Below are 106,321 nucleotides of genomic sequence, written 5' to 3' on the forward strand. Positions count from 1 at the left end.
CCCCTGCGTAGGCGCGGAGGAAACATGCGGCGTGGCAGCCTGTTACCTGGTGGCTTGGTGCTTATCGCGTATCAGAGTGTAACCCCGGTGAGAGCCTAGCCTAAGACTGCGGTAAACTGAAAGTTATGACTGCAACTCCGTTCTACATCACCACCGCCATCTCCTACCCCAATGGCAACCCGCACATCGGCCACGCCTACGAAACCATCGCAGCCGACGTGCTAGCCCGCTTCAAGCGCCTCGACGGCTTCGACGTGCGCTTCATGACCGGCACTGACGAGCACGGCCAGAAGATGCAGACCACCGCCGAGAAGCTCGGTAAGACCGCTAAGGAACTCGCCGACGAGAACTCCGCACGCTTCAAAGCAATGAACGACGCGCTGAACATCAGCTACGACCGCTTCATCCGCACCACCGACCCCGACCACTATGTCGCATCCCAGGCCATCTGGAAGCGCATGGAAGAAAACGGCGACATCTACCTCGACAAGTACGCCGGCTGGTACTCCGTCCGCGACGAAGCCTACTACGCAGAAGACGAAACCGAAGTACGCGACGGCCAGCGCTACGCCATCGCCACCGGCACCGAAGTCGAATGGACCGAAGAAGAATCCTACTTCTTCCGCCTCTCCAAGTACGGCGACAAGCTCCTCGAACTCTACGCCAACGAAGGCTTCGTCTACCCCGAATCCCGCCGCAACGAACTGATTTCCTTCGTCAAGGGCGGCCTCAACGACCTGTCCATCTCCCGCACCACCTTCGACTGGGGCGTACCCGTACCCGGCAACGACAAGCACGTCATGTACGTGTGGGTCGACGCCCTCACCAACTACATCACCGGCCTCGGCTACCCCGACACCGACAACGAACTGTTCACCAAGTACTGGCCCGCCGACCTGCACCTCATCGGTAAGGACATCACCCGATTCCACTCCATCTACTGGCCCGCATTCCTGTGGTCCGCCGGAATCGAACTGCCCAAGCGAGTCTTCGGCCACGGCTTCCTGCTCGTCAACGGCGAAAAGATGTCCAAGTCCGTCGGTAACGTCGTCGACCCCGCAAACCTCGTCGACGCATTCGGCCTGGACGCCGTCCGCTTCTTCCTCATGCGTGAAGTGTCCTTCGGCCAGGACGGCTCCTACTCCGAAGAGTCCATCATCAACCGCATCAACTCCGACCTGGCAAACAACCTCGGCAACCTTGCCCAGCGTTCCCTGTCCATGGTCGCCAAGAACTGCGGCGGTGCCGTCCCCACCCACGGCGAATTCACCGAAGCTGACCGCCAGATCCTCGACGAGGCGGCAGCCCTCTACGAGCCCGTCCGTGCAGACTTCGACGAGCAGGCATTCCACCGTGCACTCGACCGCATCTGGACCGTCCTCGCAGACACCAACGCCTACTTCGCAGAGCAGGAGCCCTGGACCCTGCGCAAGAACGGCGAACTCGACCGCATGAACACCGTACTGTACGTGACCCTCGAGGTCGTGCGCCAGGTTGCCCTGCTGCTGCAGCCCGTCATGCCCGACTCGACCGCCAAGCTGCTGACCCTGCTCGGCGTACCCGAAGGCGACGCACGCCAGTTCGCAGCCCTCGGCACCGCACTCGTGCCCGGCACCGAACTGCCCGCACCCGCACCGGTGTTCCCCCGCTACGAAGCGCCCAAGGCATAACAGCCGCTTCTGGCGTAGCGAATAGCGTGAGAAAGCCCTCGGCTTCCTGACCCCAGATGGGGGGGGAGGAGCCGGGGGCTTTTCGCATGTACGTAGGAGGTAGTTTGCGCGTGGGGGCAGTAGTCTTGGTCGAGCCGCCACTCATACTTAAGGATGAGGTCGGTACTCCGCCCAGCCCGCCTCATGCGCTTCTCCGCCCGGAGGATTAGCGATAGCCTCTGCATCCGCAGGCCAAGACCCGATGAACACCCGCCAAAATCAACCTGGAGGATGATAAAAACACCGTAGTCAGCGCCACATTGCGTGAAATAATTGAACCATGACTACGACAACTCCTCACGCACAGACGGCACAGCCCGCCGTCTCCGCACGAAACCTTTCCAAAACCTACGGCATGGGTGAAGCCACCGTCCACGCCCTCAACAACGTCTCCGTCGACTTTGAGCAGGGCAAGTTCACCGCGATTATGGGCCCCTCCGGCTCGGGTAAGTCCACGCTGATGCAGACCATCGCAACCCTGGACACCCCCGACCCGAACCCGGCAACCTCCATCCGTATTGGCGGTACCGAGCTCTTCGGTCTGAAGGACAACGCCCTCACCGAATTCCGCCGCGAACACATCGGCTTCATCTTCCAGGCGTTCAACCTGGTGCCCACCCTCACCGCGGGCCAGAACATTGACCTGCCCCTGGGCCTCGCCGGTAAGAAGCCGGACCCGCAGTGGCGCGACTACCTGGTTAAGACCCTCGGCCTGGAAACCCGCCTCGACCACCGCCCCGAACAGCTCTCCGGCGGTCAGCAGCAGCGCGTCGCCATCGTGCGTGCACTGCTCGCACGCCCCGAAGTGGTCTTCGCCGACGAACCGACCGGTAACCTCGACTCCAACTCCGGCGCCGAGGTGCTGCGCCTGCTGCGTGCCGCCGCAACCGATCACGCACAGACCATCCTCATGGTCACCCACGACGCAAACGCCGCCTCCTACGCAGACCGCGTGGTCTTCATCAAGGACGGCATGGTCGCCGGCGAAATGATCGAACCCACCTACGACGCCGTGCTCGGCGCAATGGCACAGCTGGAAGGTCGATAAGCCGTGGCAACCACACTGAACACGGTGGCGCGCTCCAATCTGCGCGCCTCCAAAGGAAAATACATCCTCACGGGCATAGGCATCGCGATCTCATCCTTCTTCATCGCCGCCATTATGATGCTCACCAACTCGCTGCAGGCGACCGTCAATTCCTCCGTTGGTGACGTGCTCTCCCGCGCCGAGGCGGTCGTCGCCTCCGCCGCTACAACCAGCGACGGTCAAGACAGCACCTCTATCTACCTGACGCGTGACCAGATTCAGAAAGTGGAGCAGAGCGACCTGCTCTCCGGCTACTGGGTGCAGTACGCCGTCACGGGTTCGATCGGTACCGGCGACCAGAAAACCCCCGTGCAGTACGACCAGCTGCCCGCCGACTCGAGTCTCTTCCCGTACAAGGTGCAGGGCAAAATCCCCAGTAGCGACCACGAAATCATGGTCTCTACCTACTTCGCGAAGAAGCACAACCTCTCGCTGAACGGCAAGGTCACCAGCACCGACGTTGTGGAATCCGTCAGCGCTCCCGGTACCAATAAGACCGCCGAATACACCGTCGTCGGTCTGTTCGACCCCGGTTTTGAAGGCTCCACCACCAACCAGGCTGTCTTCATTGGCGGCACCAGCCTCGGCGAAGCCACCCTGAAGGCATCTGAGGCAGAAAACAAGAGCTCCGCGGCAGGCTACCGAAGCATGGCTGGCGCGAACCTCATCTACCTCAAGTTCAAGGACGGCGTAACCGACGCCAAACTCAAGAGCCTGCAGGATACCCTCAGCAGCGGCGACACCAAGAACGACCCGCGAGTCATGACCGGTCAGAAGTTGCTGGAGGACTACCAGAAGACCATCTCCACGGTCTTCACCTCCATTAGCGTGGTTCTGGGCGCCTTCGCGGCACTGGCTCTGCTGGTCTCCTCGTTCGTCATCTCCAACACCTTCGCGGTGCTGGTCGGCCAGCGCATCCGTGAACTGGCTCTGCTGCGCACCCTCGGTGCCCGCGGCGGCTCCCTCGTACGGATGCTACTCATCGAATCCATTACCGTGGGCGTGGTGTTCTCCCTCATCGGTGCACTGCTGACCTTCCCGGTCGGCATGCTGGTGGGAAGCATGGTCTCGACCATCATGATCTCCTACACGATCACCCCGGTGATTATCAGTACCCTGATCTGCACCATCGTTACGGTTCTGGCGTCGCTCTCCCCGGCACGAAGCGCCCTGCGCATCTCGCCCATCAGCGCGATGAGCGAGCACACCAACCTTGAGGTGCGCAAGCCCGGCAAGGTCGGCCCGATCCTGGGTCTGGTCTTCGGTGCCGCAGGTATCGGCCTGGTTATGCTGGCTCAGAACCAGGGTTCCGGTGAGGGCGCCGGCAATAAGGCCATCCTTCTCATGATGGGGGCCGCGCTGCTGCTCGGTATTGCGGTCTTCCTCCTCACCCCGCTGGTACTGCCGCCGCTGGTACGTGCCCTCGGCACGGTCACCCGCACCCAGACCGGCAAGCTGGCGCTCGCCAACGCGCTGCGTTCGCCCAAGCGCACCGTCTCCACCGGTCGTGCCGTGCTGGTGGGTACCCTGGTCGTATCGACTGTGCTGACCGGTTACTCGGTGCTGAGCGCCTCGCTGACCAAAGCCTTGGATCAGCAGTACCCGATTTCTGCGCAGGCAAAGTACAGCTCGTACGACCAGTCCGAGGCTGCCTCCACCGTGACCAAGGCGGAGGAAATCGCCTCCAAGGTCAAGGGTATTAAGAACGTTCAGGCATCCGCCGTCGGTTACGCAGCCGGTGTGGTTGACTACACCGTCGAGTACGAAGGCCAGACCGCCAACCAGAATTCCGACCTGGTGGCGCTGAGCTCCTCCGATTTGAAGGCAATCTTGCCGGGCGAAAACTCGAACCTTGCTGACGACACCGTGCTCGTACCGCAGGGCCTCTGGAAGTCCGCTGGATTGAATGAGTCCAGCCGTCTGAAGGCACACGGCCCGCTCGGCGAAGTGGAACTCAAGCCCGTCAAGTCCGCAACCAAGCAGCACCTGCTGATTGTCAACCCTGCCACCGCCGCCAAGCTGCAGGACGCCAAGAACCCGCAGAAGGTTGCCAACCCTGCCGCTGAGGAAGCTCAGAAGCGCCTGGAAGAAGCAATCGCCAGCGGTGACAAGGAAGCTCAGACAAAGGCAGCTCACCTGACTGTCACCAGCCAGGCAACCGGTAACGACACCGTCGTTCTGGTGCGCGCCGCCTCCCCGCTGACCAGTAGCGAGAACGCGACCCTGCAGGCTGACCTGAACCGAGCCAGCCCTGACAGCTCCTTCACCGGTGGCTTGCAGGAACGTCAGACCTACGACCAGCTGCTGACCGTTATGCTGACCTTCACCCTGGTGATGCTCATGCTCGCAGTGGTCATCTCCATCATTGGTGTGGCGAACACGATGACCCTGTCGGTCAACGAACGCCGCCGCGAGAACGCGATGCTCCGTTCGCTGGGTCTGTCCCGCAAGCAGCTGCGCCGCATGATCTCCATTGAGGCGATTCTGATTACGCTCGCCGCTGTGGTGCTCGGTATGGTTTCCGGTGCGGTGATTGGTAGCCTCTCGGCGCAGATTATTATGTCTTCCATGAGTGCTTCCGCCCCGCTGGTGCTTGACCTGCCGTACGTCTGGTACGTAGTCATCCTCATGGTGGGTGTGCTCGCCGCGATGCTCGCTTCGGCTCTGCCTGCGGCTCGTTCGGCTCGCATGTCCCCGGTTGAGGGCATGCGCGGCTAACCCGCTGTACCTGGCATAGTCACAGTACCCGGCGAACCCGGATACTCGGCGTGAGAAAGCCCCGGAGGGTGCCCCCGATTAGGAGGCGCCCGCCGGGGCTTCACTGTGTCCTCTAGTCTGCCCTGCTTGTACTCTCAGATTCTTGGAGCTGACCTGTAGCATGGCTTTGCGCGTATGATGGGTGTATGAGCACTAGCCACCCCAATCTGCGTCGCGGGTACACGCTACCCCATGAAGCGGAGGTTCTTCAGATCCTCCGTGACGCTGGTGTGCGCCGTGCCCGACTCTTCGGCAGCGCCGCCCGCGGTAAGCTGACCGAAACCAGCGACCTGGATTTTTTGGTGCAGATGCCGGGTGTAGCCCCTTTTGACGAGTTCATGCAGATGGTGGATGCTCAGCACCGCATTGAACAGCTGACCGGCCGTAGCGTTGATATGGTCACCCGGTTGCGCCCCCGCATCTATGCGGAGGCAGAACCGGACATGGTGGAGATGCCGCTATAAGAAGTTGCCTGAGCTGATGAGCGACTTTGAACAAATCATCGACGAGATACAAGAAACTACTTAACTAAAGAGCCCCGGAGGGTGCCTCGATCAGGAGGCGCCCGCCGGGGCTTCACTGAGTCCTCTATTCTGCTGTGCCCTTATATAAGGGAACGCTAGTGGGCGATACCCGCCTCATACGCCATAATGACCGCCTGCACACGATCACGCGCACCCAACTTCGCCAACACATGCGACACATGCGTCTTCACCGTCGCCTCCGAAAGCACCAGCTCCCGCGTAATCTCCGCATTCGACAAGCCACGCGCAATCAAACCCAGCACCTCAAACTCACGCGGCGACAACTGCTCAATTAACTCACGATGCGGATAATCCTGCACAGGCTCAAAGCTTGCATGCTCAGCCGGAATAAACGTCGCCTTAGGAAGCTCAGAACCAGCAGCCGGGGGAATAGCAGGAACAGACTCGGCGGCAGGAACAACAGGAACAACAGGAGCGGGGGAGTCCAGCACCGGAATCATCTGCTCCAACAGACGGCGAGTCGCAGACGGCGCAATCACCGCATCGCCGCGGTGCACCGTACGAATCGCCTCCAGCAGCTGCTCCGGCGGGGTGTCCTTCAACAAGAAACCGCTCGCACCCGCACGCACTGCCGAATACACGTACTCATCAATATCGAAGGTCGTGAGCATAATAATGCGCACCCGCTCATCCTCGGAAACTTCACGCTCGCCGTCACGCTCCAGAATACGGCGCGCCGCCTCCAGGCCGTCGCAGTGCGGCATGCGCACATCCATGAGGATGACCTGCGGCGCCTGCCCCTCAGACACCATGCGGTCAAAAACGTCAATCGCCGCCAGGCCGTCATCAGCTTCCATGACGACCTGTAGGTCTGGCTGGGAGTTGACGAGCATGCTCAAGCCGCCGCGCACTAGGCGCTGGTCGTCAACGAGCATCACGCGGATCGGCTGGGTAGTCTGTGGTGCAGAAGAGTACATAGTTTCAATCCTAAATCACGAGGTAGTAGAGGGCACGGGTATTAGAGGTCGCGGTAGGGCAGCGCCGCCTCAACGAGCCAGCCGCCGTCAGGCTGCAGACCGTAGGTGAGGGTGCCGTGGTAGAGGGCGATGCGCTCGCTCATGCCGCGCAGACCGTTGCCGCTACCGGGTACAGGGCGGGCAATGTGCTGAGCCGCGGCAGAGGAAACCGGGCCGTTCTGAACCCACAACTGCAGACCGTCCTCGCCCCAGTGAATAGTGACGGTGGTTGCGGCGCCGGGGGAGTGCTTGAGCGCGTTGGTGAGCGCCTCCTGCACGGTGCGGTACGCCGCCAGCTCGGCACCCTGCGGTAGGGTGCGCGCCATAGTGCTGGTGATTCCGGTGCCGGTGATTCCGGTGAAGGTGACGGGTAGCCCGGCGCGGCGGCTCTGCTCCACGAGGGCGGGCACATCGCTGAGGGTGGGCACGGGTGCGTAGGCGGTTGCCTCGTCTGTGCGGAGTAGCCCGAGGAGGGAGCGCATCTGGGTGAGGGAGTCGCGTGCCGTGTCTGCGATGAGTTCGAGGGTCTGCTCGGCAATATCCGGTTCACTCTGCTGAGCCTGACTCGGCTGCTCTGCCTGTTCAGTCTGTTGCTCTGCCTGCTGTGCCTGTTGTGTTTGCTGGGCGCGGGCGGTGCGGGCGCTCGCGGCGGCGTAGCGTGCCCCGTCAGCCTGAGAAATAATGCTGGAGAGCGAGTGCGCCACAATATCGTGCATTTCGCGGGCGATGCGGGTGCGTTCGTCCTGCGCGGCGAGGCGGCGTTCCTGTTCCTGCTCGTATTCGAGGCGGCGGGCGCGTTCTTTGAACTCTTCGCTGCGCAGTTCGCGCATGCGGCGAGAGTCGCCGAGGAACCAGAAGACGGTGAAGATGGATCCGCAGAGCACACCAAACATCAGGGAGATGAAGATGCGGGCGGGTATGTCGTCCCAGTGGTAGAGGAATGAGAGCGAGGCCTGCACGGTGACGGCGAGTGCGCCGACCCAGCCGAGAATGAGGCCGCGGAAGCGGGCTCGGCGGGTCCAGTGCCTGCCGATATGGTAGGCGGCGAGGCTGACGGGCGGGTAGCAGGTGATGGCGAGTGAGTCGGGGAAGGGCTCCACGAGGGTGAGGCAGAGCGCCGCGATGACCACGTAGATGCTGCCGTAGGGGAAGCGGTAGCGGAAGTAGAGCGCGGTGGTGCTGCTGAGCGCGGAGATGACCGGGATCCAGCCGTAGCTGTTGACGAAGGCTGCGGAGAGCACACAACAGAAGAACTGCATGTGCGCAACGACGATGATGTTCATCCAGCTGCGTTTGTCTCTGAGGTAGTTTTGCACGCGGCTGGAGGCGCTGATTGCGTCGGCGGGCAGGTCGCTGTTTTCTGAGTGGCCGCGGGTATGCGTTACGGCGTAGCCTGATTCGGCTGTCTCTGCGCTGTGCTGTGGGTTCTGCTGGGGTTCGGTGTGCTTGAGGGGCATGTTTCCAGTGTATCGGGGTGGTGGGGCGGGACTGGGAGCCTCTTTCTACTCTCACATGCAGGGATATTTTGTGGGTTTGTGTGTGGGGGTGTGTGCTTGAGTGAGTGTGACACGCTAAAAACATCTATTTTTAGTGACCTTGATTACTTTTTTGTAGATTATTTATTCAACTAAAGCTTGAGGGTTTGGGGTTGTATGGAGTTCGAATTCGGGTTTAAGAGACCTGTAACTCCCTTAAGTAACCTATTTTGGTTGAAAAACCTTCAACCAAGGCGGAGAGTTTAAGGGAAACCCCCTCATCAAACCATTTTTGGAACCATTGCGGTACAGGTCTTTGATGGGTATAGTTTTGGCTGTACCGAAATTCTGCGTCCAGGAGGCAAGACCTCGCAGAGTGAACACCAAGCGCTCTGAAACGCGAAAGTCCCTATGCAGGGGGCCGGTTACAGCATTATGTCGTTATCACCAGAGGTTAGGCGCAAGCCTACTTCACTCACTCGAATCTCATCAGGTGACGTTCTTCGCCGCGCACGACGGCGGGTGATAACTTTTATTCCTCAAAATGACATCACTCTCGAAGGACATACATGTCTACTAACATTTCTCGCCGCAAGGTTGTCGCTGGCGCAGCATGGGCTGCTCCGGTTGTCGCAGCATCTGCTGCAGTTCCCGCTTTCGCTTCCTCCACTGTTTGTGAGTGGGAAGAGACCGTAGCTTACTCCGCAAACGGCACCGCATCCGGTGCTAAGGGCACCGCATCCTTCGTTGTTCCCGCACTGGTCGACAAGATCAAGTTCGAGGTCGTCGGTGGTGCTGGTGGTACCAACTACGACGATATGGCAGCAGGCTCCGGTGCAAAGATCACCGGTATCATCGAGGTCAAGGAAGGCCAGACCGTTCAGCTCATCGGCGCAGCCGGTGGTATCGGTAACGGCCCCCTGACTGCAGCTGAGGGTGGTGAGGGCTACGGTAACGGTGGTTCCTCCAACCTGCCCAACCCCATCCCCTCCAGCATCATGCAGCAGGTCAACACTATTTGGCCCGCTAACTCCCCCCTGAAGCGTATTACCTACTCCGCATCCGGTGGTGGCTCCTCCGCTCTGGTCATCAACGGTACCCCCGTTGCAGTCGCAGGTGGCGGTGGTGGCGCTGGCTTCATCAACAACGGTGGCGCTAACAACAACCCCCAGTACATGGAAGCTGGCGCAGTGACCGCTTCTTGGCAGTGGCCCTCCGGCGCAAAGCGCAACGGCAACATCATCTTCGGTTCCACCGGTGGTTCCGCTGACGGTGCATCGGGTTCTGCAGGTCTTGAAGGCTTCGGTATCTACGACGCTGACAACTCTATCCGCGAAACCGTTGAGGCCGGTGAAGGTGGCGCAAACGGTATCGGTGGTAACGGTGGTGCTAAGACCGCTCTGCACACCGGCAAGTCCCCGAACGGTGTTCTGGGCTTCTCCTCCGCCAACAACCAGGAGATTTACCAGTCCTCCAAGTCCGGTAACAATGGTGGCTCCGGCTTCACCGGTGCCGGTGGTGACGGTGTAGCATCCTACTCCTACCTGATCGACAACAACGATCGCACCAAGAAGGAAGAGGGTACCCACAACGGTACCGGTTACGCTCTCGAGTACTCCTCCATCGGCTTCAACTTCAACGGCTACGAGTCCGTCATCTCCGCAGGTGGTGGCGCAGGCTACGGTGGCGGTGGCTCCGGTGCTTCCAGCTCCTCCTCCGCAATCGTTCTGACCCAGAAGTGGAACAACAACCCCAACGGTATCCGCCAGAACGTCTCCTTCGGCCAGCTCGGCGGCGGCGGCGGCGCAGGTGGTTCCTACGTTGCTCCCGGTGTTTCCGGCGGTACCATTACCTCCGCAGGTAACGCTCCGACCGCTCGTAGCGAACGTGGCAACGGCTACGTCAAGGTCACCCTCTGCAAGCGCACCGCGTAATTGCATAGACCTTTAGGGCTCTCACTCTGAGTGAGAACTCGTAACGATATTCCCCGGCTGATAATTCAGCCGGGGAATATTGTTTTAACCGGTAGAGGCTGAACACCACAGAATCCAGAACCCCAGACTTCAGGAGGCGGGTCTGGGTCAAGGCGCTGCCGGGCAGAGACTGGGGGGGGGGTAGCCCAGAGCCCGTCTAGCCCAGAGTCTGAGAACCCGTCCGCACACTCTACCGCCCACCCGCTGCGCGTATTACGGTAGAGGCATGACTGAAGCACGTAGCATCGACCTCGCCGTCATCCCCGGCGACGGCATCGGCCCCGAAATCATTACCGAAGCCCAGCGCATCCTCACCCGCGCCTGCGAGCTCGAAAACATCACCGTAACCCCCACCCACTACAAGCTCGGCGCCGAGCACTGGCTGGAAACCGGTGAAACCCTGCCCGACTCCACCATGGACGCCCTCAAGCAGCACGACGCGATCCTCTTCGGCGCCATCGGTGCAGACCCGCGCAGCGGCAAGATTCCCTCCGGCCTCATCGAACGCGAAATGCTCCTGAAGCTGCGCTTCGCCTTCGACCACTACATCAACCTGCGCCCCTCCCGCCTGTACCCCGGCGCAGTTTCCCCGCTTGCCAACCCCGGCAACATCGACTTCGTCGTCGTGCGTGAAGGCACCGAAGGCCCCTACATCGGCAACGGCGGCGTGATTCGCCAGGGCACCCCGCACGAAATCGCCACCGAAGTCTCCCTCAACACCGCGCACGGCGTGGAGCGCCTGGTACGCTACGCCTTCGAGCTGGCGTCCACCCGCCGCAAGAAGGTCACCCTCGTGCACAAGACCAACGTGCTCACCCACGCAGGTCGCCTCTACAATCGCTACTTCACCGAAATCGCGGCTGAATTCCCCGAGGTTGAGACCGACTACCTGCACATTGACGCGACCACCATCTTCATGGTCACCGACCCCGCCCGCTTCGACGTGATCGTCACCGACAACCTCTTCGGCGACATCATCACCGACCTCGCAGGTGCAGTGACCGGCGGTATCGGCTACGCGGCAAGCGGCAACATCAACGCCGTCGGCGAGTTCCCCTCCATGTTCGAGCCCGTTCACGGCTCCGCACCGGACATCGCCCGCCAGAACAAGGCAAACCCCACCGCCGCAATCCTCGCTGGTGCCATGCTGCTGCGCCACCTCGGCCACGATGCAGCCGCAGCCCGCATTGAGGACGCCGTCGAAGCAGATATGCGCGAAAACGGCGCCACCGTGCGCGGAACCGATCAGGTTGGCGCGGACGTGCTCGCACGCCTCGGTTAATACTTGCCCGGCTAAAACTGGCTCGGCTAAAACGTGAACTACGCTAGTGAAGCCCGGAAGGAACACACCTTCCGGGCTTCACCTGTTCACATCCTGAATGGGAGAAAAGGTGCGCATGCGGCAAACGCATCTTTCCGGTACTCTAAACAGGTCAGGCACACCCGCCCGGCACCTCGGCGGTGGACACCATCCACCACTAGCTTTGATGCATCCGACTAGCACAGACCGCTAGATGCACCATCTGCCCCGCACGACAACGCGCCCGGCGGCACACACCGGTCCCTCGCCCCGCCGCGAGAACCGCCACTCAAAGAACGCCCACAGAGGCAACTAGACGAAGAGGAACGCAGAACGATGGCAACCGAATTCAGCCACGAAGCAAACCAGTCACCCGCCACCGCCGAACGCCGCGCCGAAATCCTCGCAAACCCCGGCTTCGGTGACTACTTCAGCGACCACATGGTCACCATCGACTGGGAGGGTGACTACAAGACCGGCGGCACCTGGTACGACGCACGAGTTCACCCCTACGGCCCGCTGACCCTCGATCCCGCCTCCGCTGTCTTCCACTACGGCCAGGAAATCTTCGAAGGCGTCAAGGGCTACCGCCACGCTGACGGCTCCGTATGGACCTTCCGCCCCGAAAAGAACGCAGAACGTTTCGCACGCTCCGCACACCGCCTCTCCCTGCCCGAACTGCCCGCAGAACTGTTCGTCGAATCCCTGCGCGAACTCGTCAAGGCAGACGAAGCATGGGTACCCACCGGCGACGGTGAAGCCTTCTACTTCCGCCCCTTCATGATCGCAACCGAGGCGTACCTCGGCGTGCGCCCCGCAAAGCACGTGCAGTACCACGTCATCGGCTCGCCCGCAGGTAACTACTTCGGTACCCCCGAACCCGTAGACATCTGGCTCTCCACCACCTACGCCCGCGCAGGCGAAGGCGGCACCGGTGCGGCAAAGTGCGGCGGCAACTACGCGGCATCGATGATCGCCCAGACCGAAGGCGAAAAGCACGGCTGCAAGCAGGTCATCTTCAAGGACCCGCACCGCGGCGACGCCATCGAAGAGCTCGGCGGCATGAACGTCTTCTTCGTCTTCGGCAAGGAAAACAAGATCGTCACCCCCGAACTGACCGGCACCATCCTGGAGGGCGTGACCCGCTCCTCGCTGATTCAGCTGGCTAAGGACCGCGGTATGACCGTCGAAGAGCGCGCAATCACCCTCAACGAGTGGCGTGAAGGCGTGGCAAACGGCGACATCACCGAAATCTTCGCCTGCGGCACCGCAGCAGTGGTCGCACCCATCGGCAAGCTCAAGGCAGAAGACTTCGAGATTCCGGCACCCACCGAGCACTTCGGCGAAATTTCCAAGAGCCTGCGCGAAGAGCTCGTCGGTATTCAGCTCGGCACCGTTGAGGACCGCCACGGCTGGATGACCCGCCTCATCTAAAACGTGAATCTAACGTAACCCGCGAAATCCCCGCAGGATGCTCCCGCCCGACCCCGCATGTCGCGCGGTGAGCAGCCCGCGGGGATTCGCTGTGCCTGCTAAAACCCGACCCGCCGCCCGCACCCTCGAAGGCTGGTACCCTAGAAAGTATGCGTATTGCACGATTTACCGTAAATAATGAGCTCCACTTCGGGCTGGTAGAAGGCGACGCAGGTGAAGAAACCCTGCGCGTACTCGCCGGCGACCCCTTCTACTCGGGTATTGAACCGACCGGCACCACCTACCCCATCGACCAGGTGCGCCTGCTCGCCCCGATTATTCCCCGCTCCAAGGTGATTGGAGCGATCGCAAACTGGGCTGGAACCGAGGCGCCCGCCTCCCCGCAGTTCTTCCTCAAGCCCAACACCACCGTGATTGGCCCCGGTGACCCCGTGACCCTGCCCGAGTACTCCGAAGCCGTCAGCGCAGAAGGTGAACTCGCCGTCGTTATCGGTCGTATCGCCAAGTCCGTGCCTCTTGAGCGCGTGCACGAAGTCATCTTCGGCTACACCGTAGCCAACGACCTCACCGCCCGCGACCTGCTCGAAGACCGCCAGTGGACCCGCGCCAAGGGCTTCGACGGCTCCACCCCGCTCGGCCCCTGGATCGAAACCGACCTGGACACCGACTCGCTGAACATCACCACCTGGGTCGACGGCGACGTCGTGCAGGAAGGCAACACCTCCGAAATGCACTACTCCGTAGCCGAACAGGTTGCCGCAGCCTCCGAAATCTTCACCCTGCTGCCCGGCGACGTACTGCTCACCGGCACCCCCGCCGGCATCAGCGTACTGCGCGACGGCAACGAAGTAGAGGTCGAAGTCGAAGGCATCGGCTCCCTCGTCACCCGCGTGCGCGACTAAACAGCCCGCACCCAAAAACGTAACGTACATCCTGAAACACACCGTCAAGGAGACATCATGACCGAATACCACGGTCCCGTACTCAACAGCCCCGCAGACACCCGCGTCCGCTTCTGCCCCTCGCCCACCGGCACCCCGCACGTGGGCATGGTCCGCACCGCCCTCTTCAACTGGGCGTACGCACGCCACACCGGCGGCAAGCTGATCTTCCGCATCGAAGACACCGACGCGGCACGCGACTCCGAAGAGTCGTTCAACCAGGTGCTCGAATCCCTGCACTGGCTCGGCATCAACTGGGACGAAGGCGTCGGCGTCGGTGGTCCCCACGAGCCCTACCGCCAGTCCGAGCGTAAGACCGCAGGCATCTACAACGAGATCTTCGAAAAGCTCGTTGAAGGCGGCTACGTGTACGAAGACTTCTCCACCCCCGACGAGGTGAAGGAACGCCGCAAGGCAGCCGGTCAGGATCCGCAGCTCGGCTACGACAACTACGACCGCAACCTCACCGAAGAGCAGAAGGAAGCCTACCGCGCAGAAGGCCGCCAGCCCGTGTGGCGCCTGCGTATGCCCGACGAAGACATCACCTTCAGCGACCTCGTTCGCGGTGAAATCACCTTCAAGGCCGGTACCGTGCCCGACTACGTGGTCGTCCGCTCCAACGGCGACCCGCTGTACACCTTCGTGAACCCCGTCGACGACGCACTCATGGGCATCACCCACGTGCTGCGCGGCGAAGACCTGCTCTCCTCCACCCCTCGCCAGATCGCGCTCTACCGCGCACTCATCGACACCGGCGTGACCAGCTTTATCCCCGAATTCGGCCACCTGCCCTACGTCATGGGCCAGGGCAACAAGAAGCTCTCCAAGCGCGACCCCGAGTCGAACCTCTTCCTGCTGCGCGACTCCGGCTTCATCAAGGAAGGCCTGCTGAACTACCTGTCCCTGCTGGGCTGGTCCCTCTCCGCAGATCAGGACGTCTTCACCATCGATGAGCTCGTCGAGCACTTCGACGTACACGACGTTGTCGCCAACCCCGCACGCTTCGACGTGAAGAAGGCAGAGTCCATTAACGGCGACCACATCCGTGCGCTCGACCCCAAGGACTTCCGCGACCGTCTCATCCCGTACCTGCAGGCTGCAGGCGTACTCGGCGAGACCCTCACCGAGCGTGAAGAGCAGGTCCTCACCGAAGCTGCACCCCTCGTCCAGGAGCGCATGCAGCTGCTCGGTGAAGCACCCGGCCTGCTCGCATTCCTCTTCAAGGCTGATGAAGAAATCAGCACCGCAGACGACGCACGCAAGCAGCTCAAGGAATCCGCACCGCAGGTCCTCGCCGCCGCAATCGAAGCTCTGGAGCCCCTCGAGGACTTCACCGCCGCCAACATTGAGGCAGCCCTGCGCGCCGCAATCGTCGACGGCCTGGAAATCAAGCCGCGCCTCGCATTCGGCCCCGTGCGCATCGCAGTGTCCGGTGAGCGCATCTCCCCGCCCCTGTTCGAATCCATGGAAATCCTGGGCAAGGAATCCTCCCTCGCACGCCTGCGCAAGCTTGCCGCTGAACTGAGCTAACCATGAGCCAGCCGAATAACCAATCCATCATCGGCAAGGCGCTGCTCAAGGGCACCCTCATGGCGCTCACCAACGCCTGCATTATCTGGCTGATTCTGTACATCGCCAACATGGACAAGTCCGTCTTGATGGTGGTCGCTGTTGTCGTTGCGGCAGCCTTCGGGTACGTGACCGCCTACTTCGAGGCGCGCGCCGCCCTGAACGCTCAAGAAGCTCAGGCACGGCACGCCCGCGGTGGCGACGTCAGCAGCTCGTCTGACGGCGTAGACACTTCGGATTCTTCGGACTCTTCGCGTGAAGAGGACGACGAAGACGACTTCGTGGACCCGGGCCCCGACCCGGACGCGGGCGACTTCGACGCCGGAAGCTCCAGCAGCTACAGCAGTTCGGACTACAGCAGCTACAGCAGCTCCGACTACTCTGGCGGCGGCGATTCCGGTGGAGGCGACTCTGGCGGTAGCAGCGACTAAGCTCTAGAGAATCCCCTTATCCAGCGGGAATCTGACGACCGAAAGGTCTGAAGGAAACCCGGTGGATAAGGGGATTTTTCATAAATTTGAGAATATTTTTTGTGATGGGTATTTCCTGTAAAACTACTAGTCGGTATCTTTTGCGGAGGTGAATCTGGCTCCATTTTGGGGAGTGTGGCAAGAATTTGGTTTGCGCACCCCGGTAAAGGCTCGTATAGTAGTACCTGTTGTTACGACGAACTGAAAAGTTCAAAGCGAAAACATGCGGTTGTAGCTCAGTTGGTAGAGCACCACCTTGCCAAGGTGGATGTCGCGAGTTCAAGTCTCGTCAACCGCTCCACTCAAGCCCCGAGGTTCGCCTCGGGGCTTTTTCGTTGTCTCTGGGTTTTGCTGTCTCTGGGTTTTTAGTTTTTGGAGGCGTGGGCAGCGGGTCCTGTGATCTTTCCCGAGGTGGTTGCTTGGGCGGGTTGGTCGCCATGATGCTTTGGTTATCTGGTTATCTGACTGCCCGGAGGTAGTACAGGAAAAATCTTCAAAAAAATTTGGGGCTCAAAGCGTGCGGGGGAGGGGATAAAACTACTCTCCAAGTCCCCTCGGAGCTGCTGTGAAGGGTGAAAATCGGCCCTAAAACCCTCTTTTTGAAGAAATTTAAAAAACTTTTTAACCCCAAAAACCCCGGAAACACGCGGAAGTAGCGGGCATAAAACCGTGAATGTGAGGCGTCTCTCCAGATTTCGGCTTGCACGCCTCCAGAAAGACCCGTATAGTTATTACTCGTTCCGGTGAAAAGCCGAAAGGCGAAAAACGGAACGGTAACTCAATAGAGTAATGGGATATGGTGTAATTGGCAACACGAAGGTTTCTGGTTCCTTTGTTCTAGGTTCGAGTCCTGGTATCCCAGCTAACCTCCTAACGGAGGTTGCGGCCCCATCGTATAGCGGCCTAGTACTCCGCCCTCTCACGGCGGCAACACCGGTTCAAATCCGGTTGGGGTCACACTAGGAAATAAACCCTCAGTCTTCTGGCTGAGGGTTTATTTGTTTATTGGGCAAAACTGAGCCCAGATTCTATGGTGCCGCCGTGAGCCTCTCACGGCGCCGCTCCTTACGTCGCGGCACTCCGGGGCATGATGGATTTCCTCGCGCGCTCGGCATCATGCCCCTCCGTCACCGTTACAAACCGGTTGGGGTCACACTAGGAAAAAAGCCTGGTTTCTTCGGAAACCAGGCTTTTTGTTTACCCAGCACCTCTGAGTCTAGATTCGGTAATGACTTAGCGACTTCAGCCATGGTTAAAAGCTATCCCTCAAGACGCTAACCCAGCCCCAAAGTCCGTACCTCATGACCAGAGTCCATAAGTCATTACTGAACCTGCAGCCACCTCAATCGGAGGAAGCAGCGTATGAGCAGAGAAGAAGAATCTCCTCGAAAAGCCACAAGTGTTTCGAGAAGCCACCATTATGGTGGCTTTTCGAAACACAAGTGGCTTCTCGGCAGGAGGAAAACAGGAAGAAAAAAAAGGGGAGCGCAAAATTTGACCTTCACGCCAAGCCTCGGTATAGTCTTATCCGTAAGCGTGATTGGCGCAGTGGTAGCGCGCTTCGTTCACACCGAAGAGGTCACTGGTTCGAACCCAGTATCACGCACCAATAACCCCCGTTTCAAGGAACGGGGGTTTTATTATGCCCACCGGTATTTGTGCCCACACGCAGTACAAACCCAGCCGCGGACACAACCACCCGAGAATGAGGTACCCCGTGACAACACCCGAACTCGCCGCAGCCACCGACTACGGACGCATGTACGCGCGCGTCCGCGGAGGAGAACTCCTCGTCCCCTCCATCACCACCGTCATCGGGCAACACGCCAACGACCTCAGCGGCTGGCACGGGTACATGGCCGCCAAAGCCGCCCTCGAAGATCAGCGCGCCTACCGCGCCTCCGGATCCCACGGCCTCAAGTTCGCCATTATCCGCGACGCCGCCAACGCCTCCGAACGATACCGCGACGCAGCCGCCGCCCGAGGCGACCGCGTCCACAACTACGCCGAAAACGTCGCCCTACGCGCCATGGGACGCGAACACAACCTCGACGAAAGCCGCGAACAGCTCATCATGAACGGCGAACAAGCCTACGCCGACCGCTTCGACGAATGGTGGGAAGCCTTCAAGCCCCGCCCCCTCGCCGCCGAAGTCACCATCTGGAACGACACCGTCGGCTACGCGGGAACCCTCGACCTCGTCGCAGAAATCGCAGGCCGAACCTGCATCATCGACTACAAAACCAAAGGCACCGACAAACGCGGCCGCGTCAAAGCACTCGACGAAAAAGTCGTCATGCAGCTCGTAGCCGGACTCAAAGCCGAAGAATCCCTCCTCGACCCCGACGCAGGCACCTGGGAACCCTGGAAATACGGCGACGCACCCGTCCTCATGGGCGTGGCCCTCGGCGAAACGCAGGTGCTGCCGCAGCAAGCAAACCCCGCCGTGCTCGAACGCAACTGGTACAAGTTCTGCGCCCTGCGCCGCGTCTGGGAATTCGACCGCCAGGTTCAAGAATTTGAAGACCCCGCGCTCATGCCCGTAGTGCCGCCACCTGCGGCATAGGCCAGCACCCCCGCCGACTAGAAGACTGGGCGGTATAGGGGAGTAGCGAGCGTAGGGGAGAGGATCAAACCCCCGAGGAGGTGAGCCCAGGGAGGTGAGGCTCAGCCCTCACCCTGCCGCCTCCACCCCCAGCGCCTCGATTCGTTCTAGATTCGCGCTACCGAATCGGCGACAATAGAACAAATAGGCAGAACGGCGCCCGCGCGCCCGCTGTGAAGAATGCGCCTGCTGGGAAAAACCGTCAGCGCAGTTCTGCCGCCATATTGAAATCCGTAAGCACATTCCCGGCCCGGCGCCGGCAAAGGAGAACCATGACCATCCTGAGCATCCGCACCGTAGGCGACCCGGTGCTGCGCAGCGTCTGCGACCCAATCACCGTCTTCGACGACGACCTGGCACGACTCATCGACGACATGCTAGAAACCATGTACGACGTGGGCGGCGTGGGCCTTGCCGGCCCGCAGGTTGGCATCTCCAAGCAGATCTTCACCTTTGGCGGCATTGACGACCGCGAAGGCTACATCATCAACCCCGTGCTTGAGGTTGGCGAAGAAGACCAGGAAGGCGGCGAAGGCTGCCTGTCCGTGCCCGGCCAGAAGTCCGCGACCCCGCGCAAGAACTGGGCGCGCGTGACCGGCGTGGACCGCCACGGCGAACCCCTCGTGCTGGAGGGTGAGGGCCTGTTCGCGCGCATGCTGCAGCACGAAACCGACCACCTGCACGGCAAGCTGTTCATCGACCGCCTCGTGGGTGAAGACCGCCAGCGCGTGATGCGTGCCCTGCGCGCCGCAGACTACAACACTGTTGCCGCGAAGACCGTGACCGAGCGTGCAACCCGCGTGGGCGGTGCCTTTGGCGGCGGCGGTGCGTTCGGTGCCGGTTCTGCTGGTTCCTCCTTCGGTAGCTTCGGAAAGTAGGCTCACATGCTCAACATCATTTACGCAGGCACCCCCGACGTTGCCGTGCCCCCGCTCGACTACCTGGCGAACTCCGATAAGGTGCGCGTGGTCGGCGTGCTCACCCGCGAAGACGCCCCCGTGGGCCGCAAGCGCGTGCTCACCCCCTCCCCGGTCGCGCAGCGCGCCGAAGAGCTCGGCCTGCCCATCGTGAAGGCAAACCGCTGGAACGACGAAGCCGCCGTAGCCATTGCCGAACTGAACGCTGACGCAGCCGCCGTGGTCGCCTACGGTGCCCTGCTGCCGCTGCCCGCGCTGGAATCCCTGCGTTACGGCTGGGTCAACCTGCACTTCTCCAAGCTGCCCGCATGGCGCGGCGCCGCCCCCGTACAGCGTGCCCTCATCGCCGGTGAGCAGGAAATTTTCTCCACCACCTTCCTGCTCGAAGAAGGCCTGGACACCGGCCCCACCTTCGAACAGGAATCCACCCCCGTAGCCGCCGACGACACCGCAGGCACCGTGCTGATGCGCCTCGCCACCAGCGGCGGCGCACTGCTTGAACGCACCTTCGAACGCCTCGAAGCGGGCGAGAGCGGCACCGTGCAGGTCGAGGACGAATCGGTCAGCTACGCCTCCAAGATGAGCATTGCCGACGGCCGCCTCACCTGGACCGAACCCGCAGAGCAGATCCTGGCACGCTTCCGCGGCGTCACCCCCGAACCCGGCGCATGGTGCGAACTGGGCGAAAACCGCTTCAAGATCGGTGGCCTGGCGGTAGCCGATGAGCGCCTGGTGCAGTCTCTGACCGAGGCGAACGGCGGCCCCCTCGCCCCCGGTGCGGTGCGTCTGCACGCGAAGAAGGTACTGGTCGGCACCGGTACCGAACCCCTGATGCTGCTGCAGGTTCAGCCTGCCGGTAAGAAAATGATGGATGCGCCCGCGTGGGCTCGCGGCGCTGGCAAGGACATGGCGGAAGGCCTGGTGGTACTCGTATGAGCAACGAAAAGCGCCCCTACAAGGGAGGACATGGCAAGCCCGGTCACGCTGGCAATGGCAAGCCTGGCAACGGCAAGTTCAGCCAGGGCGGCGGCCAGGGGTATGGTCAGAGTGAGGGCGGTGCGAAGCGTAAGCGTCGCCGCCGCTCCGGCGCTGGCAACGGCTCTGGTGTGAGTGAGCAGAACCGCCAGCAGTCCCAGAGCTCCCAGCGCTCCCAGAATCAGCGCTCCCAGAACCAGCGCTCTCAGGGCCGCCCGCAGAAGTGGAACGACAACTCCCGCAGCGAATCGCGCACCGGTCGCCGCTTCGATGGCCTGACCAGCGTCGAACGCGCCGCACGCCGCGCCAAGACCGAACACGACGACACCAAACGCGGTGGCGGCGGCACCTCCCAGCGCAATAAGAGCGGCCACGAACGCAACCGCCGCTCCATGTCCGCCCGCGAATTCTCCGCGGCGGCACCCTCCGCACGCTCGCGTACTGCAGACACCGCACGCGCAACCGTCTTCGACGTACTGCGCTCCGTGGCGGAATCTGACGCCTACGCGAACCTCGTGTTGCCCAAGGCGATCCGTAGCCACCGCCTCGACCACCGCGACGCAGGCTTCGCAACCGAGCTGACCTACGGCACGCTGCGCCACCAGGGCACCTACGACGCAATCCTCAGCCGCTGCGTAGACCGCCCCATCGAGAAGGTCGGCACCACCACCCTGATTGTGCTGCGCATGGGCGTGCACCAGCTGCTGAACATGCGCGTTCCCGCCCACGCGGCACTGAACCAGAGCGTGTCCCTAGCACGCGAAAAGATCGGCGCGGGCCCGGCAAGCTTCATCAACGCGGTGCTACGCCGCGTCTCCGAGCGCACCCCCGAGGAGTGGTACGAACTCATCATCGAGGACGCGAAGGATGACACCGAGCGCATGGCGTTGCTCGCCTCGCACCCCGGCTGGATTGTGCGTTCCATGCGCCAGGCACTCGTCGCGCACGGTCGCCCCGCCTCCGAAATTGAGCAGCTGCTCGAAGCGGACAACCTCGCCCCCGTGGTGAACCTGGTTGCGCTGCCCGGTCTGGGTAGCTTCGACGAGGCACGCGAACAGGGTGCCGTCGATGGCGAGCTGGTTGAAGGTTCGGCGCTGTACGCCTCCGGCGACTTGGCGCGCCTGGAATCCGTACGTGAAGGCACCGTCCGCGCGCAGGATGCCGGCTCCCAGCTGGTGGCACGCGCGCTCGCCGCCGCACCCCTGGACGGCACCGACACCGCCTGGCTCGACCTGTGCGCAGGCCCCGGCGGTAAGGCGGCGCTCCTTGGCGCGCTCGGTATTCAGCGCGGCGCATCCCTGGTCGCCAACGAGGCGGCACCGCACCGAGCCCAGCTCGTGGAATCCTCCATGCGCCCCCTGCCCGAGGACAGCTACACGGTACTCACCGGCGACGGCCGCCAGATCCGCGAGACCCTGCGCAAGAACGCCTCCAGCCTGCCCGGATCCATTGAACCCGGTCAGCTTTTCGACCGCGTGATGGTGGATGTGCCCTGCTCCGGTCTGGGTGCCCTGCGCCGCCGCCCCGAGGCGCGTTGGCGCAAGTCCCCGCGCGATATTGCCGAGCTGCTGCCCCTGCAGCGTCAGCTCCTGGACGCAGCCATTGAGGCGACCCGCCCCGGCGGCGTCATCGCCTACGTGACCTGCTCCCCGCACGCGGCAGAAACCCAGAACATTGTGGCTGAGGTGCTCGAAAGCGGCGCGGTCAGCCTGCTCGACTCCGCCGCCGCACTGCGCGAAGTCGCCCTGCACACCGAAGGCGCGAACGGCGAACCCGTGAGCGTGCTGGCGGGGGATAAGGACCCCGGCCACACCCCCGAAATCAAGGTCAAGAAGGGTGCCCCGGCCGTGAAGGCTTCTCAGAACCCGACCACCGCACAGCTGTGGCCGCACGTGCACGGAACCGACGCAATGTTCCTCGCCCTGCTGCGTAAGAACTAGCCGCTTCACCGCCTAGCATCATCCGCCATACGGCACGGATTTGAAAGGAACCCCATGGGTATTGCTATTAACCCGTCGATTCTTTCGGCGGATTTCGCGAACCTGCAGCGCGAGCTGGAGCGCATTTCCACCGCAGACGCCGCGCATATTGACGTGATGGACAACCACTTCGTCCCCAACCTCACCTGGGGCCCGCCGGTGGTCAAGCGTCTGCGCGAAATCTCCCCGGTGCCGTTCGACGTGCACCTGATGATTGAGGACGCCGACCGTTGGGCACCCGAATACGCCAGCATGGGCTGCGAGTCGGTGACCTTCCACGCGGAGGCGGCTATCGCCCCCATCAAGCTGGCGCGCACCCTGCGTGCTGAAGGGGCGAAGGCGGGTATGGCGCTGCGTCCGGCGACCGCCGTGGAACCCTACCTGGACATGCTCAGCGAACTGGACATGCTGCTGATCATGACCGTGGAACCCGGCTTCGGCGGCCAGGCGTTCCTGGACGTGATCCTGCCGAAGATCGCCCGCGCCGCCAAGGCGATTGAGGGCGCGAACCTGCCGGTGACCGTGCAGGTGGACGGCGGCATCACCGAAGAGACCATCCTGCGTGCCGCGGAGGCGGGCGCAACCTGCTTCGTTGCCGGTAGCTCGGTCTACGGTGTGGACGAGGCGCTCGGCGGCCCGGAGGCGGCCATCGCCTCCCTGCGTGCGGCGGCCGCATCGGTCAAGCGTTCCGGCGCCGGTTGCGGTTGCGGCCACTAGCGGTGCTTGCCGGTAACGGTGCTTGCTTGTAACGGTGCCCCGCATCGATGACACCCCCGCGTCTATAAAACCTCAACGCCCCGTTGTGAAGTCTGCGCCCCGTCGCGGCTCTTCGCGGCGGGGCGTTTTGCGTGCCAGGCGTTCTCAACCACCGCAGATTTATAGCAAGGTAATAGCAGGGGATAGACCCCCATTTAAGTGACGTAGTGTCAGCAAGACTATGACAAAGCGTGAAATACGTTACCCCGCGCAATTCCGCGGCAAAACCGGGCATTCCTGCGGTCGGAGAATCCAAGCTGAACCCGCCTTGATGTAACACTCAGATATCTGTAAGGTTAGGTATAGTTTAGTCATATCTAGGGGGAACTATGTCTTTCAACCGAACCGAGCTGACCGACGCCGAAAACCACGGCGCATCGGGCGTTAACCGCCGCGCATTCTTCGGCCTGGCGCTCGCCTCCTCGGCTGCTCTCGCCCTCGCGGCATGCAGCAGCGAGACCACCACGACCACCACTTCCGGCGGTTCCACCTCCGGTGGCAACAGCGGTACCCGCACCATCAAGGACATTGACGACGAGAATGTAGAAGTTCCCGCCAACCCGCAGAAGGTTATCGTCCTCTCTGAACCCACCCTCGACGGCCTGCTCGCCCTCGGCGTGACCCCCGTCGGTTCCGTCTCCGGTCGCGGCCAGTCCGGCGTGCCCAACTACCTTGCCGACCGCGCCAAGGGCGTGCAGATTATCGGCACCGTCGCCCAGGTCAACTACGAGCAGATCGGCAACCTTGATCCCGACCTGATTCTGGTCGACTCCACCGGCGTGGACAAGCGCTCCGAGGCCTTCGAAACCCTCAAGAAGATCGCTCCCGTCGTCTACTGCGGCTACGCGGGCGGCGACTGGCGCATCAACTTCCGCAACGTCGCCAACGCTATGAACATGGTCGACAAGGGCGAAGAAGTCATCAAGGCATACGAGTCAAACGCCGCAACGTTGAAGGATCAGCTCGCCCCCAAGTACGGCGACAAGACCTTCTCCATCGTCCGCTGGGCAGGCAACGGCCCCGCCCTGATCCTCAAGGAACTGCCTGCCGGCCAGGTACTCAACGACCTGGGCCTCAAGCGCCCCGAGGCGCAGGACCGCAACGGCCAGGGCCACTCCGAACCGGTCTCTCTGGAGAACCTGGCAACCATCGACGCGGACTACATGTTCCTCGGCACCCTCGGCGGCGCAAGCCAGAAGAACCCGAACGCACAGGGTACCGCAGGTCTGCAGGGCGCCGAAGAAGCACTGAATAAGGCGAAGGAAACCTCCGGCTTCACCAACCTGAAGGCAGTCAAGGACGACCACGTGATTCTCGTGGACGGCTCCAAGTGGACCTCCACCGGCGGCCCGCTGCTGCTCGAGGGCATTATCGAAGACGTCAAGAAGGCGCTTCCGCTCTAAACGCCCCACTCTAAATACCCTGTGAAGCAATCACCCGCTGAAGCTTCCGCCACCCTTCTCGCCGCGACCTAAAAACCGCGGCGGGAAGGGGATGCACGACCCACCACACCATCCTCAAGGACCACAATGACCGAAACTCGACCCGTGCGCACCGCAGCCCGCTACGGTGCCGTCGTGGCTCTCGCCGGCGCGCTCATCACCCCCGGAGCAGCGCTGACCGGCACCACTCTCGCATTCGCGGATACCCCCGCCGCCACCCAGCAGGAAGCTAAGGCTGCCGTGACCATCTCCACCGAGAAGTGGCGTGAAGGTAAGCTCGTGCTGCGCGGCACCGGCTTTACCAGCACCGCACCCGGTCGCGGCGCAGTGTTCGCCGTGAAGTTCCTCGACGCCCTGCCGGATGAAGCGCACCAGGCGATTAACCCGATCACCAAGAAGGGCGGCAACTCGCCCGCGAACTTCATGGCAACCGCCAAGGAGGACGGCACTTTTGAGGTTGAGGTGTCCCTGCCGACCCCCGAAAACACCGGTCTGACCGCTGAGCAGCTGAAGAACAAGGGCTGGACCGTGGAGGGTACCAGCCACCGTATTCAGGTGCTTTCCGGTTCCCTGGGCGGTACGGATGCGGACGGTAACACCTACGACCGTCGTGCATCTGTGTCGCAGAATATTACGCTGAGCGACCCGGCTCCGAGCCCGGCACCGACCGCTGAGCCCACCGCTGAGCCTTCTGCGACTGCCGAGCCTACCGCTGAGCCCAGCGTAACTGCAGAGCCTTCTGCAACTGCCGAGCCTACCGCTGAGCCTTCTGTGACTGCCGAGCCTACTGCGGAGCCCTCTGCTACCGCAGAACCCACCCCGGCACCTACCGCAGAGCCCACCGCTGACCCCAAGCCTGCTGACCCCAAGCCCGCGAACCCGGTGAAGGCGAATGTCACCATCTCCACCGAAAAGTGGCGCGAAGGCAAGATTGTGGTGCGCGGTGAAGGCTTCGTAAGTAATGCTCCCGGTCGCGGCGCCATATTTGCGGTCAAATTCCTGGATGCCGTCCCCGATAATGCGCACCAGGCCATTAACCCCCTGACCAAGAAGGGCGGCAACTCGCCCGCAAACTTCATGGCAATCGCCAATGAAGACGGCACCTTCGAGGTTGAGGTTCCCCTGCCCACCACCGAAAACACCGGCTTGAGCGCTGAAGATTTGGCTAAGGCAGGCTGGGCTACCGAAAATTCCGAGCACAACGTGCAGATCCTCTCCGGTTCCCTGGGCGGAGCAGATGAGCAGGGTAAAAACTACGACCGTGGTGTGTCTATTCGACAGAAGATTAAGCTCAGCGACAAGGCTCCGGAGTACGCCCCCATTGACGCACCCGAGCCGGTCAACGCCTCCGAACTGACCGCGGGTAATGGCGTGCAGGTGAGCCGTGACGGTTCCACCGTGACCGTGACCGTGCCGAATGCTGAACCGGGCACTTGGGTGTACGCCGCGACCTACCTCGGCAACTCCCCGCAGACCCTCTACGGCTCCGGCTGGAAGCGTCTGGATGGCAACCGCAGCTTCAGCTACGAAACCAGCGTGAGCATGCCCGCCGCCACCTACCGTGTGGTCGTGCACAACGGCAACCAGGGCGCTGAAAATGCGGTGCTCGGTTTTGCTGACATGACCGTGGAACGTGCCGTTACCCCTCGTCAGGAAGTTTCCCGCGATGAGCAGGACGCCACCGACCAGCAGGTCGAAGAGCTGAACGAGAACCCCGCAACCAGCACCTCTACAGCGCCGGTTCCCATGCGTAACGCGGGCGGCCGCATCAGCACCCGCGCCACCGACGTGGACGCATCCCTCGCCGCGCTCTCGCAGAGCACCGCTCCGGTCGTGAACCGCGTGCAGGCTAAGGCGAAGGTTCAGAGCGCGCAGAAGACCTTGGCATCCAACCTGCAGAAGACCGAAGCTAACGCAAAGAAGGCAGTGAAGGCTGCCGCCGGTTCGCAGAACTCGCAGAACACGCAGAACTCGCAGAAATCCGCCGCAGGTACGAAGGCGCAGGGCCCGGTCATTGAGGGTACTGAGCTGACCGGTCTGACCAAGTGGCTGGTCAACAACGCCAATAACCTGCTGCTTTCGGCGGCTGGCCTGGTGGTTTTGGCTGCGGCTCTGCTGCTGCGCACCTCCAAGAAGTAAGCTCTCTCAAGAAGTAAGCTCTGACCACACATTCATATCGGCACCGGCTCACGCCCCCCACTCTTGGCCCCGCACCCTTGAACAGGGGCGTGGGCCGGATGCCCCACTAACCACTCGGGTCGCAACCTACTGAACTGCACCGACCTACTGAACTGCACTGGCACGAACCCGGTAGCGTTCAGTGTCGACCCCGGTAATTTTGAAAGGACCACCATGCGTGCACCTTTTTCGGGAGCCCCGAAGGCATCCCTGACCTCTAAGGCGCTGACCGCCTGCGCTGCCGCAACCCTGGCGCTGGGCTTGGGTGTTGGCACCGCATCCGCTCTGCCTCCGGGCGGTGCAAAGGCATCGACCCCCGGCACCTCTTCGACCGTTTCCTCTTCTGTGAGCGAGCACGGCGTGATTTCCTTTAGCGTGAGCGGCTTCCCCGCGAATACTGTGGTGTCCGTGAAGGTGGACGACGGTAACCTGTGCCCCTCCGACGCGGCTCAGGGCGCTTGCGTGGTGCACCAGCAGAAGACCGATGGTAACGGTAACGTCTCCGGTTCCTTCATTCTGCCGGATGTTGGCGCTGGCACCCACACCCTGCGTTTCCTTGCAACTGGTGAGAAGCGTGACAAGGACGGCAAGTACCTGGGTACCGAGGCGTACAGCAACCGCAGCCCCGAGTTCACCGTGGTGGGTGAGGGCGGTTCGGATAATTCCTCCTCGAACTCTTCGGGTTCTTCCTCGAACCGCGGCTCTTCCAGCTCGAAGAGCAACGGTGGTTCCTCGAACGGCGGCTCGAACTCTAACAACTCAGACTCTGCAGACGAGGCTCAGGGCTCTAACGATTCCAACGAGTCCTCGTCCAATGGCGGCTCGAACGGTTCCTCGAATGGTTCTGCAGGCGGCGCGGCTGAGGCTGAGACCGTGTACACCGACGCTGACGGCAACACCATCACCAAGGAGGAGTACGACCGTCTGAACGCGGCAGCTGACTCTTCCGGTACCTCCGGTACCTCTGGCTCTTCCGCTGCGCCTGCTGCTTCGGCTTCTGCAAATGCCCAGAAGAAGGCGACCGCTTCGGCGAGCGCGTCCTCTTCGGCTGCTGCGCGCGGTACTGCGTCAAACCCGAGCGCTTCGGCTTCGGGCGCGGCTAACACCGCATCCACCGTTCAGACCGTGACTTACGGTGCTGCGTTCCCGTGGATTGGCGTGGTGGTTCTGGGCGTAAGCATTGTGGGTGCCGCTGCGCTGCTGCTGGCCCGCAAGCGCTAAGACATAACGTCGGATGCGGGTGGGGGAGTACCCTACCCGCTCCGGCGTTTCTCTCATTATCTACCGGTGTGCCGGGTGCCCCCTCTTGCGGCGGGGTGCCGGGTGCGCCTCCCCGTTTTCTTGTATCGAGCATAAGGAGCATAGTGGCCCGCACGAGCTCATTGTCCCGAGGTGTTCAGCAGGAGAGTACGTCCCGTCAGGGGTCTGTGATTCAGGGGCAGAAGTTGGGTAAGCGCCTGGCTTTTCTGTTCTTGTTTGCGGTGCTTTTGGCGGGTGCTGTGGCTGCTTCTTTGCTGTTCGGATCGAATAATCTTCCGCCGGATGAGGTTCTGGCTGTTTTTAATGGCACTGCTTCTGAGCAGGCGCAGACGATTGTGATGGAGCAGCGTATTCCGCGTACCCTGGTGGGTCTTGCGGCGGGTGCGGCGTTGGCTGTTGCCGGTTCGCTGATGCAGTCGCTGACCCGTAACCCGTTGGCTGAGCCCGGCCTGATGGGTGTGAATGCCGGTGCTGCGGTGGCTGTGATTGGCTCCGTGGTGGTTTTTGGCGTGATGGGTATTTGGCAGTACATGGTTGCTGCGACGATTGGTGGCGCGTTGGCTGCGGTGCTGGTGTACACGCTGGGTCGTGGCCGTGACGGGTCGATTGTGAAGCTCGCTCTGGCGGGTGTGGCGATTTCTGCGGCGCTGTCGGCGATTGCGCAGGGCCTGATTTTGGCTGATCAGGATGCGTATAACGAGTTCCGTGTGTGGGTTGCCGGTTCGCTGGAGGGCCGCGGTATGGATATCGCGTCGACGGTGGGTCCGGTGATTGTGCTGGGTATGCTGGTGGCGTTCTTTGTGGCTCCTGCGATTAATGCTTTGAGTATGGGCGAGGAGGCTGCGACCAGCCTCGGCGTGAGTGTGCGTACGACCCAGAATCTGACTCTTCTGGCGGTGACGGTGCTTGCCGGTGCGGCGACTGCTGCGGTGGGTCCGATTGGTTTTGTGGGTTTGGCGGTGCCGTTTGTGGTGCGTGCCCTACTCGGTAATGATGTGCGCTGGGTGAATTATGGTTCGGCGTTGTTGGGTCCGGTGTGGCTGCTGTGTGCTGACGTGTTGGCGCGTGTGCTGGTGGCTCCGCAGGAGACTCAGGTGGGTATTGTGGCGACTCTTGCCGGTGCCCCGGTGTTCTTGTTCTTGATGACTCGTCGTAAGGTGGAGGCTCTCTAATGTCGAATTCTTCCGCTCTTTCGATGGCGACTGCCACCACCTCCGCTAATCGTTCGGCGCGTCGTCGTGGCCGCGATTTGGGTGGCCGCCCGGTGCTGACTGTGCGCGGTCCTGTGAGCGCTCAGGTGCCGTGGCGCGTACTGATTCTGAATGTGGCGTTGGTGGTGCTGATTGCGGCGCTGGCGTTTTGGGGCATGTTGCAGGGTGACTACAATATCGCCTCGGATAAGGTGATCCCGGCGTTGCTGGGTGAGGGCAAGCAGATTACGGTGGCTTTCGCTCAGCAGCGTGCGGCGCGTATTGTGGCGGCGCTTCTGGTGGGCGCGGCGCTTGGTCTGTCGGGTGCGATTTTCCAGGTGATTTCGGGTAATGCTCTGGGTTCGCCGGATATTATCGGCTTCACGAATGGTGCCGCGACCGGTGCGCTTCTGCAGATTATTGTGTTCAATTCCGGCCCCGTTGAGGTTGCTCTGGGTGCCGTTGTTGGTGGCTTGGCGACCTCGGTGCTGGTGTGGTTGTTGACTCGCCGTACGGGTCTGCACGGCTTCCGCCTGGTGCTGGTCGGTATTGGTGTGGGCTCGACCCTGGCGGCGTTCAACGCGTTGCTGGTGGTGCGTGCCTCGCTGACTCAGGCGCAGACCGCGGCGTCCTGGCTTGCAGGTTCGCTCAATGACATCACCTGGGAGCGCACCTACGCGCTGCTGGGCCTGCTACTCGTGGTGACTCCGCTGCTGCTGATGCTGGTCCGCCCGCTGGGCGCGATTCGTTTTGGCGACCAGGTGGCATCCGGTTTGGGTGTGAGCGTGAACGCGTACCGTGTGGCGGCGCTGTTCATCGGTGTGCTTCTGGTGTCGCTGGCGACCGCGACGACTGGCCCGATTGCCTTTGTCGCCTTGGCGGCACCGCACATCGCGAAGACCCTGTCTCGCAGCGGCGGGGTGGGTTTCACCTCCGCGGCACTCATGGGTGCGCTCATGGTGCTCGGCTCTGACCTGATTGGCCGATTCGCTGTTCCCGGACGCATCATTCAGGTGGGCGTAGTGACCGGCGCGATTGGCGGCCTGTACCTGATTTACCTGATTTACCTCGAAAGGAAGAAGAGCTAGTGAACACTAGTGTGACGACCCGCCTTGAAGGCGAGAACATGGTGGTTGCCTACGGTGAGCATACGGTGCTCAACGGGGTAGATTTTCAGGTGCCGGAGGGGGAGCTGACCGTTATCTTGGGCCCGAACGCCTGCGGTAAGTCGACCACCTTGAAGGCTCTTGCCCGCGTGAACCCGCTCAAGGAGGGTGAGGTTCGCCTGGACGGCACCCCACTGCCGCAGATGAAGTCCCGCGCTATCGCCAAGATCCTGGCGATGCTGCCGCAGACCCCGGAGGCGCCTAGCGGCGTGACCGTGGCGGATGTGGTGGCGCGCGGCCGCTACCCGCACCAGTCGCTGCTGCGTTCTTGGTCTGATGAGGACGAGCGCGCCTGCGTGGAGGCGATGCAGGCGGCGAATGTGCTGGAGCTTGCTGAGCGTCCCATTGAGGCGCTTTCGGGCGGTCAGCGTCAGCGCGTGTGGATTGCCATGACCCTGGCGCAGCAGACCCCGCTGATTCTGCTGGATGAGCCGACCACTTACCTGGATATCACGCACCAGATTGAGGTGCTGAACCTGACGAAGAAATTGCATTCCGAAGGGCGAACGGTAGCCGTGGTTTTGCATGACCTGAACCTCGCTTTCAGGTATGCTACTCATGTTGTGTTAATGAAGCAGGGCCGGATTATCGCTCAGGGCGATCCGCGTGCGATAATTACACCGGAACTCATTCAGGAAGTTTTTGACCTGCAATCGGTCATTATTCCTGATCCATGCACTGGTACCCCTTTGGTTATTCCGAAGGAGAACCAAACAATTCATATTGCCGCTGACGCTATTTCGGCGGCCCGCGAAAGCGAATAGTTTTCGCCCCTAAGCCGCGTGGGAGTTAGCACCAACCGTCTCAGTACGGGTGGAAAAGCTCGGCATTGCGCCAAGCAGCGAACGCTAGGATCTGAGGGACCCAGGATCCCCTGCGCGTAGGGCGCCTACCCGGTGCTCGCCCGTCTTTGACGCATGAACGGATCCGAGCACTGGGTAGGTTCCATTTTGGGAACCCGTAGATGAGGCACCGAGACTGCCGCATGAGACTTTGAAAGTTGCGACTTGAGAGGTTTGATGCACGGTCTCGGTGCCTCATCTCTTTTAACTTCTGGGCTGGGCTGGTCTTAGGTGGGGCTGGGCTGGGCGGGGTTGTGGCAGCTTTGTGCTTGGGTTTTATTAGCGTGTGCTCGCTGTCATGAATGTCATGTTGTGGTTCTTTCGCTTTTCCCTTTGGCTGGAGTTTGGGTAAGGGATACCATAGAGTGAGGTAGTAGAGGCTAACTAACGATAATGCGCCTCCTCACCGATTCTCACCGATTGAGTGTTTCCACAGACCAAGGAGGAACCGTTGGGCGAGCACGAACCCACCGCGACCGTTCCCGCGCAGAGTATTTCTGCCCAGAATACTTCTGCACAGAACACTTCTGAACAGGCTACTTCGGCGCAGCCGCGTACCGTTGCGCCGACCGTGCGCCCGGCCCCTCCCAAGATCCCGCGCCCCGTACCGGCACCGCGCGTGGACAGCCCCCTCATTAGCGCCATTATCGCCGAGGCGGTCAGCCCCGAAGAGCTGAACGCCCGCATCCTTGAGGTCGTCTCCGAAGGCACCCCCATTATCGAGCCGGTGCACCGCGAAGACGGCAGCATCAGTGAGAACGAGCGAATCGTCACCTTTCTGTACCACAACGAGCAGGCGGAGCAGGTGCTCATGTTCATCAACCGCCTGACCGATGAGAAGAACCTTGACCGTTCCCTCATGGCCCGCATCGAGGGCACTGGCTGGTGGCAACTGAGCATGCAGATGGAAACCACTTGGCGTGCCTCCTACAACTTCTTGCCGGCGCTGCCCGGCGAGCGCCCCGCCTGGCTGGGCGATGATGACCAGGTGCGTCTGCGCGCCGCCCTGGATTCCGGTGAGGGCGACCCGCTGAACCCCGAGACCGCGTGCAACCGTATCGGTCGTTGCATGGGTGTGGTGCAGCTTGAGCACGCGCCGGTGCAGGAGTTCATCCTGACTCAGGAAGAGATTGACGCGCTGCCCGCCCCTGAGTGGATGCAGACCTCTGACGGTCACCAGTATGTGCTCGGCCGCGTGGGTGACCCCGCCCCGGATGCGCCGCTGTTCATCCAGTTCGACGGTGAGATGTGGTTCAGCCAGGGTATGGAGCACACCCTCAACCGTGCCCACGAGGCTGGCCGTATTCCGGCGATGCACGTGTTCTTCCTGCACTCTGGCGGTCGTGAGAACCGCTGGAAGGAGCTGAACGGCGACAACCCGATTGCCGACTACCTGGTAGAGATCGCGTTCCCGCACCTGGAGGCAGTGCACGGCATTAAGACCGCGCCGCAGAACATTGTGATTAACGGTCAGTCGCTGGGCGGGCTGTCCTCCCTGCTGGCGGTGCTGAGCCGCCCGGAGGCGTTTGGCGGCGCGATTGCGCAGTCTTCGTCGCTCTGGCAGCCGCAGGTCATGGACCGCCTGGACGAGCTGGAGGCGGCGGGTGAGATTGACCGCCTGCGCCACCTGTACCTTGAGATTGAGGTGGGGGAGCAGGAGTGGGTTCTGGTACCGCCTCACCGCGAGCTGAAGGAGCGCCTGGAAAAGCTGGGCCTGAAGAATGCGCGTTGCACGGCCTTCAACGGCGGTCACGATTATGCGTGCTGGCGCGGTGCGATTGTGCCGGCGTTGGAACGTATTATTGCTGCCCGCCGGGAGGCTGAGCGCGCTGAGCGGAGCTTAGCTGAGGAGTAGCGAGAGATCGCCTAGGGATCCTGCACGGGTAGAGCACACCCCGCATGGTGGGCGTGCGCGGTTCCCGTTAGGGTAAACACCGCCGCGCCCGTATCCTAGAGAAGTACAGCCTAAGAGAAGTGCAACACTACCGCGCCGCGAGGGGTGCCGAAGGGTACCCGGCGTAGGTTGCGCACCCGCCCTCATTGACGAGATGGCATCACGCTGCGAACGCACGCAGCACGTGAGCGCTATAGAAACCGCAAACGACACAGAAATCGAGAGAAGATGACCGTAGAACGTAGCCCCCTGGCCCCCACGCCGCTCATCCCCGAGTCTTTTGCCGCGAAGTACCGCGAAGCCGGCTACTGGATTGACCAGACCATCCCCGAGTTCCTGCTGGATGCATGCCGCGCTAAGCCGCACTTCCCGGCGCTGGTGGCGATCTCGCACGCGCAGCTTACTGAGGACGGCAAGCCTCAGCAGATTCGCCTCTCCTACGGTGAGCTGGAGGCGGCAGGTCGTGCCGCTGCTGCGCGCCTCGTTCAGGCTGGCGTGCAGCCCGGTGACCGTGTGCTGCTGCAGCTGGGTAACACCGCCGAGTACCTGGTGTACCTGCTGGGTATTTTCTGGGCGGCGGCGCTGCCGGTGTTCTGCCTGCCGCAGCACCGCACCACCGAGCTCGTGCACTTTGCGACCCGCACCGACGCGGCGGCGCACGTGTTCTCTTCGCTGACCCCGGGCGCAGATTTTACCGCCCTGCACGAGGACGTTGCCGCCGAGCTGCGCAAGAACTCCCTGGAGCCGCCGGTTGCTATTGATGTTGCGGAGCCGCTGACCCCTCTGACCGAAGAGGAGCTCGCTGAAGAGTTCGTGCCCGGCGTCATTCAGAACACCGAGAACCTGCGTGCGAGCGAGCAGGTGGCGTTCCTGCAGCTCTCCGGCGGTACGACCGGCATTTCGAAGCTGATTCCTCGCACTCACGCCGCCTACCTGTACTCGGTGCGCGGCTCGGTCGATATCTGCAAGCTGAACAACAACACGACCATGCTCGTGGTGCTGCCCGCCGCGCACAACTTCACGATGAGCTCGCCCGGTATTCTGGGCGTCATGTGCGCCTCCGGCAAGCTGGTGTTTGCGGCGGATCCGTCCCCGCAGACTGCGTTCCACCTCATTGAGATGGAGGGTGTGACCACCTCCGCGCTGGTGCCGCCGCTGGCTCAGGCGTGGGTCGCCTCCGCGGAGAAGCGCGGCGTGTCCCTGCCGTCCCTGCAGACCCTGCAGGTGGGCGGTTCGAAGCTGGCTCCGGCGGTTGCGGGCAAGATTGAGTCGGTGCTCGGTTGCACCGTTCAGCAGGTGTTCGGCATGGCTGAGGGTCTGGTGAACTACACCCGCTCGACCGACCCGATTGAGCTACGCCTGAGGACTCAGGGTTACCCGATCAGCCCCGACGACGAAATCCTGATTGTTGATGATCAGGACCAGCCGGTCAAGCGCGGCGAGAGCGGCCACCTGCTCACCCGCGGCCCGTACACGATTCGCGGCTACTACCTGGAGGAGAACGCGAACCGCTACGGATTCACCGAGGACGGCTTCTACCGCACCGGTGACATTGTGCGACTGGTCGCAGGCAAGTACCTTGAGGTGACCGGCCGCGCGAAGGACCAGATTAACCGCAATGGCGAGAAGATTGCCGTGGACGAAATCGAAGAGCTGGCGCTGACCCACCCCGACGTTTTTGACGCCGTGGTCCTGGGCATCCCGGATGAGACCGTGGGTGAGCGCGTGGGCCTGGTCATTGTGCCGCAGGAAGGCGCCGACCTGGGCGAAAACCCGCGCCGCACGATGCACGAGTTCTTCACCTCGAAGAAGCTCGCCGACTTCAAGATCCCGGAGCGCGTGCAGGTTCTGCAGGAGCTGCCCACCACGAACGTGGGTAAGATTTCTCGCCGCGAGCTGCGCGCCAAGCTTGCCGAAATTTTCGGCTAAACCCTTTGAGCTGACCATTTTCGGCTAAACCGTCGCCCTTATTCCTACCCCTATTGAGGAGAAAAATGTCCGCATTTGAGACCCTGCGCCCCATCATGGAGAAGTACATCGTCGAGCCCGACTCCCTGCAGACCGCTTTTGACGAGCCGACCACCGACCTGTTCTCCCTAGGCATGGACTCTATGGGCGCATTCGCCCTGCTCGACGACCTTGCCGCTGAGGGCGCCGTGATTGAGTTTACCGAGCTGGTGGAGAACCCGACCGTGGAGTTCATCGCCTCCCGCCTGGGCTAAGCGTTATCGCACCCCGAGTGCCCGCCTGCCGCGAATGCAGACGGGCGCCCGGGGTGTTTGCTACTCGCCTCGTTTTTCTTTGCGCCGGTTTTACGCCGTGTTGTGTGGTTGCGTTTACCCTTGTCAGTGCACTTCTGCCAGTGCACTTCTGTCAGCGTGAAGCGGCGGGGCAGTAGCCTACCTTTCACACCTACCTTTAACACACCGCATATCATCCCTAATCCAGACCCTTGTTCCAGACCTTGAGAGGCCACCATGGGCGTAGCTGATACTACCGCACCCGCTAGCTTCGGGACTGCTTCCGACCTTCGCACCGCCGCGAACCCCTCCGCACAGCACAGCGCTGACAGCCCCTGGCTGCCGCTGACCACTAACGCACGCGGTATCTACTTTGCCGCCGCGATTGACCCGACGAACCCCTGCTACAACACCGCGGAGGTTCTGCAATGCCCCGCAGACACCGACCTCGCTCTGCTGCGTGAGGCTTTTGAGCAGCTCTACCGCGAGAACGAGGGCTTCCGCGTGCGCACCCGCATTGCTGATGGTTCCGCATCCCAGCAGATTCTGACCGAGGAGGCGTTCCTCGCGGGCATTGACCTGCTCGTGGATGAGGGCGAACTGGAGGAGGGCGAACTGAGCGGCACCGCCGAGGCGGGGGAGGAGAACGCCTCTGACCTGCCCGAATCAGCCCTGCCTGACTCTGATTTGCCCGCGCCGGTGCGCGCCTGGGCGCAGCGCCTGCTCGCCCAGCCCCTCGCCACCGATGAGGGCGTGACCGTGCGTAGCGCAGTGGTGCGTTACGGCGGGTTCCTCTGGGTGTACCATTCCTTCTCCCACGTGGTTGCCGACGGATTCGCCGCGTTCAACGGCCTCTCCCGTGTGGCGGCGATATACCGCGCCCTGTCCGCCGGTCAGCCGGTTCCGGCAACCCGTCGCATGAGCCTGCAGCAGCTGCTCGACGCGGACGATGACGCCTCCACCGCCCGTGATGAAGACGTCGCCTTCTGGGAGGCGAGCGGCGCCCTGGAGCAGGAAGACACCTCGCTGGCGGGTCGTACCGCCTCCCCGTCGGCGCAGTCTGTGCGCCTGGCGTTCAGCATTGATACGCCCACCCAGCAGGCCCTGCTGGATGCGGCAAAGCAGCACGCCGTCTCCTGGCCCGTGTTGGCGACCGCCGCCGTCGGCTCGTACCTGGCGCGTGTGGGCGGCTACCCGCAGGCTTCGTTCGGTGTGCCGCAGATGAACCGCATGTTCGCCCGCACCCTGCCGGAGGCGACTCGCGCCCTGGGCACGGTGAGCGCGCAGACCGGCTGTACCGCGGTGAACGTGCTGCCGGTGCAGGTCGCGGCGACCGGCCCCATCGCGGAGTCCCTGCACTCAGTGAAGGAACAGTACGCCCGCAACGCGGAGCATCCGCTGGCTCGTCAGGAAGACCTCGAGCGTACCGCGCGTAATGCCCAGTCCAGGCTGTTTGGTGCGCAGATTAACGTGGTGCCCTTTGACGCGGTGCTGCCGCTGGCGGCACCCTCCAAGGACGAGTCCGGATCCGCGGTACCGACCGCGCGCATTCACAATATCTCTGCCGGTCCGGTTGCCGATGCGACCTTCACCCTGCGCGGCATGCCCGGCCGCGGCAACAGCATCTCCTGCGAGATTGACATGAACCCGGCGCTCTACACCGCTGAGGAGCTGGAACGTCACGCCGCCCGCCTGAGCGAGTGGCTACCCGCCTACGCGGCGGAGGCGCAGCGCGAGGGTGCCTCCCTGAACAACCTCGGCTTGGCGACCGAGGCGGAGCTTGCGACCCTGCGCGAGCTGACCGCCCCGGCGCTTACCGAGCACCCGATGGAGTACAAGACCCTGCTGGATCGTTTCCGTGACGCGGTGGCAGCGCATCCGCAGGCGCTCGCCGTGCTGGATTCTGCCCCCGTGCCCGGTGAGGTGCTCACCCCAGAGTCGGATCGCGCCTACGCTTTTGACCGCGCCCTCACCTACGCCGAGCTGGACGAGCGCGCCCGTGCGCTTGCCGCGCAGCTGCTGGACTGGGGCGTTCGCCCTTCCGATGCGGTGGGTCTGCGTGTGCACCGCGGCGCCGAGCAGTACGTGGCGCTGTACGCCCTGCTGTACGCTGGCGCCACCTACGTGCCGGTGCTTCCGGATCTGCCCGCCGAGCGTGTGGGCGTGATGATGGAGGACGCCGAATGTTCCCTGCTGCTGCACGGCCCCGGTCTGCAGCCCCTGAGCGCGGAAGAGCTGAACCCGCAGGAGCCGCAGCGTCACGCGAACCTGCCGCAGCATACTCTGCCCCTACTGAGCGCCGAGGAACCCAACGGGGAACACTCCTCAGCACCCGCCGCCGAGGAGCTTCCGGGCATGAAAACCGGCCTGGACGAGGACGCTTACGTGCTCTTCACCTCCGGCTCCACGGGCAGGCCTAAGGGCGTTGCCATCAGCCACCGCGCGATTGATAACCGCCTGCGCTGGCAGCAGCATCAGATTCCGGTGGGGGAGGGCGACCGCGTTCTGCACAAGACCCCCATCTCCTTTGACGTGCACGTGTGGGAGCTGTACTGGCCTCTCGCCGAGGGTGCCGCCGTGGTCATTGCCGCCCCGGAGGGTCACCGCGACCCCGCCTACCTGGCGCGCGTGTTTGCCGAGCAGTCCGTCACGGCGGTGCACTTTGTGCCGACCATGCTGTCGGCGCTGACCTCTTCGCCGGCGGCGCGCCGCATCCTGGCTGATGCTGGCTTCGGTCAGGATCGAGAGCAGCCCCTGCGCTACGTGGTCTGCTCGGGTGAGGCGCTGCAGAAGGACCAGGTGCAGGCTGCGGGCGAGGTTCTGGGCGTGTACCCGCTGAACCTGTACGGCCCGACCGAGGCGGCGGTGGACGTAACCTTCTGGGAGACCGCCGCCGACCCGCAGCGCGAGAGCGTGCCCATTGGCGAGCCCGTCTGGAACACCGGCACCCTGATTCTTGACCCGACCGGCCACCCCGTGCCGGTGGGTGTGACGGGCGAACTGCACCTGTCGGGCGTGCAGCTGGCGCGCGGCTACAAGAACAACCCGCAGGCGACCGCCGCGGCTTTCGTGGAGCAGGCTCCTGCTGGTGCGCTCGCACTGCTGAACGGTGAGAGTCAGCGCCTGTACCGTACGGGCGATTTGGCGTGCTGGGAGATTCTTCCCGATGGCCGTGCCGTCATTGGTTACCGCGGCCGCACGGACTATCAGATTAAGGTGCGCGGTCAGCGCCTGGAGCTGGGCGATATTGAGATGGCTCTTGCCGCGGTTGAGGGTGTGAGCGCTTCGGTGGCTCTGCTGTACCGCGGTTTGCGCGAGCCTGCCCTGGCGGCGGTGCTGGAGGTGGGCGATGTGCCCGCCGAGCGTGCCGCGCAGCTGGTGGAGACGGCGCGTGAGCATTGTGCGCAGGTTCTGCCGGATTACATGGTGCCGACCCTGTGGCATACCCTGCCTGCGTTGCCGGTGAGCCCCTCCGGTAAGGCGGATCGCAAGCTGTTGGCGTCCCTGGACCTGACCCCTCAGACTTCCGATGCCGAGGGTCCGCACGGTCTGCTGGAGCAGCAGCTGTGCTCGATTATTGCGGGTGTGCTGGGTCGTGAGCGTTTTGGCGTGGACGAGGATTTCTTCGCCTCGGGCGGTCATTCGCTGGCGGCTCTTGAGGTGATTGCCGCGGTTGAGGAGCAGCTGGGTCTGAGCGTGAGCATCGGTGCGCTGTTTGCGCATCCGACCGTGCAGGCTTTGGCGGCGTCCATTGCGGGCGAGCGTGGCGAGGGTGCCGAGTTCGCGCCGGTTCTGCCGCTGCGTGAGCACGTTTTGACTCAGCGCGAACACGTTGTGACTCAGCGTGAGCAGCCCGTTGTCCCCGATACTACCGAGGCCCCCGCGCCGCTGTTTATCCTGCCGCCTGCGGGTGGTTTGGGCTGGTGCTATGCGGGGTACCTTTCGCATCTTCCGGCTCAGCAGGGTGTGTATGCTGTGCAGGCTGAGGCGTTCTCTGATCCGCAGGCTGGGTTTGCGTCGAGCCTGCAGGAGCTGGCTGAGGGCTACCTGAAGCTGATTGAGAAGACCCTGGCGGAGCGTTCGTTGCCGCGTCGTTTTGCGTTGATGGGCTGGTCTGTTGGCGGTACTGCCGCGGTGCAGGTTGCGGCTCTGGCGCAGGCTGCGGGTGCGCAGGTTGAGCGCGTCATCCTGTTGGATGCGTATCCTTCGGAGCAGTGGCAGGGCGTGCCTGCGCCGGATGAGCAGGAGAGCTTCCGTGCGCTGTTGCGTATGGGCGGTTTGCCGGAGCCTGCGGCTGGTGAGCAGCTTGACCTGCCGGGTACGTTGGAGCGTCTGCAGCGGGCGGGTTCGGCGATGGGTTACCTACCGGAGGAGAAGTTGGGTGTGTGCTTGGGTAGTATGCGTGCTTCGGCGGCGTTGATGCGTGGTGCTGAGCAGGCGTTCTTTGATGGTGATGTGTTGCTGGTGGGTGTGCCGCATGAGGATCAGCCGTATTTGGACGCGGCGGGTTGGTCGGCGCATGCGTCGTCGTTCCGTGCGGTGCTGCTGGAGGGTACGCACCCTGATCTGGTGAATCCGGCGCGTTTGGCGGAGGTGACCGGCCACTTCGCAGGCTAACTCCCTATAACTGTTTTCCCCATAACTGATGTAGCCCGGAGGTAATAGTCGTTACCTCCGGGCTACATCAGTTAAAACATGCAGTCCAGCTACAGCACAAAGTTAAAACACGAATGCCCCCGGTCGATGAATCATCAACCGGGGGCATTCGTTTAGCTTCTAACGCAGAACCGGGGTTCTACAGTCAAATGCTTAGTGCTGCTCCAGCTCGGAGTTAGCGTTCACGTTCAGCAGGTCGTACTTAGCGAATGCCTTCGCGGGAACGTCTGCTGCAACCTCGCCGCGCTTTGCCAGCATCTGCAGGGTGCGGACAACAACCGACTCTGCATCGATGTGGAAGAAGCGACGTGCACCCGGGCGGGTGTCTGCGAAGCCGAAGCCGTCAGCACCCAGGGTTGCGAAGTCGTTCGGAACGAACTGGCGGATCTGGTCGGGAACATCCGAAGCGAAGTCGGTGGTCGCGACGATCGGGCCAGCAGCGCCAGCCAGCTTCTGGGTCACGTAAGGAACGCGAGCGGGCTGGTTCGGGTTCAGCAGAGCCTCTTCCTCAGCGGCAATGCCGTCGCGGCGCAGCTCGGTCCACGAGGTGACAGACCAGACGTCTGCGGAGACGCCCCAGTCCTCAGCCAGCAGCTGCTGAGCCTTTTCAGCCCACGGAACAGCAACGCCGGATGCCAGCAGCTGTGCCTTGGGGCCGGAGGTCAGCGGGGACTCGCTAATCTTGTGGATACCCTTGATGATGCCCTCAACGTCAACGTTTGCCGGCTCAGCAGGCTGGTGAATCGGCTCGTTGTACACGGTCAGGTAGTACATGACGTTGTGGTCTTCGTCCTTGGTACCGTACATCTGCTCGATACCGCGCTCCACGATGTGAGCGATCTCGTAGCCGTAAGCCGGGTCGTAGATCTTGAACGCCGGGTTGGTGGACGCCAGAATCGGGGAGTGGCCATCGTTGTGCTGCAGACCCTCGCCGGACAGGGTGGTACGACCTGCGGTTGCACCGATGACGAAGCCGCGGCACAGCTGGTCGGCAGCAGCCCAGAAGCCGTCGCCAGTGCGCTGGAAGCCGAACATCGAGTAGAAGATGTAAATCGGGATCATCGGCTCGCCGTGGGTGTCGTAGGAGGAGCCCAGTGCGATGAACGCAGCGGTTGCGCCTGCCTCGTTAATACCCACGTGAACGATCTGGCCCTCGGGGGACTCGGTGTAGGTGAGCATGAGCTGGTGGTCAACGGGCACGTAGTTCTGACCGTTGGGGTTGTACAGCTTAGCCGAGGGGAAGAAGGAGTCCATACCGAAGGTACGTGCCTCATCGGGGGTGATGGGAGCGATACGGTGACCGAAGCCCTTCACGCGCATGAGGTCCTTCATCAGGCGGACGAACGCCATGGTGGTAGCAGCGGTCTGCTTGCCGGAGCCCTTCTTGGTCTGTGCGTAGACCTTGGACTCGGGCAGGATAATCTCAGGCTGGGTGTTTGCACGGCCGGGGATGTAACCGCCGAGTTCCTTACGGCGTGCGTGCATGTACTGCAGTGCCGGGTGGCTTGCCTCGGGCACGTAGTACGGCGGGTTGTACAGATCCTTCTCCAGCTCCTCGTCGGAGATGGGGATGTTCAGGTGGTCACGGAAGCCCTTCAGTGCTTCCATGGTGAACTTCTTGATCTGGTGGGTGGAGTTACGTGCCTCGAAGTAGGGGCCGAGCTCCGCACCCTTAATGGACTGTGCCAGGATGACGGTGGGCTTGCCCTTGGTCTCCATAGCTTCCTTGTAGGCTGCGTAGAGCTTCTTGTCGTCGTGGCCACCCAGGCGCAGGTTGAAGATCTGCTCGTCGGTCAGGTCTGCAACCAGTTCCTTGGTTTCGGGGTACTTGCCGAAGAAGTGCTCGCGGATGTAGCCACCGTCTTCGCCACGGAAGGTCTGGTAGTCACCGTCGAGGGTCTCGTTCATCAGCTGGATGAGCTTGCCGCTCTTGTCCTTCTTGAGCAGCTCGTCGTAGTCGGAGCCCCACAGGACCTTGATGACGTGCCAGCCTGCGCCGCGGAAGAATGCCTCGAGCTCCTGAACGATCTTGCCGTTACCGCGAACGGGGCCGTCCAGACGCTGCAGGTTGCAGTTGACGACGAAGGTCAGGTTGTCCAGGTGCTCGTTTGCAGCCAGCTGCAGTGCACCACGCGACTCGGGCTCGTCCATTTCGCCGTCGCCCAGGAATGCCCAGACGTGCTGCTCGGAGGTGTCCTTGATCTTGTGGTTGTGCAGGTACTTGTTGAAGGATGCCTGGTGGATTGCGTTCAGGGGGCCCAGACCCATGGAAACGGTCGGGAACTGCCAGAACTCGGGCATGCAACGGGGGTGCGGGTACGAAGGAATACCGTTTGCGCCCTTGGTCTTCTCCTGGCGGAAGCCGTCCATCTGCTCTTCGGTCAGGACGCCCTCAACGAATGCGCGGGAGTAGACACCGGGGGAGGAGTGACCCTGGAAGAAGACCTGGTCACCGCCACCGGGGTGGTTACGGCCGCGGAAGAAGTGGTTCTGGCCCATTTCGTAGAGGTCAGCCACACCTGCGAAGGTGGAGATGTGACCGCCAACGCCGATGCCCTTCTTCTGGGCACGCTGAACCATGATTGCTGCGTTCCAACGAATCCATGCGCGGTACTGGCGCTCGAGTTCCTCATCACCGGGGTACTCGGGCTGCTGGTCGACGGGGATGGTGTTGATGTAGTCGGTCTTGACCAGAGTCGGGACCTTAACACCCTTTGCGCCAGCCTCCTTGAGTAGTGCGCGAAGGATGTACTCTGCACGCTCGGTGCCGTGAGTCTTGATAAGGTCCTCGAGGGACTCGGCCCACTCCTGGGTCTCTTCTACGTCGATGTCCTTGAAGCCATCGAGAAGGGTGCTCAGGGAGTGCTCGTTCGGTACGTTAGCCAAACTAATCCAACCTCTCTTCTGTGCGGTTGTGAGATCGCCCGCCGCGCGTTGTTGCGTTGTCGAACAATCTTTGTGTTTAAGCGCTATAGGTCTGTAAGACCCACTTCGCTTCTTATCTCTACTATCTTAGACCTAAAGGTGCCTCTCTTGGTCTCAAATGGGGGTTTTTGTGATGTGGGTTTCGCATTGTGGCTATCTGAGTGGGAAAAATGCGCATCAAAAGTACTAGTTAGGGTCTTTTTGCACCTAAATGGCGCGGAATGACGGGGTTGGCGGAATGGCGCGGAACGAGGGGGCGTGACCCATCTGAGGGGAGGGTGTCAACTATGGCTTGGTGTGGCTTGGTGTGGGGTGCAGTGGGAAAAGGAAAAAAATATTGAGACATAGAACACGCTCCGTGGATTTGCATGTCATACCGAAAGCCCGTATAGTTTTTTCTTGTGTTCGCCACTGGGTCGTCAAACGAAACGGTGAGAACTACGGGTCTTTAGCTCAGCTGGTAGAGCGCCACGTTTACACCGTGGATGTCATCGGTTCGATCCCGGTAGGACCCACCAATTACCCCGGTACCGCAAGGTATCGGGGTTTTTCCGTTCTAAGCACTTTCTCCACGCGCTATATCTCTCCAAGAGTGAGAAGGGCGACTCTTCAGAGCATAAAAGTGCACTCCACCTATATATAGCCTGCCCTCAGCGCGTATCCTTATATACATGACTGAAAACAAGAAGGCACAGATTGGTGTCACCGGCCTTGCTGTCATGGGCGCGAACCTCGCCCGCAACCTGGCACGTAACGGCTACACCGTGGCACTGCACAACCGTTCCGTAGAGAAGACCGACGCACTGCTGGCTGAGCACGGCGCAGACGGCGACTTCATCCGTACCGAGTCCCTGCAGGAACTCGTCGACTCCCTCGAGTCTCCCCGCCGCATCCTGATTATGGTCAAGGCGGGCGCACCCGTCGACGCTGTTATCGAGCAGCTCACCCCCATGCTCGATGAGGGCGACATCATTATTGACGGCGGTAACTCCCACTTCCCCGACACCATCCGTCGCGAGCACGCCCTGGCTGAAAAGGGCCTGCACTTCGTGGGCGTCGGCGTGTCCGGTGGTGAGGAAGGCGCCCTCTGGGGCCCCTCCATGATGCCCGGCGGCTCCGCCGAGTCCTACAAGCACATCGGCCCCATGCTCGAGAAGATTGCCGCTAAGGCTCCCCAGGACGGCGCACCCTGCTGCGCATGGATCTCCACCGACGGCTCCGGCCACTTCGTGAAGATGGTCCACAACGGCATCGAGTACGCCGACATGCAGGTGATTGGCGAGGCCTACGACCTGCTGCGTTCCGTGGCCGGCATCGAACCCGCCGAGCAGGCAGAGATCTTCAAGGCCTGGAACAAGACCGAGCTGAACTCCTACCTGATCGAAATCACCTCCGAGGTGCTCGCACAGGTGGACGCCAAGACCGGCAAGCCCCTGGTCGACGTAATCGTTGACGCCGCCGGCCAGAAGGGTACCGGCCTGTGGACCGCTAAGGCTGGCCTGGACCTCGGTTCTCCCGTCTCCGCTATCGCAGAGTCCGTGTTCGCACGCGCCCTCTCCTCCTCCGAGCGTGAGCAGCGCGAGCAGGCACAGCGCGAACTGCCCGCAGGCCTAATCGCAACCACCGGTATCGGTGCAGGCGACCCCGAGTTCGTTGAGGATGTGCGCCGCGCGCTCTTCGCGTCCAAGCTCGTGGCCTACGCACAGGGCATGGACCTGCTCACCCGCGCAGGCAAGGAATACGGTTGGGACCTGAAGCTGGACACCATCGCATCGCTGTGGCGTGCAGGCTGCATCATCCGCGCCGAGCTGCTGGGCGACATCATGGCTGCTTACGCTGATGAGGCTCCCGCGAACATGCTGCTGGCACCCGCCTTCAAGAACCTTATGGAGGAGCTCGTTCCTTCCTGGCGTCGCGTGGTGGCTAAGGCAACCGCACTGGGCATCCCCGTGCCGGTGTTCGCTTCCGCACTGTCCTACTACGACGGTCTGCGCCGCGACCGCCTGCCCGCATCCCTGATTCAGGGCCAGCGTGACTTCTTCGGTGCGCACACCTACGGTCGTATCGACGAAGAGGGCGCCTTCCACACCATGTGGAGCGGTGACCGTTCCGAGGTGAACGCAGCGGACATTCACGTTCACTAAGCTCCCGTAGCTAAATACGTCAAAGCCCGCCTTCGGCTGGATGAGAATCCGGTCGAAGGCGGGCTTTCGTTATGTCTTCAATATGTTGTTGCGCAGGGTACTAGAGAGAAGCGCCCCTAGGGGAAGAACCGTAGGGGAGAGGCGCCACTGGAGCTTGCAGGAAGCCTCCAGGTGCGCCTCTACCGCCTCAAAACGCTTGCCAAGCGCTAAATCCACATGGCGGGGTCAATGTACTCCACAGCGTCCACCAGCGGCTTCTTCTTCTCCGGGGTACGCGGGCGGTGCTTCGCCGGAATACCGGTAATAATCGAATCGGCGGGGTGATCGTTGACGACCACAGCGTTCGCACCAATAGCGCTATCGGCACCAATCTCCACCGGGCCCAGCACCTTCGCGCCGGCGCCAATGGTCACACGGTCACCAATAGTGGGGTGACGCTTCACCTTCTCCAGGGAACGACCGCCCAGGGTCACGCCGTGGTACAGCATCACGTCGTCACCAACCTCAGCGGTCTCACCAATCACAATGCCCATGCCGTGATCAATGAAGAAACGGCGGCCAATGGTCGCACCGGGGTGAATCTCCACACCGGTCAGAAAACGAGCAAACTGCGAGAGAGTACGAGCCAGAGCCTTCGTCTCATCCTTCTGCCAGAGCTTATGGGTCAGACGGTGAACCCAAATCGCGTGCATACCCGAATAGTTCAGCGCAATCTCGACAGCGCCGCGCGCAGCAGGATCGTGCTGGCGGACGTTCTCAATATCTTCACGCAGACGCGCAATAAAACTCATGGGTTCCCTTTCCCTCATCGGTCGCGCTCTGTGTATGCGACCTTTCCAAAGGTACCAACAACGGTGCTCATTCACCTATTCCCGAACTCTGTCGTCGTCATAGTGAGTGCTCTCTTTAACATCTCGGTCACAATTGCGTGCGGAACGTAATATTCGGGCTCGGGCGGGTCTCAGCGGGGGAGCATCGCGAGAAAACGCAAACGCTCCGCCCCGGCATGCAACCGGGACGGAGCGTCGAACACTGCGTACTGTTCTAGATGGCGGCCTCACGGGGAGGGGTGCCGAAGACCGGGGCCTATTAGCCGCGGATATCCTCGTACAGAGCGGTAGAGATGTAACGCTCACCGAAGTCGGGAACGATAGCCACAATCAGCTTGTCCTTGTTCTCAGACTTCTTAGCCTCCTCCAGAGCAGCCCACACAGCCGCACCGGAAGAAATACCGCCCAGAATACCTTCCTGGGTAGCCAGCAGGCGGGAGGTGCGCATAGCATCCTCAGCGCTGACCGGAGTCACCGAATCGTAGATGCCGCGGTCCAGGGTGTCGGGAACGAAGTTAGCGCCCAGGCCCTGAATCTTGTGGGGGCCAACGCGACCCTCGGAGAGCAGCGGGGAGTCCTTCGGCTCAACCGCAACAACCTTCACGTCCGGGTTCTGCTCCTTCAGGTACTTACCGGTACCGGAGATGGTGCCGCCGGTGCCAATACCCGCCACGAAAATGTCGACCTTACCGTCGGTTGCTTCCCAAATCTCGGGGCCGGTGGTGTTGTAGTGAATGGTGGGGTTCGCCTCGTTGGAGAACTGGGACGCCAGGATAGCGTTCTCGGTGGTCGCAACGATTTCCTTAGCCTTCTCCACAGCGCCGCGCATACCCTCGGTACCGGGGGTCAGCACAATCTGAGCACCGTAAGCGCGCAGCAGCACGCGACGCTCAGCAGACATGGTCTCCGGCATGGTCAGGATGACGCGGTAACCGCGAGCAGCACCCACCATAGCCAGCGCAATACCGGTGTTACCGGAAGTGCCCTCAACAATGGTGCCGCCGGGCTTCAGCGCACCCGACTTCTCAGCAGCGTCAATGATGGCGCGACCGATGCGGTCCTTAACCGAACCAGCGGGGTTGTAGAACTCAAGCTTGACCGCTACGTTACCGGGAAGACCTTCGTCCAGTCGGTTCAGCTTAACCAGGGGGGTCTGGCCGGTTGCTTCAACAATGCTGTTGAGAATCTTTGCCATGGGGTGCTCCTTCATGAGCTTGGGGGAGGCCAGCCGCGACGGGGTCTCCGCAATGAATAATCGGTTACGTGGCAACTCTACTACTCACCGGCGGCAGGTTTAAACCTGCGGTCACAGTTCGTAATAATGCCAGAGAAAAACCTCAAGGAACGAGGTTCAGAAAGAGGGTACAGAAAAGCGCCGCACAAACCCTTTCTCGACAAAGGATGATGAATGTGCGGCGCTCTCTAGAAACATTATGTAGCCCAAAAGACAACCTCTGTATATAAGAGTAGTGATGAACTCCGTTCACCGCAAGCTGGAGCCACAAATTTTATTGCCATCAATGGAAAAAACAGTAGAAAACCGCATCCTGAGATGGAAAAGACGCAAAAGCGGGGGAGAAAACCAGCCTCAGAGGACTAGTTGATGTCCATGTGAAGGTCCCACTTGTTGTTCAGGTAGCGGCCAACAGCCTCACCAAACATCTTCACGTGACGCTTATCAGCCGCCACGGTCTGCTCCTTGCCGTCCTTGAACAGCTTCTCACCCAGATCAACGTTCAGAGTCACGGTCCAGTTGTACGCACCCTGCGCCAGAACCGGCTGCTTGGTGCCAATAGTCAGGGTAGCGGTCGGGTTCACGTACCAGGTCTTCTTCTCTTCAATACCTGCCTTGGTGGAGTCCGCGTACTTCTTCATCGCCGCCAGGGTCTCCTGGTCGGTGCTGACCTCGTTCATGTAGTGCATATCGCCGGTACGCAGCAGGTACTCAAACGCCGCACCGAAGTACGCCAGAGCCGCCGCGAAGCCAGCCACCGAGTTCTGGTGCATGGCCTCCGGAACAATCGGGGAGGGAACATTCTGCGGCGGGTGCTCAGCGTTACCCGGCTGGTACTCGCCGTGCTCCTCCATCTTCTCCAGCTTCGCTACGCCGCTGTAATCCTTATTGTCGTTAGGCAGCGGAGAATTCGCTGCGGTAGCCGAAGCCGACGCAGATGCGGAAGGGGAAGCAGACGCCGACGCAGAGGGCGAGGCGGTAGCAGACCCAGAAGCAGCCACAGAAGCGCTCTCAGAGCCAGAAGCGGAAGCAGACGCCTCAGAAGTAGCCTTAGAGCCACAAGCCGCCAGCAAAGCCATAGAGCTGACGCCCAGCACACCCAGCGCCGCGCGGCGGGTCAGGTTCTCGGACATAGTGATACCTTTCAGTCAGTCGGTGATTGCAACCAGTTTAGCCGCAAACCCAACAGGATACAGAGTTGAGCGGACGAAGCGTGAGAAGCGCCTCGCAGATAAAAGTGTTATGACGAACTATGACGCCGCAGAGGTGGCGGACGCCTCAACGGACGCCTCAGCAGAAGTGGCGGCAGAAGAGGGCACAGAAGCCGAACCGGATGCCGCGCCGGACGCCGCAGCACTCGCGGTGGACGCGCCTCCCTGGGCGGTACCTCCCTGAACAGTAGCACCGTACGCCACGCTCAGCTCCCACATCTTCGAATCAGCATGGTAACGGCCACGGAAATCGCACTCCTGAACCGTCACCTGAGAAGCCAGACCCGCAGCAGTAGCAGAAGCAGAAGCACTCGGGGACGCCGCGTCAGACACCAGCGCATCCTCAGAAGGCTCAGTAGGCTCAGCAGAAGCGCTCGCGGAGGTAACCACCGGCTGGATCTTGCCCTCCGCCACCGCCTCCGTACCGAAGTCCAGGGTGTACTTGCCCTTAAACAGCAGGTTGCCATCACTCATAATGGACGGCTGCGCACTCGAAAGCGCATAGGAAGCCGACGGATTCACATACCAGGACCCCTTCTCCACACCCGCAAGAATAGAAGCCGACAGGGCATCCACCTCAGAGCGAGTCTTCGACGACAGCTGAATACCGGTCGAGAACGCATCCGTGCTACCGGTCTTCACCAGGTAATCCATAGCCGCTGCAAAATAAGCAATCGCCTCATGGAAACCCGTCACCGTATTCGCCGACAGAGCATCAGTCACCTTCGGCTTCGGAGCGTTACGCGGCGGATGCTCCACCGTGCCCTGCTCATAATTCAGCGTGCCCTCATAGTGGGTGTACTCCACCAGACCCGAATAGTTCTGACCATCATCGCTGTACCCATTCGGGTTAGCGCTCGACTTCGAACCGTTCAGGCTACCGCCCTGAGAACCAGACTGCTGGCTAGAGCCACCCGAACCGCAAGCGCTCAACAGCGCCGCAGAACCCGCAACAGCGGATGCGCCCAAGCCCAAACGCAGCAGAGAACGGCGCGAGAAAGACTGAGAAAAAGAAGACATACAAAAACCTTGAATCGAAAGACCGGTACTACCAGAGTAAAACAGATCATGCCCTAACCCGAGTGCGAGTTAGGGCATGATGCCTCATCCATCTGAGGGCTTAAAGGTTGTCACCATTAGAATTGCCGCCATTGCCGGAGTTACCGGAATCGCCAGCATTACCGCCGTTAGCGCCGCCACCGTTAGTGCCACCATTCTTAGGCTGAGCCGAAGCCTGCGCCTCATACTCATCCTGAATAGTCAAAGTCCAATCATTATCGTGGCGCACACCGGTAACCACCAGGCCACGCTCAGTGCGGCGAACCTTCTCAGACATCTCCGCAGGAGCGCCCTCAACCACAACGGTCGGACCCAAATCAATCACCAGATCAAAAGTCCACTGCACGCTCTTCTTCACCAGAGTCGGAACAGCGGTGAACGCAGACATCGTCACCTTCGGCGACACATACCAGTCACGATTCTGCGAGCTCTCATTCGACTCATCCATAAACGATGAGAACGACGCAACGAACTTCTCATCAGCCTTCGACTCACGCAACGGGCCAGCATCACCGGTCAGCACCAGGTAATTAATCGCCGCATACACGAACGCAATCGAATCGTACAGACCCTGCACCGAGTTCTCCGATGCGCTCGCCGGGCGCTTGGGGAACGGCACGTTCTGAGCGGGCGCAGACTCGGTCGCCGGAACGAAATTACCCTTCTTCTCATAGTTGTCGAAGGTGACCTCGCCGCTAAAATCAGTACGCGCAGAAGCCGAAGGGGAAATCTGAGGGGTATCCGCATCAGCGTTTTCACTAGTGGAAGAAGAACCACCGCACGCAACCAGTAGGGCGCTCAAAGACACGCCCGCAACGCCCGCACCCGCATAACGCAGAGCAGAACGGCGGCTGATGCCGGTAGTGGAACTGGGAAGCCCGGAGGTCATGGGGAAAAGCGCCACGGAATACCTTTCGAGTGAGAATCTCAGGTGAGAGACGAGTGAGAGAACGCCTCGACGAGCGGATATCACACACGGACATCCCTCTAGAGACAGTCCTAAGTATAACGCGCCCCCGCCTTCACACCCGTGCGTACCAGCGCTCAAACGAGCGTGATATGCCGCCCATCAGCGAACTTACCGTGACTAGGAACTTAGTGGAACCAGCGGGAGCATCGCACCGGATGGGGTGAAAGAGGGGACGCGTTCATCGTCTATAGGGGGAGGGGCTACTCGGTCTCTAGGGGCTACTGGGCGCCCTCACCGGGAACACCGGCAGGTGCCTCAGCACCGCCCGCATCGGGGGCACCGGGCGCTACGGTCGGCTGAACCGTCGCAGCTGCAGGCTGAGTCGCCACGGGCTGTGCGGGAGCGGTAGCCACAGGCGCCTGGGTCGCGGCAGGCTGAGGAGCCTGAGCCGCGCCACCCTGACCGGTGCCGGCCTGTGCGCCACCGTTCTGCGCACCACCGTTCTGGGAGCCAGTGTACTGACGGGAACCGTTCTGGGCGGAAGGAGCCTGCGCACCACCGTTCTGCGCGGCACCATTCTGAGCAGTGCCCTGAGCCGCGCCGTTACCCGAAGTATTCGCGCCGGTGTGTGCGCCAGCATTAGCCGCCACGGTGCTGTCATCAGTCACCGTCGGGGTATAGGTCGAGGAAGGATGCGCACGCGGAGTCTGCGTCGGCTTCGGAGTCAACGCGGGATCGTACTGCTGAGGCGAGATGACGACCCAGCGCTTCGCCTCCTCATCGTACTCAGCGTAGAGAGCCTTAATCTCCGCAGCCTCAGTATCCTCCAGAGGCTTGGTCGTATTAGTCGCCTTCTCAACCTGCATACCGTGCGCCTGAGTTACGGTGCACGCCCACGAATACTTCGTGCCGCGGGTCGTCGGCTGCTTATCGGTCAGACGGAAGGTCCACTCGCCGCCCACCAGCCAGTTCGTGCCGGGCGCATAGAAGGCGCGCAGCTTCTCCAGCGCCGCACGGTTGGTAGAGTTCTGCGCCTGAACCACCTGCAGGGCCGGACCCGGGTCACCGGTCATGCGGGCATAGTTCACCGCCGCCGCAAAATACGCGAAAGTGGCGCGCAGACCGCGGGCGTTCTTGTCGTACATGCTCTCATCCTCAATCGGGATGGGCACGGCACTCGCCTTAGAATCAACGCTTGCCGGGCCGGCAGTCGGCTCAATCGTGTACACCTGACCGGTTTCCGGGTCGGTGCTGCTCATCGGGGCCGCACCGTTGCCCGCAATGTACTTAGTCCACTTCAGCTCGCCCGACAGATTGTCGTAGGCACCCGCAATCGAAGCGGAAGCAGTGGGGGAGGCGGTCGCCTCCTCAGTCTTTTTGGAACCGCAAGCGGCAAGCATCGCACCCAGGGCGGCGGTGCCCGTAAGCGCAATAAAGTGGCGGCGGCTGTGAATCATAGTGATCCCCTTGAATGTGCTGTGATGCGGAAGTATCGGTGATAGGTGAAGAGCTCACGCCCTAATCCTCAGCCTAACATCACGCCCCCATCAGAGGGCGTGAAGCAGTCACCCGCGGGGCGGGTAGAGGCGCATTGAGGTGAAAATGGGCGGACCTCATCTAGCCCTAGCCTATAGATTTCACGCGTGGCACACAAATAAAAGCCCTCATCCGTGCCTCATATCACCCAATATGACGGGATCTTTGAGGCACGGATGCAAAGAAGTTTTAGGCTGAGCCTCGAATGTAACGAGCCGCCTTAGAAGAGGCGCTCTCATTCGGGGTCGGGTGCGCGCTCGGGGCGTTCGCGGACGGTTCAGTGGTAGCCGCAGGGGTGGCGGTAGCACTCGGGGAAGACTTCGGATCCTCCAGCATCTGCCACCCCTCTTCACCAAAGTAGACGTAAGCATCCGCCTTCTGATTGCTGCCGTAGATACCGGTGAGCTGCTCACGCTGACGGGTCTCATGGTTGAACAGGAACGCGTTCTCGTCCACCTTCAGGGTCGCCTTCCAGCAGTAGACGTCCTGCTCGGTGGCGGGTACCGGCTGCGGGGAGCTTAGATTGATGCACATGGGGTGGTTGCTCTTAGAGACCAGCCAGCCAATGTTGTAGCGGTAAATGTCGCGGTACATCTGCGCCATGTGGCTAAAGTGCTCCTGGCCGGGCAGGCTCATGAAGGGGTCGGTATCACCGGTGAGGAGCATGTAGTTCTGCGCCGCACCCCAGTACTGCAGGAAGGCGTGCAGACCCTCAACGGTACGTTCCTTAGCCTCCGGGGGCATGATGGGTCGGGGGACATTGACGGCGCGGTGGCTGAGAGTGCCGTTCGAGAAATTGCCGACGCGCTCAAAGAACTGATCCGGCAGGATTGCCGGGCCGCGGCCGTCCAGAGCGGATTTGGGTAGAGGCTCGGCGTAGGTGATGCTACGCGTGGTGGTCGCAGATTTAGTCTGGGTGCTCTGAGGCGCCGGTGCGGCATCAGTGGGAGAGGGATCAGTGAGTGGTTGAGGGCGAGAAACTGCGCTGGGACTGCAGGCGCTTGTGAGTGCACTCAATGCTGCTCCGGAAGAAAGAGCAAGAAGATGGCGACGTGACAGCGAACCGAACATACGCAACCTTTCGCAAGAGTAAAGACGGGCAGGCAGTAATGGGTAGCTCGGATGCAGTGAACCTCAACGGCAGTTGATTGCAGTTGTATGAGGGGTCGGTGAGCGTTCCCGATGGGGGTGGCATACCGCGGTGAGTACGGATGCGATAGAAAGGGCAGGTCAGAAGCCGCCTGAAGGAATCGGTGTGGGTTATGACCTGCCTGGTTGTCGTGCTCAATGATTCTAAGCGTACTTTCAAGTTCGAAATGACCATATCTGCGCTTGAGCGTAAAAAGTTATCAAATCTTAATATTTGCCCGTTTTATGCGGGTTATAAAACGTACCAATGTGTTCCGGATAACCGTATTGAAATGTGCTGATTTCCTGCGGAAAATCAAGGATTTTCTTACCTGCTCTTCTTATGAATAAATCATAAATTGGAGTTGTTGCACCCTGTGCGCAAGTAGTATCTCAACCTCTTCAGGTTGTCCAAACACCTATCAAAAACAGCCCCTCACACAGCCTGGGCACTCCCATCCGCACAACCTAGCCACAACGCGACCGCGCCAACACCCAAACATGGCATGAAGCAGGTGCACCCTATGGGACAATAGCGCTGTGACTACCACCGACTATGCGCAGCTCAAAGCAGCTCGCGAACTGCTCACTCGAATCCCCCTCCCGCTCGACGTAGAAGCCGGCGAAACCCCCGGCACCCCCTACACCGTCACCCACGACGGCACCGCCGAGCACGGCACCGCCACCGCGCGCACCCTGCTCGCCGCCATGGCACGCCAACTCGACGACTACATCCTGCCGCGCAGTGCCAGCGTCGACAACCCCCTCACCATCGTGGTCGGAGGCTCCACCGGCGCCGGCAAATCCACCCTTGTGAACACCCTGCTCGGCGAACCGCTCACCCAGTCCGGCGCGATTCGACCCACCACCCGCCACCCCGTACTCCTGCACCGCGCAGAAGACGAGGCGGCACTGTCACCCGAACGCTTCCTGCCCACCCTGCCGCGCACCCGCACCTCCGGCATGAACGCCGGATCGCAGGCACTACCGGGCCTTGACCCGAAGATTGCGCGCGCCCTCATTCCTGTTACTACCTCGGCGCTACCGCAGGGCATCGCGCTCATTGATGCGCCCGATATCGACTCCGTCTCCGAGGAAAACCGCACCCTCGCCAAGGAATTGCTCTCCGCGGCAGACCTGTGGCTCTTCGTCACCACCGCCAACCGCTACGCCGACGCTGTGCCCTGGGAACTGCTCCACGAAGCAGCCACACGCTCCATCGCCATCGCCGTGGTGCTCAACCGCGTGCCCGAAGGCGACGAAGAAGCCATCGAAAACGACCTGCGACGCATGCTCGACGAGGCGGGAATCCACGCCGTACTGATTCACACCGTCACCGAACAGCCGCGCGACGAAAGCGGCATGCTCGCCCCCGTCAGCCTCGCCCCGCTGACCCTGTGGATCCGCGAACTCGGCGCCGACGCACCCGCCCGCGCCGCCATCGCCCGGCAGACCCTCGCCGGTGCCGTCGAAACCCTCGCCGGAAACCTGCAGGTGCTCGCCGCCGAACAGGCACGCCAGCAGGCGGCGCACCAGTCGCTTGCCACCATCGTCGCCGAAGAATACGAGGACGCGCTGACCACCATCGACGGGGCGCTCTCCGACGGCTCCCTGCTACGCGGCGAAGTGCTCTCGCGCTGGCACGATTTCGTGGGAACCGGCGACTTCTTCCGCTCCCTCGACAGCACCATCGGTCGCCTGCGCGACCGCGTCGGCTCTGCACTGCGCGGTCAGCCCGCCGCCGCCCAGAAGGTAGAGGACGCCCTTGAAAGCGGTATCCACGCCGTCGTGCTGGATGCCGCCGCCCGCGCCTCCGAAAACACCCGCACCCGCTGGCGTGCCAGCCGCGCCGGACGCTCCCTGCTGGCGCGCCTGGACGCGCCGACGCCCGAAAAGAATGCAGGCGCAAAGGGTGATGTGAAGGGTGAAGTGCAGTCCGCCGAGGACATCTTCTCCGCGGCCGTTGCCGAGCAGATTCGCCTCTGGCAGGGATCCGTGCTCGAAATGATTCGCGAAGAAGGTGCCGACAAGCGCAAACGCGCCCGCTTCCTCTCCCTGGGTGTGAACGCCGCCGCCGTGATGCTCATGGTCGCCGCGTTCAGCCTCACCGGCGGCATTACCGGTATTGAGGCAGGTATTGCCGGCGGTAGCGGCGTGGTCGGCACCAAACTGCTCGAGTCCATCTTCGGTGAAGACGCGGTGCGCCGCATGGCAACCCGCGCCCGCACCGACCTGCTCGAACGCATGGCGGATTTGCTCACCGAGCACGCTCAGCCCTTCACCGTGGTACTCGAAGAAACCGACCCGCAGGCTGACGCCGAGGACATTCACCGCGCCGCCGAGCAGGTACAGGCGATTGCCGCAGAAATGAGCGCGCAGAGTCAAACCACACAGCGTCAAACCACACAGCGCCAAGCCGCAGCCCACACTAACGGCACGGTTGCCCGCTAAACCACTCCGGACAGGCACCCCGCACCACAGACGAAGAAAAAACGCACTATGACTACCCCCGAGAAGAAACTCGAGAACGCCGAGCGCAACACCGAGCGCAACGCCGAGCGAGGCGCCACCCCCGCCGTGGCGACCTCGCCATTCGCGCGCTCCGTCGCATCCCTGAAGGACGCCATCAGCTACGGTGAAGGACGAGTCCCCGAAACCGTGCTGCTCGATGCCGCCGAAACCCTCGAACGCCTCAGCCAGCGCCGTGAACTCTCCACCGAACACACCGTTATCGGCTTCTTCGGCGCGACCGGTAGCGGCAAATCTACGCTCTTCAACGCCATCGCCGGGCAGAACATTGCCCTCTCCGCTCCCACACGCCCGACCACCTCCACCGTGCAGGCGGCAATCTGGGAGGCAGAAGGCAGCGAAGAGCTACTTGACTGGCTCGGCATTGACAAGCGCGTTTACCCGCAAACTCAGGCGCTCGCCGCAGAAGGAGAAGCAAGCGACGGCAACGGGGCAGGTAAACACAATAAAGCCGGGGGCGCGGCGGCACCCAACGCCGTCACCGAACCGGCACCCGGACTCTTCAACCGCATCCGCCGCGCAGTAGGCGGACGCGGCGAAATGCGCACCCGCACCGGCGGCCTCATCCTGCTGGACATGCCCGACTTCGACTCGGTCACCACCACCAACCGCGACCTCGCCGCCCGCATGATGCGCTACGTGGACGTACTCGTCTGGGTTGTCGACCCCCAAAAGTACGCCGACGCCGTCATCCACCGCGACTTCATGGTGCCGCTTGCCGCATCCGGCGCGCAGGCGCTCTGCGTGCTCAACCAGGCGGACAAGCTCGCACCCGCCGAGGTGCCCGCCGTGCTCGCATCCCTCACCCGCCTGCTGCAGGCTGAGGGCACCGAAGCGCACTTGCTCGCCGCGCCCATCGCCGTCTCCGCACGAACCGGTGAGGGCGTGGACGTGCTCCGCGACCTGCTCGCCCAGGTAGCCGCCGCCAAGAGCCTATCCCTGCAACGAACCGACGCGCAGCTGCACGCCACCGCCTCCCAGCTGCGCACCTACGCCGGGGGAGAGGGGACCGTGCTCGCCGGAGCCTACGCCCTCGACGCGGAGCAGAAGCTCGTGAAAGCATGCTACTCATCCAGCCAGGCAGAGCAGGTTTTGCAGGCGGCAACCGCCTCCTATCGCCGCGCCGCGGGTCAGCACACCGGCTGGATCCTCACCCGCTGGATGAGCCGCCTAAAGGCTGACCCCCTGCGCCGCCTGCACTTGGGACAGCAAGATGAAACGAAGAGCGCGTCTAAGACCGAGAAGTCCGCAGGTATGCTCGGTTCCGATAGCGAGAATGCACCCGAGCTGGTGGCATCCTCGCTGCCTCCGCTGAGCGCCGCGCAGAAGGCGGGCATGGCAAACGCCGTGCGCCAATACAGCAAGCAGATGGCGGCCCGCATCGACGAACCGTGGAAGCGCAGCATGAAGGAAGCCGCCCTCTCCCGCGAGGCGGAGCTTCCCGAACTGCTCGAACGCGACATGGTGCGCATCGACTACGGTCTGGGCCGCACCCGCGCCCCCTGGGTCATCTTCAACGCCCTGCAGTGGATCGCGCTAATGAGCGCCCTGGTAGGCGTCGGCTGGCTGACCCTGATTTCCGGCATGGCGTACCTGCAGATTCAACTGCCGCCCGCCCCGACCCCCGAAGGCTCCCCGGTGCCCCTGCCGACCCTGCTTCTGCTACTGGGTATCCTGCTTGGTATCGCCTCGGCGGGTGTGGGCAGGCTACTTACCGCCATGGGCTCACGCTACTACGCACGTAAGTTGCGGGGTCGCCTGCAGACCGGCGTGGAGAAGGCGGTGCAGTCCTGCGTGGTCGCCCCGGTACAGCAGGAAGCAAAGCGCCTCACCTCCTACCGCAAGGCGCTGGACATTTAGCGGCGTATCATCCGAGAAGCCGCATCAGGATAAGCCGCATCAAGGCAAACCTCATCAGAACAAGAGCGCGCAAAAGAAATCCCTCCCCACCTCAATCGAGGCGGGGAGGGATTCTTCTCGTTAAATCTACACGCTACTGAAGCTTAGTCCTCTTCAGTACTCTCAGCGCAGGGAGCCTGCTGAGACGCCGCAAGCTCACGCAGACCGTCCGTAATCGCCTGGGCAGCCTTAACGACCAGCTCAGGGTAGTTGCGGTTCGGCTGGCGGGTCATGCGGTCAATCGGGCCTGAGATAGACACTGCCGCAATCACCTTGCCACCGGGCGCACGCACCGGGGCAGAGACCGAGGCGGTACCGCGCTCGCGCTCACCTACGGACTGTGCCCAACCGATGCGGCGCACAGCCGCGAGCATGGCGGCGCTGAAGTGGGCGTCGCGCAGGCCTTCAACAATGCGGTTCTGGTCTTCCCAGGCCAGCAGAACCTGGGCTGCGGAACCAGCCTGCATGGACAGCTGGGTGCCTACCGGGATGGATTCGTGCATGCCGGAGGGTCGTGCCGCGGTTGCCGCGCATACGCGCCAGTCGCCCTGGCGGCGGTACAGCTGGGTGGACTCGTCAGCTTCGAGGCTGAGCTTCTGCAGAATCGGGTCTGCCACCGTGATGAGCTCATCGGAAATGGTGGCGGATGCGAGTTCGGTCAGGCGGGGGCCGAGCATGAAGCGTCCCTGCACGTCGCGGGCTACGAGGCGGTGGTGAGCCAGCGCCACGGCGAGGCGGTGCGCGGTGGGGCGTGCCAGACCGGTTGCCTTGACGAGGTCGCCCAGGGATACGGGGCCTGCCTCGAGGCAGTCAAGAATGAGGGTCGCCTTGTCGAGCACGCCAACGCCGGAGGAGCCGTGGGAGTGTACCTCTACCATCTGCTCGTCGGCTGCCATGTGTTCGGGCGGCTTGACGGGGTCAACAATCGGTGCGTTGTGGTGTGTGGATGCGTTGGGGTGACGCATTCCGTGTGCGTTAAAACGTGAGGCGGAAGGAGTCATTCTTATATTCTATCTCAGAATATGAAAGATACCCCGGACTTCATGGACTCTTTGGGGTGCAGAGCTGAAGATGGAATCACCCCCTACGGGATAAATTATGAGCTTTTCATAATAAGTGTTTATGTGGGTTTGTGGGTGAAAATATGCGAAAAGACGCAGAAAAATGCGAATAATCTCGCAAAATTACCCTGGAGTCATAGAGTAAACCCACATAAAAACACTCGCTAGTTCGGGGTGTTTCTAGGCCGTCTCACAGGCTAAGAATTCGTGAAAAAATACGCGACACGCCGCAGAGAAATACCGGTTTGAGGATCCCATCGGGTACATAATCCGCCCCTCAACTCCGCAAACTTGCGGCACGCACCACACCGAACGCATCCACCGTAGGAACGCATCAAGCAGGAGAAAGCATGACTAGCGAACAGAACGCAACCACCGCGGGCACCCGTCCGCGCACCCTGGCAGAAAAAGTCTGGGACGCACACGTCGTCGTCCCCGGTGAAAACGGCAAGCCCGACCTGCTCTACATCGACCTGCAGCTACTGCACGAAGTGACCTCCCCCCAGGCATTCGAAGGCCTGCGCATCGAGAACCGCCCCCTGCGCCGCCTCGACCTGACCATCGCCACCGAGGATCACAACACCCCCACCGACAACATCTTCGGCACCATCGCCGACCTGACCAGCCGCACCCAGATCGAGACCCTGCGCCGCAACGCCAAGGAATTCGGCGTGCGCATCCACTCCCTCGGTGACGAGGAACAGGGCATCGTGCACGTGGTTGGTCCGCAGCTGGGCCTGACCATGCCCGGCATGACCATCGTCTGCGGTGACTCCCACACCTCCACCCACGGTGCGTTCGGCGCTCTCGCGTTCGGTATCGGCACCTCCGAGGTGGAGCACGTCATGGCGACCCAGACCCTGCCCCTGGCACGCTTCAAGACCATGGCAATCAACGTTGAAGGCACCCTCAAGCCCGGCGTGACCGCAAAGGACATCATCCTCGCTGTCATCGCGCAGATTGGTACCGGCGGCGGTCAGGGCTACGTGCTCGAATACCGCGGCTCCGCGATCCGCTCCCTCTCCATGGAGGGCCGCATGACCATGTGCAACATGTCCATCGAGGCGGGCGCACGCGCCGGCATGGTCGCCCCCGACGAGACTACCTTCGAATACATCAAGGGCCGCCAGCACGCGCCCAAGGGTGAAGAGTGGGACAAGGCAGTCGAGTACTGGAAGAGCCTGCCCACCGACGAAGGCGCCGTCTTCGACAAGGAAATCTTCATCAACGCTGACGAGCTCGAACCCTTCGTCACCTGGGGCACCAACCCCGGCCAGGGTATTCCGCTGAGCCACGCCGTTCCCTCCCCGGACGACTTCGAGGATGAGAACGACAAGGTCGCAGCAGAACGCGCCCTCGAATACATGGACCTGAAGGCCGGCACCCCCATGAAGGAAATCCCCGTGGACGTCGTCTTCCTGGGTTCCTGCACCAACTCCCGCATCGAGGACCTGCGCGCCGCAGCGGACATCGTTCGTGGCCGCACCATCGCCGAGAACGTGCGCATGATGGTCGTGCCTGGCTCCCAGAAGGTCCGCGCGCAGGCAGAAGCAGAAGGCCTGGACAAGGTCTTCAAGGACTTCGGTGCCGACTGGCGCTTCGCCGGCTGCTCCATGTGCCTGGGTATGAACCCCGACCAGCTGGCACCCGGTGAGCGTTGCGCCTCCACCTCGAACCGTAACTTTGAGGGCCGCCAGGGCAAGGGTGGCCGCACCCACCTGGTCTCCCCGGTGGTTGCCGCCGCAACCGCTGTGCGCGGTACCCTGTCCGCCCCGTCCGACGTCGTGGCCTAGCACGCCGCTATAGCTAAGGAGCCATTATGGAACCCATTATTAAGCACACCGGCATTGGCGTGCCGCTGCGTTCTTCGAATGTTGACACCGACCAGATCATCCCCGCCGTCTACCTCAAGCGAGTGACCAAGACTGGCTTTGATGATGCCCTCTTCGCTAACTGGCGTAAGGACCCCGAGTTCATCCTGAACCAGGAGCCCTACAAGCACGGTAGCGTGCTGGTTGCGGGCCCGGACTTCGGTACCGGTTCCTCGCGTGAGCACGCCGTGTGGGCGCTGCGCGACTACGGTTTCAAGGTCGTTATCTCTGCTCGTTTTGCCGATATTTTCCGCGGCAACTCCGGTAAGCAGGGCCTGGTCACCGCACAGGTTGCACAGGACGATATCGAGCTGATTTGGAAGGCGCTGGAGCACGAGCCCGGCACCGAAATCACCGTTGACCTGGAGTCCAAGACCGTAACCGTGGGCGCGCTGGTTGTTCCCTTCGAGATTGACGACTACGTGCGCTGGCGCCTCATGGAGGGCCTGGACGATATCGGTCTGACCCTGCAGAACCTCGAAGCTATTGAAGCGTACGAGGCGAAGCGCCCCTCCTGGATGCCCCGCACTCAGGAACTCTAAGTAGGGACTCTCTAAGCCGAGCGCTCTAAACCCTAGAGACATAAAGCTCGAAGGCGGCGACTGAAACAGTTGCCGCCTTCGAGCTTTCTGCATCCTGAGCTTTTCTGCGTCCAAAACCTTGGCACGTATATAAAATGCGCCTCCCCGGAGCATCAGCTTCTGGGGAGGCACATTTATTGACGACCTAGAGCTTAGGCACCCTCAGTGATGGGGGTGTTCAAGGTTGCGTTCTCGGTGCAGCTGTACAGCGCCGCCGAACCGGGGGAGCGCACACCCGCGGTCGGGTTCGCGTTCTGTGCGGTGGCAAGAGCGAAGTCAGAAACCACCTCGTGGTTAATGTAGCTGCCGCCTGCGCCGCCGCCGCTGCTCAGAGCGCTGAGCGAGTAGATGTTGCCTTCGCCCTCGAACTGCACCTGACGGCCGAAAACGGCCTCGTAGTATGAGCCAACGGTCCAGATGTTCAGGCCTGCGCCACCGCCGCCGTAGCCGGCGCCACCACCGGATGCTACGGAAGTGAGGGAGAGCTTGCCGTAGGTGTGGGAGAGCAGCGCGCCCGAGCCGCCCTTACCGCGGTAAGAGCCGGTAGCGTCCGCACCGCCGGTTCCCTTTTCCTTATCACTCACGGAGTCGCCCTCGTAGCGGTAGTAGCGCGGGAAATCGTAGGAGTCGAACCAGGATTCGGACATGGGCATGAGCTTTAGCTCGTTGTTCTCGTCGAGGACGCCTGCCAGTGCCTCACCGAGGGTGCCAGCTACGCCGGAGCGACCAGCGGTACCGCCGGTGACCATGAAACGCATGTCGAGGGTCTTATCGTCCTCGTCGAGGGGCTTGAACTCCTGGTAGGGGCTTGCCATGAGCATGCCGCCCTGACCGGTGTTGTCGGTGCCCAGGTCGCCGCCCGCGCTGCCGCCTGCGGTGGTGGATGCATCGCGACCGTCCAGCGCCACGCGCAGTGCCGGGTTCAGCTGATCCTTGGGCTGGGCGTTGAAGAGGCTCTGGTGGGTGGTGAGGGTGCCCAGCTGCGCGCCGCCGCCGCCAGCACCGGCAACGGCTACGACGGTGACTGCGCCGTCGCGGACGAGCTCGACCGCGGAGGAGCCGCCGCCGGACGCGCCGTACACGTAGCCGCTATCGGTGCCTACTACCTGCGCTGCGCCGGTTGCGGTGCTGGAGCCGGTGGAGTCGCCGCCTGCTGCGTAGCCTTCGCCTCCGAGTGCGGGCTGTGCGCCGGCTGCGGAGCCGACGCCGCCGTTACCCGCCCAGACGCGCAGGATGTCGCCGGACTTGACCGCAAGAACACCGCTGAGCTGTGCACCGGCACCGCCGCCAGCCAGGGCCGCGTTCGTGACGTCGGTCAGGTATCGGGGAGTGAAGGAAGATGCGGCACCGCCGGCACCTCCCACGAGGTCGAAGCGTACTCGTCCAACGCCTTCAGGGACGAGCCATTCGGTGTATGCGCCAGCCTTGTCGTCGAAGCCGGTTGCGGTCGGCTTGAGGGTCAGAGCGGGGGAGCAGGTGGGCTCGCCGCTTGCCGCCCATGCAGGGACGGTTGCGCTGGCGAGGATAACGGGAGCACTCCACGCCGCACCCTGTACGAGGCGACGGCGCGAAATGCGTGATGCAGTGTTGTGATGTGTCATATTTGGGGTCCTCCGGTAGTTCGCGGATGCAGCCGCGAAGCGACCTGTGGTTGGTTGCGATGGGCCCTGGTTTTTAGTTGACTTTCGAATATTTACGGTGATGTTGAAGTGAATTTTTGAAGTTAAAGTGAATCAGGAAGCCGAACCGTTTTGGTTGGGTACCATCGCAAAGGTTTATGCAGTGAATGCACGCCACGCGCCCTCCCGTGAGGCTCTGTACTGCGCGGGTGCAAGGTCGGTGCCGGCGCCTATGCCGCAGTGTAGAGCTGATTGGCTCCTCCGTGAGAGCGGAGGCGCCGTTCAGTGGGCACGAGTGTGCACGTTATTGTAGGGGTGAGGTTGCTCTCAAGTTCAAATTCGGACGTTAAAAAGACGAAACTAACGTCAAATTTCGGCGAAGAAACAGAAAATGTTTGCATTAGTGTGAATGTTTGTGTATCTTTTTGTTTTTCTGGCTCTGAATCTGAGGGGGCCAGAGCGGTTTTTCACATACACAACAGAGCAAAATCTCAGTCACGAGTTCCAAAGGTTCTTCAGTGTTTGGAGCACCTTTACGCAGGGCTTAGAATAATGATGAATATATGCGCCCGTTTCGCCCTGCTACCGGCAGGGGCGCGGCACGACAGAACGCGGCGCATCGGCACACTGTTAAAGTTCGGCCTAAACCAGCCGACTCCACAAAGGATTTTTAATGACTGAGAACATCAGCAAGCTTCGCATTGAAGGTGGCACTCCGCTCGTTGGTGAGGTTCACGTTCGAGGCGCCAAGAACCTGGTGCCCAAGGCGATGGTCGCAGCACTGCATGGTTCGACCCCCTCGACCCTGCGTAACGTCCCTGACCTGAGCGATGTCGAAATCGTTACCACCCTCGTGGAGCTGCACGGTGCAAAGGTCGACTATGACCGCGACGCTGGTGTTCTGACTCTCAACCCCGCACAGGATGCAACCACCGCTGCAAAGAACGCAGAGGAGATTCAGCTCTTCGGTGGTAACTCCCGCATCCCGATTCTGATGGTGGGCCCGCTGCTACACACCCTCGGTACCGCACGCATCCCCAACCTGGGTGGTTGCAAGATTGGTGACCGCCCCATCGACTACCATATGGCGGCTCTGCGCAAGTTCGGTGCAGTCGTTGAAAAGGATGATGAAACCGGCACCACTCTGATTGTTCCCGAAGAGGGTCTGAAGGGCGCAGAGATTGTGCTGAACTACCCCTCCGTGGGTGCTACCGAGCAGGTTCTGCTTACCGGTGTGCGCGCTAAGGGTAAGACCATCCTGCGCAATGCAGCGATTGAGCCCGAAATTATTGACCTGATTGCTGTTCTGCAGAAGATGGGCGCCATCATCTTCATTAACGAGGACCGCACCATCGTCATTGAGGGCGTGGACGAGCTGACCGGCTACGATCACACGTCCCTGCCCGACCGTAACGAGTCCGCTTCCTGGGCTTCTGCAGCTCTGGCTACCGGCGGCGACATTTTCGTGCGCGGCGCAGATCAGAAGGATATGACCGCGTTCCTGAACCAGTTCCGCAAGATGGGTGGCCTGTACGAGGTGACCGCCGAAGGTATCCGCTTCACCCACCCGGCTCAGCACACCCCCGGTGCTCAGCTGAAGCCCATCGTCTTTGAGACCAACGTGCACCCCGGCTTCATGACCGACTGGCAGCAGCCCCTTGTCGTGGCGCTGACCCAGGCTAAGGGCGCATCCATCGTGCACGAGACCGTGTACGAGGAGCGTTTCGGCTTCACCAACGCCCTGAAGCAGATGGGCGCAGATATTGTCGTCATGCGTGATTGCGTGGGCGGCGCACCCTGCCGTTTCGAGGGTAAGGGCTACGGCCACTCCGCTATTATTTCTGGTCCCACCCCGCTGACCGGTGCCGACATTGAGGTTCCGGACCTGCGCGGCGGCTTCTCCCACATCATTGCTGCTCTGGCCGCTAAGGGCACCTCTCACGTGAGTGGTGTTGAGCTGATTGCTCGCGGCTACGAGAACTTTGAGGAGAAGCTCAAGAGCCTGGGTGCCAACTTTGAGGTGCTGGCACGCAAGGCGTCGAAGGCTCCCAAGCCCGATGCGGCAATCGTCGTTGTTGAGCCCGAGGAAGTTGAGGTTCAGGACTAGTGAGCGGACAGCAGGGAAAGCAGGCTCTGCCTGAGATTGAGCCCACCGCCTCCGGCGATGCTCTGTACAAGGTGCTCGGTAACGCTGCGCGCGGGCTGTACATGCTCATCGCACGCGTTGAGATTGCCGGCCGTGAGAACCTGCCCAAGAGCGGCGGGTACATTATCGTGGCTAACCACACCACCGAGCTTGACCCGGTGACCGTGGCTTTCCCTGCTTTCGTTGAGGGCGCCCTGCCGCGCTTCTTGGCGAAGGATTCGCTCTTCCGTGCACCCGTGCTCGGCTACATTATGCGCAAGCTCGCGCATATTCCAGTGGTTCGCGGTTCGGTGGATGCGCGTAAGTCCCTGATTACCGCCCGCAAGATTGTTGAGGCTGGCGGTGCCGTCGTGATTTTCCCGGAGGGCACCACCACCCACGATCCGCAACTGTGGCCCATGCAGGCGCGTACCGGTGCGGCTCGTCTGGCTCTTGCGACCGGCGCGCCCGTCTTCCCGGTGGCGCACTGGGGGGATGAGCAGATTCTCGGCTACGTGGATGAGCCCGGCGAGGACGGCCGCATCAAGGAGAAGCGTAAGATTTCGCTGTTCCCGCGCAAGACCGTCCGCGTGAAGGTTGGCAAGGCACTGGATATTGCCTCCCTCGTTGAGGACACCAGCCCCGAGGCTAAGCACACCCGCACCGAACTGGGCGTGGTCACCGACGCCATGCTGGATGCTATTACCGCCGAGCTGGAGCAAATCCGCGGCGAGAAGGCTCCTGAGGGGCGTTGGAATCCGCGCACTAAGCGTCGTGAAGCCCCCGGCACCCCCTCCGGTCCGGTCGGTGGCGCACTCGGCGAACCGGACGAAAAGTAGTATTCCCGCTGGGAATCATATGAGAGCCACCGATAGGTGCCCGACCGGGCGCCTTCGGTGGCTCACCCAAGGACCTCACAAGGAAGAGAGGCTGGTGTTTTCGTGACTTTCTTTGGACGCACCCCCGCAGCAAGCCCTGAATTTACCCCTCCGGCAACCGTACAGTCTATTGCGGTGCTGGGTGCCGGTAGCTGGGGCACCGCTTTCGCTAAGATCGCGGCGGATGCTGCCCGTGAGCGTGGAGATGACACTCGTGTGACCCTCATTGGTCGTGATGAGCAGGTGATGGCTGAGTGCGAGCGCACCCGCGAGAACGCCCGCTATTTTCCGGGAATGAAGCTGCCGGACAACATGCACTTCACGGCGGATGCCCCCGCGGCGCTGACCGGCGCCGATATCGTGGTTCTTGCCCTGCCTGCGCAGGTTCTGCGTTCGCAGTTGCAGAGCTTCGCCCGCTATATTGAGCCGAACGCCATGCTGGTGTCTTTGGCGAAGGGCCTGGAGACCGGTACGGGTCTGCGCATGTCGCAGGTCATTACCGAGGAGCTGGAAGAGGCTATGGCTCTGCGCGGTGCTGATGTGCGCGCGATCGGTCATATTCCGCACCGCGTGTGCGTGCTCTCGGGCCCGAACCTGGCGAAGGAAATCATGGGGGAGGAGCCTACCGCCTCCGTGGTTGCGGCTCGTACCCTGCCGGTGGCTGAGTCTGTTGCTCACGCGATTGCGTGCGCGTACTTCCGCCCGTACACCAACACGGATGTGATGGGTACCGAAATTGGCGGCCTGGTGAAGAACGTGATTGCGCTTTGCGTGGGTATTTGCGAGGGCCGTAATTACGGCGATAATTCGAAGGCGTCCATTATGACGCGCGGCCTGGCGGAGATTACCCGCCTGGCGGTGGCGTTGGGCGGCGAGGCTGCGACCATGAGCGGTCTTGCTGGCATGGGCGACTTGATTGCGACCTGCTCTTCGCCGCTGTCTCGTAACCACACGGCGGGCCGCCTGCTGGCCCAGGGCATTACCCCTGACCGTCTGCACGAGCACATGAGCCAGACTGCCGAGTCGATTAAGTCGGCGCCCGTGGTGGCTGAGCTGGCTCGCCGTCACGGCGTGGAGATGCCCATTGTTGAGGCTGTGGTGGCTGTGCTTTCGGGCCGTATTGGCATTGAGGAGTTGGCGCCTCAGCTGCTGGGTCGCCGCCTCAAGCACGAGAGCCACTAAGGTTAAAGCTTTCTGGTGTGCTGGCACCCCTTGATTCGGGTTGTGTGCCAGGACATACTAGAAGAAGATTGAATGTAGACATCCGAGGACGGATACCGTTGCGGAAAACCGGTGCGTGAGAAACGCATCAGTGACCGCGACGGTATTCGTGCGTTAGGATTATTGACGCATTGCCGTTCCACCTTCCGGACCTGAGGGTAGGGGAACATTGACTAGGAGAAATATATGACCGAGAAGAAGACCGTCGCCCTGCTGTGCGGTGGCCGCTCCTCCGAGCACCCCATTTCGCTCATTACCGCCGCTGGCGTGCTGAGCGCCATTGACCGCACCGCCTACGAGGTCATCACTATCGGCATTACCCGTGACGGCCGCTGGTATCTGACTGACGAGCAGGAGCTCGCCGACCTGACTGCTGGCACTCGCGGTACCGCAGAGTTCCCCGAGGGTACCCAGCAGGTGTTCCTGCCGATGGGCGCCGGCGATTCCCGCCTGACCCTGGTGGATGCTGAGGGCAACGTTACCCGCACCGCACCGGTGGACGTTGTGTTCCCGCTGCTGCACGGCCCCTTCGGTGAGGACGGCACCGTGCAGGGTCTGCTGGAAATGGCTGACCTGCACTATGTGGGTTGCGGCGTGACCGCATCCGCTGTGGGTATGGATAAGCACTTCATGAAGGTTGCTTTTGAGTCTGCTGGCCTGGAGGTCGGCCCCTACGAGGTTGTCACTAACCGCCAGTGGGAGCACGAGGACCGCGAGCAGATTCTGGAGCGCGTGCTGAAGCTGGGCTTCCCCATGTTTGTGAAGCCGACCCGCGCCGGTTCCTCCTTCGGCATTACCAAGGTGGATTCGGTGGAGGAGCTCGTGCCCGCGATTGAAGAGGCACGCCGCCACGACCCGAAGATCATTATTGAGGCTGGTATTGTGGGCCGCGAAATCGAGTGCGCTGTGCTCGACGGCCACCACGGCGAGATGCCCCGCGCATCCTACCCCGGCGAAATCGAGGTTGTGGACGAGGACCACGGCTTCTACGACTTCGAGGCGAAGTACGTTTCTGAGTCTTCCGCTGTGACCGTGTGCCCGGCAAACCTGCCGCAGGACGTTCAGGATCGCTTGCGTCAGCTGGCTGTGAAGGCATTCCTGGCGCTGGACGGCGAGGGCCTGTCCCGTGCAGACTTCTTCTACACCGAGGATGGCCGCCTGGTCATCAACGAGGTGAACACCATGCCCGGCTTCACCCCGATTTCGATGTACAAGACCATGTGGGAGAACACCGGCATTTCCTACACCGACCTGATTAGCGAACTGCTGACCCTGGCGATGGAACGACCCCTGGGTCTGCGCTAGTTCTTGGGCGCGCCGTCGTTTTGACTGCGCTCAGTTATTGAATACGTAACGGCGGGGGAGTAGCCCCTGTTGTAAGGCGCCTCGGTACGGATTCTTGAGGGATTCGCGCCGGGGCGCTTTTTGCGCGGTGGGCAAGTTACTGCCTTTGTGGGAAGGGTAATTGGTACGTATTAGCCTCTAAATCTTGATGAGAATCGCTCGAATTTCACCCATGAGAAAAATCACTCACACTCGCCTCGAGGCTGCTTGGATAGTGGAGTGCAAGTTTTAAAGTGGTATTGATAAGGCAAAACGTAATTCTGCTCATAAGTGCATGAAATGATGCTTCTAGGTAACGAAAAGATGTTGTTGATGGTCGTTGCACATCTTGAAGCTCAAAGATTGGTATGAAAGCGCTAAAATGAGTAATGAAGAAAAAGTCGATTCGGTAGAATAGATGAAGGCATATCCAATCTGCCCTAGCGATTGGGTATCTATTCACTCACAACGTATCAGAAAGTCAAGGACAACCTTTGGGAAAACGAAACCGTAAGGTGGTCTCTGCGAGTCTGGCGACAGCACTGGTTGCTTCCGGAAGTCCATACGTAGCCTCATTTGCTCAAGATGTGCAGGAGGCAGCGTCACAGCTTCCGCCGAACCCTGTCGGCACCGCAGAACAAACCCAAGACCCCGCCGCGACCGCGGCATCCTCCTCCCAGACGGCAGTACCCACGCTCGCAACCGTGAGCGCATGGCCCACCGCTCAGGGAGATAAACAGGGGGACAATAAGACTGACAACGCGCAGGCAGAGCCCACCGCTCAGCCTAGCGCTTCTTCGAGCGCTCAGCCCACCGCTAGTGCTGAGCCTTCTGCAAGTGCTACGCCCAGCCCGGATGCGACTCCTATCCCGAACGCTACCGCGCAGCCCACTGCCGAGCCCACCGCTTCTGCGAGTGCTACCGCAACCCCGAGTGCTACGGCGAGTCCTAGCGTAGAGCCCTCTAAGGATGCGACCGCTGAACCTACCGCTACGCCGACCGTAGCTCCTAGCGCAAGTGCCGCTACGCCGACCGTAGCTCCTAGCGCAAGTGCCGAACCGAGTGTTGCTCCTACCGCAACTCCGACGGCTGAGCCGACTGTAGCTCCGACTGCGGAGCCTACGGTCCAGCCGACGGCAGAACCTACTGTTGCTCCCACTCCGGAACCGACCGTTGCGCCTACTGTGGAGCCCACCGCAGAACCCACCAAGGATGCAACTCCTGAGCCTACTCAGGATCCGACTCCTGAGCCTACGGTAGAGCCTACCCCTGAACCTACTCCCGAGCCGACGAAGGATGTAACTCCCGAGCCGACCCCGGAGCCTACTCAGGATCCGACTCCCGAACCGAATCCGGAGCCCACTCCGGAACCGACCCCCGAACCGAATCCGGAGCCCACTCCTGAACCTACTCCCGAGCCGACGAAGGACGTAACTCCCGAACCGACCCCGGAGCCGACCCAGGACCCCGCTCCGGAACCGAATCCGGTGCCCGCTCCTGAACCGACCAAGGACGTAACTCCCGAGCCGACTCAGGAACCGACTGAGGCACCCACCCAGGATCCTTCTCAGGTTCCGGTAGTCCCGGCCCCGGTTCAGGATCCGACTAACGAGCCGACCAAGGATGCGGTTATCCCCGTGATTCCGGTAGCTCCCGTAGCTCCGGTAGAGGATAACAAGGACAGCTCGGACTCCAAGTCGGTTACCCCGATTGAGACCGAACCTGTTGCTCCGATTCCTCCGGCGAACAACCCGGTGACCACCCCCGGCACCCGTAAGGAAATCTCTGGGGAAGATGTCGTCATCTCCATTGAGCTTCCGCGACCGGGCAGCTCCTCTGACTCCTCAAGTTCCTCTTCGGGATCTTCGAGCTCTTCACCGAGCAAGGCACCGAGCGACAGGCTTGATGGCGACGATGACGATCCGTTGCGTTCTGGCGGCACCACCCTCGGACGAATCGCAGCCAATAACGGCTCGAATGACTCCATCCCCGGTGCGGCAGACTGGGTTGCTGGATACCTCTCGCGTAATAAGACCGACGAGGACCACTCCCATGAGGCAAGCCCCTCGAGCTCCTCAAGCTCGGTATCGGCTTCGAAGTCGCCCAGCTCCTCCTCCACCTCGGCTAGCGCCAGCCGCTCCGCAAAGAGCGTGGCAAAGGCTGACGGCGCGAATGCCGCCCAGGAGCAGGCCGTGAAGAATGCGGACGCGGACGATTCCGGACTTTCCGGTATTGCACCGCTGATTCTCTTCTCGCTCATCGGTCTGGTGCTGATTGCTCTGGCAATCCGCTACTTCAGCCGCGGAGCATAAGGCGAACATAACGCGTAAGAATACGCGATAATAGAGGATGTGAATCCTCAGACTTTTAGCGAAACGCGGGACAACCCCATGCGAGAGACACCTCTCTCAAAGCTGGGGGAGTCCCGCGTTCTGCGCGCTTTCATGCCGATTATCAACGCCCACAACGAGCAGGTTGCCGCAGCGGCACGCCAGGCGGGGCGCATCGAACCCCTCGAGGTGGGCCCCGGTGACGACTGTGCCGTCCTCGCCGAGCCCGCGCCCGGTCAGCGTACCGTGGTCACCACCGACACTCTCGTTGAGGACCAAGACTTCATGAACCTGTGGCCCGGTGGTATCGCACGGGCGGGTGAGGCCGGTGAGTTCATTCTGGACCCCGCCCGCAGTAGCGGCTACGATGTGGGGCGCAAAGCCGCGACCCAGAACCTCGCCGACGTTGCCGCCATGGGTGCGCGCCCGGCGAGCCTCTTCATCTCCTTGAGCCTGCCCGGTAGCACTCCTTACGGCTGGATTGACGGCTTCGCCCACGGCATTGTGGACGGAATCAACGCCTGCGGAGCCACCGAATGTGTGATTGGCGGCGGCGATATTGGCGACTCCACCGAAATGTCGGTGACCGTCACCGCCCTCGGCTACACGGATCGCGCCGTGCTGCGCTCCGGCGCACGCCCCGGCGACACTATCGCCCTGGCGGGACGTACCGCCTGGTCCGATGCCGGTCTGCGCCTGCTGCTCAACCCGCTCTCCCTGCCCGCCACGGCACTACTGCGTGCCATTGCTGCAGGTCAGGATGCTGAGGCGGCGCTGGGCGCGGTGAGTCGGGCGTGGGCTCAAAAGCATGCCGAAAAGCAGGGCGAAGGCTCGGCTGTTGCTCTTCCCGAAGGGCTCATCGAGCTCGCCCGCACCCTCAGCCCCGAAGACGCCGCGCATATGCTTGCCGTTTGCGAGCGCGCCGTCGACTCGCAGCACCACCCGGTCAGCCCCATCCCCGCCGGTGAGGTGGCGCGCCAGCATCAGGCAAGCTCCATGCTGGATCTTTCTGACGGACTCGTCAAGGACGCTGGGCGAGTTGCCGCCGCCTCCGGGGTGCAGATGCGCCTCGACCGCGCCGCCGTGGATGCGTTCGCCGAGCCGCTGCTACCGCTGGCGCGCCTGCTGCTGGCGATTGGTGAGCGCACCGAGGCGGGGGAGAGCCCCGCATCCCTGGCGCGCACCTTCGTGCTGGTTGGCGGGGAAGACCACGGTCTGCTGGCGACCTTCCCCGGTGAGGTGCCCGAAGAGTTCGTGCCCCTGGGCACCTGCGTTGCGGACGCCCCGGAGCGCGGTCTGAGTGCTGAGCTCTACGGTGCCGAGCGCCGCCATGATACGGTAACCGGCGCGGCGGTCGTGATGGACGGCCGCTCCCTGGACGGCATGGGCTGGGAACACTACGGAGCTTCCGCGTAGGAGCTTGATTGAGTGCCGTGAGGTGCGTGCGGTTTGTGCGTTCCCTCTGTGCTTTCATTCCGCGGGATAGGTAGCGGACAATACCGTACATTTAACCGAAATTACCTAGAATAGAAGTACGAAATAGGTTGGATTCTGCCCGTGCCGCGGGCGCTAAGATTTAGCCGGGAACTAACCGGGAAATCAGTCGGGAACTAGCCACAAACTCAGCCGAGAACCGCGCGAAACTGACGAAACCGACGAAACTGACGAGGAGGGTAGCGTGAACGCAGAACAGAACCAGCGCACCGAAGAACGCGAGATTTACCGCCGCGCCTGCGTGCGCGCCTACCGCTTCGGTGTAGCGTGGTCCACAGCCGCCCGCACCACCATCGAACGCTACCGCGAGGCGCTCAACGAGCTCAACGGGTTCCCCGTGCCCGATAAGGACACCGGCTCCAATATTGCCCACACCCTGCTGACCCTGACCGAGGAGTTTGAGCGGGGCATGGAGCAGGTTCTGCCCGGTGAAATTCTTTCTAGTGAGGTTCTGCCCGCTGGCGAAATTCCCGGCGGGGAGGGCGCCTACATGCCCGAGCCGGCGGGCGCCTCCGAAGAGGAAACCCTCGCCCACCTGTGGATTCAGCTGGGTGGCATCTACGAACACGCGATTATGCGCGCATCCCGTGTGGCGCGCGGCAACTCGGGTACCCTGCTCTGCGCCTGGGCGCTGGAGGCGGTGCGTAGCTACTGGTTCCTGCCCGGAAACCTTGCTCGGGAGCTCGGTGACGCAGCCGATGAGCTGCCGCTCGTGCGCACCCTGGAAGCAGACTACGAGCGTGTGCTGGCTGGCGGTTCCCTGCCGAAGCATCGCGAAGTGAAGCTGGAGTACGCCCACGCGGAGGCGCGCGCGATGGCGTTCGCGGCTGAGCGTATTCGCGCCAGCGTGGGGGAGCAGATGGTGCCCTCCACGATGCTGTCGGTCATGGTGGAGCTCGCCCGCCTGGACGCACACTATGAAGCATCGCAGGACGCAGAAGCTGCTGACGAGGTGCTGAAAGAGCGTCGACGTGCGCTGATGCGTGCCGCTCTGGAACGTACCGCGCAGTTCCCTCCCTCACCCGAGCTTGCCGGTTTCGTGGATGCCGGCGCGCTCGGCTTCTACCTTGCCGTGGTGCACTCCAATCCGCGCTGGGAGGGGGCAACCCTGAACGAGGCGCAGGTGCAGTCTATGCTCCGCGCGCCCTCAGCTGTGGATGCGGCGCGGGCTGGCTCTGAACCTGTCGAACATGTAGAAGGTGGGCACGCAGAACATGCGGGGCAGGCCGGCTGGGAGCTCATGGGTACGCTGACCTGCGAGCCCCTCGCCCTGGCGCAGCTGCGCCCCGAACTTGAAGCCATGGGTGACAGTCTGCTCATTACGCCCCTGGACATGGCGGCTGGACTCTGGGCGCTGCACGTGCACGTTCCCGAAATTGACCCCGTCCGCGAGCTGATTATGGGTTACGGTCAGTGGTCGGATGAGCGTATTTCCTCCCTGGCGGATGGTCGTCACGCTGACCACGCGTGCGGTGTGGAGGGCGGCGCATGAGTCCCGCCCGACGTTCCGTGAACCCGCAGCAGGAAGCCCTGGACTTGGGGCTTCCTGAGCCTGCTCCCGCCAAAACTAAGCCGACAAATACTAAGCCTGCGAAAATTGAGGCAGCGCAGAGGGAGCCCGTAGATTCTGAGCCCGTAGATTCAACGGTTGTGGAGCCTGCCCGTGCCGGTTCTGCGACCCGAGCCCAGCCGCGGAAAAAGGATGCGCCGCTACTGAGCGATGAGCAGCTCCGCACCACCGCCGAGCTGACCGTGCGCGATCTTGCCGCCTACGCCCGAGGCGAGGTGAACCGCGCCGAGCTGAGCGAACGCGCGGCACAGCGCGCCAGTGCGCCCTACCGTAAGGCGCTCAAGACGCTCAAACATTCGCTGGGTCCCGCCGCGCACACCATGACCGACGACGCTCTCTACGAGCTGGTCGATATTGCGTTGGCGGCGCGGCAGGCTACTCAGCCGGATTTAAAACAGCCGGAAGTACATCAGCCCGGGGAACCTGCACGGAAAGCACCCGCCCAGAAGAAGCCAGCGCAGAAGAAAACAGTTCAGAAGGAACCTGCCCAGAAGGAACCGAGCCCGCAGGAGAGCAAAACTGCCGCGCGGGCTACTTCGGCGCGCCCGCAAAAGGTAACGAAGGCAAGCGAAGGGGGCGAGCAGAAGAGCGCGCCGCAGAAGAATGCGCCGAAGAAGATCGAGCCCGAGGCGGAAGCTAAAAAGCCTGCGCCGAAGAAGAGCACGCCTCAGGCGGAATCTGAAAAGCCTGCGCCCAAAAAGACTGCACCTAAAAAGGTTGTAGCGAAGAAGACTGCTCCCGCAAAGAAAGCGCCCGCCCAGAAAGCTTCCGCGAAGAAGGCAACCGCTGAGAAAGTCGCGGCTGATAAACCCGCATCAGCTGCCGCGGAGGCTAAAAGCCGTGCCCTGGCGCGCTACGCCTCCGAAGACCGCATCGAAAATGCGCCGCTCAAAAAGTACCTGCCCGCACCCAGTGCCAAGGCAATCGCTACACACCTGGACCTGCACACCGTCGGGGAGATGCTCGAATACTTCCCGCGCAAGTACCTGCCGCGCGGTGAACTCAGCTCCTTCGCCGAACTCGTTGAGGGCCAGGACGTCACCATCATTGCCCGCGTGGTGCATGTGAGCACCCGAACCATGGCGGCGCGCCGCGGCAAAATCACGGAAGTGACCATCACCGACCGGCTTTCCGACGCCACCGGGCAGGACGCACCCGCTGGCTTCGGTGCTGGTGGTCCTGTATCCGTGGTGCCAGGGCGCGCTAACCGCCCCGGCGCATCCGGCGCATCCAGCGTATCCAGAGTATCCGGCGTGCCCGCGCAGAGCTGGCAGGCAACCGGGATGCACAACCCGCGCATTAACGCGCTCGCTAACTCCACACAGAACCCAGGTGCCCAGATTCCCCGCGCTCAAAACCCCGCGGCACAGAACCCGGCACAGGGCAGGGGAGCGCAACCCGCCTCCTACAGCGGCTACGCAGATAGCTACGGCCAAGATTCGTTCGCGCAGGACAGTTTTGCGCAGGATAGTTTCGCGCAGGGAGGCCTCTTTGGCGTGCCCGCACCCAGCCCTAGCGCGACCCCCGGCGCGCTCATCGGCTCGCAGATGAAGCTTTCCTTCTTCAACGCCTGGACCGCCGCCCGCGAAATCCGCGAGGGTGAAACCATGATGTTCTCCGGCAGGGTCGGCATCTACCGCGGCGAATACACCCTCACCAACCCGCACTACGCTCTGCTCTCAAAGGATGCTTCCGGCGCGGACGTTACCGACGCCGCCACCGCCCCCGTGCCCGTCTACCGTGCCCCCGTGAAGCTGCCCACCGACCGCATTAGCGGCTACATGACGCAGCTGCTCGAAAAGGTGCCGCTCAAAGAACTCGAAGACCCGGTACCCTACACGATTCGTCGCGCCCGTAAGGTACCCTCGCTGGAGTGGACGTACCGCGCCCTGCACACCCCCGACTCGGAGGACACTTGGCGTGCCGCGCAGGCGCAGATGCGTTACCGCGAGGCGTTCGTGCTGCAGAGCGCGCTCGCCCGCCTGCATTCGGTGCGTGCCGCGCACCTGACCCAGCCGCGCCCCGCCGTGGAGGGCGGCCTCGCCGATCGACTGCTTCAGGTTCTGCCCTACGAGCTGACCGAGGGGCAGCAGAAGGTGGGCGCTGAGATTGCCGCGGATTTGTCGAGTGAATCGCCCATGAACCGCCTGCTGCAAGGTGATGTGGGTTCCGGTAAGACCGTGGTGGCTCTGCGCGCCATGCTGCAGGTTGCCGATGCGGGTGGCCAGTCCGCGATGCTCGCCCCGACCGAGGTGCTTGCCGAGCAGCATTTGCGTTCGGTGCTGGACATCCTGGGGGATATGGCGGCGCCCGAAGACTCTGACGCTGATGATTCTGCCGCCGGTTCCGCCGAGGGAATCCCCGCGGGGAGCGGGGATGAACCCCGCCGTGTGCGCGTGCGCCTGCTGACCGCCTCCATGGGTACCCGCGCCAAGCGCAAGGTACTGCAGGAGCTCGCCGACGGCACCGCCCAGATCGTGATCGGCACCCACGCCCTGCTTTCCGATGAGGTGAGCTTCCACGACCTGGGCCTGGTCGTCGTGGACGAGCAGCACCGCTTCGGCGTGGAACAGCGCGACGGTCTGCGCGGCACCGACGGCGCCCTGCCGCACCGCCTGGTCATGACCGCAACGCCCATTCCGCGTACCGTCGCCATGACCGTGTTCGGTGACCTGGACGTGTCCGTGCTGGACACCCTGCCCGCCGGTCGCCAGAAAATTTCAACGCACGTGGTGCCCCTCGCCGAGAAGCCCGCCTGGGCGTCCCGGCTGTGGAGGCGCGCCCGCGAAGAAATCGATGCGGGCCACCAGGTGTATGTTGTCGTACCCAAAATCGGGGAGGATGGCGACGGCATGGAGGAAGGCGCCGCGTTCTTTGGCGCATCCAGCCTGAACGGTGCGGGTGCGGGCGCGGGCAACTCTGCCCAGGGCTATTTCGGGCAGGGCGGTAGCGCCAGTAGCGACGGCAAGGTTCAATTGACCTCGGTCGCCTCAATGTACTCGTACCTGAGCGCTGAGGACGCCCTCGTCGGCGTGCGTATCGGCACCCTGCACGGCCGCATGGACCCGGCGGAGAAGACCGCCGTCATGACCGCTTTCGAGCGCGGTGAGATTGACCTGCTCATCAGCACCACCGTCATTGAGGTGGGCGTGAACGTCCCGAACGCCACGCTCATGATCATCATGGATGCCGACCGTTTCGGCATCTCGGGCCTGCACCAGCTGCGCGGTCGTGTGGGTCGCGGCGGCTACGCGGGCACCTGCCTGCTGGTGACCCGCCAGGAGGAGGGTGGCGTGTCCCGCGAGCGCCTGGATGCGGTCGCCTCCACCACGGACGGCTTTGAGCTTTCCCGCATCGACCTGGCGCAGCGCCGCGAGGGTGATATTCTGGGTGCTGCACAATCGGGCTCGAAGAGCACCCTGCGGTTCTTGCGGGCGCTCGCCGATGCCGACATTATTGAGCGTGCTCGCGAGGATGCCCGCTCGGTGGTGGAGAAGGACCCGACGCTGGCTAAGCATCCGTCTTTGGCGCGTACGATTGACCGTGCCCTGGACGCTGACCGTGAGGCGTTTCTCGGCAGGGGATAAGTACCCGGCAGGGGTGAGTGCTCTGCCCGCCTTGCTCACCAGCCCGCCCCGCCCATCGCTTACCAAAACCGCAGCTACCTAGCTGTTAACTACTTCAGAGGAGAGACCCTATGAGCCGTATTATTTCCGGTGCTGCCGGAGGCGTTCGCCTTGCTTCGGTTCCGGGGGATAATACTCGCCCGACCACCGACCGGGTGAAGGAATCCCTCTTCTCCAAGTTGGAGAGCTACGACATTATTCGTGGCGCCCGCGTGCTGGACGCTTTCGGCGGCTCGGGTGCGCTGGGTTGCGAGGCGCTCTCACGCGGTGCCGCCTCCGTGACTCTGCTGGATACCTACCCGAAGGCTGTTGCGGTGATTCGTAAGAACGTTGCCGCGGTGGAGAAGGCGATGGGCCGCACCGGCACCGGTTCTTCTGGTGCTACCGGTTCTGCGGCGCGCGTGCAGCAGTCTCAGGCGCTGACCTACGTGAAGTCCGCCTCCGGGCCGTGGGATCTGGTGTTTGTTGACCCGCCCTACGCCATGCCGAATGAGCAGGTCAGTGAGCTGCTGGAGGCGCTCACCCCCAAGCTTGCCGAGGGTGCCGTGGTCGTGGTGGAGCGTTCTTCGCGCGATGCGGAGCCGGTGTGGGGCGAGGGCCTGTACTGTTTTTCGACCCGTCAGCACGGCGAGACGGCTCTCTACTATGTGGAGCCTGACGAGGTGGAGGAGCAGGCGGGCGACGAGTTCGGCAACGAATCTGGCGAGGACGCTGAAGAGCTCGCCGCCTAAAATCGCCGCCCGACCTTTCTGCCCCCAGCCTGCGCTCACCCGCATCCTAAATTCGCCCGCATCTACTCATTCCAACGTCTGATATTTATTCGTGAAGGGACCGCCATGATTGCCCTCTGCCCCGGATCTTTTGACCCCGTACACCACGGCCACCTTGAAATCATTGCCCGCGCCGCTCAGCTCTTTGATGAGGTGATTGTGGGCGTGGCGCACAATAGCTCCAAGAAGTACCGCTTCTCCCTGGAGGAGCGCGTGCAGCTGGTGCGTGAGTCTCTGCAGGAGCTCGGTATTGAGGGCGTGAGCGTGGAGCCGATTCCGCCGGGCGTGCTGCTTGCCGAGTACGCGGCGGAGCGTGGCGCGAAGGTGCTGGTGAAGGGTCTGCGTTCGGCGACGGACTACAGCTATGAGGCTCCGATGGCGAGCATGAACCGCCACCTGGCGCAGGTTGAGACGGTGTTCTTGGCGGGTGAGGACCGCTACGGTGCGGTGTCGTCCACGATTATTCGTGAGGTGGCGTCGCTGGGTGGTGACGTGACTCCCTTCGTGCCGGAGGCGGTTGCCCGCGCCCTAAAAAACGCCTAGCCGACCCGGGCGCGCACCCGGGGCGCACCCACCCGGCACGCCCGACCACGCACACGGCGCAGCAAACTGTACCCCCGACCGGGCACTTAAGTCCCCCAGTAGTAGCCCCGACCGGCCGATTAAGTGCCGCGCGGTGTCTCCTTAAGGGGATATTTAAGAGGTGAGCGCCACTTAAAGAGATTTAAAAGGCGCTTAATCTTGATTAACGGTGCGAATGACCCCTAAAATGGGACTTTGGTTTATACATTTCGTAAGGAGAAACGCCATTTCACGTGCAGACGCATCGCCGCTGGTTGTATCAGTCACTAACCTGATTCACCGCCCCGGCACCATGGAAACTCTCACTGAGGTTCTGCCCGCACCGGCAGACCTGGGTAACACGCTCATCGGCGTGGAAGAGGGTTCGGATATTGACCTCGATATTCGTATGGAGTCTGTTGTTGATGGTATCCTAGTAACCGGCTCCGTCGTTGTGGATGTACACGGCGAGTGTAGCCTCTGCTTGGATCCGATTGATTACGAGATGTCGGCCAATATTCAAGAGCTTTTCGTCTTTGAGAAGGCCCCGGCTGGCGGCCCCGAAGACGAAGTAGATGAGCAGTACGCCGTTGAGGATGATTCCATCGACCTTGAACCGGCTCTGCGGGACGCAGTAATCCTTCAACTGCCGTTCCAGCCTGTTTGTAGGGACACCTGCCAGGGTCTGTGCGCCGATTGCGGTGCGCGCCTGGAGGATGACCCCGGGCATCATCACGAGGTGTTGGATCCGCGCTGGTCGGCCCTACAGGGCCTGCTCGGTGCAGATACCGAAAACTAAATTGTTGTTACTAGAGATTGTGAGATAGCTGTGGCTGTTCCCAAGCGCAAGATGTCCCGCGCTAACACCCGCGCACGCCGTTCCCAGTGGAAGGCATCCGTGCCCCAGCTGGTTAAGACCGTTGAAAACGGTCGAGTGACCTACAGCCTGCCCCACCAGGCAAAGGTTGTAACCGACGCTGCAGGCAACGCCCTGTTCCTGGAGTACAAGGGCCGTAAGGTTGCAGACGCCTAAGAAGCGGTGAATCCTTATGACTGAATTTCCTAGTGTTGATACTAGGGAGTTGCGTAAACGTCTCGGAGTCGATATCGACGCCGAGACGTTTTTGCTATCCCTAACCCACCGCTCCTACGCCTTCGAGAACCCCGGAGTGGAGCATAACGAGCGCCTGGAGTTCCTGGGCGATTCGGTGCTTTCCCTGGCGATCGCTGAAGAAGTGTACCGACGCTACCCCGACCTGCCCGAGGGTGAGCTCGTGAAGCTGCACCACGTGGTGGTGTCTACGGTGGCGTTGGCGAAGGTGGCACGCGACCTGGACCTGGGCAGGTACATCCTGCTCGGTAAGGGCGAGATTCACACCGGCGGCGCCGATAAGGACTCGATCCTTGCCGACACCATGGAAGCAATTTTTGGCCTGACCTACCTGGAGTGCGGTCGCGAGGCGGCTCGTGACCTGGTGCTGCGCCTGATTGCGCCGCTGCTCGATGATGAGAAGGTCCTGAACTCTGGACGCGACTGGAAGACCGAGCTGCTGAACCTCGCCACCGCCCGTGGTTGGGGAGACGTGCGCTACGAGGTGACCGGCGAGGGACCCGATCACGCGCGCGTGTACACTGCGGTTGCTATTGTGGCGAACCAGCAGGCCGGTACCGGTGTGGGTCCGAGCAAGAAGGAGGCGGAGCGCCTTGCCGCTGAGCAGGCGTACCGCGTTCTGGTTTAGGCTCATTCAAGCATCCTGCAGGTCTGTTAGCTCTGCGGGTTCTTGATTCTGCAGCCCCGCTGATTGGAGGGAATCATGCCCGAACTACCCGAGGTGGAAACCGTTCGCGCAGGTCTAGCCGACCATTCGTTGGGTCGGCCCGTGCAGGCGGTGCGCGTGGTCGACGCCCGTTCGCTGCGCAGGCACCTGCCCGGTCCCGCCCACTTTGAGGCGGCACTCACCGGCAGGGCGCTGCGCGGTGCCTACCGCCGCGGCAAGTACCTGTGGCTGACCCTGAGCGAGGCGGACGGCACGCTTGCCGATGAGGCGCTCGTGGTGCATCTGGGCATGAGCGGTCAGCTGCTCGTGCGCGATGAACCGGGTGGCGAATCGGATAGTGAATCTGAGGCGCGCGCGGCCTTTGATGAGCAGCCGCGGCACCTGCGCGTGGCGCTCGAACTAGGACCGGCGGGAGCTACCAGCGCTGCGGGAGCTACCGGTGGCGCGGCGAGCACCAACCGGGCAAGCACCGGGCAGCGGTTGCTCTTCGTGGATCAGCGCATCTTCGGCGGCATGTTCCTCAGCCCGCTGGTACCGGACGTACCCGCAACGGTTGCAGCGAATGAAGCAGCGCCCGATGAAATGGGGCAGAGCGAAGTACCTGAGCGTTTTCTAGTACCGGAGGCGGTCAAGCACATTGCCCGCGACCCGCTGGATGAGTTCTTCGACCCCGCAGCGGTGCGTCGCAAGTTCCTGCGCACCTCCAGCGGCATTAAGAAGGTGCTGCTGGACCAGTCGGTGATCTCCGGCGTGGGCAATATCTACGCCGACGAGGCGCTGTGGCGCGCGCGGCTACACTATGCGAAGCCCGCACGCACCCTCAGCGCTGCCCAAACCCGCGAGCTGCTGGATGCGGTCACGCAGGTGCTGCGCGAGTCCCTGGCGGCGGGCGGCACGAGCTTCGACGCCCTGTACGTGAACGTGCTGGGGGAGTCTGGCTACTTTGAGCGCTCGCTGAACGCCTACGGTCGTGCCGGGGAGCCTTGCCACCGTTGCGCGGAGGCGGGCCGCACCTCCCTGATGGTGCGTGAGCCCTTCCAGAACCGTTCGTCCTATCGTTGCCCGCACTGCCAGCGGGCGCCGCGTTCTCGCTAGGTAAAGGCTTACGCTAGGTAAAGGCTTACGATAGGCACAAGCTCACGCTAGATATGCGAATGACGGCGTAGCTACGTTCCTCCCATACGGGGGATGTAGCTACGCCGTCATTCGTTTAAACCTCAGTTGTATAAACCGGGGGGGGGCGAGGGAGTCAACCCGAAAGCCATCCCGAAAAGAAGCAACTAGCGGCTGTACCTATCCCCGTAGAACAAGCCCAGACGCTCGTAGCCTTCCTCAATCGACACGGAGGGCTCCCACTGCAGAAGCTCACGGGTGCGGCGCTGATCAAACCAGTGCGCGGTCGACAGCTGCTCCGCGAGGAACTCCGTCATCGGCGGCTCATCACCGGCAGTCACGTTCTTCGGCAGACGTTCCCAGACGCGCTCAATGACCTTACCCGCCAGGGCGGCAACCTTCGCCGGAACCGAGAAACGCGGGGCGGGAACGCCCACCGCCTCACAGAAACCACCGAGTAGCTCAGCGATAGTGCGCGGCTGACCGTTCGTCACCACCAGCGCCCGGCCCGCAAAAGCGTCGAGGCGCTGATATCCGCGCACCACGGCATCCGCGGCGTTATCAATGTAGAGCGTGTCAATCAGGCCCGTACCGCCAGAGAGCAGCGGCAGACGGCCCGCGGCGGAACGCTCCAGAATACGCTCGACCAGCTGGGTATCGCCCGGACCCCACATCAGGTGAGGACGCAACGCACCCACACGCAAAACCCCGCCACCGGGCAGGGCAGTGCCGTTCGCCTCCAGAGCCAAGAGCTCAGCGGCAGCCTTCGAACGCGCATAGTTACCGCGCGCATGCTCCGGGGATGCTACGCCGGCACCATCACCCACAATTGCCGCGCCGGCATGAGCCACCGACGGCGAGGAAATGTACAGGAACGAACCCACCGAATGGTTCAATGCCGCCTGCAACAGGGTGCGGGTGCCCTCAATGTTGATGCGCTCATAATCAGCCCACTCGCCGCTGACCGACACCTTCGCCGCGGCATGCACCACGCCGTTGACACCGGTCATCGCCAGATCCACAGCCTGCGCGTTCGTAATATCGCCGCGCACCTGCTCAAAACGCGGGCGAATCGAATCGGGTAGCAGGGCCGCAATGCCCGAGTCGCCACGCTGAAAAACGCGCACATCATAGCCGGCACGCAGCAACGCCAGCACGCTCTCACGACCCAGCAGACCGCTGGCACCGGTAAAGAGGATGCGCTCGCCAATACGCGGCGCGAAATCGGGCTCCTCAATCGGGCGCAGCGAACGCGGGGCGGGGTCGGTGTAGCGCGCCGCCAGCGGCTGCGCAGGCTTGCGGAACCGAGCCGTCGGGGAGGTCACCGCATGCGCAGTCGACAGGCGGGGTGCGGGCTCGTGGGAAGAGGACTCACACGAAGAATGAGGGGACATCATACTCCTTAGACTTAGGGATCCGGCAGGCGCTTACGCCCCCGCAAGGACCTTCGACGCCCACTCACCCAGGGCGGGGCGGTCAATCTTCGAATTATGGCGAATATCGGTCGGATGCTCGTGCACCACCAGCACCGCGGCAAGCTCCACGCCGGTATCCTTGGCAACCTTCTGGCGCACCAGCTGCGACAGCTCGAAGGGCGCCACACCCTCCGCAATGGGGAAGCGGCGAGCGCCGGGCACGCGATCGAGCAGGGCACGCTTGAGGCCCGACGCCGACTGGCGCGCCTCCAACGCGGCGGTATTTGCGGACGCCTCAATGACCAGCACCGGTGCCGCAGTACCGGCAGGACCCACCGCCACCAGGGCGGCGCGGCGCACCTCCGGCAGGGACTCGGCGGACTGCTCAGCCGCAACCGGGGTCAGCACGCCCTGCGAAGTCAGCAGCACGTGCGCGAGGCGGCCCTCAACCCACAGGCGACCCGAAGCATCCAGGTGTCCGACGTCACCGGTATGATGCCAACCCGGAGTGCTAATGGACTGCTCCTCAGTCACCCACAGGGTGTCGTAGCGGTCCTTCACATGCGGCGCCGACACCAGAATCTCACCGGTCACACCCGGCTCATGGGTTAGCTCATCCGCGACCGAACCGTCCTGCAGCAGCGGCGCAATAGCCACCGCCGCACCGTACACCGCGAAACCAACGCACACGCCGTCACGGGCGAACGGGTCAAGCACCTCACCGGCAGCATTCGGGGTGCCCTCAGCAATCGCCTGGCGAATCATCTCGAAAGACACATCGGTCACCGGCAGACCCTCGGTCATACCGTACGGGGTGTGCAGGGAGGCGTTCGGCACCAGGGCGGAGAGCGCCTCCAGCAGCGGCACGGGAATCGGCGCGCCAGCACTCAGCACGGTCTGAACCTTAGCCAACGCCGCACGCTGCTCAGCGTTCAGCTCATCGGCGGTCGCCACCACATTTACCAGGGCGGCGGGGGAAGCGAACACGACCGACGCATCAATAGCCGCCGCAGCCGACGCCAATGCCGAAGCCGTCAGGGTCTTCGGGCGGGTCACATCCATCGTCGGGGTCACGCTGGTAGCACCCAGTGCCGGGCCCAACAGTGCAAACGGCGCGAAGCCAGCCACCAGACCGCTACCGGGCGCAAAACCGTACGTATTCGCAATGGCATCGCGCATACCCGCCAGCTGACGCTGCGTGTACACCACACCCTTAGCCGGGCCGGTCGAACCGGACGTGTATAGCACCGCCGCATCAGCATCCGGCACGGGGGAGGGGAACTCCACCACGGTCGGGGTGGGCACCGGCGCACCCGGAGTACCGTCAGCGGCGGGCGCGGTAAACACCGAACCGGCAACGCCCAACAGCTTCTCCTGCACCGAACCCAGCGGCTCCACAGAAATACGCACACCCGGCCACAGCAGGGTACGGGCGGCACTGAGCGCGGCGGGAATACCCACCAGGAAGCTCGGGTTAGCGCCCTTCAACGCGCGAGTCAGACCCGGAATACCCAGACCGGTATCAGCCACCACAATGACAGCGCCCAGCTTCATGCAGGCGTAAATCAGGGTGGTCAGGCGGGCACCCGGAGGCACCATCAGGTTCACACGGTCGCCCGGACGCACACCCAGGGCGTGCAGGCGGGTCGCGGCGGCGTTGACCTGCTGGTTCAGCTCAGCCCAGGTCAGGGTCACAGAAACGGAGGTGCCGTCGCCCTTGGGGTCCATGTCCACCACGGCGGTGGAGGCGTCGTCGGCGCGTTCGGTGAGGGCTGCGAGCATGGGGCGGAACGCCGCGGGAACAGCACCCTCAGCGGTAGCGCCCTCGCCGGCAGTCAGACCGTGGCGGCGTGCGCGGGCGGCACGATGCTCCGCCTCAACGTTGTGCGGGGGCACCAGAGCGCCATCCTCCAGCGTGCCGAAAGTCTGCGCAAGCCACGAAATCATGGGGGTGGCAATGTCATAATCCTCAATGACCAGGTGCGAGGCCTTCTCGTAGCGGTGCACCTTCGCCTGCGGCATGCGCTCCATCAGGTCGAACAGGTAGCGGCGCTGGAACACCGGGTCCTTCGTGCCCCACTGGAAGAACGCGGGCACGTCCAGGCCACGGATCTGCTCGGCAATACGCTGCATCGGCGTATAGGACGGAACATCGGCACCGGTCGGAATATCGCCCACAAAATTACGCACACCCTCACGCCACGCCGAATGAGCGTACGGCGCACGGTACGTACGGTAAATCGCCTCGTTCAGAGGGCTCGGGTACAGGCGCTTGGGCTGCTGACCCACCGGCTGCGGCAGGGCACCATCAAGCGCCCCGGCACCGGCAGAACCCGGCGCGGGCAGGCGACCCTCATTCTGAGCCAAACCCAAGGTCACATCAATAAACGCGGTCGAATCGTGAGTACCCCACTCGTGCACACCCAACGCCAGGCGCAGAGCGGCAGGGATATTCTCAATGCCGTCATGGTAGACCGCGGTGTTCGTCAGCATCACGCCCGAAAGAATCTCACGATGCTCCAGCGCCCAACCAAAGGACACCAGTCCACCCCAGTCATGGGCGAGAGTCACGAGCGGCTTATCGGTCTCATCCAGGCCGAGCGTCTTCGTGAAATCACCCAGGTCAGCGATACGGTCGGTCAGGGAGCGGCGCTCACCCTCCAAATCCAGGTGGGTGCGCTCCGAATAACCCATATCAATCTGATCAACCGCAACCACACGCCACGGGGCGCGCTCATTCACGCCCGCATCCAGCACGGTACGCCACAGGTACGACCAGGTCGGGTTACCGTGCACGCACAGGATCGTGCCAATCGGCTCCAAACCCTGCTCGACCAGCACCGGAAGGTTATCCAGGTAGTGCCAGCGGCGCGCGCCAGCCTGCTGCGCCCGCTGCTCAATGGGGGCGGTGGTGGGCACCTCCAGAAGGTGGGAGTAGCGCGGGTTCACGCCCGCCCATTCCTCCGGGTTATACGGGGGCTGAGCCTTAGGGAAGTTCAAATGGCGCATGCTGGGAATCCTTCCGGATCGAATCGGTGAATGTCTACCGCACAGAGGTTAAGGGCTGCCGGCTAAGGGCTGCTGGCTAACGGGTTACCACTGAATCTCAAGCAGGGCAGTGTTCAGGCCAGAACCCACACCCATGCACAGAATACGGTCGCCCTTCGTGTAGGTCGGCGCGCACTCGGCGAGAGTCATCGGCAGAGCCGCCGCAGCCACATTGCCCCACTTCGGGAAGGTCAAGGGGATGCGCTCACGCTCAATACCGACCGCCTCAATAATGGCGTTTGTGTGGGCGTTAGAAATCTGATGGGTCACGTAGGAGGTCATATCGTTCCACTCCCAGCCGTCCTGATGCGCCTGCTCCCACGCCTGCGCCACCAGCTCCAGACCGTGCTTGAGCAGGCCCTCAGCGTCAGTGTTCATGCCCTGATCCGCCTCGCCACCGATGCACAGGTTACGGTGCTCAGTGCCCGCGCGGGACACCGAACCGACGATGCGGTGACCCTCCGGGTGGCGGTCAGCACGGCCAATCACAGCCGCCGCCGCGCCCGAACCGAGGGTCAGGGTCGCAAACTGAGCCAGCACATCCTCGCGGGTCGAATCGGGGTTGTTCAGGATGCGCACCGCGGTACGGTGCCACGGGGAGGGGTCCTCGCCAGCGACAATCAGAGCGTAGTCGATAGCGCCCGCATCAATCATGGTGGAGGCGACAGTCATCGCGTTCACAAAGCCCAGGCAGGCGTTCGTAATATCGAAGTTCAGGGCGTGACGCGGCAGCTCCAGACGGTCGTGCACACCCACCGAAACGGCGGGCTCAAAGTTATCGCGAGTCACCGAAGCGTTAATCAGCAGGCCAATCTGGGAGCGGTCAATACCCGCCTGCTCGATAGCCTTCTCGGCTGCGGCAACAACGCCGTCCTCGAAGGTCTGGCCCTCAGCCCAACCGCGGCGAGTGCTAATACCGGCAAGACGCTCCAGCAGGCCCTTCGGCATGCGCAGACGCTTGTAGGTTTGGGCCAGCTGCTCATCGAAGTAGTCGCTCGTGACGACCTCCGGAGGCAGCTCATGGGTAATAGACAGCAGAGCTGCGTTAGCGTGGCGAATGTCAGAGTTTGTGCCGACCTTATCGGCGGATGCATTCATCAATGGTGTGGCCCTTGTAAATAGAAGTCAGTGGGATACAAAGACGGCGGGGATGCGCACAGCGGCCCCGCAGAATTTGTGATGCTCATTCCAATCTACCGCACCGGTCGGGCGAACCCGTATCCGTAGACCCAATATGAACGCCCCCGTTCACCCCGCGCGTAAGATGATGCACAATGAGGAACTTTGAACCCCCTTCATCCCGTGCACGTTCACGCCGCCCGCCCGCCGCACCGCGTACACTAGAGGGATGCCGCCACGCACCACAGAACGTGCCCGGCACACACCAGTTCTTCTGCAGAAAGGCCCCTTGTGCACCTGATGTCGCTGACCCTGCGCGGGTTCAAGTCTTTCGCCTCCGCAACCACTTTTGAGTTCACCCCCGGCATTAACGCGGTGGTCGGACCCAACGGCTCCGGCAAATCCAATGTGCTGGATGCGCTCGCCTGGGTTATGGGCGAGCAGGGCGCTAAGAGCCTGCGCGGCGGCAGCATGAAGGACGTTATCTTCGCGGGCTCCGGCGAGGCTGGTTCGGGCGACGGCGCCCAGCGTGCACCCCTGGGCCGCGCCAAAGTCACCCTGACTTTCGATAATTCTGATGGCACCCTCAGCATTCCCGCTGATCGGGTGCAGATTTCGCGCACCATGTTCCGCTCCGGCGGCAGCGAGTACGAGATTAACGGCTCCCCGGCGCGCCTTGCCGACATTCAGGACCTGCTCTCGGAGGCGGGTCTGGGTCAGCAGATGCACGTGCTCGTCGGCCAGGGGCAGCTGGATGCGGTCCTGCACGCCACCGCGCAGCAGCGCCGCGACATGATTGAGCAGGCAGCGGGCGTGGTCAAGTACCGCCGCCGCCAGGAGAAGACCAGCCGCAAGCTGGAATCTGTGGCATCGAACGTTACCCGCCTGAGCGACCTGGTTGCCGAGCTGGATTCGCAGCTGCAGCCGCTGAGTGAGCAAGCAGAATCCGCCGCGACCGCGCGCCAGCTGCAGGCGCGCATCCGCCAGCTGGAGGCGGTACTTTTGGCCCGTCAGCTGGGTATTCTGCAGGCTGAGCAGACGCAGGCTCTCGCCTCCGAGGCGGAAGGTACCCGCCGCGCCGAAACCCTGAAAGAACAACTGGAGGCGGCACGTACAGCGTCCGCGAAGCATCAGCAGGAGCAGAACCGCCTGAACGCCGAGGTCACCGCCTGCCAGAAGGCCGTGTCGACCCTGCGCGAGTCCGCCGCGCGCGTGCGCACCGTGCAATCCATCGCCGCCGAGCGCGTGCGCACCTACCGTGTGGAGCTGACCGAGGCGACCGCCGCCGCCCGCGCCGGATACGAACGCGCCCTGGAACTGCTGGAGGAACGCCGCGAAGAGGCAGAGCGCGCGGTGGAAAGCTACGCCAGCTTTGAGGAACGCTACAATGCGGCGCTGAAGAACGTTGAGAAGGCGGCATCCGAGGTTGCGCAGACTGAGCGCGCCTCGGGTGAAGCGGCGCAGTCTCGTGCCCGCGCGCAGGCCCAGCTGGATGCCGCCCGCGCTGCTGCGGTGGAGGCGACCCGCGCCTACGCGGCGGCGGCTGAGCGTGCCGCAACCCTGCGTGAGGCGCTGGGCCAGAGCCTGGGCGAGGAACCCGCCGAACTGGACGCTGAATCTGCCGAGGCGGTGTTCGATCCCGAGACCGGTGAGCTCATGGATTCTTCGAGCGAGGGTGCGAGCCTGCTGCGCGTGCTGGATGCCGTGCAGATTGACCCCGAGTATGCGCGTGCGGCGTCTGCTGCGCTGACCTCGCTGGCGACCGCGGCGTTGAGCGTGCCGGCTGAGGGCGCCGAGGTGTCGCAGTTGCGCGGTGATAAGGGTGATGAAAGTAACGAATCTGCCGCGAAGGAACCTTCAACAGAACTGCCCGAAACCACCCTGCCCGAATCCTGCGCCGCCGAGCTGCGCGAGCTGGGTATCCGCCCGGCCACCGAGATGATTGAACCGCTCAGCGAGGATGCCGCCGCGCTCGCCGGCATTGACGAGCACGCCCTGGCACGCGTCACCGCGGCGCTGGGTGAGCGCCTGGCGGGCGTGCTGTTCGCGCCGGATGCCGCCTCCGCAGAGCAAGCCCTGCACCTGCTTGCAGAGAATACCCTCGCAGGTCAGCGCACTATCTGGCGTATTTTTGACCCCGCAGGCACCGAGCACACCCGCTACAGCCTGCTCTACCCGGCTGAGGGAGCCAGCCCCCTGGAACTTGCCGCCGCATACCGCGCTGCCTCCCAGGTCGTGACCCGCACTCGCGCCGAACTGGACGAAGCCGAACAGGCCGTTCAGCAGGCTCAGACCGCGGCAGAATCGGCGGTCGAAGCAGAACGCGAGGCGGCGAAGGCGGCGGGTGTGGCGAGCGCCGAGCATGCCCGCGCCCGCGCCCAGGCGGAGTCCCTGGAAGCCTCCGCGCAGAACATTCAGAATGAGCGCGCCCGCCTGAACGAGCGCCTCACCGCCGCGGAGGAATCCGTGGCGCAGGCGCGCGTCGCCTACGAATCGGCGCGCACCCGCGAGGACACCTACCTGGCGGGCACGGGGGAGCAGGCTCCTGCTGCAACAATTGAGCGCCGCGCCCATCGCCTGGGTGAGGTACTTGCCGAGCAGGTGAGCGAGCGCGAGCAGCAGCTGCACGAGCTGAGCACCGACCTGAAGAACGCCCAGGAGGGCCTGACCGGCACGAACGATGAGGTGCAGGACCTACAGGCGGCGCACGCGGCGGCGCTGACCCTGCTGGCGCGCACCCAGACGGAGGCGGCACGCGTGCAGGAGCGCGTACAGGCGCTGGCTGAGCGTGCCCGCCTAGTGACCGGTTTGACCCTGGAGCAGCTGGAGGAAGAGTACTCCGAGCAGCTGCCGGTTGACGTGCCCGCAGATGAGGCTTCCGAAAATGCTGCCTCCGAAAACGACGCTCCCGAAAATGCTGCTGCCGAAACGGCATCAGAGACTACCGAAGCTTCCACCGAGAGCGTGCGCGCTCGCCTCAAGGCGACCCGCGCCGAACTGGATGCGCTGGGCGCCATTAACCCGCTGGCGTTGGAGGAGTACGAGGCGCTTTCGGAACGCCACGCCTACCTGAATCAGCAGATTGAGGATTTGAAGGCGACCCGCCGCGACCTGAACACGGTCATGGACGAGGTCAGCAGCCACATTGCGGAGGTGTTCACCGCCGCGCTGGAGGACATTAACACCCACTACCGCCGCATCTTTGAGACCCTCTTCCCGGGAGGCGAGGGCCACCTGGAGCTGGACGACCCGTCCGATCCGTTGAATTCGGGTGTGGAGATTCACGCGCGCCCGGCGGGTAAGAAGGTTAAGCGCCTGTCGCTGCTGTCTGGCGGTGAGCGTTCGCTCGCTTCGTTGGCGCTGTTGATCGCGATTTATATGTCTCGCCCTTCGCCGTTCTACGCCCTGGACGAGGTTGAGGCGGCACTGGATGACCGCAACCTCTCGCGCCTGCTGCAGGTGATTGGTGAGCTGGGGGAGCGTTCGCAGCTGATTGTGATTACGCATCAGAAGCGCACGATGCAGATTGCGGAGACCCTGTACGGGGTGTCGATGCGCGGTGGCGTGTCGACGGTGCTTTCTCAGCAGATGGAGGAGCTGCGCGAGCTGCTGTAGCTCGCCGCGCGCCCCTCAACCTGCGCGCTCCTGCCTAGCCTCGCTTGCCTATCCTCTAAATCTTGCCAGACGAGCCACCTCATACCCGTGCGCGCACCCACTCTGGCGAACGTCACATGTCCTAGGAATGGTCATGTGCACTCCGGGGTACAGGTCACCGCCTGCGCCCGGGTACTATAGGGGGATATGCGTGAACACCGCCCGCCCTATTCGCGGTTGGCGTGGTGTTTCGTTGTGATCAGGCCTGATGCCCCGCCCTACCCGCGGCGCGCGTCCGGCGGCAACCATCCAGGGAAGGAATAGTGATGAGCGAGAACCTGGCAGAAGCTTTCCTCAACGGCGAGTCGTTGAAGAATGCCCCCGGCCCCTATTTTGGTGAGTACGGCGGGCGGTGGATGCCCGAGTCGCTGATTGCCGCCATGGATGAGCTGGAGGCAACCTTTAACGAGGCGAAGAACGACCCCGAGTTCATTGCCGAGTTCCAGCGTCTTTCTGCTGAGTATTCGAACCGTCCGTCGCTGCTGACCGAGGTTCCGAAGTTCTCTGAGCATGCTGGTGCGCGTGTGTTCCTCAAGCGTGAGGACCTGAACCACACGGGTAGCCACAAGATTAATAACGTGCTGGGTCAGGCTCTGCTGGCTAAGCGTATGGGTAAGACCCGTCTGATTGCTGAGACTGGTGCGGGTCAGCACGGTGTTGCGACTGCGACCGCGGCTGCCCTGTTCGGCATGGAGTGCGTGGTGTACATGGGTGAGGAAGACACCGAGCGCCAGGCCCTGAACGTTGCCCGCATGCAGCTGCTGGGCGCGAAGGTGATTGCGGTGCAGAACGGCTCCCGCACCCTGAAGGACGCCATTAACGAGGCGCTGCGCGATTGGGTTGCGAACGTCGAGAACACCCACTACCTGCTGGGTACCGCCGCCGGCGCGCACCCGTTCCCGGCGATGGTGCGTTTCTTCCACGACGCCATCGGCACGGAGGCGCGCGAGCAGATTCAGCAGCTAACCGGTCGCCTGCCCGACGGCCTGGCCGCCTGCGTGGGCGGCGGTTCGAACGCGATTGGCCTGTTCCACGCGTTCCTGGACGACCCTTCGGTCGAGATTTACGGCTTTGAGGCCGGCGGCGACGGCGTGGAGACCGGCCGTCACGCGGCGACCATCACCCTGGGCCGCCCGGGCATGCTGCACGGCGCGATGACCTACCTGATGCAGGACGAGGACGGCCAGACCATCGAGTCCCACTCGATTTCGGCTGGCCTGGACTACCCGGGTGTGGGCCCGGAGCACTCGTACCTCTCCGATATTGGCCGCGTGACCTACGAGCCGGTGACCGACACCGAGGCCATGGATGCGCTGAGCCTGCTCTGCCGCACCGAGGGCATCATCCCGGCGATTGAGTCTTCGCACGCTCTGGCCGGCGCACTGCGCGTGTGCCAGCGCTGGGCCGCCGAGGACCCGGAGGCCGCCCGCGAGAAGACCATGATTGTGTGCCTGTCGGGCCGCGGCGATAAGGACATGGAGACCGCTCAGAAGTGGTTCGGCCTGGGTAAGGCCATCCCGTCCTCGACCCTGATGACCGGCAACAAGGAGGCCGCCGCCTCCGCTGAAAAGAACGCACAGACCGAGAGCGAGGCTAAGTAATGAGCTACCAGGACTTCATTTCCCACGCCGCCCCCTACGAGGTGGTGGACGGTACCTTCCCTCCCGCTAACTCCGATTCGCCCCTGGCCGCTCGTCTCGCGCAGTGCGAGGCCGAGGGTCGCGCGGCCCTGATTGGCTACCTGCCGGTGGGTTTCCCCACCCTGGAGGAGTCCATTGACGCGGCGATTGCCCTGGGCAACAACGGCGCCGACATCATCGAGCTGGGCGTTCCCTACTCCGACCCGGTGATGGATGGTCCGGTGATTCAGAAGGCGACCGGCCAGGCCCTGGAGAACGGCTTCAAGCTTTCCCAGCTCTTTGAGGCGGTCCGCCGCATTACCGAGGCCACCGATGCGGTGGTCGTGGTGATGACTTACTGGAACCCGGTTCTGGCGTACGGCGTGAAGAATTTTGCGCGTGACCTGGCGGCCGCCGGTGGCGCGGGCATGATTACCCCCGACCTGGTGCCCGACGAGGCATCGGCCTGGTTTGAGGCGTCGAACGAGTACGGTCTGGATCGTATTTTCCTGGCCGCGCTGTCCTCCTCGCCGGAGCGTCTGGCAACCGTGGCGAAGGCCTCGAGCGGCTTCGTGTACGCGGTGTCGGTCATGGGTGTGACCGGTGCCCGCACCTCCGTGTCGGAGGCGGCCCGCACCCTGGTGGCGGATATCAAGGCCGCCGGCGCCAAGCGCGCGTGTGTGGGCCTGGGCGTTTCGACCCGCGCTCACGTGGAGGAGATTGGCGAGTACGCGGACGGTGTGATCGTCGGTACCGCGCTGGTAAAGGCCCTGGCCTCCGGCGGCGTGGATGCGGTAGCCCGCCTGACCCGCGAGCTGGCGGGGCGTGAGGCTTAATGTCGGCCCTGCTTTCGGCGGTGGCCCTGCCGGCGCTGTCGATTCCTTCCCCGAGCGTCTCGTACCTGCAGCTGGGCCCGTTTCGTGTGCATTTCTACGCTCTGTGCATTCTGACCGGTATGGCGGTGTGCCTGTGGCTGGGCGCCCGCCGCTGGAAGGCGATGGGCGGCACGGGCGAACGCGTCTTTGACGTGGCGATGTGGGCCATCCCGGCCGGCATCGTGGGTGCCCGCGCCTACCACGTGCTGATTACCGACCCGGGCAGCTACTTCGGCCCGAATGTCGCTGATCCGTGGGCCTTTCTGAAGATTTGGGAGGGCGGCATCGGCATCATGGGTGCCGTGTCGGTGGGCGCGCTGGGCGCCTGGTACGGTTGCCGCCGCTACGGCATGAATTTCCCTGCTTTTGCGGATGCGGTGGCCCCCGGCATCCTGCTGGCCCAGGCCTTTGGCCGCTGGGGCAACTGGTTCAACCAGGAGCTGTTCGGCAAGCCGACGACCCTGCCGTGGGGTCTGGAGATTAGCACCTCGAGCGGTAATTTCCCCTCGCAGTATCCGGCCGGCACGCTGTTCCACCCGACGTTCCTGTACGAGTCGCTGTGGAACCTGCTGGGGGTGGCGTTGTTGCTGTGGCTGAGCCGTAAGGGCGTGCTGAAGCTGGGTCAGACCCTGTGGCTGTACGTGTTCTACTACGGCGTGGGTCGCCTCTTTATTGAGATGTTCCTGCGCATCGATACCTCGGAGATGCTCTGGGGCGTACGTATTCACGTGTGGACGGCCCTGCTGCTGGTGCTACTGGGTGCCGCGGGCTTTGTGGTGGCCGGTCGTCGCGCGGCGGCGAAGGCCGCCGCGGGTGTTGAGCCCGGCCCCGTGGAGGTTGCTCCGAAGCGTTCGGAGAAGAAGGCCGATGATGCCGAGGACTCTGCGAGCGCCGAAGACTCTGACGATTCCGACGAGAAGTCGGAGGCCGCCGAAAAGGCCGGGAAGTCGGAGGACACCGCGTCCAGCTGATGCTCTCGGTAACCGATAATTCATGCTGAAAACCGCCGGATGGGGGAGCACCCCGTCCGGCGGTTTTCTGTCTTTCAGTTCCCGTGCCTGACCCCGTTTTGGGCCCCGTGCCGGCGTCCTGCTCTCGTGGAGCTCCCGACTCGGCTTCCACACCGCAGAGAGTTTTCGGCGACTTGTGAAAACAGGGGCCTGAGAAGGCATAATAGAGGAACCACGGTAATACGTGCTCGCGTGGGGGCATAGCCTCTGGGAATCGGCCCCTTCCGCGCGGCACGCACCGCGCTCAGAATTATTCACTCAACTACAGGACACATATCGTGAGCTCTTCTTCCGGCGATTCTTCACGCCCAATTTCTCCCTCCTCCCGTTCGGGCCTGACCCGTCGTCGTCTCGTGGCCGGTGCGGCCTGGGCTGCCCCCGCCGTCGCGGCTTCGACCCTGGTTCCCGCTTTTGCCGCCTCCCCCGAGGAAGGCGAATGTACCGGCCCCTACGAGGATTCCACCCTGATTACCGCCGGTGACGGCGTGAAGAAGGTTGCCGTTCTGACCGTGCCCGCGGGTGCCCGACGCATGCGTTTCACCGTGATTGGCGGCGCCGGCGGCACGAACTACGCCGTTGCGGACGCCGGTTCGGGCGCCCTGGTAGAGGGATCCATGCCGGTGCGCGGCGGCCAGGTGATTACCCTGACGGCCGGTTCGGGCGGCATCGGTAACGGTGAGCTGACCCCGGCCGAGGGCGGTGACGGCTACGGCGTGGGCGGCTCCTCGAAGGCTTCCTCCCCGGTCCCTGCGGATGTGGTCGCCGCGATTGAGAGCCTGACCGGCCGCACCGGTGGTGTGATGGGACATGGCGGCATGAACGCCGTGCTTTATTCCTCCTCGGGCGGCGGTTCTTCCGCGATTGAGGTGGACGGCGTGCCGATGATTGTCGCCGGCGGTGGCGGCGGCGCGGGAACTCTGGCCACGTACGCGACGGATCTGCCGAGCCCCGCGAAGCCGGGTGCGCTGCAGGCGACGGCTTACTACTCCCTGGATAGCTCCGGTCGCCGCCACCAGTTCAGCACCGGCGGAGGCGCCGGTTCCAGCGACGGCGACGGTTCCCCGGGTTTCGTGGGTTTCACCTCGTACACGGCGCAGTCGGTGCCGCTGCTGAAGGTGAACCCCGGTTCGGGTGCCGCCGGTGGTGTGGGCGGTGCTGGCGGTGAGAAGCTGAACCCGCCGACTGTTGATGGTTCGGTGATTGGTTTTTCGAGCACCTCCACCCAGAAGCTGGTGAGCACTGCGACTGCCGGTGCGGCGGGTGCGAGCGGTTTCCGCGCGAAGGGCGCCGATGGTGTGGCGAGCTATTCGTACCAGTGGGATCAGACTCCGGAGGGTACCGATAACCGCCCGTCGAACGCTGGCGAGCTGTTTAACGGCTACCAGTCTGTGGTTTCTGGAGGCGGTGGCGCCGGTTATGGCGGCGGCGGCTCCGGTGCTGCGTTGAGCGTTTCGGCTCGTGTGGTGTCGCAGAAGTGGAATAACGATTCGGCTCGTGCCCGCTATGCGGTGGGTTCGGTGCAGCTGGCTGGCGGTGGCGCTGGCGGCGGTACGTTCATGGATTCTACGGTGCGCATCATGGATCTGGGGTGGGCGTTGAACGCTCCGAATGGTCCGGGTGAGCGCGGCGCTGGCTATATTGAGGTTGCTTTCTGCTTCTAGGCAGCTAAGTCTCATCGGTTAAGAGTTCCTATAAGCCTGTAGGAATCGTATAGGTGTAGATTGAACCCTTTCTTTAGGGTGGTATGCGCCTCAAACTTAATATTTAAATTTTTTCTGAGTGCCTCCCAAACCGCTTATTTGGGAGGCATTCTCATCTTCTGTGTTGTTTCGTCATAGCGTCATATCAACCTTTGGCGGTTTAGCGCATTGGTCGGAATAGACCTTATCGAAAGATCATCCTTGCTCGTGAGAATGCCTCTATCTAACCCCTCTGTCATATTCGGGGAAGGTCCTTTAGATTGGGGGCTCCTCATTTTACGGTGGAAATGTAAAGAATACGCGCGCTCACCCCGCTAGGTTGCACAGCGCAGATTACAGATTGCGGTTTGAGCGCGACCACCGATGACTAAGGAGTTTAGATCATGTGCAAGGAAACCATGAAGGCTGTTGTTGTCCCTGAGAAGGTTGACGGTTCGGTTGTTGTCCGTGAGGTTCCCGTTCCGGCTGTCGGTCACGGCCAGGCGCTCGTGAAGATTGAGTACTCGGGCGTGTGCCACACTGACCTGCACGTGGCTTCCGGTGACTTCGGTGAGGTTCCGGGTCGTATTCTGGGCCACGAAGGCATTGGTCGTGTCGTCAAGGTCGGTGAGGGTGTTGAGTCCCTGAAGGAAGGCGATCGCGTGTCGGTGGCTTGGTTCTTCGAGGGCTGCGGCCACTGTGAGTACTGCACCTCGGGCCGTGAGACCCTGTGCCGTTCGGTGAAGAATGCAGGCTACTCGGTCGATGGCGGCATGAGTGAGTACACTCTGGTGACCGCTGATTACGCTGTGAAGGTTCCCGAGGGTCTTGACCCGGCACAGGCAAGCTCCATTACCTGCGCTGGTGTGACCACCTACAAGGCAATCAAGGAGTCGCTGGTTCGCCCGGGTCAGTGGCTGGTTGCTTACGGCGCTGGCGGTCTGGGTAACCTGGCTGTTCAGTACGCTAAGAAGGTTTTCGGCGCCAAGGTTATTGCTGTTGATATCAACGACGACAAGCTGGCTCTGGCTCGTGAGACCGGTGCTGATCACGTCATCAACGGCCGTGAGGTTGAGGATGTTCCGGCTCGTATTCGCGAGCTGACCGGCGGCGGCGCTCACGCTGCTGTGGTGACCGCGGTGTCGAAGGTTGCGTTCAACCAGGCTATCGAGTCGGTTCGTGCGGGCGGTTCCGTGGTGGCTGTTGGTCTGCCCTCGGAGATGATGGAGCTGTCCATTGTGAAGATCGTTCTGGACGGTATCCGCGTGGTGGGTTCCCTGGTGGGCACCCGTCAGGATTTGGCGGAGGCGTTCCAGTTCGGTGCTGACGGCCTCGTGGTTCCGGTGGTTCAGCTGCGTGAGGTTGACGAGGCACCGGCTGTCTTCGAGGAAATGACTGCTGGTAAGATTACCGGCCGTATGGTTCTGGACTTCGCTAGCCTCTAAGCTGGCGGATGGTTCGAGGCGCCCGGTAGGGCTTCAAGGTCTCACTCGACTGGGGTCTTGCCGGTAGTTTCGATGGTTATAGCGCCTAGGGCGCATCCCGTGTGGCGGGGGAGTATGGGTACTCTTTCTGCTGTGCATACGACGCGGGGTGCGCCTTAGTGTTTTTAACGCGGCTTTTTAGGGCGGGGTGGACTGTAGGTTTTTGAGAGCCGTTATCGTGAGGAGCCGAATTCCTCTGTGAGTACTAGGCACCTAAACGTAATATACGCAGGAATTTATTTTTGAAATATTCGGGGAATATCTCAAAATTCTCACTAAATTAGTTCAATAGAGTATCTTGTTTGACATCTATAGACCTCAAAATGCATACTTGTATTGTAAACATTCAACTACTGGTTGAAGCGTAATATTTGCCGAAGAGATAGGTTTCGCGTGCGCCTACACCTACCCTAGATGTAACGGGATATGACGTGTGAAGGTTTCGGCCCTCCTAGATATCGATTCCTTCTCCCGGAACGCCATACCCGGGTGAATTTCAGCATCTTCGTACCGTGCCGTTATTCACCGTTGAGTCCTTAATTCCGGCCAGGCGCCCCTTTAGACACCTTCGGATTGAGGTCTCACCAACGATTAGTGTGGGCCCCACGGACATAGTCAATGGGGACTATGTCCGCCACACTAATCCGGGGCTTTTAGGACATTGCATGACTTCGAGGCGGCACGCCCGCCACGCCATAAATTTACCTGCCGGCACGGGTAACATAGCCGGGTTCTCTACTCACTCGGTAACCCACCCGCTGCAGAACGCATCTTGATGTTTGTGTTGTTCAGAAGATGCGCCCTGTAGCAAAAGAACGAGGGGCACCTCTGCCAGGTGCCCCTCGTTTTTATATGCGCGTTGCAGTGTTTATTAGCTGCCGTGCTGTTGAGTAGATTCCACGCTGTTTAGTAGATTCCACGCTGCGCGGTCCAGCGGATCGTGCCGCGCTCAAAGTCCATGTAGTACACGCCGTTCACGTAGGATTCGTCGCCGCGTGCCGCACCGTAGCGGGCGCTATTCTTCTCCCAATGCTTGAAAATCGCGCCGTTACCGTTGGTTTCGTACGCACCGTACGCATCCGACCAGAGCAGTACCTTACCCGAGGCGAACTGAATCTGAGCACCCGTGGAGGTGACAGTCTCGTCGGTCACCGGTGCACCCCAGGCGCCGCGGTGCTGCAGGAAGCGGTGGTAGAACGCGCCGCCGGTGTGCATGCGGTGGGTGCCGGTCTGCGCGGACCACACGTAGGTGGTGCTGCCGGTGAACTCCTGCTTGATGAGGCCGTTGCCCAGGTTCTGCTCATCGGTGGTGGGCACACCCCTCATGCCAGCTGCACGCCAGGTCGCGTAGATGGAGCCGCGCTCGTTGATAATGTGGGTGCCGTAGGCGTTGGACCAGTAGGCGCCCTCACCGTTGGCGAAGGATACCGCGATGGTGTCGGAGCGGGTTTCCTCGTTGGTGGTCAGACCGCGGAATCGCGCAATATCAGAGCGGAACTTCTGGTCCAGGCCGCCGTTGGTGACCAGCCAGTGCGAGCCGTGGGAGTTCGTCCAGTAGATGGTCTTGCCGTTGGTGAACTTCTGCGCGTACACGCCGTTGGTCAGGGTGTACTCGGTGCCAATCGGGTTGCCGTAGAAGGAACGATTCTTATTCCAGAAGTTACCGATGCCGGTGCGAATATCAATGGAACCGGTCGCGGTGGTCACCACGTTCGAATCCTGTACCGCGCGGTCTTCTGCCGAACGGTCTTCCGCTGCGCGATCCTGGCCGTTCGACCAGTTGCGGTGCACCGCGTTGGGGTTCTTTGCCAGAACCTTCAGATCGTTCACGGTGCCGGGGAAGAAGTTCGAGTCACCCACGAACGGGCCCGAGTCAGTGAACTGCCAAATGTCGTAGCCGCTCCAACCCGCCGGAATCGCACCGACCACGGTCGAGTAGCTTGCCAGGTGTAGCGGCAGAGCGCCGAACTGCGGCGAACCCACGCAGTGCGACCACCAGGAGGTTGCGGTGTACACCATCGGGGCGCGACCGGTCAGTGAACGGTAGGTGTCCACAAAGTCGCGGGTCCAGGCGGTCAGCTGCGCCGGGGTCATGTTGTAGCAGGTGTTGCCGTAGGCGGGGTAGGGATTGAACTCGATGTCCAGCAGACCGGGCAGGGTCTTGCCGTCGGCAGTCCACGCGCCACCATTCTGCACGAAGTAGCGTGCCTGATCGGCACCCGAGGAGGTGCGGGGGTTCGCGAAGTGGTAGGCGCCGCGCACCATGCCTGACTCGGCGGAGCCGTTGTACTGCTGACCGAAGTAGGGGTTGGTGTAGTAGCCGCCCTCGGTCGCCTTCACGTAGGCGAAGCGGGAACCTGCGGCGTAGGCGCTCGCCCAGTCCACGTTCTGCTGGTGCGAGGAGACGTCCATACCGAGGGTGCCGCCGGAGGGGGTCCATGCGGAGCGGCCCTGTGCCAGCGCTTGACCGGGTGCCAGTGCCTGACCGGCTGCCGGAGCTCGACCAGCTCCCAGACCCTGCGCGGAGCTCTGGGTCGCGGAAATACCGCTCAGAGTTGCGGTAGAAGCGGGGGAGATGGCACCGGTGCGTGCATTGGCGGTGCCCAGGCGTTCGCGCTCGCCCGCACCCATGGCGGGGTTGGAGCGTTCGACCAGGGACGCATCCGGGGCGGGAGCGTAGCTGAGCTCCTCGTAGGATGCGCCGAGGTTGACCTCTGCGGCTGCGCTTGCGCTGGGGGCGGCAAATGCGGCGGGAACGGAGGTGAGGGATGCGGCGACGAGGGAGAGTGCACCTGCGGACGCCATGATGGAGCGGGCTGCCGCAGAGCGCGCGGCAGTCTGGAGTTTCTTCATAGGTTTTTGCCTGTGTTTGAGAGGTGGATGTGTCGATGTGGCCCTGTGTGGGGGCTTCTGGCACGAGTGAATAGTGGGGCAGTTGGGTGAGGTTTATGTGTCAATTGTTGCCGTGTCAAGCGACCGGCACAGCTATCAGCCTAAGGTACCTGCACCGCTGTGCGCAATGATTTGGCATGTCATTCTGGCGGCATATCTTTCGCAGAGTGCACAGTAATTTGGGGTCTTTGGGGGACCTGTTTAGTTTTGCGGCTTGTCGGTGCATTTATGGGCTCAGTTTTTTGCGAAAAATTTTAGGTGGGTGACACGCCGGGGCATTGCGAATTTCATTCTGTGGACTGCTCTGTCGGAGGTTGCGCTGCAGGGGCTTTGGCTTGCGGGCATAAGGAAAGGGGTGGGCCGCACACACAAAGACCCACCCCTCATGTTCCGGGTACTGTATTTGGCGCGGCCTCGCACCGGCACCCGGAGTTTCATGGTCGATGCAGGAGAGATGAAGAGTCATCGACCACGTATATGGTGCCTGTTGGCACGTTTATCTCGGCTCTTCCCGCCCGCTCCTTCAGGTTCTGATGTCCGGCTGAAAGAGACGGGTGGGAAGAGGCGAAAGCTTGTGTTTCCCGAAAGGCTTAGAGGAACTTCGCGATGTCCTCGATCAGCGGCTTGAGAGTCTCGCGATCGATGTACTCAGCCTTGCCGGTCTTGTAGCATTCGAGCATCTGCTGAATACCCTCGTTCGGGTGCGGGTTCGCCATGAGCCATGCGCGCACCGGGCCCTTCAGGGCGGTCTTGTGAGCCAGCGAAATCTTGTCGAAGTCGATGCCGCCACGCAGGTGGTAGACGGGGCGACCTTCGGTCAGTTCGGGGGTGTAGCTCTTGGCGACGGCCTTGTCCAGCAGCTTCTTGGAGTATTCACCGGTGAAGGAGACGGTAAAGAACGCGGTGCGGTTCTTCTTGGGCGCAATGACCGGCAGAATCTTCTTGCGAAGTGCCGGTGCGCCGTTGAGGAATCCACCGTAGTCGCTGCCGGCAATGACGAAAGCGTCGAATGCCTCAGCCTGCTCGGGGGTGACCTTGGAGGCGGGGACAGTCTCAACCTCGGGGGCCTGCGGGAGTGCACGCAGATCTTCTGCCAGCCAGGTGGCGTACTGTTCGGTGTAGCCGTAGGTGGAGCCGAAGATAATCAGCACGCGAGTAGTCATCTGTGAACCTTCCAGATATATTTCGCATTTCAAATACTAATTATGGGTTCCAATATAGGCTAGGCGCGCGAAAATGTGAAATCGCCCAGCTTTTGGATGCCCCATCTATCTTCTCATAGCCCACTCTGAGTGTCTCTATGTTTTTGAAATATGCTCGAATGTTCTCGAACGAGACTAAATATTGCGCAGTACTGGCTAGATATGGGTAAAAAGCACCCTAATTTACTTTCCGGGCGAGGCGGGGGTGGTGGGGGTGAAAATCGACTTTCTGTGGCGTGTTCGATGGAAGAGGGGTGGCGTTCAAAATGCGACGTGAAACACAATTTCTTCGGTGGAAAGAGTTGGGAGAAGCATACCCAAGAGGGCGCAAAACCCCTATAATTGAGAAAGAGTCCCACGCATCCGGCATGTGGTTACCTGTTAGAACACGTGGGAATAATTGGGAATTTGACATTAGTCTTCCCCGGAAAATCAGTGTGAGCCCTCAGGGGCCACATGAAACAACACACAAAGGTTAGGTACATGAGGCGCGCAAAAATCGTTGCAACCATCGGTCCGGCAATCGAGTCCCCCGAGAAGATCTCCGAGGCAATCAAGGCTGGCCTGAACGTCGCCCGTCTGAACATGAGCCACGGTGACCACGCCGAGCACCAGGCACGCTACGACACCATCCGTGACCAGTCTGCAAAGCTCGGTAAGGACGTTGCTATCCTCGCCGACCTGCAGGGCCCCAAGATTCGCCTCGAGCGTTTCGCAAACGGCAAGGAATACCTTGAGCCCGGCGCAGACTTCACCATCACCTCCGAAGACGTTGAAGGTACCGCAGAAATCTGTGGCACCACCTACAAGGGTCTGCCCGGCGACGTAAAGCTCGGCGACAAGCTCCTGCTCGACGACGGCAAGATTCGCCTCGAAGCTATTGAGGTAACTCCCACCCGCGTTCGCACCCGCGTGGTCGTCGGTGGCCCGATCTCCAACAACAAGGGCATCAACCTGCCCGGCGCAGCAGTCTCCCTGCCCGCGCTGACCGAGAAGGACGCAAACGATCTGCGCTTCGCACTGAAGATGGGTGCAGACATCATTGCACTCTCCTTCGTCCGTACCGGCGCAGACGTTGACCCCGTCCACAAGATCATGGACGAAGAGGGTATCCGCGTACCCGTCATCGCCAAGATCGAGAAGCCCCAGGCAGTTGAGAACCTGCAGGACATCATCGACAAGTTCGACGGCATCATGGTCGCTCGTGGTGACCTCGGTGTTGAGCTGCCCTTCTCCGAGGTTCCCCTCGTCCAGAAGAAGGCAATCGACATGGCACGCCGCTGGGCAAAGCCTGTCATCGTGGCAACCCAGGTGCTCGAGTCCATGACCGACAACCCCGTCCCCACCCGTGCAGAGGTTTCTGACTGCGCTAACGCAATCCTCGACGGCGCAGACGCTGTGATGCTCTCCGGTGAGACCTCGGTCGGTAAGTACCCGATCCTGACCCTGCAGGCTATGGCTGCAATCGTTCAGGATACCGAAAAGGGTGGCCTGTACCGCGTGCCCGAGCTGGACCGCAAGCCCCGCACCCGCGGTGGCGCAATCACCCGCGCAGCAGTGAACATCGCTGACCAGCTGGATGCAAAGCTCATCGTTACTTTCACCCAGTCCGGTGACTCCGCACGTCGTCTGGCACGTCTGCGTCCCGAGACTCCGATTGTCGCGTTCACCACCAGCCCGAAGGTTCGCTCCTTCCTGTCCATGCTGTGGGGCGTTGAGGCTGAGCAGGTTGAGATGATCACCGATCAGGAAGGTCTGTTCCACTTCGTGGACGAGTACCTGCTGAAGAACGGTCTGGCAGAAGCTGGCGACCTGGTCGTCGTTGCTGCCGGTGCTCCCGCAGGCCGCGCAGGTACCACCAACATGGTTCAGGTACACCGCGTCTACGGTGCTGAGGGCGAGCGCGAGGCTCTGCGTCCTTACGAGGAGAACGAGGTCAAGCGCTAAGCCGCTCACCAATCTTTTTCGATGCGTAGCTGAGGGTAATCCTCAGTCTGTACGCTCGGTATATAGAACCGCCGCCCGGTCGTGAATTCACGGCCGGGCGGCGGTTTCTTGTGCCTTTATTGTTGCCGCATCCGATGTGCGGGTGGGGTACAGGAGCGGATACAGAAAAGCGGCGGGAAAGCTTCAAACTTTCCCGCCGCTTTTGCGTTGGTGCCCGAGGTGGGACTCGAACCCACACTCCGAAGAACCTGATTTTGAGTCAGGCGCGTCTGCCAATTCCGCCACTCGGGCGTATCACGCATTCGTGCGTAACACCTTTAGAATTCTAACCCAGGCTGTCTAGAAAATCTAATCTATCTGACGTGTTGAGCAGGCTGAGGCGGGGTGCGGAACATCTGCTGAGGGTTTCTGTTGCGCCTCTACACGGGGGTAAGTCTGGTACCTGCCGCGCATTTGCTGAGGGGTGCGGGAGGGGATGTTGAGTGTAAATCCTGAGTGTAAATCCTGAGCTCAGGGTGAACCGGTGCCACTTATCCACAGGTGGAGGCGGGGGAGAAAGCGCGCATCCTGTATCCTTAAAGACTGACTAACCATCCCCGTTCGCCTTCGCGGCTGGGGGCCACCTCAACGTTAAGAAAGTGATCACGGCTCGTGTTCAATTCTCTCTCCGACCGCTTGACGGCAACTTTTAAGAACCTGCGCGGCAAGGGCCGCCTCTCCGAGGCAGACATTGATGCAACCGTCCGCGAAATCCGCCGCGCCCTGCTCGACGCTGACGTCGCCGTCCCCGTGGTCCGCGAATTTACCGCCCACGTGAAGGAACGCGCTCTCGGTGCGGAAGTTTCCGAGGCACTGAACCCCTCCCAGCAGATCGTCAAGATCGTGAACGAGGAGCTGGTGAGCATCCTCGGCGGTTCGACCCGCCGCATCAACATGGCGAAGAGCGGCCCGACCATCATCATGCTGGCGGGTCTGCAGGGTGCCGGTAAGACCACCCTGGCGGGCAAGCTGGCTCACTGGTTGAAGGGCCAGGGTCACACCCCGATGCTGATTGCATCCGACCTGCAGCGCCCCAATGCGGTGACCCAGCTGAAGGTTGTTGGTGAGCGTGCGGGCGTGCCCGTGTACGCGCCGCACCCCGGTGTGACCAGTGAGTTTGACGTACCCACCGGCGATCCCGTGCAGGTGGCACGTGACGGTGTGGCTGAGGCTCGCGCTAAGCTGCACGACGTGGTAATTGTCGATACCGCGGGTCGTCTGGGTGTTGACGCTGAGCTCATGCAGCAGGCACGTAACATTCGTGACGCTATTGAGCCGCACGAAGTTCTGTTCGTCATCGACGCGATGATCGGTCAGGACGCCGTGAACACCGCTAACGCCTTCAACGAGGGTGTGGACTTCACCGGTGTGGTCCTGTCTAAGCTTGATGGTGACGCCCGCGGTGGTGCGGCGCTGTCGGTGGCTTCGGTGACCGGCAAGCCGATTATGTTCGCGTCCACCGGTGAGAACGTCACTGACTTTGAGCAGTTCCACCCGGACCGTATGGCAAGCCGCATCCTGGATATGGGTGACATCCTGACTCTGATCGAGCAGGCTGAAGCTCAGTGGGATAAGGCTGAAGCCGACCGCATGGCGAAGAAGTTCATCGATCAGGAAGACTTCACTTTTGAGGACTTCCTGGCTCAGATGCAGCAGATCCGTAAGCTTGGTTCCATGAAGAAGCTGCTCATGATGATGCCCGGTGCGGCTCAGATGCGTCAGCAGCTTGAGGCTTTTGACGAGCGCGAGATTGACCGCGTGGAGGCGATTGTTCGCTCCATGACCCCGCATGAGCGTGTGGCTCCGCGCATCATTAACGGTTCTCGCCGTGCCCGTATCGCTAAGGGTGCGGGTGTGACCGTGTCTGAGGTGAACCAGCTGATGGAGCGTTTCGCTCAGGCTCAGAAGATGATGAAGAAGCTCGCTTCGGGCAAGATGCCCGGCATGCCCGGTGGCATGCAGATGCCCGGTATGGCAGCTGCGGCCGGTGGCGCTCGTAAGAACGCGAAGAACAACAAGAAGAAGAAGGCTCGCTCCGGCAACCCGCAGAAGCGTGCGGCGCAGGAGGCGGCAGCAGCTAAGGCGCAGCAGGCTCGCGCCGGTGCTGCATTCGGTCAGCAGGCTCAGAACCAGGAGATGGATTTGTCCAGCATGAACCTGCCGAAGGGCTTCGAGAAGTTTCTGCAGTAAGAGCAAATATGAGCCCCGGTAAGGGGTGGTACGGGTGCGCACGTGGTTACGGGGCGCACCCGTACCGGTATGGTGCCCGGTTTGGGCATATGAATGGGTGTGTGAAGGGAAGGTATCAATGGCTCAGAACGAGCGGAATTGGGATCGAGAGAACGCGGATGATCAGCTGAATGAGCAGGTCACGCCGTGGTCTCAGCGCGCCTTCGCTGATGATGCTGTAGAGGACCCTGCCGGTGAGCCTGCTGGAGAATCTGCAGGTGAGTCTGCGGTTGAGTCTGTAACTGAGGAGGGCTCGCTGGGCTTCTCCGATGCTCCCGCAGAGGGTAGCGAAGACGACCTTTCGGGCGACTTTGTGGACGGCGCTTCGGACGACTTTGTGGACGGCTTCGATAATGATTCGAGCAGCCTTCCCGGGTACATCCCCGTCTGGGCGCGTATCGCCCTCGAGTACGGGGAGCACTCCGCCGAACTGGCGGGCGACCTCGTCTACTCCAGCGAGAGTGACG

69 protein-coding genes, 6 tRNA genes and 1 pseudogene are annotated in these 106,321 nt (G+C 62.2%); 58 read left to right on the forward strand and 18 right to left on the reverse strand.

The window, feature by feature from the left end; genetic code table 11:
* The first annotated feature begins 125 nt into the window (after positions 1 to 125).
* The 4 genes from metG to HMPREF2527_RS01960 all read left to right on the forward strand — a co-directional run bounded on the left by metG (position 126) and on the right by HMPREF2527_RS01960 (position 6,017).
* The gene (metG, locus tag HMPREF2527_RS01945) at positions 126 to 1,670 is read left to right on the forward strand and encodes a methionine--tRNA ligase (protein WP_070506000.1); all 1,545 of its coding nucleotides are present in this window, start codon (positions 126 to 128) and stop codon (positions 1,668 to 1,670) included.
* A 319-nt stretch (positions 1,671 to 1,989) separates the two neighbouring features.
* Entirely contained in the window at positions 1,990 to 2,757 is a 768-nt protein-coding gene (locus tag HMPREF2527_RS01950; protein WP_012903286.1) for an ABC transporter ATP-binding protein, read from the forward strand.
* Between the two features lie 3 nt (positions 2,758 to 2,760).
* Positions 2,761 to 5,514 carry an ABC transporter permease gene (locus HMPREF2527_RS01955; protein WP_070506002.1) on the forward strand — a complete coding sequence of 918 codons (2,754 nt, stop codon included), beginning with the start codon at positions 2,761 to 2,763 and terminating at the stop codon, positions 5,512 to 5,514.
* 185 nt (positions 5,515 to 5,699) lie between these two features.
* Positions 5,700 to 6,017, forward strand: coding sequence for a nucleotidyltransferase family protein (locus tag HMPREF2527_RS01960; RefSeq protein ID WP_070506005.1), 318 nt, complete (start codon positions 5,700 to 5,702; stop codon positions 6,015 to 6,017).
* A gap of 155 nt (positions 6,018 to 6,172) precedes the next feature.
* Here the strand turns inward: HMPREF2527_RS01960 and HMPREF2527_RS01965 are convergent, their stop codons facing one another.
* Positions 6,173 to 7,015, reverse strand: a complete 843-nt coding sequence (locus tag HMPREF2527_RS01965) for a response regulator (protein WP_070506007.1) — start codon at positions 7,013 to 7,015, stop codon at positions 6,173 to 6,175.
* Positions 7,016 to 7,056: 41 nt separating this feature from the next.
* Positions 7,057 to 8,511: a histidine kinase gene (locus HMPREF2527_RS01970; RefSeq protein WP_210390349.1), complete on the reverse strand. Its 1,455-nt coding sequence runs from the start codon at positions 8,509 to 8,511 to the stop codon at positions 7,057 to 7,059.
* 587 nt (positions 8,512 to 9,098) lie between these two features.
* Between HMPREF2527_RS01970 and HMPREF2527_RS01975 the strand changes: the two genes are divergently transcribed.
* The 25 genes from HMPREF2527_RS01975 (at position 9,099) to HMPREF2527_RS02095 (ending at position 40,277) form a co-directional block, all read left to right on the forward strand.
* Positions 9,099 to 10,463, forward strand: coding sequence for a hypothetical protein (locus tag HMPREF2527_RS01975; protein ID WP_070506009.1), 1,365 nt, complete (start codon positions 9,099 to 9,101; stop codon positions 10,461 to 10,463).
* 265 nt (positions 10,464 to 10,728) lie between these two features.
* Positions 10,729 to 11,784 carry a 3-isopropylmalate dehydrogenase gene (locus tag HMPREF2527_RS01980; RefSeq protein WP_005507402.1) on the forward strand — a complete coding sequence of 352 codons (1,056 nt, stop codon included), beginning with the start codon at positions 10,729 to 10,731 and terminating at the stop codon, positions 11,782 to 11,784.
* A gap of 354 nt (positions 11,785 to 12,138) precedes the next feature.
* Entirely contained in the window at positions 12,139 to 13,236 is a 1,098-nt protein-coding gene (locus tag HMPREF2527_RS01985) for a branched-chain amino acid aminotransferase (protein ID WP_070506011.1), read from the forward strand.
* Positions 13,237 to 13,385: 149 nt separating this feature from the next.
* The gene (locus HMPREF2527_RS01990) at positions 13,386 to 14,138 is read left to right on the forward strand and encodes a fumarylacetoacetate hydrolase family protein (RefSeq protein WP_012903294.1); all 753 of its coding nucleotides are present in this window, start codon (positions 13,386 to 13,388) and stop codon (positions 14,136 to 14,138) included.
* Between the two features lie 57 nt (positions 14,139 to 14,195).
* Entirely contained in the window at positions 14,196 to 15,707 is a 1,512-nt protein-coding gene (gene gltX / locus HMPREF2527_RS01995) for a glutamate--tRNA ligase (RefSeq protein ID WP_070506013.1), read from the forward strand.
* Positions 15,708 to 15,709: 2 nt separating this feature from the next.
* Entirely contained in the window at positions 15,710 to 16,177 is a 468-nt protein-coding gene (locus tag HMPREF2527_RS02000) for a hypothetical protein (protein WP_070506016.1), read from the forward strand.
* A gap of 264 nt (positions 16,178 to 16,441) precedes the next feature.
* Positions 16,442 to 16,517: transfer RNA gene (locus tag HMPREF2527_RS02005), tRNA-Gly, on the forward strand.
* A gap of 489 nt (positions 16,518 to 17,006) precedes the next feature.
* A tRNA-Gln gene (locus HMPREF2527_RS02010) sits at positions 17,007 to 17,078 on the forward strand.
* Between the two features lie 22 nt (positions 17,079 to 17,100).
* A tRNA-Glu gene (locus HMPREF2527_RS02015) sits at positions 17,101 to 17,173 on the forward strand.
* Between the two features lie 577 nt (positions 17,174 to 17,750).
* Positions 17,751 to 17,825: transfer RNA gene (locus HMPREF2527_RS02020), tRNA-Val, on the forward strand.
* A 108-nt stretch (positions 17,826 to 17,933) separates the two neighbouring features.
* The gene (locus tag HMPREF2527_RS02025) at positions 17,934 to 18,782 is read left to right on the forward strand and encodes a PD-(D/E)XK nuclease family protein (protein WP_070506391.1); all 849 of its coding nucleotides are present in this window, start codon (positions 17,934 to 17,936) and stop codon (positions 18,780 to 18,782) included.
* 311 nt (positions 18,783 to 19,093) lie between these two features.
* Entirely contained in the window at positions 19,094 to 19,699 is a 606-nt protein-coding gene (gene def, locus HMPREF2527_RS02030) for a peptide deformylase (RefSeq protein ID WP_070506019.1), read from the forward strand.
* A gap of 6 nt (positions 19,700 to 19,705) precedes the next feature.
* On the forward strand, positions 19,706 to 20,674 hold the full coding sequence (gene fmt / locus HMPREF2527_RS02035) for a methionyl-tRNA formyltransferase (protein ID WP_070506021.1): 969 nt from the start codon (positions 19,706 to 19,708) through the stop codon (positions 20,672 to 20,674).
* Positions 20,671 to 22,653, forward strand: a complete 1,983-nt coding sequence (locus tag HMPREF2527_RS02040; RefSeq protein ID WP_070506024.1) for an RsmB/NOP family class I SAM-dependent RNA methyltransferase — start codon at positions 20,671 to 20,673, stop codon at positions 22,651 to 22,653. Before fmt ends, HMPREF2527_RS02040 begins: the two co-directional genes overlap by 4 nt.
* A gap of 54 nt (positions 22,654 to 22,707) precedes the next feature.
* Positions 22,708 to 23,409, forward strand: coding sequence for a ribulose-phosphate 3-epimerase (rpe, locus tag HMPREF2527_RS02045; protein WP_070506026.1), 702 nt, complete (start codon positions 22,708 to 22,710; stop codon positions 23,407 to 23,409).
* A gap of 368 nt (positions 23,410 to 23,777) precedes the next feature.
* The gene (locus tag HMPREF2527_RS02050) at positions 23,778 to 24,851 is read left to right on the forward strand and encodes an ABC transporter substrate-binding protein (protein ID WP_049349009.1); all 1,074 of its coding nucleotides are present in this window, start codon (positions 23,778 to 23,780) and stop codon (positions 24,849 to 24,851) included.
* Between the two features lie 126 nt (positions 24,852 to 24,977).
* Positions 24,978 to 27,029: a peptidase gene (locus HMPREF2527_RS02055; RefSeq protein ID WP_070506027.1), complete on the forward strand. Its 2,052-nt coding sequence runs from the start codon at positions 24,978 to 24,980 to the stop codon at positions 27,027 to 27,029.
* A 213-nt stretch (positions 27,030 to 27,242) separates the two neighbouring features.
* On the forward strand, positions 27,243 to 28,289 hold the full coding sequence (locus HMPREF2527_RS02060; RefSeq protein WP_070506029.1) for a plasmid partitioning protein: 1,047 nt from the start codon (positions 27,243 to 27,245) through the stop codon (positions 28,287 to 28,289).
* Between the two features lie 143 nt (positions 28,290 to 28,432).
* Positions 28,433 to 29,500: a FecCD family ABC transporter permease gene (locus tag HMPREF2527_RS02065; RefSeq protein WP_083294445.1), complete on the forward strand. Its 1,068-nt coding sequence runs from the start codon at positions 28,433 to 28,435 to the stop codon at positions 29,498 to 29,500.
* On the forward strand, positions 29,500 to 30,606 hold the full coding sequence (locus HMPREF2527_RS02070) for a FecCD family ABC transporter permease (RefSeq protein WP_012903306.1): 1,107 nt from the start codon (positions 29,500 to 29,502) through the stop codon (positions 30,604 to 30,606). The genes HMPREF2527_RS02065 and HMPREF2527_RS02070 overlap by 1 nt, the downstream gene beginning before the upstream one ends.
* Positions 30,606 to 31,448: an ABC transporter ATP-binding protein gene (locus tag HMPREF2527_RS02075; protein ID WP_049337914.1), complete on the forward strand. Its 843-nt coding sequence runs from the start codon at positions 30,606 to 30,608 to the stop codon at positions 31,446 to 31,448. Before HMPREF2527_RS02070 ends, HMPREF2527_RS02075 begins: the two co-directional genes overlap by 1 nt.
* A gap of 529 nt (positions 31,449 to 31,977) precedes the next feature.
* Positions 31,978 to 33,381, forward strand: a complete 1,404-nt coding sequence (locus tag HMPREF2527_RS02080; protein ID WP_141744433.1) for an enterochelin esterase domain-containing protein — start codon at positions 31,978 to 31,980, stop codon at positions 33,379 to 33,381.
* Positions 33,382 to 33,648: 267 nt separating this feature from the next.
* Complete coding sequence (locus HMPREF2527_RS02085) at positions 33,649 to 35,349, forward strand: (2,3-dihydroxybenzoyl)adenylate synthase (RefSeq protein ID WP_070506033.1); 1,701 nt, start codon at positions 33,649 to 33,651, stop codon at positions 35,347 to 35,349.
* A 65-nt stretch (positions 35,350 to 35,414) separates the two neighbouring features.
* On the forward strand, positions 35,415 to 35,642 hold the full coding sequence (locus HMPREF2527_RS02090; protein ID WP_005507422.1) for a phosphopantetheine-binding protein: 228 nt from the start codon (positions 35,415 to 35,417) through the stop codon (positions 35,640 to 35,642).
* Between the two features lie 255 nt (positions 35,643 to 35,897).
* Entirely contained in the window at positions 35,898 to 40,277 is a 4,380-nt protein-coding gene (locus tag HMPREF2527_RS02095) for a non-ribosomal peptide synthetase (protein ID WP_210390351.1), read from the forward strand.
* A gap of 192 nt (positions 40,278 to 40,469) precedes the next feature.
* Here the strand turns inward: HMPREF2527_RS02095 and aceE are convergent, their stop codons facing one another.
* A complete protein-coding gene (aceE, locus tag HMPREF2527_RS02100) occupies positions 40,470 to 43,202 on the reverse strand; it encodes a pyruvate dehydrogenase (acetyl-transferring), homodimeric type (RefSeq protein WP_049352774.1) in 2,733 nt (910 codons plus the stop codon).
* A 481-nt stretch (positions 43,203 to 43,683) separates the two neighbouring features.
* Here aceE and HMPREF2527_RS02105 point away from each other — a divergent pair.
* Together HMPREF2527_RS02105 and gndA are read left to right on the forward strand one after the other, a co-directional pair.
* Positions 43,684 to 43,759: transfer RNA gene (locus HMPREF2527_RS02105), tRNA-Val, on the forward strand.
* 153 nt (positions 43,760 to 43,912) lie between these two features.
* Positions 43,913 to 45,385, forward strand: coding sequence for an NADP-dependent phosphogluconate dehydrogenase (gene gndA / locus HMPREF2527_RS02110; RefSeq protein ID WP_070506035.1), 1,473 nt, complete (start codon positions 43,913 to 43,915; stop codon positions 45,383 to 45,385).
* 206 nt (positions 45,386 to 45,591) lie between these two features.
* On the opposite strand, the gene epsC is transcribed toward gndA, so the two are convergent.
* The 7 genes from epsC to HMPREF2527_RS02145 all read right to left on the reverse strand — a co-directional run bounded on the left by epsC (position 45,592) and on the right by HMPREF2527_RS02145 (position 53,182).
* Positions 45,592 to 46,176 carry a serine O-acetyltransferase EpsC gene (gene epsC / locus HMPREF2527_RS02115; RefSeq protein ID WP_005505599.1) on the reverse strand — a complete coding sequence of 195 codons (585 nt, stop codon included), beginning with the start codon at positions 46,174 to 46,176 and terminating at the stop codon, positions 45,592 to 45,594.
* 298 nt (positions 46,177 to 46,474) lie between these two features.
* Entirely contained in the window at positions 46,475 to 47,410 is a 936-nt protein-coding gene (cysK, locus tag HMPREF2527_RS02120) for a cysteine synthase A (protein WP_070506037.1), read from the reverse strand.
* A 401-nt stretch (positions 47,411 to 47,811) separates the two neighbouring features.
* On the reverse strand, positions 47,812 to 48,582 hold the full coding sequence (locus tag HMPREF2527_RS02125; protein WP_070506039.1) for a DUF6318 family protein: 771 nt from the start codon (positions 48,580 to 48,582) through the stop codon (positions 47,812 to 47,814).
* A gap of 117 nt (positions 48,583 to 48,699) precedes the next feature.
* Entirely contained in the window at positions 48,700 to 49,680 is a 981-nt protein-coding gene (locus tag HMPREF2527_RS02130; RefSeq protein WP_070506041.1) for a DUF6318 family protein, read from the reverse strand.
* Positions 49,681 to 49,780: 100 nt separating this feature from the next.
* The gene (locus HMPREF2527_RS02135) at positions 49,781 to 50,623 is read right to left on the reverse strand and encodes a DUF6318 family protein (protein ID WP_070506043.1); all 843 of its coding nucleotides are present in this window, start codon (positions 50,621 to 50,623) and stop codon (positions 49,781 to 49,783) included.
* A 284-nt stretch (positions 50,624 to 50,907) separates the two neighbouring features.
* Positions 50,908 to 52,086 carry a DUF6318 family protein gene (locus tag HMPREF2527_RS02140; protein WP_070506045.1) on the reverse strand — a complete coding sequence of 393 codons (1,179 nt, stop codon included), beginning with the start codon at positions 52,084 to 52,086 and terminating at the stop codon, positions 50,908 to 50,910.
* A gap of 268 nt (positions 52,087 to 52,354) precedes the next feature.
* Entirely contained in the window at positions 52,355 to 53,182 is an 828-nt protein-coding gene (locus HMPREF2527_RS02145; RefSeq protein ID WP_246823921.1) for a DUF6318 family protein, read from the reverse strand.
* 651 nt (positions 53,183 to 53,833) lie between these two features.
* Between HMPREF2527_RS02145 and HMPREF2527_RS02150 the strand changes: the two genes are divergently transcribed.
* Positions 53,834 to 55,744: a dynamin family protein gene (locus HMPREF2527_RS02150; RefSeq protein WP_070506049.1), complete on the forward strand. Its 1,911-nt coding sequence runs from the start codon at positions 53,834 to 53,836 to the stop codon at positions 55,742 to 55,744.
* A 48-nt stretch (positions 55,745 to 55,792) separates the two neighbouring features.
* The gene (locus tag HMPREF2527_RS02155) at positions 55,793 to 57,682 is read left to right on the forward strand and encodes a GTPase (RefSeq protein WP_070506051.1); all 1,890 of its coding nucleotides are present in this window, start codon (positions 55,793 to 55,795) and stop codon (positions 57,680 to 57,682) included.
* Between the two features lie 143 nt (positions 57,683 to 57,825).
* Here the strand turns inward: HMPREF2527_RS02155 and HMPREF2527_RS02160 are convergent, their stop codons facing one another.
* Positions 57,826 to 58,722, reverse strand: a complete 897-nt coding sequence (locus HMPREF2527_RS02160; protein ID WP_005507443.1) for an IclR family transcriptional regulator — start codon at positions 58,720 to 58,722, stop codon at positions 57,826 to 57,828.
* 410 nt (positions 58,723 to 59,132) lie between these two features.
* Here HMPREF2527_RS02160 and leuC point away from each other — a divergent pair, with 410 nt between their 5' ends.
* Both leuC and leuD read left to right on the forward strand, forming a co-directional pair.
* Positions 59,133 to 60,575 (forward strand): 3-isopropylmalate dehydratase large subunit, encoded by a 1,443-nt coding sequence (gene leuC, locus HMPREF2527_RS02165; protein WP_049337924.1) that lies wholly within the window; start codon positions 59,133 to 59,135, stop codon positions 60,573 to 60,575.
* Between the two features lie 26 nt (positions 60,576 to 60,601).
* Entirely contained in the window at positions 60,602 to 61,195 is a 594-nt protein-coding gene (gene leuD / locus HMPREF2527_RS02170; RefSeq protein WP_005505627.1) for a 3-isopropylmalate dehydratase small subunit, read from the forward strand.
* A gap of 191 nt (positions 61,196 to 61,386) precedes the next feature.
* On the opposite strand, the gene HMPREF2527_RS02175 is transcribed toward leuD, so the two are convergent.
* Positions 61,387 to 62,835: a hypothetical protein gene (locus HMPREF2527_RS02175; RefSeq protein ID WP_049349034.1), complete on the reverse strand. Its 1,449-nt coding sequence runs from the start codon at positions 62,833 to 62,835 to the stop codon at positions 61,387 to 61,389.
* Between the two features lie 691 nt (positions 62,836 to 63,526).
* Between HMPREF2527_RS02175 and murA the strand changes: the two genes are divergently transcribed.
* From murA to mutM, 14 genes are all read left to right on the forward strand, one after another.
* Positions 63,527 to 64,960 carry a UDP-N-acetylglucosamine 1-carboxyvinyltransferase gene (murA, locus tag HMPREF2527_RS02180; RefSeq protein WP_012903332.1) on the forward strand — a complete coding sequence of 478 codons (1,434 nt, stop codon included), beginning with the start codon at positions 63,527 to 63,529 and terminating at the stop codon, positions 64,958 to 64,960.
* Positions 64,960 to 65,817: a lysophospholipid acyltransferase family protein gene (locus HMPREF2527_RS02185; protein ID WP_070506053.1), complete on the forward strand. Its 858-nt coding sequence runs from the start codon at positions 64,960 to 64,962 to the stop codon at positions 65,815 to 65,817. The genes murA and HMPREF2527_RS02185 overlap by 1 nt, the downstream gene beginning before the upstream one ends.
* A 102-nt stretch (positions 65,818 to 65,919) precedes the next feature.
* Positions 65,920 to 67,038 (forward strand): NAD(P)H-dependent glycerol-3-phosphate dehydrogenase, encoded by a 1,119-nt coding sequence (locus HMPREF2527_RS02190; protein ID WP_070506055.1) that lies wholly within the window; start codon positions 65,920 to 65,922, stop codon positions 67,036 to 67,038.
* 225 nt (positions 67,039 to 67,263) lie between these two features.
* Positions 67,264 to 68,382 (forward strand): D-alanine--D-alanine ligase family protein, encoded by a 1,119-nt coding sequence (locus tag HMPREF2527_RS02195; RefSeq protein ID WP_070506056.1) that lies wholly within the window; start codon positions 67,264 to 67,266, stop codon positions 68,380 to 68,382.
* A gap of 605 nt (positions 68,383 to 68,987) precedes the next feature.
* On the forward strand, positions 68,988 to 70,712 hold the full coding sequence (locus tag HMPREF2527_RS02200) for a hypothetical protein (RefSeq protein ID WP_246824749.1): 1,725 nt from the start codon (positions 68,988 to 68,990) through the stop codon (positions 70,710 to 70,712).
* A gap of 78 nt (positions 70,713 to 70,790) precedes the next feature.
* Complete coding sequence (locus tag HMPREF2527_RS02205; RefSeq protein WP_049352805.1) at positions 70,791 to 72,146, forward strand: thiamine-phosphate kinase; 1,356 nt, start codon at positions 70,791 to 70,793, stop codon at positions 72,144 to 72,146.
* Positions 72,147 to 72,408: 262 nt separating this feature from the next.
* On the forward strand, positions 72,409 to 73,716 hold the full coding sequence (locus HMPREF2527_RS02210; RefSeq protein ID WP_070506060.1) for a DAK2 domain-containing protein: 1,308 nt from the start codon (positions 72,409 to 72,411) through the stop codon (positions 73,714 to 73,716).
* Entirely contained in the window at positions 73,713 to 77,381 is a 3,669-nt protein-coding gene (locus tag HMPREF2527_RS09555; RefSeq protein ID WP_083294446.1) for an ATP-dependent DNA helicase RecG, read from the forward strand. Before HMPREF2527_RS02210 ends, HMPREF2527_RS09555 begins: the two co-directional genes overlap by 4 nt.
* Before the next feature lie 110 nt (positions 77,382 to 77,491).
* Positions 77,492 to 78,151, forward strand: a complete 660-nt coding sequence (gene rsmD / locus HMPREF2527_RS02220) for a 16S rRNA (guanine(966)-N(2))-methyltransferase RsmD (RefSeq protein ID WP_070506062.1) — start codon at positions 77,492 to 77,494, stop codon at positions 78,149 to 78,151.
* A gap of 105 nt (positions 78,152 to 78,256) precedes the next feature.
* Positions 78,257 to 78,733 (forward strand): pantetheine-phosphate adenylyltransferase, encoded by a 477-nt coding sequence (gene coaD, locus HMPREF2527_RS02225; RefSeq protein WP_060824643.1) that lies wholly within the window; start codon positions 78,257 to 78,259, stop codon positions 78,731 to 78,733.
* Between the two features lie 208 nt (positions 78,734 to 78,941).
* Positions 78,942 to 79,550 carry a YceD family protein gene (locus HMPREF2527_RS02230; protein WP_012903341.1) on the forward strand — a complete coding sequence of 203 codons (609 nt, stop codon included), beginning with the start codon at positions 78,942 to 78,944 and terminating at the stop codon, positions 79,548 to 79,550.
* 30 nt (positions 79,551 to 79,580) lie between these two features.
* On the forward strand, positions 79,581 to 79,784 hold the full coding sequence (gene rpmF / locus HMPREF2527_RS02235; protein WP_005505656.1) for a 50S ribosomal protein L32: 204 nt from the start codon (positions 79,581 to 79,583) through the stop codon (positions 79,782 to 79,784).
* 16 nt (positions 79,785 to 79,800) lie between these two features.
* Positions 79,801 to 80,490 (forward strand): ribonuclease III, encoded by a 690-nt coding sequence (gene rnc / locus HMPREF2527_RS02240; protein ID WP_012903342.1) that lies wholly within the window; start codon positions 79,801 to 79,803, stop codon positions 80,488 to 80,490.
* Positions 80,491 to 80,565: 75 nt separating this feature from the next.
* Entirely contained in the window at positions 80,566 to 81,624 is a 1,059-nt protein-coding gene (mutM, locus tag HMPREF2527_RS02245) for a bifunctional DNA-formamidopyrimidine glycosylase/DNA-(apurinic or apyrimidinic site) lyase (protein WP_070506064.1), read from the forward strand.
* A 185-nt stretch (positions 81,625 to 81,809) separates the two neighbouring features.
* Here mutM and HMPREF2527_RS02250 read toward each other — a convergent pair whose 3' ends face one another.
* From HMPREF2527_RS02250 to HMPREF2527_RS02260, 3 genes are all read right to left on the reverse strand, one after another.
* Positions 81,810 to 83,036, reverse strand: coding sequence for an NAD-dependent epimerase/dehydratase family protein (locus HMPREF2527_RS02250; protein ID WP_070506066.1), 1,227 nt, complete (start codon positions 83,034 to 83,036; stop codon positions 81,810 to 81,812).
* Between the two features lie 33 nt (positions 83,037 to 83,069).
* Positions 83,070 to 86,066, reverse strand: a complete 2,997-nt coding sequence (locus tag HMPREF2527_RS02255) for an alpha/beta fold hydrolase (protein WP_070506068.1) — start codon at positions 86,064 to 86,066, stop codon at positions 83,070 to 83,072.
* A gap of 84 nt (positions 86,067 to 86,150) precedes the next feature.
* Complete coding sequence (locus HMPREF2527_RS02260) at positions 86,151 to 87,203, reverse strand: 3-oxoacyl-ACP synthase III (protein ID WP_049363034.1); 1,053 nt, start codon at positions 87,201 to 87,203, stop codon at positions 86,151 to 86,153.
* A 321-nt stretch (positions 87,204 to 87,524) separates the two neighbouring features.
* Between HMPREF2527_RS02260 and HMPREF2527_RS02265 the strand changes: the two genes are divergently transcribed.
* The 6 genes from HMPREF2527_RS02265 (at position 87,525) to adhP (ending at position 97,506) form a co-directional block, all read left to right on the forward strand.
* Positions 87,525 to 90,839, forward strand: a complete 3,315-nt coding sequence (locus HMPREF2527_RS02265; protein WP_070506399.1) for a chromosome segregation SMC family protein — start codon at positions 87,525 to 87,527, stop codon at positions 90,837 to 90,839.
* 305 nt (positions 90,840 to 91,144) lie between these two features.
* Complete coding sequence (gene trpB / locus HMPREF2527_RS02270) at positions 91,145 to 92,479, forward strand: tryptophan synthase subunit beta (RefSeq protein ID WP_070506070.1); 1,335 nt, start codon at positions 91,145 to 91,147, stop codon at positions 92,477 to 92,479.
* On the forward strand, positions 92,479 to 93,333 hold the full coding sequence (trpA, locus tag HMPREF2527_RS02275) for a tryptophan synthase subunit alpha (protein WP_049346437.1): 855 nt from the start codon (positions 92,479 to 92,481) through the stop codon (positions 93,331 to 93,333). Before trpB ends, trpA begins: the two co-directional genes overlap by 1 nt.
* Positions 93,333 to 94,343 carry a prolipoprotein diacylglyceryl transferase gene (gene lgt, locus HMPREF2527_RS02280; RefSeq protein ID WP_070506073.1) on the forward strand — a complete coding sequence of 337 codons (1,011 nt, stop codon included), beginning with the start codon at positions 93,333 to 93,335 and terminating at the stop codon, positions 94,341 to 94,343. Before trpA ends, lgt begins: the two co-directional genes overlap by 1 nt.
* Positions 94,344 to 94,660: 317 nt before the next feature.
* Positions 94,661 to 96,043, forward strand: coding sequence for a phosphoenolpyruvate synthase (locus tag HMPREF2527_RS02285; RefSeq protein WP_070506076.1), 1,383 nt, complete (start codon positions 94,661 to 94,663; stop codon positions 96,041 to 96,043).
* Positions 96,044 to 96,480: 437 nt separating this feature from the next.
* Positions 96,481 to 97,506, forward strand: a complete 1,026-nt coding sequence (adhP, locus tag HMPREF2527_RS02290) for an alcohol dehydrogenase AdhP (protein ID WP_070506401.1) — start codon at positions 96,481 to 96,483, stop codon at positions 97,504 to 97,506.
* A 945-nt stretch (positions 97,507 to 98,451) separates the two neighbouring features.
* On the opposite strand, the gene HMPREF2527_RS02295 is transcribed toward adhP, so the two are convergent.
* On the reverse strand, positions 98,452 to 100,398 hold the full coding sequence (locus HMPREF2527_RS02295) for a GH25 family lysozyme (RefSeq protein ID WP_049342097.1): 1,947 nt from the start codon (positions 100,396 to 100,398) through the stop codon (positions 98,452 to 98,454).
* A 629-nt stretch (positions 100,399 to 101,027) separates the two neighbouring features.
* Positions 101,028 to 101,600, reverse strand: coding sequence for a flavodoxin domain-containing protein (locus tag HMPREF2527_RS02300; protein ID WP_049352442.1), 573 nt, complete (start codon positions 101,598 to 101,600; stop codon positions 101,028 to 101,030).
* Between the two features lie 522 nt (positions 101,601 to 102,122).
* Between HMPREF2527_RS02300 and pyk the strand changes: the two genes are divergently transcribed.
* Complete coding sequence (pyk, locus tag HMPREF2527_RS02305) at positions 102,123 to 103,586, forward strand: pyruvate kinase (RefSeq protein ID WP_070506078.1); 1,464 nt, start codon at positions 102,123 to 102,125, stop codon at positions 103,584 to 103,586.
* A 208-nt stretch (positions 103,587 to 103,794) separates the two neighbouring features.
* Here pyk and HMPREF2527_RS02310 read toward each other — a convergent pair.
* Positions 103,795 to 103,877: transfer RNA gene (locus HMPREF2527_RS02310), tRNA-Leu, on the reverse strand.
* Positions 103,878 to 104,237: 360 nt separating this feature from the next.
* Here HMPREF2527_RS02310 and ffh point away from each other — a divergent pair.
* Complete coding sequence (gene ffh / locus HMPREF2527_RS02315) at positions 104,238 to 105,815, forward strand: signal recognition particle protein (RefSeq protein WP_005505683.1); 1,578 nt, start codon at positions 104,238 to 104,240, stop codon at positions 105,813 to 105,815.
* Between the two features lie 118 nt (positions 105,816 to 105,933).
* Positions 105,934 to 106,321 (forward strand): annotated as a pseudogene (locus tag HMPREF2527_RS02320) (hypothetical protein); the annotation flags it as partial.

The organism is Rothia sp. HMSC071B01 (assembly GCF_001808945.1).
Classification (GTDB): Bacteria; Actinomycetota; Actinomycetes; order Actinomycetales; family Micrococcaceae; genus Rothia.

Excerpts from the sequence above, each read along its gene's own strand:
- HMPREF2527_RS02050 (WP_049349009.1), top strand. The coding sequence starts at position 23,778 with ATGTCTTTCAACCGAACCGAGCTGACCGACGCCGAAAACCACGGCGCA.
- HMPREF2527_RS02195 (WP_070506056.1), top strand. The coding sequence starts at position 67,264 with ATGACCGAGAAGAAGACCGTCGCCCTGCTGTGCGGTGGCCGCTCCTCC.
- HMPREF2527_RS01975 (WP_070506009.1), top strand. The coding sequence starts at position 9,099 with ATGTCTACTAACATTTCTCGCCGCAAGGTTGTCGCTGGCGCAGCATGG.
- HMPREF2527_RS01960 (WP_070506005.1), top strand. The coding sequence starts at position 5,700 with ATGAGCACTAGCCACCCCAATCTGCGTCGCGGGTACACGCTACCCCAT.
- HMPREF2527_RS02095 (WP_210390351.1), top strand. The coding sequence starts at position 35,898 with ATGGGCGTAGCTGATACTACCGCACCCGCTAGCTTCGGGACTGCTTCC.
- HMPREF2527_RS02175 (WP_049349034.1), bottom strand. The coding sequence starts at position 62,835 with ATGACACATCACAACACTGCATCACGCATTTCGCGCCGTCGCCTCGTA.
- HMPREF2527_RS02205 (WP_049352805.1), top strand. The coding sequence starts at position 70,791 with ATGCGAGAGACACCTCTCTCAAAGCTGGGGGAGTCCCGCGTTCTGCGC.
- lgt (WP_070506073.1), top strand. The coding sequence starts at position 93,333 with ATGTCGGCCCTGCTTTCGGCGGTGGCCCTGCCGGCGCTGTCGATTCCT.
- adhP (WP_070506401.1), top strand. The coding sequence starts at position 96,481 with ATGAAGGCTGTTGTTGTCCCTGAGAAGGTTGACGGTTCGGTTGTTGTC.
- HMPREF2527_RS02060 (WP_070506029.1), top strand. The coding sequence starts at position 27,243 with ATGCGTGCACCTTTTTCGGGAGCCCCGAAGGCATCCCTGACCTCTAAG.
- leuD (WP_005505627.1), top strand. The coding sequence starts at position 60,602 with ATGGAACCCATTATTAAGCACACCGGCATTGGCGTGCCGCTGCGTTCT.
- HMPREF2527_RS02070 (WP_012903306.1), top strand. The coding sequence starts at position 29,500 with ATGTCGAATTCTTCCGCTCTTTCGATGGCGACTGCCACCACCTCCGCT.
- HMPREF2527_RS09555 (WP_083294446.1), top strand. The coding sequence starts at position 73,713 with ATGAGTCCCGCCCGACGTTCCGTGAACCCGCAGCAGGAAGCCCTGGAC.
- HMPREF2527_RS02000 (WP_070506016.1), top strand. The coding sequence starts at position 15,710 with ATGAGCCAGCCGAATAACCAATCCATCATCGGCAAGGCGCTGCTCAAG.
- HMPREF2527_RS02250 (WP_070506066.1), bottom strand. The coding sequence starts at position 83,036 with ATGTCCCCTCATTCTTCGTGTGAGTCCTCTTCCCACGAGCCCGCACCC.
- rnc (WP_012903342.1), top strand. The coding sequence starts at position 79,801 with ATGACTGAATTTCCTAGTGTTGATACTAGGGAGTTGCGTAAACGTCTC.
- HMPREF2527_RS01985 (WP_070506011.1), top strand. The coding sequence starts at position 12,139 with ATGGCAACCGAATTCAGCCACGAAGCAAACCAGTCACCCGCCACCGCC.
- trpB (WP_070506070.1), top strand. The coding sequence starts at position 91,145 with ATGAGCGAGAACCTGGCAGAAGCTTTCCTCAACGGCGAGTCGTTGAAG.
- fmt (WP_070506021.1), top strand. The coding sequence starts at position 19,706 with ATGCTCAACATCATTTACGCAGGCACCCCCGACGTTGCCGTGCCCCCG.
- HMPREF2527_RS02255 (WP_070506068.1), bottom strand. The coding sequence starts at position 86,066 with ATGCGCCATTTGAACTTCCCTAAGGCTCAGCCCCCGTATAACCCGGAG.
- HMPREF2527_RS01990 (WP_012903294.1), top strand. The coding sequence starts at position 13,386 with ATGCGTATTGCACGATTTACCGTAAATAATGAGCTCCACTTCGGGCTG.
- epsC (WP_005505599.1), bottom strand. The coding sequence starts at position 46,176 with ATGAGTTTTATTGCGCGTCTGCGTGAAGATATTGAGAACGTCCGCCAG.
- HMPREF2527_RS02125 (WP_070506039.1), bottom strand. The coding sequence starts at position 48,582 with ATGTCCGAGAACCTGACCCGCCGCGCGGCGCTGGGTGTGCTGGGCGTC.
- HMPREF2527_RS02300 (WP_049352442.1), bottom strand. The coding sequence starts at position 101,600 with ATGACTACTCGCGTGCTGATTATCTTCGGCTCCACCTACGGCTACACC.
- leuC (WP_049337924.1), top strand. The coding sequence starts at position 59,133 with ATGACTAGCGAACAGAACGCAACCACCGCGGGCACCCGTCCGCGCACC.
- rsmD (WP_070506062.1), top strand. The coding sequence starts at position 77,492 with ATGAGCCGTATTATTTCCGGTGCTGCCGGAGGCGTTCGCCTTGCTTCG.
- murA (WP_012903332.1), top strand. The coding sequence starts at position 63,527 with ATGACTGAGAACATCAGCAAGCTTCGCATTGAAGGTGGCACTCCGCTC.
- HMPREF2527_RS02040 (WP_070506024.1), top strand. The coding sequence starts at position 20,671 with ATGAGCAACGAAAAGCGCCCCTACAAGGGAGGACATGGCAAGCCCGGT.
- HMPREF2527_RS02160 (WP_005507443.1), bottom strand. The coding sequence starts at position 58,722 with ATGACTCCTTCCGCCTCACGTTTTAACGCACACGGAATGCGTCACCCC.
- metG (WP_070506000.1), top strand. The coding sequence starts at position 126 with ATGACTGCAACTCCGTTCTACATCACCACCGCCATCTCCTACCCCAAT.
- cysK (WP_070506037.1), bottom strand. The coding sequence starts at position 47,410 with ATGGCAAAGATTCTCAACAGCATTGTTGAAGCAACCGGCCAGACCCCC.
- trpA (WP_049346437.1), top strand. The coding sequence starts at position 92,479 with ATGAGCTACCAGGACTTCATTTCCCACGCCGCCCCCTACGAGGTGGTG.
- HMPREF2527_RS01970 (WP_210390349.1), bottom strand. The coding sequence starts at position 8,511 with ATGCCCCTCAAGCACACCGAACCCCAGCAGAACCCACAGCACAGCGCA.
- def (WP_070506019.1), top strand. The coding sequence starts at position 19,094 with ATGACCATCCTGAGCATCCGCACCGTAGGCGACCCGGTGCTGCGCAGC.
- HMPREF2527_RS02085 (WP_070506033.1), top strand. The coding sequence starts at position 33,649 with ATGACCGTAGAACGTAGCCCCCTGGCCCCCACGCCGCTCATCCCCGAG.
- rpe (WP_070506026.1), top strand. The coding sequence starts at position 22,708 with ATGGGTATTGCTATTAACCCGTCGATTCTTTCGGCGGATTTCGCGAAC.
- HMPREF2527_RS02090 (WP_005507422.1), top strand. The coding sequence starts at position 35,415 with ATGTCCGCATTTGAGACCCTGCGCCCCATCATGGAGAAGTACATCGTC.
- HMPREF2527_RS02140 (WP_070506045.1), bottom strand. The coding sequence starts at position 52,086 with ATGATTCACAGCCGCCGCCACTTTATTGCGCTTACGGGCACCGCCGCC.
- pyk (WP_070506078.1), top strand. The coding sequence starts at position 102,123 with ATGAGGCGCGCAAAAATCGTTGCAACCATCGGTCCGGCAATCGAGTCC.
- HMPREF2527_RS02130 (WP_070506041.1), bottom strand. The coding sequence starts at position 49,680 with ATGTCTTCTTTTTCTCAGTCTTTCTCGCGCCGTTCTCTGCTGCGTTTG.
- HMPREF2527_RS02260 (WP_049363034.1), bottom strand. The coding sequence starts at position 87,203 with ATGAATGCATCCGCCGATAAGGTCGGCACAAACTCTGACATTCGCCAC.
- HMPREF2527_RS02295 (WP_049342097.1), bottom strand. The coding sequence starts at position 100,398 with ATGAAGAAACTCCAGACTGCCGCGCGCTCTGCGGCAGCCCGCTCCATC.
- mutM (WP_070506064.1), top strand. The coding sequence starts at position 80,566 with ATGCCCGAACTACCCGAGGTGGAAACCGTTCGCGCAGGTCTAGCCGAC.
- HMPREF2527_RS02055 (WP_070506027.1), top strand. The coding sequence starts at position 24,978 with ATGACCGAAACTCGACCCGTGCGCACCGCAGCCCGCTACGGTGCCGTC.
- gndA (WP_070506035.1), top strand. The coding sequence starts at position 43,913 with ATGACTGAAAACAAGAAGGCACAGATTGGTGTCACCGGCCTTGCTGTC.
- coaD (WP_060824643.1), top strand. The coding sequence starts at position 78,257 with ATGATTGCCCTCTGCCCCGGATCTTTTGACCCCGTACACCACGGCCAC.
- HMPREF2527_RS01950 (WP_012903286.1), top strand. The coding sequence starts at position 1,990 with ATGACTACGACAACTCCTCACGCACAGACGGCACAGCCCGCCGTCTCC.
- HMPREF2527_RS01965 (WP_070506007.1), bottom strand. The coding sequence starts at position 7,015 with ATGTACTCTTCTGCACCACAGACTACCCAGCCGATCCGCGTGATGCTC.
- HMPREF2527_RS02155 (WP_070506051.1), top strand. The coding sequence starts at position 55,793 with ATGACTACCCCCGAGAAGAAACTCGAGAACGCCGAGCGCAACACCGAG.
- gltX (WP_070506013.1), top strand. The coding sequence starts at position 14,196 with ATGACCGAATACCACGGTCCCGTACTCAACAGCCCCGCAGACACCCGC.
- HMPREF2527_RS02265 (WP_070506399.1), top strand. The coding sequence starts at position 87,525 with ATGTCGCTGACCCTGCGCGGGTTCAAGTCTTTCGCCTCCGCAACCACT.
- HMPREF2527_RS01980 (WP_005507402.1), top strand. The coding sequence starts at position 10,729 with ATGACTGAAGCACGTAGCATCGACCTCGCCGTCATCCCCGGCGACGGC.